Origin of the sequence: Kribbella sp. VKM Ac-2569 (assembly GCF_004216905.1) — a bacterium.
In the GTDB taxonomy this organism is placed as follows: domain Bacteria; phylum Actinomycetota; class Actinomycetes; order Propionibacteriales; family Kribbellaceae; genus Kribbella.
This window is the reverse complement of the sequence record NZ_SGXJ01000007.1, coordinates 1-115,343: the sequence shown is the minus strand read 5'-3', so window position 1 is coordinate 115,343 and position 115,343 is coordinate 1. Positions and strand designations below refer to the sequence as shown.

At 67.5% G+C, this 115,343-nt stretch carries 103 protein-coding genes and 1 pseudogene (1 of these 104 running past the window's edge); 46 read left to right on the top strand and 58 right to left on the bottom strand.

The genetic code is table 11. The features are described from left to right. Window positions 1–696: the 5' portion of an enolase C-terminal domain-like protein gene (locus tag EV649_RS36835; RefSeq protein WP_130388336.1), read on the bottom strand. 339 nt of this gene lie to the left of the window's left edge; only the first 696 of its 1,035 coding nucleotides appear in the window; it begins with the start codon at window positions 694–696; its stop codon lies off the left edge, out of view. Window positions 697–699: 3 nt separating this feature from the next. Further along, complete coding sequence (locus EV649_RS36830) at window positions 700–1,722, bottom strand: DUF4037 domain-containing protein (protein ID WP_130388335.1); 1,023 nt, start codon at window positions 1,720–1,722, stop codon at window positions 700–702. Window positions 1,723–1,753: 31 nt separating this feature from the next. Here EV649_RS36830 and EV649_RS36825 point away from each other — a divergent pair, with 31 nt between their 5' ends. From EV649_RS36825 to EV649_RS36810, 4 genes are all read left to right on the top strand, one after another. Next, the gene (locus EV649_RS36825) at window positions 1,754–2,395 is read left to right on the top strand and encodes an HAD hydrolase-like protein (protein WP_130388334.1); all 642 of its coding nucleotides are present in this window, start codon (window positions 1,754–1,756) and stop codon (window positions 2,393–2,395) included. Window positions 2,396–2,421: 26 nt separating this feature from the next. Beyond that, the gene (locus EV649_RS36820) at window positions 2,422–5,139 is read left to right on the top strand and encodes an AAA family ATPase (RefSeq protein WP_130388577.1); all 2,718 of its coding nucleotides are present in this window, start codon (window positions 2,422–2,424) and stop codon (window positions 5,137–5,139) included. Between the two features lie 13 nt (window positions 5,140–5,152). Further along, window positions 5,153–6,307 (top strand): amidohydrolase family protein, encoded by a 1,155-nt coding sequence (locus EV649_RS36815; protein ID WP_130388333.1) that lies wholly within the window; start codon window positions 5,153–5,155, stop codon window positions 6,305–6,307. Window positions 6,308–6,388: 81 nt separating this feature from the next. Further along, window positions 6,389–7,660: an ABC transporter ATP-binding protein gene (locus EV649_RS36810; RefSeq protein ID WP_130388332.1), complete on the top strand. Its 1,272-nt coding sequence runs from the start codon at window positions 6,389–6,391 to the stop codon at window positions 7,658–7,660. A 211-nt stretch (window positions 7,661–7,871) separates the two neighbouring features. On the opposite strand, the gene EV649_RS36805 is transcribed toward EV649_RS36810, so the two are convergent. The 3 genes from EV649_RS36805 to EV649_RS36795 form a co-directional block, all read right to left on the bottom strand. Continuing rightward, window positions 7,872–9,212 carry an FAD-dependent oxidoreductase gene (locus tag EV649_RS36805; protein ID WP_130388331.1) on the bottom strand — a complete coding sequence of 447 codons (1,341 nt, stop codon included), beginning with the start codon at window positions 9,210–9,212 and terminating at the stop codon, window positions 7,872–7,874. 25 nt (window positions 9,213–9,237) lie between these two features. Further along, window positions 9,238–9,396 carry an alpha/beta hydrolase gene (locus tag EV649_RS36800; protein WP_198682898.1) on the bottom strand — a complete coding sequence of 53 codons (159 nt, stop codon included), beginning with the start codon at window positions 9,394–9,396 and terminating at the stop codon, window positions 9,238–9,240. A gap of 188 nt (window positions 9,397–9,584) precedes the next feature. Beyond that, window positions 9,585–10,493 (bottom strand): MurR/RpiR family transcriptional regulator, encoded by a 909-nt coding sequence (locus EV649_RS36795; RefSeq protein WP_130388330.1) that lies wholly within the window; start codon window positions 10,491–10,493, stop codon window positions 9,585–9,587. A gap of 129 nt (window positions 10,494–10,622) precedes the next feature. Between EV649_RS36795 and EV649_RS36790 the strand changes: the two genes are divergently transcribed. Continuing rightward, window positions 10,623–11,597, top strand: coding sequence for a glycoside hydrolase family 16 protein (locus EV649_RS36790; protein WP_198682897.1), 975 nt, complete (start codon window positions 10,623–10,625; stop codon window positions 11,595–11,597). A gap of 27 nt (window positions 11,598–11,624) precedes the next feature. On the opposite strand, the gene EV649_RS36785 is transcribed toward EV649_RS36790, so the two are convergent. After that, on the bottom strand, window positions 11,625–12,389 hold the full coding sequence (locus tag EV649_RS36785) for a sulfite exporter TauE/SafE family protein (RefSeq protein ID WP_130388329.1): 765 nt from the start codon (window positions 12,387–12,389) through the stop codon (window positions 11,625–11,627). Then, on the bottom strand, window positions 12,386–13,099 hold the full coding sequence (locus tag EV649_RS36780; protein ID WP_130388328.1) for a FadR/GntR family transcriptional regulator: 714 nt from the start codon (window positions 13,097–13,099) through the stop codon (window positions 12,386–12,388). The genes EV649_RS36785 and EV649_RS36780 overlap by 4 nt, the downstream gene beginning before the upstream one ends. Before the next feature lie 103 nt (window positions 13,100–13,202). Between EV649_RS36780 and EV649_RS36775 the strand changes: the two genes are divergently transcribed. Genes EV649_RS36775 through EV649_RS36765 form a run of 3 tightly spaced genes read left to right on the top strand, consistent with a single transcriptional unit; the run spans window position 13,203 to window position 17,088 of the window. After that, complete coding sequence (locus EV649_RS36775; protein WP_130388327.1) at window positions 13,203–14,531, top strand: SLC13 family permease; 1,329 nt, start codon at window positions 13,203–13,205, stop codon at window positions 14,529–14,531. Between the two features lie 5 nt (window positions 14,532–14,536). Next, window positions 14,537–15,679, top strand: coding sequence for a CoA transferase (locus EV649_RS36770; protein ID WP_130388326.1), 1,143 nt, complete (start codon window positions 14,537–14,539; stop codon window positions 15,677–15,679). Then, the gene (locus EV649_RS36765) at window positions 15,676–17,088 is read left to right on the top strand and encodes a carboxyl transferase domain-containing protein (RefSeq protein ID WP_198682896.1); all 1,413 of its coding nucleotides are present in this window, start codon (window positions 15,676–15,678) and stop codon (window positions 17,086–17,088) included. The genes EV649_RS36770 and EV649_RS36765 overlap by 4 nt, the downstream gene beginning before the upstream one ends. Here EV649_RS36765 and EV649_RS36760 read toward each other — a convergent pair. Further along, window positions 17,034–17,393, bottom strand: coding sequence for a DUF4345 domain-containing protein (locus EV649_RS36760; protein ID WP_130388324.1), 360 nt, complete (start codon window positions 17,391–17,393; stop codon window positions 17,034–17,036). The two genes, EV649_RS36765 and EV649_RS36760, sit on opposite strands and share 55 nt — an antisense overlap. A 119-nt stretch (window positions 17,394–17,512) precedes the next feature. On the opposite strand from EV649_RS36760, the gene EV649_RS36755 reads away from it, so the two are divergent. From EV649_RS36755 to EV649_RS36745, 3 genes are all read left to right on the top strand, one after another. Further along, window positions 17,513–19,456 carry a family 43 glycosylhydrolase gene (locus EV649_RS36755; protein ID WP_130388323.1) on the top strand — a complete coding sequence of 648 codons (1,944 nt, stop codon included), beginning with the start codon at window positions 17,513–17,515 and terminating at the stop codon, window positions 19,454–19,456. 21 nt (window positions 19,457–19,477) lie between these two features. Beyond that, window positions 19,478–20,545: a LacI family DNA-binding transcriptional regulator gene (locus EV649_RS36750; RefSeq protein ID WP_130388322.1), complete on the top strand. Its 1,068-nt coding sequence runs from the start codon at window positions 19,478–19,480 to the stop codon at window positions 20,543–20,545. Window positions 20,546–20,615: 70 nt separating this feature from the next. Further along, window positions 20,616–22,358, top strand: coding sequence for a beta-galactosidase family protein (locus EV649_RS36745; RefSeq protein ID WP_130388321.1), 1,743 nt, complete (start codon window positions 20,616–20,618; stop codon window positions 22,356–22,358). Between the two features lie 591 nt (window positions 22,359–22,949). Here the strand turns inward: EV649_RS36745 and EV649_RS36740 are convergent. Next, entirely contained in the window at window positions 22,950–23,675 is a 726-nt protein-coding gene (locus EV649_RS36740) for a sulfite exporter TauE/SafE family protein (RefSeq protein WP_198682895.1), read from the bottom strand. A gap of 156 nt (window positions 23,676–23,831) precedes the next feature. Then, on the bottom strand, window positions 23,832–24,677 hold the full coding sequence (locus EV649_RS36735; RefSeq protein ID WP_130388320.1) for an AraC family transcriptional regulator: 846 nt from the start codon (window positions 24,675–24,677) through the stop codon (window positions 23,832–23,834). Window positions 24,678–24,763: 86 nt separating this feature from the next. Between EV649_RS36735 and EV649_RS36730 the strand changes: the two genes are divergently transcribed. Continuing rightward, the gene (locus EV649_RS36730) at window positions 24,764–25,630 is read left to right on the top strand and encodes a phytanoyl-CoA dioxygenase family protein (protein ID WP_130388319.1); all 867 of its coding nucleotides are present in this window, start codon (window positions 24,764–24,766) and stop codon (window positions 25,628–25,630) included. Here the strand turns inward: EV649_RS36730 and EV649_RS36725 are convergent. Then, the gene (locus EV649_RS36725; RefSeq protein WP_130388318.1) at window positions 25,595–26,617 is read right to left on the bottom strand and encodes a LacI family DNA-binding transcriptional regulator; all 1,023 of its coding nucleotides are present in this window, start codon (window positions 26,615–26,617) and stop codon (window positions 25,595–25,597) included. The genes EV649_RS36730 and EV649_RS36725 overlap by 36 nt on opposite strands. Window positions 26,618–26,714: 97 nt before the next feature. On the opposite strand from EV649_RS36725, the gene EV649_RS36720 reads away from it, so the two are divergent. The 6 genes from EV649_RS36720 to EV649_RS36700 are packed head-to-tail and all read left to right on the top strand — an operon-like array spanning window position 26,715 to window position 33,771. Further along, the gene (locus EV649_RS36720) at window positions 26,715–27,494 is read left to right on the top strand and encodes an ABC transporter permease subunit (RefSeq protein ID WP_241999139.1); all 780 of its coding nucleotides are present in this window, start codon (window positions 26,715–26,717) and stop codon (window positions 27,492–27,494) included. 60 nt (window positions 27,495–27,554) lie between these two features. Next, entirely contained in the window at window positions 27,555–27,683 is a 129-nt protein-coding gene (locus EV649_RS42095; RefSeq protein WP_277875755.1) for a hypothetical protein, read from the top strand. Continuing rightward, window positions 27,680–28,582 carry a carbohydrate ABC transporter permease gene (locus tag EV649_RS36715; protein ID WP_130388317.1) on the top strand — a complete coding sequence of 301 codons (903 nt, stop codon included), beginning with the start codon at window positions 27,680–27,682 and terminating at the stop codon, window positions 28,580–28,582. Before EV649_RS42095 ends, EV649_RS36715 begins: the two co-directional genes overlap by 4 nt. Window positions 28,583–28,611: 29 nt before the next feature. After that, on the top strand, window positions 28,612–30,240 hold the full coding sequence (locus EV649_RS36710; protein WP_130388316.1) for an extracellular solute-binding protein: 1,629 nt from the start codon (window positions 28,612–28,614) through the stop codon (window positions 30,238–30,240). Beyond that, entirely contained in the window at window positions 30,237–32,045 is a 1,809-nt protein-coding gene (locus EV649_RS36705) for a hypothetical protein (protein ID WP_130388315.1), read from the top strand. Before EV649_RS36710 ends, EV649_RS36705 begins: the two co-directional genes overlap by 4 nt. A 22-nt stretch (window positions 32,046–32,067) precedes the next feature. Next, entirely contained in the window at window positions 32,068–33,771 is a 1,704-nt protein-coding gene (locus EV649_RS36700) for a right-handed parallel beta-helix repeat-containing protein (protein WP_130388314.1), read from the top strand. Here EV649_RS36700 and EV649_RS36695 read toward each other — a convergent pair whose 3' ends face one another. From EV649_RS36695 to EV649_RS36665, 7 genes are all read right to left on the bottom strand, one after another. Next, on the bottom strand, window positions 33,772–34,719 hold the full coding sequence (locus EV649_RS36695) for a winged helix-turn-helix domain-containing protein (protein ID WP_130388313.1): 948 nt from the start codon (window positions 34,717–34,719) through the stop codon (window positions 33,772–33,774). Between the two features lie 20 nt (window positions 34,720–34,739). Then, window positions 34,740–35,798: a peptidoglycan DD-metalloendopeptidase family protein gene (locus EV649_RS36690; RefSeq protein ID WP_130388312.1), complete on the bottom strand. Its 1,059-nt coding sequence runs from the start codon at window positions 35,796–35,798 to the stop codon at window positions 34,740–34,742. 296 nt (window positions 35,799–36,094) lie between these two features. Next, complete coding sequence (locus EV649_RS36685) at window positions 36,095–36,859, bottom strand: trypsin-like peptidase domain-containing protein (protein WP_241999138.1); 765 nt, start codon at window positions 36,857–36,859, stop codon at window positions 36,095–36,097. A 156-nt stretch (window positions 36,860–37,015) separates the two neighbouring features. After that, window positions 37,016–37,954, bottom strand: coding sequence for a VWA domain-containing protein (locus tag EV649_RS36680; protein ID WP_130388310.1), 939 nt, complete (start codon window positions 37,952–37,954; stop codon window positions 37,016–37,018). Beyond that, window positions 37,951–38,880 carry a DUF58 domain-containing protein gene (locus EV649_RS36675; RefSeq protein WP_130388309.1) on the bottom strand — a complete coding sequence of 310 codons (930 nt, stop codon included), beginning with the start codon at window positions 38,878–38,880 and terminating at the stop codon, window positions 37,951–37,953. Before EV649_RS36675 ends, EV649_RS36680 begins: the two co-directional genes overlap by 4 nt. Continuing rightward, window positions 38,877–39,863 carry a MoxR family ATPase gene (locus tag EV649_RS36670; protein ID WP_130388308.1) on the bottom strand — a complete coding sequence of 329 codons (987 nt, stop codon included), beginning with the start codon at window positions 39,861–39,863 and terminating at the stop codon, window positions 38,877–38,879. The genes EV649_RS36675 and EV649_RS36670 overlap by 4 nt, the downstream gene beginning before the upstream one ends. Then, window positions 39,860–40,078 carry a hypothetical protein gene (locus EV649_RS36665; RefSeq protein WP_130388307.1) on the bottom strand — a complete coding sequence of 73 codons (219 nt, stop codon included), beginning with the start codon at window positions 40,076–40,078 and terminating at the stop codon, window positions 39,860–39,862. The genes EV649_RS36670 and EV649_RS36665 overlap by 4 nt, the downstream gene beginning before the upstream one ends. A 125-nt stretch (window positions 40,079–40,203) precedes the next feature. Between EV649_RS36665 and EV649_RS36660 the strand changes: the two genes are divergently transcribed. From EV649_RS36660 to EV649_RS36650, 3 genes are read left to right on the top strand one after another with little or no spacing between them, the layout of a single operon-like run. Further along, a complete protein-coding gene (locus EV649_RS36660) occupies window positions 40,204–40,896 on the top strand; it encodes a response regulator transcription factor (protein ID WP_130388306.1) in 693 nt (230 codons plus the stop codon). Continuing rightward, window positions 40,893–42,146: a HAMP domain-containing sensor histidine kinase gene (locus EV649_RS36655; protein WP_130388305.1), complete on the top strand. Its 1,254-nt coding sequence runs from the start codon at window positions 40,893–40,895 to the stop codon at window positions 42,144–42,146. Before EV649_RS36660 ends, EV649_RS36655 begins: the two co-directional genes overlap by 4 nt. Before the next feature lie 19 nt (window positions 42,147–42,165). After that, entirely contained in the window at window positions 42,166–42,657 is a 492-nt protein-coding gene (locus EV649_RS36650) for a DinB family protein (RefSeq protein WP_347233168.1), read from the top strand. 2 nt (window positions 42,658–42,659) lie between these two features. Here the strand turns inward: EV649_RS36650 and EV649_RS36645 are convergent, their stop codons facing one another. The 11 genes from EV649_RS36645 to EV649_RS36595 form a co-directional block, all read right to left on the bottom strand. Further along, on the bottom strand, window positions 42,660–43,715 hold the full coding sequence (locus EV649_RS36645) for a glycoside hydrolase family 172 protein (RefSeq protein WP_241999136.1): 1,056 nt from the start codon (window positions 43,713–43,715) through the stop codon (window positions 42,660–42,662). Window positions 43,716–43,775: 60 nt separating this feature from the next. Next, the gene (locus tag EV649_RS36640; RefSeq protein ID WP_130388573.1) at window positions 43,776–44,615 is read right to left on the bottom strand and encodes a carbohydrate ABC transporter permease; all 840 of its coding nucleotides are present in this window, start codon (window positions 44,613–44,615) and stop codon (window positions 43,776–43,778) included. 7 nt (window positions 44,616–44,622) lie between these two features. Next, complete coding sequence (locus tag EV649_RS36635) at window positions 44,623–45,513, bottom strand: sugar ABC transporter permease (RefSeq protein ID WP_130388303.1); 891 nt, start codon at window positions 45,511–45,513, stop codon at window positions 44,623–44,625. Continuing rightward, a complete protein-coding gene (locus tag EV649_RS36630; protein WP_130388302.1) occupies window positions 45,510–46,817 on the bottom strand; it encodes an extracellular solute-binding protein in 1,308 nt (435 codons plus the stop codon). The genes EV649_RS36635 and EV649_RS36630 overlap by 4 nt, the downstream gene beginning before the upstream one ends. A gap of 83 nt (window positions 46,818–46,900) precedes the next feature. Further along, window positions 46,901–47,950: a LacI family DNA-binding transcriptional regulator gene (locus EV649_RS36625; protein WP_198682894.1), complete on the bottom strand. Its 1,050-nt coding sequence runs from the start codon at window positions 47,948–47,950 to the stop codon at window positions 46,901–46,903. A gap of 76 nt (window positions 47,951–48,026) precedes the next feature. After that, window positions 48,027–49,193 carry a Gfo/Idh/MocA family oxidoreductase gene (locus EV649_RS36620; protein WP_130388301.1) on the bottom strand — a complete coding sequence of 389 codons (1,167 nt, stop codon included), beginning with the start codon at window positions 49,191–49,193 and terminating at the stop codon, window positions 48,027–48,029. Beyond that, window positions 49,190–50,242 carry a Gfo/Idh/MocA family oxidoreductase gene (locus EV649_RS36615; protein WP_130388300.1) on the bottom strand — a complete coding sequence of 351 codons (1,053 nt, stop codon included), beginning with the start codon at window positions 50,240–50,242 and terminating at the stop codon, window positions 49,190–49,192. The genes EV649_RS36620 and EV649_RS36615 overlap by 4 nt, the downstream gene beginning before the upstream one ends. 73 nt (window positions 50,243–50,315) lie before the next feature. Then, window positions 50,316–50,666 carry a metalloregulator ArsR/SmtB family transcription factor gene (locus EV649_RS36610; RefSeq protein ID WP_130388299.1) on the bottom strand — a complete coding sequence of 117 codons (351 nt, stop codon included), beginning with the start codon at window positions 50,664–50,666 and terminating at the stop codon, window positions 50,316–50,318. Continuing rightward, window positions 50,663–51,109 carry an SRPBCC domain-containing protein gene (locus EV649_RS36605; RefSeq protein ID WP_130388298.1) on the bottom strand — a complete coding sequence of 149 codons (447 nt, stop codon included), beginning with the start codon at window positions 51,107–51,109 and terminating at the stop codon, window positions 50,663–50,665. The genes EV649_RS36610 and EV649_RS36605 overlap by 4 nt, the downstream gene beginning before the upstream one ends. Continuing rightward, window positions 51,106–52,464 (bottom strand): MFS transporter, encoded by a 1,359-nt coding sequence (locus tag EV649_RS36600; RefSeq protein WP_130388297.1) that lies wholly within the window; start codon window positions 52,462–52,464, stop codon window positions 51,106–51,108. The genes EV649_RS36605 and EV649_RS36600 overlap by 4 nt, the downstream gene beginning before the upstream one ends. A 163-nt stretch (window positions 52,465–52,627) precedes the next feature. Further along, complete coding sequence (locus tag EV649_RS36595) at window positions 52,628–53,584, bottom strand: PHB depolymerase family esterase (RefSeq protein WP_130388296.1); 957 nt, start codon at window positions 53,582–53,584, stop codon at window positions 52,628–52,630. Window positions 53,585–53,787: 203 nt separating this feature from the next. Here EV649_RS36595 and EV649_RS36590 point away from each other — a divergent pair, with 203 nt between their 5' ends. Both EV649_RS36590 and EV649_RS36585 read left to right on the top strand, forming a co-directional pair. Beyond that, a complete protein-coding gene (locus EV649_RS36590) occupies window positions 53,788–55,548 on the top strand; it encodes a glycosyl hydrolase family 28 protein (RefSeq protein ID WP_130388295.1) in 1,761 nt (586 codons plus the stop codon). 38 nt (window positions 55,549–55,586) lie between these two features. Beyond that, entirely contained in the window at window positions 55,587–56,807 is a 1,221-nt protein-coding gene (locus EV649_RS36585; RefSeq protein ID WP_130388294.1) for an alginate lyase family protein, read from the top strand. Here EV649_RS36585 and EV649_RS36580 read toward each other — a convergent pair. From EV649_RS36580 to EV649_RS36570, 3 genes are all read right to left on the bottom strand, one after another. Then, window positions 56,795–60,136, bottom strand: coding sequence for an alginate lyase family protein (locus tag EV649_RS36580; RefSeq protein ID WP_130388293.1), 3,342 nt, complete (start codon window positions 60,134–60,136; stop codon window positions 56,795–56,797). The genes EV649_RS36585 and EV649_RS36580 overlap by 13 nt on opposite strands. Before the next feature lie 113 nt (window positions 60,137–60,249). Next, complete coding sequence (locus EV649_RS36575; RefSeq protein WP_130388292.1) at window positions 60,250–60,951, bottom strand: hypothetical protein; 702 nt, start codon at window positions 60,949–60,951, stop codon at window positions 60,250–60,252. A gap of 5 nt (window positions 60,952–60,956) precedes the next feature. After that, window positions 60,957–61,754: an alpha/beta hydrolase gene (locus tag EV649_RS36570; protein ID WP_157996382.1), complete on the bottom strand. Its 798-nt coding sequence runs from the start codon at window positions 61,752–61,754 to the stop codon at window positions 60,957–60,959. A gap of 83 nt (window positions 61,755–61,837) precedes the next feature. Between EV649_RS36570 and EV649_RS36565 the strand changes: the two genes are divergently transcribed. Both EV649_RS36565 and EV649_RS36560 read left to right on the top strand, forming a co-directional pair. Continuing rightward, window positions 61,838–62,914, top strand: a complete 1,077-nt coding sequence (locus EV649_RS36565; protein ID WP_198682893.1) for a LacI family DNA-binding transcriptional regulator — start codon at window positions 61,838–61,840, stop codon at window positions 62,912–62,914. 17 nt (window positions 62,915–62,931) lie between these two features. Next, on the top strand, window positions 62,932–64,017 hold the full coding sequence (locus EV649_RS36560) for a LacI family DNA-binding transcriptional regulator (protein ID WP_130388290.1): 1,086 nt from the start codon (window positions 62,932–62,934) through the stop codon (window positions 64,015–64,017). A 434-nt stretch (window positions 64,018–64,451) separates the two neighbouring features. Here EV649_RS36560 and EV649_RS36555 read toward each other — a convergent pair whose 3' ends face one another. The 5 genes from EV649_RS36555 to EV649_RS36535 all read right to left on the bottom strand — a co-directional run bounded on the left by EV649_RS36555 (window position 64,452) and on the right by EV649_RS36535 (window position 69,524). Next, window positions 64,452–64,979, bottom strand: coding sequence for a LacI family DNA-binding transcriptional regulator (locus EV649_RS36555; protein ID WP_130388289.1), 528 nt, complete (start codon window positions 64,977–64,979; stop codon window positions 64,452–64,454). Between the two features lie 11 nt (window positions 64,980–64,990). Next, window positions 64,991–66,550, bottom strand: a complete 1,560-nt coding sequence (locus EV649_RS36550; RefSeq protein ID WP_130388288.1) for a DUF3502 domain-containing protein — start codon at window positions 66,548–66,550, stop codon at window positions 64,991–64,993. Window positions 66,551–66,580: 30 nt separating this feature from the next. Next, window positions 66,581–67,492, bottom strand: a complete 912-nt coding sequence (locus EV649_RS36545; RefSeq protein WP_241999191.1) for a carbohydrate ABC transporter permease — start codon at window positions 67,490–67,492, stop codon at window positions 66,581–66,583. Window positions 67,493–67,497: 5 nt separating this feature from the next. Beyond that, complete coding sequence (locus tag EV649_RS36540) at window positions 67,498–68,418, bottom strand: ABC transporter permease subunit (protein ID WP_130388286.1); 921 nt, start codon at window positions 68,416–68,418, stop codon at window positions 67,498–67,500. Window positions 68,419–68,522: 104 nt separating this feature from the next. Further along, the gene (locus EV649_RS36535; protein ID WP_130388285.1) at window positions 68,523–69,524 is read right to left on the bottom strand and encodes a hydroxyacid dehydrogenase; all 1,002 of its coding nucleotides are present in this window, start codon (window positions 69,522–69,524) and stop codon (window positions 68,523–68,525) included. A gap of 156 nt (window positions 69,525–69,680) precedes the next feature. On the opposite strand from EV649_RS36535, the gene EV649_RS36530 reads away from it, so the two are divergent. From EV649_RS36530 to EV649_RS36500, 7 genes are all read left to right on the top strand, one after another. Next, the gene (locus tag EV649_RS36530; protein ID WP_130388284.1) at window positions 69,681–73,112 is read left to right on the top strand and encodes a putative Ig domain-containing protein; all 3,432 of its coding nucleotides are present in this window, start codon (window positions 69,681–69,683) and stop codon (window positions 73,110–73,112) included. Window positions 73,113–73,184: 72 nt separating this feature from the next. Next, on the top strand, window positions 73,185–74,219 hold the full coding sequence (locus EV649_RS36525; RefSeq protein WP_130388283.1) for a LacI family DNA-binding transcriptional regulator: 1,035 nt from the start codon (window positions 73,185–73,187) through the stop codon (window positions 74,217–74,219). Further along, the gene (locus EV649_RS36520; protein WP_130388282.1) at window positions 74,216–75,154 is read left to right on the top strand and encodes a 2-hydroxyacid dehydrogenase; all 939 of its coding nucleotides are present in this window, start codon (window positions 74,216–74,218) and stop codon (window positions 75,152–75,154) included. Before EV649_RS36525 ends, EV649_RS36520 begins: the two co-directional genes overlap by 4 nt. Before the next feature lie 10 nt (window positions 75,155–75,164). Then, window positions 75,165–76,382: a D-mannonate dehydratase ManD gene (gene manD / locus EV649_RS36515; protein WP_130388281.1), complete on the top strand. Its 1,218-nt coding sequence runs from the start codon at window positions 75,165–75,167 to the stop codon at window positions 76,380–76,382. Beyond that, a complete protein-coding gene (locus EV649_RS36510; RefSeq protein WP_198682892.1) occupies window positions 76,379–77,848 on the top strand; it encodes a mannitol dehydrogenase family protein in 1,470 nt (489 codons plus the stop codon). The genes manD and EV649_RS36510 overlap by 4 nt, the downstream gene beginning before the upstream one ends. A gap of 19 nt (window positions 77,849–77,867) precedes the next feature. Next, window positions 77,868–79,235: an MFS transporter gene (locus tag EV649_RS36505; protein WP_130388279.1), complete on the top strand. Its 1,368-nt coding sequence runs from the start codon at window positions 77,868–77,870 to the stop codon at window positions 79,233–79,235. A 9-nt stretch (window positions 79,236–79,244) separates the two neighbouring features. Further along, on the top strand, window positions 79,245–80,255 hold the full coding sequence (locus EV649_RS36500; protein ID WP_130388278.1) for an L-idonate 5-dehydrogenase: 1,011 nt from the start codon (window positions 79,245–79,247) through the stop codon (window positions 80,253–80,255). Here the strand turns inward: EV649_RS36500 and EV649_RS36495 are convergent. The 6 genes and pseudogenes from EV649_RS36495 to EV649_RS36475 all read right to left on the bottom strand — a co-directional run bounded on the left by EV649_RS36495 (window position 80,238) and on the right by EV649_RS36475 (window position 83,781). Then, window positions 80,238–80,585, bottom strand: a complete 348-nt coding sequence (locus tag EV649_RS36495; RefSeq protein WP_130388277.1) for a hypothetical protein — start codon at window positions 80,583–80,585, stop codon at window positions 80,238–80,240. The genes EV649_RS36500 and EV649_RS36495 overlap by 18 nt on opposite strands. Further along, window positions 80,582–81,787 (bottom strand): DUF4331 domain-containing protein, encoded by a 1,206-nt coding sequence (locus tag EV649_RS36490; RefSeq protein WP_277875753.1) that lies wholly within the window; start codon window positions 81,785–81,787, stop codon window positions 80,582–80,584. The genes EV649_RS36495 and EV649_RS36490 overlap by 4 nt, the downstream gene beginning before the upstream one ends. Window positions 81,788–81,884: 97 nt before the next feature. After that, a pseudogene (locus tag EV649_RS42090) lies at window positions 81,885–81,959 on the bottom strand (DUF4331 family protein); the annotation flags it as partial. Between the two features lie 38 nt (window positions 81,960–81,997). Beyond that, window positions 81,998–82,273 carry a twin-arginine translocation signal domain-containing protein gene (locus EV649_RS36485; RefSeq protein WP_130388276.1) on the bottom strand — a complete coding sequence of 92 codons (276 nt, stop codon included), beginning with the start codon at window positions 82,271–82,273 and terminating at the stop codon, window positions 81,998–82,000. 101 nt (window positions 82,274–82,374) lie between these two features. Next, on the bottom strand, window positions 82,375–82,704 hold the full coding sequence (locus tag EV649_RS36480) for a hypothetical protein (RefSeq protein WP_130388275.1): 330 nt from the start codon (window positions 82,702–82,704) through the stop codon (window positions 82,375–82,377). Between the two features lie 24 nt (window positions 82,705–82,728). After that, window positions 82,729–83,781 (bottom strand): LacI family DNA-binding transcriptional regulator, encoded by a 1,053-nt coding sequence (locus EV649_RS36475; protein WP_198682891.1) that lies wholly within the window; start codon window positions 83,779–83,781, stop codon window positions 82,729–82,731. Window positions 83,782–83,895: 114 nt separating this feature from the next. Here EV649_RS36475 and EV649_RS36470 point away from each other — a divergent pair, with 114 nt between their 5' ends. Genes EV649_RS36470 through EV649_RS36460 form a run of 3 tightly spaced genes read left to right on the top strand, consistent with a single transcriptional unit; the run spans window position 83,896 to window position 86,843 of the window. Then, a complete protein-coding gene (locus tag EV649_RS36470) occupies window positions 83,896–84,969 on the top strand; it encodes a substrate-binding domain-containing protein (protein WP_130388274.1) in 1,074 nt (357 codons plus the stop codon). A 30-nt stretch (window positions 84,970–84,999) separates the two neighbouring features. After that, window positions 85,000–86,031, top strand: a complete 1,032-nt coding sequence (locus tag EV649_RS36465; protein WP_130388273.1) for an ABC transporter permease — start codon at window positions 85,000–85,002, stop codon at window positions 86,029–86,031. Continuing rightward, complete coding sequence (locus EV649_RS36460) at window positions 86,028–86,843, top strand: ATP-binding cassette domain-containing protein (protein ID WP_130388272.1); 816 nt, start codon at window positions 86,028–86,030, stop codon at window positions 86,841–86,843. Before EV649_RS36465 ends, EV649_RS36460 begins: the two co-directional genes overlap by 4 nt. 74 nt (window positions 86,844–86,917) lie before the next feature. On the opposite strand, the gene EV649_RS36455 is transcribed toward EV649_RS36460, so the two are convergent. Genes EV649_RS36455 through EV649_RS36445 form a run of 3 tightly spaced genes read right to left on the bottom strand, consistent with a single transcriptional unit; the run spans window position 86,918 to window position 89,474 of the window. Then, complete coding sequence (locus tag EV649_RS36455; RefSeq protein WP_130388271.1) at window positions 86,918–87,529, bottom strand: maleylpyruvate isomerase family mycothiol-dependent enzyme; 612 nt, start codon at window positions 87,527–87,529, stop codon at window positions 86,918–86,920. Beyond that, window positions 87,529–88,347: a fumarylacetoacetate hydrolase family protein gene (locus EV649_RS36450; RefSeq protein WP_130388270.1), complete on the bottom strand. Its 819-nt coding sequence runs from the start codon at window positions 88,345–88,347 to the stop codon at window positions 87,529–87,531. The genes EV649_RS36455 and EV649_RS36450 overlap by 1 nt, the downstream gene beginning before the upstream one ends. Continuing rightward, window positions 88,344–89,474, bottom strand: a complete 1,131-nt coding sequence (locus EV649_RS36445; RefSeq protein WP_130388269.1) for a cupin domain-containing protein — start codon at window positions 89,472–89,474, stop codon at window positions 88,344–88,346. Before EV649_RS36445 ends, EV649_RS36450 begins: the two co-directional genes overlap by 4 nt. Window positions 89,475–89,542: 68 nt before the next feature. Between EV649_RS36445 and EV649_RS36440 the strand changes: the two genes are divergently transcribed. After that, the gene (locus tag EV649_RS36440) at window positions 89,543–90,286 is read left to right on the top strand and encodes an IclR family transcriptional regulator (protein ID WP_130388268.1); all 744 of its coding nucleotides are present in this window, start codon (window positions 89,543–89,545) and stop codon (window positions 90,284–90,286) included. Here EV649_RS36440 and EV649_RS36435 read toward each other — a convergent pair. The 4 genes from EV649_RS36435 to EV649_RS36420 are packed head-to-tail and all read right to left on the bottom strand — an operon-like array spanning window position 90,283 to window position 96,829. Further along, a complete protein-coding gene (locus EV649_RS36435; RefSeq protein WP_130388267.1) occupies window positions 90,283–91,920 on the bottom strand; it encodes an AMP-binding protein in 1,638 nt (545 codons plus the stop codon). The two genes, EV649_RS36440 and EV649_RS36435, sit on opposite strands and share 4 nt — an antisense overlap. After that, window positions 91,920–93,923: an acetate--CoA ligase family protein gene (locus tag EV649_RS36430; RefSeq protein ID WP_130388266.1), complete on the bottom strand. Its 2,004-nt coding sequence runs from the start codon at window positions 93,921–93,923 to the stop codon at window positions 91,920–91,922. Before EV649_RS36430 ends, EV649_RS36435 begins: the two co-directional genes overlap by 1 nt. Further along, complete coding sequence (locus EV649_RS36425; protein WP_130388265.1) at window positions 93,920–95,506, bottom strand: FAD-dependent monooxygenase; 1,587 nt, start codon at window positions 95,504–95,506, stop codon at window positions 93,920–93,922. Before EV649_RS36425 ends, EV649_RS36430 begins: the two co-directional genes overlap by 4 nt. A 12-nt stretch (window positions 95,507–95,518) precedes the next feature. Continuing rightward, the gene (locus EV649_RS36420) at window positions 95,519–96,829 is read right to left on the bottom strand and encodes an aromatic acid/H+ symport family MFS transporter (protein WP_130388264.1); all 1,311 of its coding nucleotides are present in this window, start codon (window positions 96,827–96,829) and stop codon (window positions 95,519–95,521) included. A 146-nt stretch (window positions 96,830–96,975) separates the two neighbouring features. Between EV649_RS36420 and EV649_RS36415 the strand changes: the two genes are divergently transcribed. Beyond that, complete coding sequence (locus EV649_RS36415) at window positions 96,976–97,785, top strand: PaaX family transcriptional regulator C-terminal domain-containing protein (RefSeq protein WP_130388263.1); 810 nt, start codon at window positions 96,976–96,978, stop codon at window positions 97,783–97,785. A gap of 141 nt (window positions 97,786–97,926) precedes the next feature. Beyond that, the gene (locus EV649_RS36410; protein ID WP_130388262.1) at window positions 97,927–100,224 is read left to right on the top strand and encodes a hypothetical protein; all 2,298 of its coding nucleotides are present in this window, start codon (window positions 97,927–97,929) and stop codon (window positions 100,222–100,224) included. A gap of 51 nt (window positions 100,225–100,275) precedes the next feature. Here EV649_RS36410 and EV649_RS36405 read toward each other — a convergent pair whose 3' ends face one another. Both EV649_RS36405 and EV649_RS36400 read right to left on the bottom strand, forming a co-directional pair. Next, window positions 100,276–100,932 carry a DUF2278 family protein gene (locus EV649_RS36405; RefSeq protein WP_130388261.1) on the bottom strand — a complete coding sequence of 219 codons (657 nt, stop codon included), beginning with the start codon at window positions 100,930–100,932 and terminating at the stop codon, window positions 100,276–100,278. Window positions 100,933–100,996: 64 nt separating this feature from the next. Continuing rightward, entirely contained in the window at window positions 100,997–101,653 is a 657-nt protein-coding gene (locus EV649_RS36400; RefSeq protein ID WP_130388260.1) for a TetR/AcrR family transcriptional regulator, read from the bottom strand. A gap of 78 nt (window positions 101,654–101,731) precedes the next feature. Here EV649_RS36400 and EV649_RS36395 point away from each other — a divergent pair, with 78 nt between their 5' ends. The 7 genes from EV649_RS36395 (at window position 101,732) to EV649_RS36365 (ending at window position 108,376) form a co-directional block, all read left to right on the top strand. Next, entirely contained in the window at window positions 101,732–102,787 is a 1,056-nt protein-coding gene (locus EV649_RS36395; RefSeq protein ID WP_130388259.1) for a Gfo/Idh/MocA family oxidoreductase, read from the top strand. After that, window positions 102,784–103,563, top strand: coding sequence for a hypothetical protein (locus EV649_RS36390; RefSeq protein ID WP_130388258.1), 780 nt, complete (start codon window positions 102,784–102,786; stop codon window positions 103,561–103,563). The genes EV649_RS36395 and EV649_RS36390 overlap by 4 nt, the downstream gene beginning before the upstream one ends. Then, window positions 103,560–104,873, top strand: a complete 1,314-nt coding sequence (locus EV649_RS36385; protein ID WP_130388257.1) for an extracellular solute-binding protein — start codon at window positions 103,560–103,562, stop codon at window positions 104,871–104,873. Before EV649_RS36390 ends, EV649_RS36385 begins: the two co-directional genes overlap by 4 nt. Before the next feature lie 98 nt (window positions 104,874–104,971). Beyond that, window positions 104,972–105,814 (top strand): sugar ABC transporter permease, encoded by an 843-nt coding sequence (locus EV649_RS36380; RefSeq protein ID WP_198682890.1) that lies wholly within the window; start codon window positions 104,972–104,974, stop codon window positions 105,812–105,814. After that, a complete protein-coding gene (locus EV649_RS36375) occupies window positions 105,811–106,653 on the top strand; it encodes a carbohydrate ABC transporter permease (RefSeq protein WP_130388255.1) in 843 nt (280 codons plus the stop codon). The genes EV649_RS36380 and EV649_RS36375 overlap by 4 nt, the downstream gene beginning before the upstream one ends. Before the next feature lie 20 nt (window positions 106,654–106,673). After that, window positions 106,674–107,540: a sugar phosphate isomerase/epimerase gene (locus tag EV649_RS36370; RefSeq protein WP_130388254.1), complete on the top strand. Its 867-nt coding sequence runs from the start codon at window positions 106,674–106,676 to the stop codon at window positions 107,538–107,540. Next, window positions 107,540–108,376: a DUF1080 domain-containing protein gene (locus tag EV649_RS36365; protein WP_130388253.1), complete on the top strand. Its 837-nt coding sequence runs from the start codon at window positions 107,540–107,542 to the stop codon at window positions 108,374–108,376. The genes EV649_RS36370 and EV649_RS36365 overlap by 1 nt, the downstream gene beginning before the upstream one ends. Here EV649_RS36365 and EV649_RS36360 read toward each other — a convergent pair. Then, window positions 108,357–109,592 (bottom strand): MFS transporter, encoded by a 1,236-nt coding sequence (locus tag EV649_RS36360; protein WP_130388252.1) that lies wholly within the window; start codon window positions 109,590–109,592, stop codon window positions 108,357–108,359. The genes EV649_RS36365 and EV649_RS36360 overlap by 20 nt on opposite strands. Window positions 109,593–109,648: 56 nt before the next feature. On the opposite strand from EV649_RS36360, the gene EV649_RS36355 reads away from it, so the two are divergent. Further along, window positions 109,649–110,608: a DUF5937 family protein gene (locus EV649_RS36355; protein WP_130388251.1), complete on the top strand. Its 960-nt coding sequence runs from the start codon at window positions 109,649–109,651 to the stop codon at window positions 110,606–110,608. 1 nt (window position 110,609) lies between these two features. Here EV649_RS36355 and EV649_RS41860 read toward each other — a convergent pair whose 3' ends face one another. The 5 genes from EV649_RS41860 to EV649_RS36320 form a co-directional block, all read right to left on the bottom strand. Next, window positions 110,610–111,365 carry a substrate-binding domain-containing protein gene (locus EV649_RS41860; protein ID WP_241999134.1) on the bottom strand — a complete coding sequence of 252 codons (756 nt, stop codon included), beginning with the start codon at window positions 111,363–111,365 and terminating at the stop codon, window positions 110,610–110,612. Window positions 111,366–112,216: 851 nt separating this feature from the next. Continuing rightward, window positions 112,217–113,317: an RHS repeat protein gene (locus EV649_RS36335; protein ID WP_130388250.1), complete on the bottom strand. Its 1,101-nt coding sequence runs from the start codon at window positions 113,315–113,317 to the stop codon at window positions 112,217–112,219. 77 nt (window positions 113,318–113,394) lie between these two features. Continuing rightward, window positions 113,395–114,243, bottom strand: coding sequence for a hypothetical protein (locus EV649_RS36330; protein ID WP_130388249.1), 849 nt, complete (start codon window positions 114,241–114,243; stop codon window positions 113,395–113,397). Window positions 114,244–114,353: 110 nt separating this feature from the next. After that, window positions 114,354–114,821, bottom strand: a complete 468-nt coding sequence (locus EV649_RS36325) for a hypothetical protein (RefSeq protein ID WP_130388248.1) — start codon at window positions 114,819–114,821, stop codon at window positions 114,354–114,356. Continuing rightward, window positions 114,818–115,343 (bottom strand): RHS repeat-associated core domain-containing protein (locus EV649_RS36320; RefSeq protein ID WP_130388247.1); only part of this gene is annotated, 526 nt, incomplete at its 5' end. The genes EV649_RS36325 and EV649_RS36320, both read right to left, overlap by 4 nt.

Genomic DNA, 115,343 nt, shown 5'->3' with positions numbered 1-115,343 from the left:
CAGGTGCTCGTGCAGCGCCTCCAGATCTGGGCGGCGTTCGGCGAACGGTTCCTCGATCCAGTACAGGTCGCAGTCCGCGACACCGTCGAGGTACTCGAAGAGGCCGTTGAGGGTGAAGCCGTCGTTGCCGTCGACAAGGATCCCGGCGTCCGGGTACAGCTCCCGGGCCAGCCGCGTGACCTCGATGTCGCGCTGCAGTCCGGCGCGGGTGTCCATCCACCGGTGCCCGCGGCCGATCTTCAGCTTGAAGTCGCGGAACCCGAACGCGTGGTCCTGCGCGAGATTCGCCCGGATCGCGTCCATCCCGCCGTCGAGGTCGTCGAAGTAGATGCCGCCGGTGTAGCAGCGCACCCGCGGCGATCCGGCGCCGCCGAGCATCGCGTACACCGGGACGTCCAGGATCCGCGCCGCGAGATCGTGCAGCGGGTAGTCGAGGAACTCCGCCGCCGGATCGATCACGCCTTGATCCGGGTCGATCAGCTCGGCCAACGACCGACCCAGCAGCAGTCCGGGATCCGCGTCGTACAACGGCAGCCCCCAACCCGTCGCGCCGCGGTCGGTCTCCACGACGTACGCCGTGGTGCTGCCGCCGTTCCCGTGGCTCCCGAGGAACGCGTTGCGGCCGATCGTCCGCAGGTACTCGTAGCGGATCTCGGTGGTCGTGACGGAGCTGATGACGTGCCTGGCGAGGGTCATCGGTCAACGATAGACAGCAATCAGCTTCCGGAACGCGGCCGGGTTGCTGAGTACGTCGGTGTTGTCCGCGAACTGGTCGATCGACCCGATCAGCCCGTGCCGCGCAACCGCGTCGTCGGTCACCGTGGCCAGGCACGCCTCCGCGAACCGCCCGGCCTGGAGCACCTGCGCAGGCCTGTCGAAGTACGGCCGCGGCGCCGGGTCGAGCTCGTCGGAGATCCCGAGCGCGTTGTGGCGACGGGCGAGCAGCTCGTACGCCGTGACCAGCGCCTGCTCGCGATCGGCGTACGACTCGGCTGCTACGGCAGCGGCCAGCGCCCCGTCGAGCCCGTCCGGGTGACCGAGGCGAGCGAACGCCGTACCGAGCCACTTGCTGTACGGCGCATAGGTCCGTGCCTGCAGCATCGCCAGCCGCATGAGGTCCCGCACCAACCGAGCAGCCACGACCCGTGACCCGAGCTCGTCACCCACCTCGTGTGTGCGCTGAACGAACGCCTCCTCCTGCGCGATCCGCGACCACTGGCAGGCGAGCGTCCACCGCCAGATCTGGTCCGGGTACCAGGCCAATGCATCACGCACCGGTGCCAGCCGGCCGTCGTCGGCGTACACCCGGCCCGCCACGACGCCGAGGAGCTGCTGCTGCGGCGTGACCAGCCAGTCGTCGACCCCGATCCCCTGCGACGCTTCGAACCCGAGCTGCTCCCGCAACCAGTCCCCCACGGTCGCGACCGTCACGTGGTGCCGTGGCTCGTGGCTGTCCCAGCCGAAGCGGACCGGGTATCCGGCGTACTCGTCCGGCAGCCCGTCGTCGACAGCCTTACGCACCCGCTCGACCTCGTCCGCGTCGACCAGTACGACGAGCCGCGGCCCCCACCCGTGGTCCGTCGAGCGCGCGGTGTCGTACCCCAGCACGTCCGAGCCCCATCCGAGCAGCCCGGCCGCGTAGTCGACGTCTCCCACCAGAGGTGCGATCACCTCGGCGTGGAAGTCGTCCGCGACCTCGGCCGCCTGCCGGAATTCGGTCACTGCGTTACCTTCCGATCGTTAGAGTTGCCCGGTGAAACATGTGGTGTGGGACTGGAACGGGACGCTCCTCAATGACAATCACGCCGTACTGGCTGCCGTCAACGAAGTTTGTGCGGGGTTCGGGCGGGTGGAGCTGAGCTGGGGCGAGTGGCAGGCGGCGTACGCGCGGCCCATGCGGCTCTCGTACGAGCAGATCCTGCAGCGCACGCTCGACGAGGAGGAGTGGGCGCAGGTCGACAAGCTCTACCACGACCGGTACGACGCACTCCTGCCCACCTGCGAGCTCGCTGACCGGGCTCACGACGTACTGCAGGCCTGCACCGCTGGCGGGCGGACTCAGTCGTTGCTGTCCATGTGGTTCCACTCACGCCTCACACCGACGGTCGAGCACTACGGCCTCACGCAGTACTTCACCCGGGTCGACGGACTGCCCGGCCAAGTAGGCGGCGGCTCGAAGGCCGACAGCCTGATCCGCCACCTACAGGCGCAGCAGCTCGACCCGGCCGACGTAGTACTGATCGGAGACGTCGTCGACGACGCCAACGCCGCCCAAGCAGCCGGCGCCCGCTGCGTACTCGTCACCACCGGAGCAATGACCCTTGAGGCCCTGCAAACCACAGGCGCACCAGTCACCGCCTCGATCACGGAGGCGCTCCAACTACTCGACGCCTGACCCCAGCTAGGCTGACCGGCGTGGGGATGGCGGATCGAGGGCTCCGGGGCCGGCGGCGGGAGACCGACGTACTGGACGGGTTGGTCCGCGAGGCGAAGGCCGGGCGTAGCCAGGTGCTGTTGCTCACCGGAGAGGCCGGCGTCGGCAAGTCGGCGCTGCTGGATGCGCTGGTCGCCGGGGCGGATGGTTGCCGTGTCACCCGGACTGCCGGGATCGAGTCCGAGATGGAGCTCGCGTACGCCGGTCTCCACCAGTTGTGCCAGCCGTTCCTGAATCACCTCGACCGGCTGCCGGCGCCGCAGCGGGACGCGCTCGGCACGGCGTTCGGCCTGGTGAGCGGCCCTGCCCCGGACAAGTTCCTGATCGGTCTGGCGGTCCTCAACCTGCTCGCCGACGCGGCCGGCGAGCGGCCCGTGCTGTGCGTGGTCGACGATGCGCAGTGGCTGGACCTGATGTCCGCCCGGATCCTCGCGTTCGTCACCCGCAGGCTCGCGGCCGAGTCGGTGGTGATGGTCTTCGCGGTCCGCGACGGCATCGAGCACACGTTCGCCGGGCTCACCGAACTCCAGATCCGCGGCCTCGACGACGCCGACGCCCGCGCTCTCCTGGACTCCGTACTCCCCGGACCGATCGACCCGCGGGTCCGCGACCGGATCGTGGCCGAAACCCGCGGCAACCCGCTCGCCCTGCTCGAACTCCCTCGCGCCTGGACCGCGGCAGAGCTGGCCGACGGCCTCACCGCAGGCACCCTGACGAGCAGGCTCGAAGACGGTTTCGTACGGCGCCTCGAAGCGCTGCAGGCCGACACCAGGCTGCTCCTGCTGACCGCGGCCGCCGAACCTCTCGGCGACCCGACACTGTTGTGGCGAGCGGCCGAGCAACTCGGGCTCGGCGCTGACCCGGCGGCTGGCGCGATCGAGTCCGGGCTGATCACGTTCGGCCGGCACATCCGGTTCCGGCACCCGCTGGTCCGCTCGGCGGCGTACCGAATGGCCACGCCGCAGCAACGACTGGCCGTGCATCGGGCACTCGCGGAAGCCACGGATCCCGAGACCGACCCCGACCGCCGGGCCTGGCATCGCGCACAGGCGACCGTGACACCCGACGAGGACGTCGCCGCCGAACTCGAACGGTCCGCGCAGCGTGCCCGAGCACGCGGCGGGTTCTTCGCGGCAGGCATGTTCCTCGAACGCTCGGCCGCGCTGACCGTCGACCCGGGTCTCCGAGCCGACCGCGTACTCGCCGCCGCCACCGCGAAGCGCAGCGCCGGTGCGCTCGACTCTGCACTGGACCTGCTCGGCGCCGCGTCTGCAGGCCCCGCTGACGCCGTACGGGAGGCAGAGGTCATGCGCCTGCGCGGTGAGATCGCCTTCGACCGCGGACACGCGACCGAGGCAGCCCGAACGCTGGTCGTCGCCGCGAAGCTGCTGGATCCGCTAGACCACGAGCAGGCGCGCGTCGCGTACCTGGAGGCGATGTCGGCCGCGATCTGGGCGAGCGGCCCGGACACACCCGGGATTCTCGGCGAGGCCGCGTCCGCCGCACCCGCACCGGCGCCGTCGGACCCGCCGGGCGACCTGCTCCTCCAGGCGCTCGCGCTCCGCTTCACCCGCGGGTACGCCGCTGCCGCAACGCAGCTCGTCAAAGCTGTCGACCAGGCGCGCCAGAGCGAGAGCGAGGCCGAGGACGTCCGCGGCTGGTTGTGGCTGGCCGGCAACCGGGCCAGCGGCATCGTCGCGATCGACGTATGGGATCTCGACGCTGCGCTCGAACTGGCAGCACGCCACGACCGGATCGCCCGCGACAGCGGTGCGCTCGTCCAGCTCCAGTGGGCGCTCAACTTCCGCGCCAACGTGGTGTCGATGACCGGCGACCTCGCCACCGCCACGGCGTACGTCGAGGAAGAGCGGCAGATCGCGGCCGCGACCGGGAACCGCGTGCTCGGGATCGGCCGTATGCAGCTGGCCGCGCTCCGCGGGAACGAGGCTGAGGCGACTCCGCAGATCGAAGCGATGATCCGCGAAGCGCGCGCTCAGGACCAGGGCCGGATGACCGCGATCGCGACGTACACGAGCTCACTGCTGAACAACGGCCTCGGCCGGTACGAGACGGCCCGGGACGCGGCGCTGCAAGTATTCGAGCAGGACGTCGTCGCGTACGGCGTACTCGTGATCGGCGAACTGGCTGAGGCCGCCTCGCGGACCGGCGACACCAAGCTGGTCGAGACCGCACTGGCCTGGCTGAACGAACGGGTCGCCGCAACGCCGTCGGACTGGGGTCGCGGGATGGAGGCCCGTGCGCGAGCGTTCCTCCGCAACGACGAGGACGCGTACCGCGCGTCGATCGACCACCTGAGCCGGACCGGTCTCCGCATCGAGTCGGCCCGCGCCGAGCTGCTGTACGGCGAATGGCTGCGACGCGAAGGCCGCCGCCAGGACGCCCGCGCGCACCTCCGCACCGCTCACGAGCAACTGGCCGCGATGGGCGCCGAAGCCTTCGCCGAACGCGCCCGCCACGAGCTGCTCGCCACCGGCGAGACGGTCCGGAAACGCACGCCCGAGACCACGAACGACCTGACCGCGCAGGAGTCCCAGATCGCCGGCCTGGCCCGCGACGGCCTGACCAACCCGGAGATCGCCGCCCAGCTCTTCATCAGCCCCCGGACCGTCGAGTGGCACCTCCGCAAAACCTTCGCCAAACTCGGCATCACCTCCCGCCGCCAGCTCCGGACCTTGAAGCCCTAGGAGGACCACCGTCATGAGCGAGATGCTGGAAGGCCGCACCGCCGCCGGCCGCGGAGTGCGGGTGCGGCTCTCCGCCGACGGCATCGAGGAAATCACCGACCACCCGTCGGCACCGGACCTCCTGCTGATCCCCGGCCTGGTCGACATCCAGCTCAACGGGTACGGCGGCTTGGACGTCAACGACCCGTCCCGCCCGGCGAGCGAGCTGTCTGACCTCGTCCGCGCACTGTGGGGACAAGGGGTGACCACGGTCTACCCGACGATCATCTCCGCCGACGACGCGACTACGACCACACTCGTCAAACGAGCCGCCGCCGCGCGCGCAGCCGATTCCGACGTGGCGTACGGCGTACCGGGCCTGCACCTGGAGGGTCCGTACATCTCGTCCGCGGAGGGCGCCCGCGGTGCCCACGACCCGGCCGTGATCCGGGACCCCGATGCCGACGAGTTCGACCGCTGGCAGGCCGCGGCCGACGGCGCGATCGCGATCATGACCGTCGCTCCGGAACGCGTGGGCGCCCTCGAGTTCACCCGGCACCTCGCGACGAACGGCGTACTCCCATCCGTCGGCCACTCGCTGGCGACGGCCGCCGACATCCACGCCTTCGCGGCCGCGGGTGGGCGGCTGTCCACGCACCTGGGCAATGGGCTGCCCGCCCAGATCGATCGCCACCAGAACCCGATCTGGGCCCAGCTGACCGAGGACGTCCTGACGGCCGGCCTGATTGCCGACGGCCAGCACCTGCCTGCCGACACCTTCGCCGCCCTCGTCCGCGCCAAGGGTCCGACGCGCTGCGTCCTCACCAGCGACGCCGCCGCCCTCGCCGGGTGTGCCCCCGGCGATTACCGGACCGCGGTCGGTGGCGCAGTCACCGTCGGCTCCGACGGGAGCCTCCGCCTGCAAGGTACGCCGTACCTGGCCGGTAGCGGCGCTTCTCTCCTCGACTGCCTCCGCTGGGCCACCGGGCCCGGCGGGCTCCCGCTGGAAACCGCTGTCACCATGGCCACCACGACCCCTGCCGACCTGCTCGGCCTCCACGACCGGGGCCGCCTGGAGGTCGGTGCCCGCGCCGATCTGGTCCAGTTGACCAGCACCCCGGACGGCGCCGTCGGCGACCTCGTAACCGTCGTTGTCAACGGCAGATTGATTGCCCGCAGCAACAGTTAAGTTTTGGATCTTGCCACTGCAATCAGTTCGCAAGGTGTCCAGTGCTTGCCGGTGAACCGGAACTTCCCGTATAAGGCGTACATGACGGCGATCCGGCTCGACGCGGTGTCCAAGGTGTTCGAGGGTGAGCACCTGGCCGTGGACGAGTTGTCGCTGCAGGTCGACGACGGCGAGTTCATGGTGCTGCTCGGGCCGTCCGGATGCGGGAAGACGACGCTGCTGCGGATGATCGCGGGCCTCGAACGCGTGACCGCCGGCGAGGTCTGGTTCGGGCGGACGCTCGGGACCCGGCTCGCCCCGCGCGAGCGCGGCGTGGCGATGGTCTTCCAGACCGGTGCCCTGTACCCGAACCGGACGGTGCAGGAGAACATCATGTTCCCGCTGCAGATCGCCGGGCAGGACGACGTCCAGGCCGGGTCCACCGCGGCCGGGCTCGCGCAGATCCTCAGCATCGAGTCGGTGCTCGACCGGATGCCGCGGACATTGTCGGGCGGTCAGCGGCAGCGGGTCGCGATCGGCCGGGCGCTGGTACGGCGGCCGCAGGTGTTCCTGCTCGACGAACCGTTGTCGAACCTCGACGCCACGATGCGCACCGAGCTCCGCCAGGAGATCGGCGCGATGACCAGGGACCTGAACGTGACCACGCTCTACGTGACGCACGATCAGGTCGAGGCGCTGACGCTGGCCGACCGGATCGCGGTGATGCGCGACGGCCGGATCGAGGACGTCGGTACGCCGACTCAGGTCTACAACGACCCCGCCACCGCATTCGTGGCCGGCTTTCTGGGGACGCCCCGGATCAACCTGATGGCCGCGACCGTGCGTGTCATCGCGCACCACCGGGTCGCCCTCGACCTCGGCAGCCAGTCGATCCAGCTCGACCCCACCGATCGCCGGTCGCTGATCCTGCGGCACCACGACGGCGCCGAGGTGGTCGTCGGCGCCCGCTCGAGCGCGTTCAGCCTGATCACGACCGAGGACGCGCCGAACCGGCTGAGCGGAACGATCCGCGCGTTCGAGTTCCACGGCCAGCAGTCGATCGCGTTCGTCCAGTGCGGCATCGAAGTCGTCGATCCCGACAAGATCGGCCGCGTCGCACCGGCGCACGCGTCCCCCGCGGCCGATCCGGCGCCGTCTTTCCTGACCAGGGTTCGTTCCCGGCTCGGGCTGGGCGCGCCGCCCGCTCCCCCACCGGAGATCCACGGCGCCACCCACCGCCGCGCAGACCTGGTCGTCGAGCTTCCGGTCGACACCGAACTGGCCCGCGGAACGCGCGTTCACCTCGCCCTCGACACGTCCCAGATCCACCTCTTCGACCGCACCGGCCGCCGAGTCGACCGCGTCACCCGCTGACCCTCGAGCCCTAACCGTTGCCTCGGGCAGCATGCGTTTCCGGATCCGGACATCTTGGCGTACGGCGGTGCTGGGACGGGATCGCTGTGCTGGGTGCGGCGTCGGCGGCGGCAGTGGTGGCGCCGACTGTCAGCTCAGCGGCACCCACGCAAGGTGTGCGCTCCGGACCCGTTGTCCGGTACCGGAAATCGCGCCCGGAATCAGACAGGGCCTAGGCTTTCGCGACCCTGATCATGTCCTCGCGCGGGACGACCTTGATGCGTTCGCGCCCGGCTGCCTCGCCAAGAGCGATCTCATGGGCGTCGAGCCGGGCCCATCCCTCGGAGTCGATCACGGTCGCGCCCCTGCCCGCGAGATGCTCCAGAATCCCTTGTGGATCACGGATCTCGGGCTGCGGCAGCGTGTCGAGGTCCGCGAGCAGACTCGCGATCGTCTCCGCCGCGTCGGACTTGGTGTGGCCGATCAGCCCGATCGGTCCACGCTTGACCCAGCCCGTGACGTACAGCCCAGGCAGCGGTACGCCGTCCAGGTCGAGGACCCTGCCCCGATCGTTGGTGATCACGCCCGCCTGGTGGTCGAACGGGATCTCCGGCAGATGGGACGAGAGGTAGCCGACCGCGCGGTACACGGCCTGCACGGGCGTGTCGACGTACTCCCCCGTGCCCTTGACCGTGCCGTCGCCCTGCAGCTGGGTCACCTCGGTCCGCAGACCCTCGACCCGATCGTCCCCGAGGACCTCGACGGGTGCGTGACAGAGGTGGATGTGGATCCGGTGCGGCGCGCCGGTCGGCTCGGCCTCGACGTACTTGAGCAACGTGTCGACAACCAACCTGGTGCCCTTGCTGGCGTTGATCGCGGCTTGGCTCGCCTCGTCGATCTCGAACCCCTCGGGGTGCACGATCACGTCCACTGACGGCGAGTGCGACAGCTCGCGCAACTCCATCGGCGTGAACTTGATCTGCGCCGGACCCCGCCGTGCGAAGACGTGGACGTCGGTCGCCTGGTTGAGCTTCAGGCCCTCGTAGACGTTGCCGGCGATCTCGGTACTCAGCTGCTCGTCGGCCGGCTTCGCCAGCATCCGGGCGATGTCGAGCGCGACGTTGCCGGCCCCGATCACCGCGACCTCACGGGCCTCGAGCGGCCAGTCCCGCGGTACGTCGGGATGCCCGGCGTACCAGCTCACGAAGTCCGCGGCGCCGTAACTGCCCGGCAGGTCGATCCCCGGGATGTCGAGCGGGCGGTCGGCCATCGCCCCGGTGGCGAACACGATCGCGTCGTAGTACCGGCGCAAGTCGTCGAGCTTCAGGTCGACGCCGTACGAGACGTTGCCGACGAACCTGATCCGGTCCCGGCGGACGACGCGCTGCAGCGCCTTCACGATCTCTTTGATCCGGGGATGGTCCGGCGCGACGCCGTACCGCACCAACCCGAACGGCGCGGGCAGGCGCTCGATCAGATCGACGTGCGCACCCGGGTGTTCCTGCGTCAATATGTCAGCCGCATAGATGCCGGCCGGGCCGGCACCGACCACGGCAAGGCGGAGATCCCTCATCATCACTCCAATAAGTTAGGCAAGCCTAACCTACCTGAAGCGCGGCGAGCAGCTCCTCAGGCGTCTCGAGTTGTGGGAGGAGGCCGGTGTACGGGAGGACGGCGTACGTCGATTGCGGGATCGCGGCCGCGTAGGCCTTCCCGTACTCCGGGTCTGCGATCCGGTCGCTTTCACCCCAGATCACCTGAACCGGGAGCTCGATGTCGCCAAGTCGGCTGGACGGGTGGTGGCCGACCGGCGGGGCGACGGCGGGGAGTGGGGACAGGCACTTGGTGACTGGGGACAGGTCATACCAGGTCCGGACCCACGACTACCTGTCGCGCGACCCCGGATCGGGCTGATCGCCACCCCCGCATCGGACGGGAGAGCCGGTTATCCGGGCCCGTGCGTCCGCCTGACGGTTGGTTTTGAGGGTGGGACGCGGTGGTGGTCGAGGGCGGTGGCGGTTGAGTCGAGCAGGGTGACTGTGCGGTCGTGCAGGACCTGGGCGAGTCGTGCGTACAGGAGGTCTACGACGAGGAATTGGGCGTGGCGGTCGGCGAGGGCGTCGGCTCGTTCGTTGTGGACATGGCGGGCCGTCGACAGGACGAGGTCCGCGACCTGCGCCAGCGGTGAATCGGGATCCGCGGTGATCGCGACCGTGATCGCGCCTTTGTCGCCGGCCGCCTGCAGTACCTCGATGGTCTCGGCGACGCGGCCGGAGGTGGAGACGCCGATGAACAGATCCCGCTCGTCCACCAGCGCCGCAAGCGTCAACCCGCTGTGCACGTCCGCGGAACTCCAGCACGGTACGCCGATGCGCCGCAGGCGATGGCGCAGTTCGTCAGCCGTGACGCCACTCGTACCTACTCCGAAGAAGTGACACTGCCTGGCCGCGGCGAGGCGGGTCACCACCTCGTCGACGGCCGACAGATCGAGCACTTCGGCGGTCCGCATCATGGCGTTGGCATTGGTCGCCAGCAGCACCTTCAGCACCTGGTCTGCAGGAGCGTCGGGAGCGATCTCCGAACCGATATCGGTGTCCCAGCGATGGGCGCCGGACCGGCCGACCTCTTCCGCGACGGCGACCCGGAGCTCGGCGAAACCGCGAAGACCGCACGCGCGACAGAAACGCGTGACCGTCCCGGGAGAGGTGCCGGTCTGCTCGGCCAACTCGGTGATTGTCAGGCGCGCCGCGGCCGCCGGCTCGGCCAGCACGAAGTCGGCGATCCGGCCCAGGGCGGTCCCCAGCTCGGGACGAGTCCCGCGCAATCGCGCCAGCAGACCTACCTCACCATCCATCTGATAATTATTCTCAAATCAGGGTGTCTGGCGTCAAGAGGAGAAGAATTTCTCTCATTCGCTCTTGCGCACCCGCTGCTGAAGTCCCCATCATCGTGACCGCCATACCTCCGAGAGCGAGGGACTGTCATGTCTGAAATCCGCCCCCGTCCGTCGTCCGCTCATCAGCCCCGCGTTGCGAAGGGTCTCGCGATCCTCTGCAGCGTGGCGGCCGCGATCGCGGCGACGGTCGTCATCACCGAACCAACCGCCAACGCTTCCAGCCAATCGGCCGCAGGCGCCTGTGGAGAGATCTTCGACGACTTCCACTACACGGCGCACAACGACCCAGCACTGCAGGCCCACGGCTGGAACGCTCGTTCCGAGTCCGGTGGGCCCGGAGTTCCCGGCGCCAGCTGGCTGCCCGGCAACATCACCTTCCCGACCCGCGACGGTGACCCCGTCGCCCAACTGATCGCATCGACCGACGGCACCAGCGCCGGCACCACGCACGCCGAGCTCCGACAGAGCCAGCAACGGGTCCGGGAGGGCACCTACGCGACCCGCGTGCGCTTTACCGACGCACCGACCAGCGGGCCGGACGGCGATCACATCAACGAGACCGCGTTCACGATTTCCCCGCTGCGCTACGACTACGACCCGCTCTACAGCGAGCTCGACTTCTCCGAGTACCTGCCGAACGGCGGCTGGGGTGACACCGGGCCGGTCAACTACCAGACCAGCTGGTACACGTACCGCGCCGAGCCCTGGGACGCGCTCCGCGCCTACAACGCCACGCACGCGTCGTACGCCGGCTGGCACGACCTGGTGACACAAGTTGCCGACGGCCACGTTCGGTACTACGTCGACGGCGTACTGACAGCGGACCACACGGTCGACGACAAGGGCAATCCGGTGACGCCGCGGCAGGACATGACGATGAACTACAACCTGTGGTTCATCGACCTCGCCACCCACACCAGCGGAACCAGCGTCTACGAACAGCAGGTCGACTGGGCGTACTACGCGAAGAACGAGGTCGTCTCCCCCACAGACGCAGTCGCCCGCGCGGCAGCATTCCGCTCCGGCGGCACGGCGTACGTCGACTCCCTGGTCTGCAGCTGACCTGAAGCGCTCGGCGGATTCCTGAGATCAGCGCAGCATCAGCACTGCGGCGGTGATGCCGGCGAGCACGATCAGGACGCGGAGCAGTCCGCTCGGCAGTCGTCGGCCGATGTGCGAACCGACGTACCCGCCGGCCACGGACCCGATCGCGAGCAGCACGATCGCGGTCGGGTTCAGGTCGGCGATGAAGACGAAGATGACGCTGGCGACGAGGTTCGCGGCCAGCAGGGACAGGGTCTTGAGGGCGTTCACGACGCGCATCTCGAGGTCCAGGCCGAGGCCGAGAACCGCCATCATCATCACGCCCGCACCGGCGCCGAAGTACCCGCCGTACACGCCCGTCAGAGCGGCGAAGAACGTCGTCGTCGGAGTCATCGTCGTCCGTGTCTCCTGCGGTCCCTCGTGCCGGGAGCGCAGCCACCGGGAGATCCACGGTTGGACGCCGACGATCAGGCAGGTGAACAGGATCAGCCACGGTGCCGCCGCGGCGAACACGCCTGGCGGCAGGGCAAGCAGCAGTACGGCGCCTCCGATCGCGCCGATCGCACACGTCACCACGACCGCGATCGTCGTGGGACGGGAGACCTCGCGCAGCTCGCGGCGGTACCCGAACGAGCCGCTGAGCGCGCCGGGAAGGAGGCCGATCGTGTTCGAGGCGTTCGCCACGACCGGCGGAATCCCCAGCGCGATCAACGCCGGGAAGCTGATCAGCGACGCGACGCCGACGGTGGACGTGAGCACGCCGGCTCCGAGTCCGGCCGCGACGATCGCCAGATGCTCGACACCGGTCACGGCCTGTCCCGCAGCAACGCGACGTCGGACACCAGCATCACGTGCTCGTGCATGGCCTGAGTGGCGGCGTCCGGATCGCCGGCGGCGATCGCATCCGCGACCTTCCGGTGGCCGGCCAGCGACTCGCGTGGCCGGCCGGGCTGGGACAACGACTCCAGCCTGGTCTCCCGGATCAGGTCGTGGATCGCAGTCATCATCTGCGCCAGCAACTCCGATCGCGCCGCCGCGGTCACCGCGCCATGGAACGCCTCGTCGCCCTCGACGCCCCGGCCACCGGCCTCGATGTCGCGCTCCATCGTGTCCAGCGCGGACCGGATCGCCGTCAGATCGGCATCGGTACGACGGGACGCCGCCAGCGCAGCCAGCTTCGACTCGAGCGCGTCACGGGCCTCGATGATCTCGGGCAGCCGGTCGGCGTGCGCGCGGATCGCCTCGATCACCGGCGCGGTCCGGGCCCGCTCGGTCAGCACCGTGCCGTCGCCGTGCCGAACCACCACCGCACCGATCACCTCGAGCGCCACCAACGCCTGGCTCAGCGTCGCCCGGCTCACGCCGAGTCGCTGAGCCAACTCCCGCTCCGGTGGCAGCCGGTCGCCGGGCAGCAGACCGTTCTCGATGATCCAGGTGCTGATCTGGTCCGCGACCTGTTCGTACAGGCGGGATCGCGGGACCGGTCGGGGTGGTGCGGGACGAGCAGACGGCGACTCCATGCAGACAGCTTATTGACAAGTGGCTCATTGGGCTATTGGCTAGGCCACTGAGCCAGCTACTAACTGGTATGTCCCCGTCAACCGCCCGGAAGAGGATTCCGTCATGGGACCAGAGTGGGTTGCGATTCTGGCGCTCGTCGCGCTGTTCGTCGTCGGTACGGTCCTGCCGATCAACATGGGTGCGCTCGCGTACGTCGCGGCGTGGCTGGTCGGCCTGTACTCGTTGCACCTGACTGAGAAGGAGATCCTCGCCGGCGTCAGCGGCGATCTGATCCTCACGCTGATCGGTGTCACCTATCTGTTCGCGATAGCGAAGAACAACGGCACAGTCGACCTGATAGTCGCCAGCGCGGTCCGCGCCGTAGGTGGCCGGGTCGCGCTGATCCCGTGGGTGATGTTCGCCGTCACCGCCCTGCTGACCGCGATCGGCGCCGCCAGCCCGGCCGCGTGCGCGATCATCGGGCCGATCGCGCTCGGCTTCGCCGCGCGGTACAAGATCAATCCGCTGATGATGGGCATGTTCGTCGTGCACGGCGCCCAGGGCGGCGGGTTCTCGCCGATCAGCATCTACGGCACGATCACCAACTCGGTGATGGAGGACGCCAAGCTGCCGTCCAGTGAGCTGACGGTCTTCTTGTCCAGCCTCGTCGTCAACCTGGTGATGGCGACGATCCTGTTCATCGTGTTCGGCGGCCGGAAGCTGATGAACCAGCGCGTCGACCCGAACAGCCCGAACGACTCCGCCGACCTCACCGAGGAGCTGCATCACGGTGGCGCCACCGTCACCGCGCGCGGCACCGGCGCCTCGGCCCCGACCGGCACACTCGCTCGCGGGGTACGACGGGATCAGCTGCTGACGCTGATCGCCTTCGTCGGCGTGGCCGTGGTGGCACTCGCGTTCGACAAGAACATCGGGTTCGTCGCGATCACCGCCGCCGTACTGCTCGCGATCCTGTCGCCGACCGAGCACAAGGACGCCGTCAAGCAGGTCGCGTGGCCGACGGTCCTGCTGGTCGCGGGTGTCAGCACGTACGCCGCGATTCTCACCGAATCCGGTGCGCCGCAGTTCGTCGGCAAATGGGCCGCCGGACTCGGAGCGGCCGTGATCGGCGCGCTCGTCCTGTGCTACGTCGGCGGTGTCGTGTCGGCCTTCGCCTCGTCGACCGCGCTGCTGCCGGTGATCATCCCGATCGCCGTACCGCTGATCGGTCACGGTGGGATCAGTGCCGGTCTCTTCGTCGCGGCACTGGCGATCGCGTCGACGATCGTCGACGTCAGTCCATTCTCGACCAACGGTGCATTGATGCTGGCGAATCGACCGGACACGATCGCAGAACCCGTGTACTACAAGCAGATTCTCACCTACAGCGTGATCGTGGTCGTGGCCGGTCCGTTGCTCGTCTGGGCCGCACTAGTACTCCCGGGCTGGTGACGCGGATGGGTCAGCTGGACGGCGTACTCGTCGTGGATCTGTCCCGGGCGCTGGCCGGGCCGCACGCCACGATGATGCTCGGCGACCTCGGCGCGCGCGTGATCAAGGTCGAGGCACCCGGCCGCGGCGACGACACCCGCGGCTGGGGGCCGCCGTTCGCCGGCGACGAGTCGACGTATTTCCTGTCCGCCAACCGCAACAAGGAATCCATCACGCTGGACCTGAAGGACGATGCTGATCGCGACGTCGTACTCCGGTTGATCGATCGTGCCGACGTACTGGTGGAGAACTTCCGGACCGGCGTACTAGATCGGCTCGGTCTCGGCCTCGACCTGTTGCGCGAACGCAATCCACGCCTGGTCGTACTGTCGATCACCGGCTTCGGCCACGACGGACCGGAAGGTGGACGGGCCGGCTACGACCAGATTGCCCAGGGTGAGGCGGGGCTGATGTCACTGACCGGGTCCGGACCGGAGGACCCGCAGCGGGTCGGCGTACCGATCGGCGACCTGCTGGCCGGGATGTACGGCGCGTACGGCGTCGTCGCGGCGCTCCACGAACGGTCGGCAACCGGTGTCGGCTGCGTCGTCCGTACGTCGTTGCTCGCGGCAATCGTCGGCGTACATGCGTTCCAGGGCACGCGATACACCGTGGCCGATGAGGTAGGAGTGGCCCAGGGCAACCATCATCCGTCGATCGCGCCGTACGGACTGTTCCATTGCGCGGACGGCGCGGTGCAGATCGCGGTGGGCAGCGAGGGACTGTGGGAACGGTTCAGCGCGGCGTTCGAACTCAACACCGACGGCTTGACCACGAACGCCGACCGGGTGGCGCACCGGGACCGGTTGATCGCGGTGATCGAGGCGGCGTTCACTGGTCTGACCAGTGCCGAATTGCTCGCGAAACTGGCCGACGCCGGCATCCCCGCCGGGCGGGTGCGGAGTCTGGACGAGGTGTACGCCTGGGACCAGACCGCGAGTCAGGGTCTGTTGATCGACGTCGAGCACGCCACACTCGGGCCGCTGCGACTGCCCGGGCCGCCGCTGCGGTTCTTCGACGGATCGCAGGAGACGACCCGAGGTGATCATCGGCCGCCGCCGACGCTCGACGAGCACGGCGCCTCGATCCGGGCCTGGCTGAACGAATGAGCGCCCACGGCTTGATCGACGCCGTACTCGACCCAGGATCCTTCGAGTCGTGGGATCGGCCGGGTACGCAGTCGGCCGACGACGCCTATCAGCAGCAGTTGCGGCGGGCCGCCGAGCGGGCGGGGACGGACGAGTCAGTGATCACCGGACGCGGCTCGGTCCGTGAGCGACAGGTCGCCGTACTGGTGAGCGAGTTCGCGTTCCTGGCCGGGTCGATCGGCCGGGTGGCCGCGGAGCGGATCACCGCGGCGGTACGGCGCGCGACGGCCGAGCGGCTGCCGATCGTGGCGTCGACCGCGTCCGGTGGGACCCGCATGCAGGAAGGAGCGGCCGCCTTCGTCGAGATGATCACGATCTCCAAGGCCTTGATGGACCACCGCGCAGCGGGTCTCCCCTATCTCGTTCATCTCCGGCATCCGACGACCGGTGGCGTGTTCGCCTCGTGGGGATCGCTCGGTCACGTCACCGTCGCCGAACCCGGAGCGCTGATCGGCTTCCTCGGACCGAAGGTGTACGAGGCCCTCCACAATGAACCGTTCCCGTCCGACGTCCAGACGGCCGAGAACCTCGCCGCGCACGGGGTGATCGACGGCGTGGTCGAGACGAGCGATCTCCCGTTCCTGCTCGACCGGGCACTCGGAGTCCTCGTCGATCCCCCGGTCGCTCCGACACTGCCCCGCCGTACCGGAGCCGCCGGGCCCGTCGACGCCTGGACCTCCGTACTGCGTACTCGTCAGCCCGACCGTGCCGGCGTCCGCGATCTCCTCCGCTACGGGGCCACTGGAACACTCCGGCTGACCGAACCCGACGCGGCCGTCCTCGTCGCGCTGACCCGGCTCGACGGCCAGCCGTGCGTACTGGTCGGACAAGACCGTTCGCAGACCAAGCCGCTGGGACCAGCCGCCTTACGCCAGGCCCGACGCGGCATGAACCTCGCTCAGACCGTCGGCCTCCCACTCGTCACGGTCATCGACACAGCCGGTGCCGAGCTCTCCCGCGCCGCAGAGGAAGGCGGCCTGGCCGGCGAGATCGCACTGTGCATCTCGACGATGACGACGCTGACCGTGCCGACCTTGTCGGTCCTCCTCGGCCAAGGCACCGGCGGCGGAGCACTGGCGTTGCTCCCGGCAACCACCGTCGTCGCGGCAGAGCACGCGTGGCTCGCACCACTGCCGCCGGAGGGAGCCAGCGCGATCGTGTACCGCGATACCGCTCACGCTCCGGAACTCGCCGCCGCCCAGCACATCACCGCCCCCGACCTGCATGCCTCCGGCACCGTCCACCACCTGGTCCCCGAACACGACACCGACACCGCACAGACCCTCGCGCGAGCAATCGCCGCCGAGTGCGCCGCTCAACTCACTGCGAACCACAGCACTCCGCCGAGGACGACCTCGACGCAGAAGTAGAACCACGACGGATAGAAGGCCCGCGGGCGGTCACGCAACGCGCCGATCAGTCGCCCTGCGGCCATTCCGCCCAGCGCGGCGGCAACCGCGATCACCGCCCCGCGACGGATCCCCTCGTCGAGCGCCGCGGCAACCAGCAGCCCGGCGATCGCGAGCCCGAACCCGCCGTACACGGCGCGTACTTCGTTGCGCGCGTCCGGCCCCGCCGCCACGATCCCGAAGGGTCGCACCAGCGCCGCGGGCATGACGAGCCCATAGATCCCCATACCGGCGAAGAACACCGCCGCGACAACTATTGCAATCATTGCAACAGACTAGTGCCGGGCTCGGGGCAGGTGGGCTCTTGACGCCGGGTGAGCGGAGCGCTGTAATCAGGGGCACTCATTCTGTTTACGTAAACATCTCCCCGCCCGGAGGTAAGCCTGTGAAACGAAGAGCTCTTGGAGCCGTGGTCAGCGTCGTGCTCGCCGCAGTCGGCGTCAGTCTGCTGGCGTCGCCGGCCAACTCCGCCGAGCCGTCGGCGTACACCTCCTTCCGCCCGGGCGAGCCCTGGCTGGACACCAGCGGCAAGGTCGTTCAGGCCCACGGCGGGCAGGTCGTGCCGTCGCAGGACGACGACGGCCGGCGCATCTACTACTGGTACGGCGAGGATCGCAGCAACAGCTACTACGACAGCCCGGGTGTGCACCTGTACTCGTCGTACGACCTCTACAACTGGAAGGACCAGGGGCTCGCACTCCGCGCGATGAACTCCCCCGACCAGTTCGAGAACGACCCGTACTTCGCCAAGCTCTACAAGAAGTACACGCCCGCGCAGAAAGACGTCGTCTGGCGCGACCTGTCGACCAACAGCGTCCGTACCGACGGCTGGGCGCGTCCGTCGATCCTCGAACGCCCCAAGGTGATCTACAACAAGAGCACCGGCAAGTGGGTGATGTGGGTGCACTCCGACGGCCCCTCGTCGCCGACCAGTACGTCGACGTACGCCCGCGCCGAGGCCGGGGTGGCGATCGCCGACTCACCGAAGGGCCCGTTCCGCTGGATCGACTCGTACCGCCTGAACCGGGTGCCGAGCGACTCGGTGCTGTGGTGCGGTACGTCGTCCGCGTTCGACCCGGCCGGAGGGATGGCGCGGGACATGAACCTGTTCGTGGACGACGACGGTACGGCGTACATCATCTACTCGTCCGAGGAGAACCGGACGATGTACATCTCCAAGCTGAACAGGTCCTACACATACTTGTCCGCGGCGCCGGAGAACGCTGTACAGGGCAAGGACTTCGTGCGCACGCTCGCCTGCAACCAGCGTGAGGCGCCGGCCATGTTCAAGTCGGAGGGCACCTACTACCTGGTGACGTCGGGAGCCACCGGCTGGGACCCGAACCCGGCGCGCTACGCGACCTCGCAGAACGTCCTGGGTCAGTTCACCGACCGCGGGGTCCCGATCACCGGCGACGGCGCGGCGACCACGTACGGATCGCAGAGCACCAACGTGATCCCGGTCGACCAGAAGCAGAACAAGTTCGTCTTCATGGGCGACCGCTGGACCCCGAGCGATCTCGCGAACGCGCCGTACGTCTGGATGCCGATGAGCTTCGGCGAAGGCGGCGCGCTCACCATCGGCCCGGACACCGAGTGGACGCTGAGCGACCTGACGCCGTACACCCGCTGGACCGTCACGAGCACGATCTCGGACAACGTCTGGCTCAATGACACAAGCACGCTGCCGTCGACCGTCACCGTGACGACCGCGGGCGGATCGCAGCAGCTCGCCGTCACCTGGGATCCGTCGAGCATCGCGCAAGCAGGGCCCGCGACCCTGCGCGGCACGTTGGCGGACGGCAGGACGTTCACTCGCTCGGTCGTGGTCGTGCCGCACGGTCTGCGGTACGCCGTGAACGCCGGCGGGACCGCCACGCCCGACTGGACCCGTCTGACCCAGGTCGCGTCGACCGAGCAGCCACTGCTCAACTCGTCACCGGAGCAGCCGTTGGGGACTGATCCCGTGACGGGCACGCAGTGGGGCTACACCGGTTCGAGCGCGCCGGCCGGCACCGGCGACCTCTACACCACGCTGCGGTACGCCAAGGACCATGAGCCGCTGGTCTACACGTTCGAAGGCCTCGAGCCGGGCACGTACACGGTCCACGCGGGTTACTACGACCCGTGGCCGTGGGCGAACCGCGCCGCCGAGGTGACCGTCAACGGGTCCGTCGTCGACCAGCAACGTCTGTTCACCGCGACCGGCGTCGCGGCGGCGTACGGCGGAATCACGGTCGGAGCCGACGGCAAGATCACGGTGTCGATCGCACCCACCCGGTCCCCCGACATCCAGGTCAGCTGGCTGATGATCGCCCGTAACAACTAAGGCCCCACCTATGCTGAGGCCATGTCGAGCGAGGTCAGGGGCGCACGCCGCGGGATCAAGGGACACCCGAAGACGGGACCGTCCATCGGCGACGTGGCGCGGTTGGCCGGTGTCTCGTCGCAGACCGTCTCACGCGTGTCCACGGGCTCGGAGCCCGTCAAAGCCGAGACCCGGGAACGCGTGCTCGACGCGATGCGGCAGCTGGGGTACGCACCGAACCACGCCGCCCGGGCACTGCGCCAAGGCAACTTCCGGTCGATCGGTCTGATCGCTCACCAGGTCATCCGGACCGGCGAGTCGAAGACCATCGAGGCGGTGATCGAGGCCGCCCGGCGGGAGGGTTACTCGGTGAGCCTCGTCGACGTCGAGAGTCCGTCGTCGAGCGACGTCAGCGAGGCCGTGCAGCACCTCAGCCATCAGGCGATCGACGGCTTGATCATCATCCGGGCCGAGACCGCGACCCCGGCGGCTCTGGCGCTCCCGCCGACCATGCCGGTCGCGGTGTCCGACTCGCGGTTCATCGGGCACCATCCGGCGGTCGGCGCCGACCAGGTCGGTGGCAGCCGCGCCGCGGTCCAGCACCTGCTGGATCTCGGGCACGCGACCGTCCACCACATCGCGGGGCCGGGCGGCTCCGGCCCTGCGGACCTGCGCGCGACCGCCTGGAAGCAGACGCTGGTCAACGCCGGACGGGAGGTCCCGGAGCCGTTCGACGGTGACTGGTCCGCGGAGACGGGTTACAAGATCGGGAACGAGATCGCGAAGCGCGACGACGTGACGGCGGTGTTCGCGGCGAACGACGAGATGGCAGCCGGCCTGATCCACGCACTGCACGAGGCCGGCCGCCGGGTGCCGGACGATGTGAGCGTCGTCGGGTTCGACGACATCGACCTCGCCGCCCACCTCTGGCCGCCGCTGACGACGGTCCGGCAGGAGTTCCACCAGATCGGTCACGACCTCGTCGAGGTCATCATGCGGCAGCTCGGCGGGCGGGAGCAGTTGACCGGATACCACGGCACGGTGGCCGCGCCGCTGATCGTCCGGCAGAGCACAGCAGCACCTCGCAAGCGTCGACGTACCCGCCGCTGATTCGGGTGGACAGTCGCAGGCCGGTCCAGATACCGTCATAGATGTTTACGTAAACAAGAGATGAGAGCCCATGCCTGACTTCGCCATCGGTGAGTCCGACTTCGTCCTGGACGGCCGTCCGCTGCAGATCATCTCCGGTGCCCTGCACTACTTCCGGATGCACCCGGACTGCTGGGCGGACCGGATCGAGAAGGCGCGGCTGATGGGGCTCAACACCATCGAGACCTATGTCCCCTGGAACGCGCACAGCCCGCGCCCCGGCGTCTTCGACACCTCCGGGATGCTCGACCTCGGCCGGTTCCTCCGCGAGGTCGCGGCCGCCGGGCTGTACGCGATCGTGCGGCCCGGGCCGTACATCTGTGCGGAGCTGGACAACGGCGGACTCCCGGCGTGGCTCTTCCGCGACGACAGTGTCGGGGTACGCCGCTATGAGCCGACGTTCATGTCCGCGGTCACGCAGTACCTGCAGGATGTGCTGGAGATCGTCCGGCCGCTGCAGATCGATCAGGGCGGACCGGTGCTGCTCGTTCAGGTGGAGAACGAGTACGGCGCGTTCGGGGACGACCAGACCTACTTGAAGGCGCTGGCCGACGTCATCCGGAACGCCGGTACCACCGTTCCGCTCGTCACGGTGGATCAGCCGACGGACTCGATGCTCGCCGCCGGCGGACTGGAGGGCGTACTGCGGACCGCGTCGTTCGGGTCCCGGGTTACGGAGCGGCTCGAAACCCTGCGGAAGCACCAGCCGACCGGGCCTTTGATGTGCATGGAGTTCTGGGACGGATGGTTCGACTACTGGGGCGGACGCCACCACACGACTTCGGCGGCCGACGCGGCGGCGGACCTCGATGCACTGTTGGCGGCCGGGGCGTCGGTCAACATCTACATGTTCCACGGTGGTACGAACTTCGGACTGTCGAGCGGGGCCAACGACAAGGGCGTGTACCGCCCGACCGTGACGTCGTACGACTACGACGCACCGCTCGACGAGGCGGGGAATCCGACGGAGAAGTTCCATGCGTTCCGTGAGGTGATCTCGCGGTACGCGCCGGTGCCGGACACCGTGCCGGCCCCGAAGCCGGCTGCGCCGGAGTTCACCGTCGCGCTGTCCGATCCGATCGGGCTCCTGCCGGGTGTCGGCGGAACGTGGTCGCAACATCCGGAGCTGCCGACGCTCGACGACCTGGACGCGCGGCTTGCGATCTTCCGGACCGAGCTGCGTCAGGGTGGGCCGGCGTTGCTGACGTTCGGCGAGGTCCGCGACCGTGTGCAGGTGTTCCTGGACGGCGCACCGGTCGGCATCCTGGAACGCGAACGCCACGAGCGCGCGATCATGCTCCCCCACACCCGCGGACGACTCGAGCTCGTCGTCGAGGACCAGGGCCGGGTCAACTACGGGCCTCGGATCGGTGAGCCGAAGGGCCTCATCGGGCCGGTCCGCGTCGGCACCGAGGAGCTCACCGGCTGGACCGCGTGTGGGATCGACCTCAACAGGGTTCCGCAGTTGTGGCGCTCCGCGGGCCCGACTCCGTCCGCACTGGGCATCGGTCCTACCGCGTGGCGCGCAACATTCGAGGCCGATGGTGAGTCCGACCTGTTCCTGCGAACCGATGCCTGGGGCAAGGGATTGGCCTGGATCAACGGTTTCTGCCTCGGCCGCTACTGGCGCCGCGGTCCCCAGGAAACCCTCTACGTGCCGGCGCCTCTCCTGGAGCAGGGCACCAACAACCTCGTCGTACTCGAACTAGAGGTCCTCGAAACCCCCACAGCAACCTTCACCGGCTCACCACGACTGGGTTACACCGACCTCTAGCGCCGTCGCCAGAAACGGCGAGGTCGCTTGCGGGGTCAGGCAGTCCGTCCCGGACCATCCGAGAGGTTGACCGGCTCCTTCCCCGATGTGTGGGGTGATCGTCACCCCATCCAGGGACTCGGGACAGGTTGTGGGGGGCTGGGACATGGCATTTCCAGTCCTCAGTCCCCAGTTCCTGTCCCCACTCACCACCGTCACCCGCACGACGGCCCCACCAGGTGCGGGGAAACAAAGTTGCACAGAGCGACGATTTCTTTCCCCGCCACGACTCGACGCACACCGGCGCCGATGCCGGTGCCACGTTTGTTTGAGGGACCGCCGCGGCCGTGGGCAGCGTTGGTGAGGTTCCGAACGTCCTTGGCGAGGCACCAGTCCCCATCCCATTTGGCTGGTCAGCCAGCGAAGTGTGGGGTTTGTGACCCAAATCCAGGGTCCCAAACCCCACACTGGGTGGGTCAGCCAGGCAAATTGGTGGGTCGGCCAGGCAAATGGGACTTGGGCGCGACTCCCCATTCGACGCCGTGGCGAGCAGGTGCTCGGCGGAGTGCTCGTCGGGTGCAGCGCAGTAGGCGTGGGATTGGGAGCCACGCGCTAGATCGCCAGCAGGCCCTTGATCGCTGTGACGATGCCGCCGGCGATGGCCAGCGAGAGGACCAGCAACCGAGCTACCCGGTCTGGGATTCGGCCGGCCAGTAGCGCGCCTAGGCCTGCGCCGAGGATCAGGCCAGCGGCTGCCACGAGCCATTCGTCGGCGGCGAGTGGAGGTACGCCGCGGGTGACGAGTGAGAAGACGTTGACGATGGTGCCGTAGAAGAGGGCGTTCGGTACGAATTCGCGGATCGTCCAGTTCGCGTTGACGGCGTACAGCGACACCGGGGGTCCGCCCAGGCCGGCGGCTGTGTTCATGAAACCGCCAGCCGCGCCCGCGGTCAGCGCGCCGGCGAGTCCTTTCAGCGCTCGCACGCGCAGGCCGCTCATCAGCAGCGCAGCGGTCACCGTTACCAGGCCACCCATCACCATGAGGAGCACCGGCTCGGGCAGGACTCGGGAGAACCAGGCGCCGAGCGGCGCCGTACACGCGGCCGCGATCACCAGCGGGACCATCGCCCGCAAGCGCACCTGCCGCCACCCGCGGGACAGGCCCAGGAGACAGACAACGCCGGCCGCGCAGTTCGAGAACGAGACACCGTCCACCGGTCCGAGCACCAGCACGAGCGCGGGCACCGCGACCAACGCGAACCCCATGCCCGTGAGCCACTGAACGAAGGCCCCGAGCAGGACAACCCCGCCAAGGAGCAAGCCCGCAGCACCACTCACCGCGGGAACCTCCTGTTAGGCGACGTTCAGAAGTTTCGCATACAGGTCGAAGACTCCGAACGCCCCCGGCTTCCTTCGTGGACAGGACGAACGTGAGCACCAGCATGATGCTCAGCGCCGCCGCGCACAGGGCCGCGGCGGGTACAGGCGCCGCCTTCAGCGAGTCGGATGGGCGGCTCGGTAGTGGGTCGGGCGCATCGACTTCAGCTCGCGGAAGCGGCGGTTGAAGTTGGCGAGGTTCCGGTAGCCGCTGCGCGCCGCGACCTCGGTCACCGGGAGCGAGGTCGTCGTGAGCAGACGGCAGGCTGTCTCCACTCTCAGCTGGTTGACATAGTCGGTGAGCGTGCAGCCGATGGCGCGGCGGAAGAAGCGGCTGAACGACGTCGGCGACATGTGCACGAGCGCGGCGACCTCGTCCAGCAGCACCGGCTCGGTATGAGCCTTCTGGAGATACCGGACCACGACATCGATCCGATCGCGTACGGCGGTGCTCGGCGCCGCGGCGTACCCGGTGCCCGTGATAGGGGTCGCCGTGGCGGCGGCAAGACGATGCAGTACGTCGAGAAGCCGCGTCGTCTGGACCGCCGCCGTGAGATGCGGAAGACCGGCGATGTCTGCTTGCAGGTCCGGTGCCACGTCGCCGAAGGACAGCCCGCGGGCCGAACCGACGAGCAGGTCGTGGACGGCGCCGAACTGCGGGAGCTCGAAGAAGCCCGCGCCGAGGAAGTCGTGCCGGAACTGGGTCACCGCGGCCTCGGACGGCCGATCGGACGGCTCGGACGCGTACGTGTGCGGCAGATCGGGGCCGAGCAGAACCAGGTCACCCGGAAGGTACCGCTCAACGGTGGTACCCACATACCTCGTTCCCGATCCGGCCGAGATCAGCGTGAGCTCGTACTCCCGATGGAAGTGCCAGGCGAAGTCGAAGCACCGTTCACGCCTCGTGAAGCACGTGAACGTCGTACCGCTAGGAACGCCCGGGCGTTCGTAGCGCGGCTTCATCCATACATTCTAAGAGGACAACTGAGTACCAGAACTGGTCATCAGCGGCGTAGCACGTGAGGTCGGCGCTTGGAATCGTGGAGGTCATGACGATCACGAACATCTCCGTCGACGAGCTCGAGACGCCGTACGACGGCCTGCCGCCGACCGCCACCGCCGACTTCAACCGCGACGGGTTCGTGCACCTGTCCGGCGTACTCAGCCCCGAGACGATCGCGGAGTACGAGCCGACGATCACCTCCGAGGTGATCCGGTTGAACACCCAGGACCTGCCGCTGGCCGAGCGCGACACGTACGGCAAGGCGTTCCTGCAGGTGACAAACCTGTGGCGGCAGAACGAGAAGGTCAAGGAGCTCGTGTTCGCACGCCGCCTGGCCGGTATCGCGGCGCAGCTCCTCGGAGTTCACGCCGTACGCCTCTACCACGATCAGGCGCTCTACAAGGAGCCGAGCGGCGGCATCACCCCGTGGCACGCCGACCAGTACTACTGGCCGCTGTCCTCCGATCGGTGCGTGACGCTCTGGCTGCCCTTGCAGGAAACCCCGCTGGAGATGGGGCCTCTCGCCTTCGCCCGCGGCAGCCACAACTTCGCCTTCGGCCGCGACCTCCCGATCTCCGACGAGTCCGAGGAGCAAGTCAAGAACGCCGTGGCCGAGCAGTACTTCGAGGACGTCGTGGAACCGTTCGCACTCGGCGACGCCAGCTTCCACCGCGGCTGGACCTTCCACCACGCCGGCCCGAACCGCGGCACCCAACCCCGCCGCGTCATGACCGTCATCTACCTCGACGCCGACCTCCGCACCACCGAGCCGACCAACCACAACCAAACCGCAGACCTCGTCAACTGGATGCCCGGAACCGAGGTCGGCCAGATCCCGCAGTCACCCCTCAACCCGATCCTGTACGACAGCCTGGCCTCAGGTGGATTCGCGGATCACGAGCTCGGAGGCTAGGACCTGGCGCTGGGGTTGGGTTTCGGGTTGGTCGACGGTCTGGACAAGGAGGTCCACACCGCGCTGAGCCAGTTTGCGCAGCGGCCACTGCACTGTGGTCAGTGCAGGAGTGAGGCATTCGCTGAAGTCTTCGTTGCCGAAGCCGGCGATCGCGATGTCGCCGGGCACCTTCAGGCCGGCGCGGAGGCAGGCGCTCATCGCGCCGGCCGCCAGCCGGTCGCTGGCCGCGAACAGCGCGTCGGGAACGTTGCCCGTAGCAATCAGTCGTTCGATGGCCGCGCGGCCGGAGCCCGCTTCCCAGTCGTCGGCGTACACCGCGGAGAAGCCGTCGCCGAACGCCTCGATCAGCGGCTGGTAGCGCGGACCGGCCGCTTCCGGTGACGTCGGCCGCGCGGGGAGGGCCGCGTTGGGTCCGGTCAGCGCAACCAGGCTCCGATGGCCACGCGCGACGAGATGTTTCGCCAGCGCCCTGGTGCCGATCCGGGCGTCGATCGCGATCAGCGGACCTGGCAGCCCGTGGTCTTCGGTGAAGTACGGATCCATCCACACCACCGGGACTCCGGCGGCGTGCAGCTCCTCACCGAAGGCCTGTTGCTGCCCTCCGGCCGGGCACATCAGACCGGCGATCCCGGCGTCTCGCACTGCCATGATCGCGTCACGCGCGTCGCCGGTGGAGTTGAGCAGGACGGTGAAGTACCCGAGTTGATGTGCGTGCACTGCGGCCGCGGTGATCGTGTCCCGATAACCAGGTCCCCACATCAGGCCCAACGTGCGTGATCCCTGCCGGCGCAGCGCGCGGGCCGCGGCGTTCGGGAGGTAGCGAAGTTCGCGCGCGGCCTCCTCGACCCGAAGGACGGTCGCCGCGGCCAGCTTCAGCTCGGCGGCCCGGCCGTTCAGGATCGCCGAAACCGTCGTCGGCGCCACCCCGGCGAGCTTCGCCACATCCATCCGGGTCGCGCTCTTGCGCCTCTGCTGGTCCGCTGCCATGATGCTGATCCTAGCCGACTATCACGTGATAGTTCCACAGCTATCACGTGACAGTTGCGCGATATCGCTCAGTTCGGGCCGACCACTGGGAGACCGCATGACAGCCCGTCGTCGCGACTCTTTGGCAAGCGCTTCCCCCCGCCGCCTGGCGAGCAGCGGGGCCTCGCGACGTGACCGCCTCCGCCGCGACCTGGCGTTGCTGATCATGGCGGCGCCCGGTCTCCTGCTGCTCCTCCTCTTCCACTACATCCCATTGCTCGGCAACGTGGTCGCTTTCAAGGACTACCTGCCGTACGTCGGCCTCGTGGACAGCCCGTGGATCGGGCTACGGAACTTCACCGATCTGTTCGCCGATCCGGACTTCTGGAACGCACTGCTGAACACGCTCGAGATCACGTTGCTCCAGGTCGTCCTGTTCTTCCCCGCCGCGATCGGCCTCGCGATCCTCCTGCACGGGGTCTTGCGGTCATGGCTGCGCCGCTTGATCCAGAACATCGTCTACCTGCCGCACTTCATCTCCTGGGTGATCGTGATCGTGTTGTTCCAGCAGACGCTGGGCGGCGCCGGGATGATCAACTCCTTCGCCCGGAGTCACGGCCTCGCGACGTTCGACATCATGACCAGTCCGCACCTGTTCAAGCTGCTGGTCACGGCCGAGGCCATCTGGAAGGACGCCGGCTGGGGCACGATCATCTTTCTCGCGGCGCTGGCGGCCATCGATGTTCAGCTGTACGAATCGGCCGCGGTCGACGGCGCCGGGCGCCGCCGGCAACTGTGGCACGTGACCCTGCCGGGCATCCGCCCGGTGATCGTGCTGCTGCTCGTACTGCGTCTCGGCGAGGCGTTGTCCGTCGGTTTCGAACCGATCATCCTGTAGCGAGCGTCCGTCGGCGCCGACGCCTCCGAGGTACTGGACAGCTACGTCTACTTCCACGGCGTGGTCGACAGTAACTGGGGCGTCGCCGTCGCCGCAGGTCTGCTGAAAGGCCTCGTCGGGTTCCTCCTCATCCTCACCGCGAACAAGGCAGCTCATGCCCTGGGCGAGCAGGGGGTGTATCAGCGATGAGGAACCAGGCCCCACTGCGTCCGCCGTGGATGGAGGAGCCGACCGTTGCCGGCAAAGTCAGCAAGGCTGCCGCTCTGTCGGTCGTGTGCGTACTGGTACTGCTCCCCTTCGCCGGCGTTCTCTCCACCAGCCTGTCCAGCCAGAAGGCGCTCGCCGAAGCAGGGTCGTACGTTCTCATCCCACGCGATCCGACCTGGGCGGCGTACCGGGAGATCTGGGCCGGCGGCGCCGTCACCCGCGCACTGTTGATCAGTGCCGGCGTGACCATCGTCGGCAGTGTGCTGGCGACGACCGTGACGGCGCTTCTCGCGTACGGTCTGAGCCGTCGCGGCTCGTTCGGGCACCGCGCGATCCTGAGCGCCGTACTGCTCACCTTCCTGTTTCACCCCGGCATCATTCCGCAGTACCTGACCGTCAAGTCCCTGGGTCTGCTCGACAGCTACGCGGCCCTGATCCTGCCGACCGCGCTCAGCGCGTTCAACGTGATCATCATGCGCGGCTTCTTCATGGGGCTGCCGACCGAGCTGTACGACAGCGCGCGGATCGACGGCGCCGGCGAGTTCCGGATCCTCGGGCAGATCGTCGTACCACTGTCCAAAGCGGTGATCGCGGTCGTCGGGCTGTTCTACGCAGTCGGCTTCTGGAACGCGTGGTTCAACGCACTCCTCTATCTGAACGACTCCCACAAGTGGCCGCTGCAACTGCTGCTCAGAACCTACGTCCTGCAAGGCCAGTCCCTCGGCGACAGCGCGGCCGTCGCCTCGGGCGATGCACCGCCGCCGCAACAGGCGGTGCAGGCAGCCGTCGTCATCGTCGCGCTGGTCCCGATCTTGCTGGTCTACCCGTTCCTGCAACGCCACTTCACCAAAGGCGTACTCACCGGCGCGGTCAAAGGCTGATCCGCCCAAAGCTCGTTCCAGGAGGACAGATGTCATCCATCAATCGAGAAGTCACCCGCAGAACGGCGCTGAAGTCGGCTGTCCTCGGCGGCTCCGCCCTCATGTTCGGCGTACCGAGTCTCGTTGCTTGTGGCAACAACGGCGGTACGGGCGCCACCGCCGCCAAGCAAGTCGATCTTCCTACGTACCGGGTGCCGACCGGCATGAAGCCGGATCTGGTCGGCGAACCGGCCCGTGGGATCCAGGACGGGTTCTTCACCATGCCGAAGGACCTCCGGCGTTCTGTCGACGGCGCCCCGATGAGCGGCGGCGAGATCAGCATGATGGTGCCGACGCTCGCTCCCCCGCCGCCTGCCCTCAACAACAACACCTACGCAAAGGCCATGAACGCCCGCCTCGGGGGGAAGTTCACGGTTCGTACGGCGCCTTCCAGCGAGTACGGCACCAAGGTCGACACCTTGCTGGCCGGCAACGATCTGCCTGACATGGTCCTGGTTCAGGACTTCGGCCAACCGCGGCTGGACAAGCTGCTCGAGAACAAATTCACCGACCTCTCGGACCTGTTGACCGGTGACAAGGTCCTGGAGCACCCGCACCTCGCCGCGATCCCGTCCAAGGCCTGGAACAACGCCCGCATGTTCGGCCGGCTGTGGGGCGTTCCCGTCGAGCGTCCTCTGCTCTGGAACGTCATGCTGGCACGTGCGGACCTGATGAAGGCGGATCCCGGCAGCATCGCCACGACCGACGACTTCGAGGCCATGTGCGCCGAGGTCAACGATCCGCGCCGGAATCGCTGGGCACTCACCGGCTCGTACGGATCGTTCAGCCTGCCGGCGTTCGCGGCCGCGTTCGGCGCACCCAACAACTGGAGCAAGAACTCCGACGGCAGCTTCACCCGGGACTTCGAGACCGACGAGTACAAAGCCGCCGTCGAATTCACCGCGAAGCTCCGGCAGTCCGGCTACTTCCACCCGAGGTCGGCGAACCTCACCGGCTCGCAGATCACAGAACTCTTCGTTTCCGGACAGGTCGTGTGCAACGCCGGCCAGCTGAGCGGGTGGAAGGCCTTGACCAGCGTGCAAGGCCTGAAGTCCTCGCAGGTGACAGCGATGCCGCTGTTCAGCGCCAAGGGTCAGCAGCCGGCGTTGTTCTACGGCCCCGGCGTGTACGGCGTCATCCTGCTGAAGAAGGCCTCGAACGACCGGGCCGCGGAATGCCTGCGCCTGCTCAACCTGTATGCCGCACCGTTCGGTACCGAGGAGTACCTCCTGGTCCACTACGGCATCTCCGGGCAGGACTACAAACTCGAGAACGGTGAGCCGAAGCTGACGGATGTCGGCAAGAAGGAAGTCGTCAACGTCGGGTACGTCAGCGGGTCCGAGTTCCGGGTGATGTACGGCCCCGGCCAGGCCGACTGGGTCCGGGCGCAGTACCAGTGGGAGAAGACCGTCGCCCCGCACGGACTCGCCGATCCGACCCTCGGTCTGTACTCCGAGACCGCGAGCCGCTCCGGCGACGAGGAGCAGAAGGTCCGCGACACCATCAGCGACATCATCATGGGACGCAAGAAGATCGACGACTTCACCGCCGCGGTCAAGACCTGGAAGTCCGCCGTCGGCGACAAGATCCGGGACGAGTACGCCAAGCAGCACGGATGAGCACCAGACCGCTCGCTCCCGGCGAGCTCGACGAATGGCTGACCGCAACCGCCGCAGCCGCAGGAAAGCGCGCGTACGACGTCGCACACCGGCTGATCCGGATGCCCGGCTCGGCAAGCTCTGTGCACACCGCACTGGGCGGCCGGACTGTCCACGCCTTCCGCGAGTCCACCACCTACGCGCTGATCCTGCTCGAGACCGGAGCGGCCGACGAGGCGGCCGGGATCGTGGACCGGGTCCTCGACGGGCAGGACCTCGATCCGGTGTCGGACACCTACGGGATCTGGCCGTACTACTTGGAAGAACCCCTCGAAAGGATGACCCGGCCCGACACCAACTGGGCGGACTTCATCGGGCAAGAACTTGTTCTGATCATGATCCGCCATGCAGGCGCCCTCACCGACCAACTGCGACTGCGCCTGCGAACAGCAATCGCCGCCGCGGCCGAGGCCGTCGTACGCCGGAACGTGCCGATGTCCTACACGAACATCGCCAGCAAAGGCAGCTTCGTGACGCTCGGCGCCGGCCAGATCCTCGACGATCCCGAGCTGACCCGCTACGGACGCGAGCGAATCGAACGACTGGCGGCAACCGTCTACGAGACCGGCAGCTTCGCCGAGTACAACAGCCCGACGTACTGGCTCGTGACCTGCACCGCAATGTCGGCCATCAGCCAGTACATCACCGACCAGCGCTCAGCGACGATCGCTGCCGACCTCGTCGAGCGGCTCTGGCGGCATCTCGTCCAGCGCTGGCATCTTCCGTCCGGTCAACTGTCCGGACCGATGTCGCGGGCCTATCGCGATGATCTCGGCGAAGAACCGCAACTCCTGGCTCACCTCGCCAAGGCCGTCGGTGGACAGGCGCCGTTCGACAGTGTGCTCGAACGGGTTGACGATTCGCCGGTCACCCTCGCCCTCGTCCACACCGCAATCCTCCGCCCGGATGCGCCAGCAGACGTGGTCAGGCAACTTGTCACCGCAGGACCACCGACCATGCGCCACGAACTCTTCAGCCGCGGCCGCCCGGACCGCGTCGGAAGTACCTGGCTGCACACCAAGAACACCCTCGGCACCGTCAACTTCGCCGACTGCTGGTTTCAACGCCGGAATCTGCTCGGTTACTGGGGCGCCAACGACGCCTGGCGACGCCCACCGCGGTCCGTCCGGCTGCGCGTCGTGAAGGACGACGTCGACTTCGTGTCCGCGATCTCCTCCTCCGTACAGCAAGGTCCACATGCCTTGTGGCACGTCGGGTTCGCGAGTCCCGGAGGCGACCATCACGTGCACCGCAACGTCATCCCGAGCGGGGAATCCGTCCCGATGCGCTCGCTCCGGGTGCTGTTCGAGTTCCGCGGCATCACGGACCCGGAGATCCGCGTCAACGGTGCTTCAGGCAACAGCTTCACGCTCCACGACCACGTGACCGTTTCCGAGGACGGCAGCACAGTCAGCATCATCCCGGCCGGAGGCAGTTGGAACGGCACTCCCCCGACCGGCCGGATCACCGCCGGCACCAACGGCGTGCTCACCGTAGAAGTCGAGCTGTTCTCCGCCTCCGAACCACAACCGATCGATCTGTCGGCACTCGACTCGGCGTTCGTCGGCGGAGCCCTGTCGCTCCTGCCGTACGGCGAGACAGCGGCGAGCCCGTCCGTGTCGGCGCGTGCCGAGGGCAACCACATCAGCTGGAGCTGGATCCCTGGACCGTACCTAGAACTCACGGGCCGCACCGCGGTCGGAACGATCGAGGATCACGGCGATACGCACAGGGCAACGATCGACCGACAGCCCCTCCGCCCCTGAAACACCCGAAGTGAGGAGAAACATGAGAACGAGATGGCTCGCCGCAACCGCCGTCCCCGGGATCCTCGGAGCCCTCCTGGCGGGTGCCCTCACAGATCCCGCGCAGGCCGCCGCCGGAACGTACTACGTCTCGCCCAACGGAAGCGACAGCAACAGCGGGCTCTCCCCCAGCCAGGCCTGGAAGACGATCGGCAAGGTCAACAGCTTCACCTATCCACAAGGCAGCCTCGTCTACTTCGAAGGCGGTCAGACGTTCGCCGGCTGCCTGGTCTTCAACTCGACGAACGTGCCGGCCTCGTCCGCGTCGACACCGTTCCGGGTCTACTCGTACGGCACCGGGCAGGCCACCATCCAGTCCAACTGCACCGGCGACACGTCAGCGGCGATCACCGCAGATGCTGTCAACGGCTTCCAACTGAACAACATCAAGGTCGTCAACGGCAGCACGACCGCTGCCGGCGTACTGCTGCAGAATCAAACGTCGTCAACGGCAACGACAGGCCTGAAGGTGACCAACTCCGACATCTCCGGATTCGGTACGCCGAGCGGCAGCACGAGCGCGTTCGGCGCGCAGATCATGGTGCTCGGATACGCGCTGAACAGTCACAGCGGGCCGCTGGACGACGTACAGATCCTCAACAACAAACTGCACGGCGCCAGCGTCACCTCCACCGCTGGACCGGGCATCTACGGGTGGGGTTCGGGCGTCAACATCACCAACGTCCGGGTCGAGGGCAACACCGTGTACAACCTGGGCATGGCACCCAAAACCACCGGTGCCGGGCTGACCGCCAACGGCTGGAACGGCGCGATCATCCAGCACAACGTCGTCCATGACATCGGCGCCAACGTGACCTCGTGCGGCGGCACCAGCGGCATCATGTCCTACACCTCGAACAACGTCACCATCCGCAACAACGAGGTGTACAAGGTACAACCGGTTCCGGCGTACACGGCCGGTTGCGACTGGGACGGCATCGATCTCGACGGCGGTACGACGAACTCGCTCGTCGAGTACAACTACACCCACGACAACGCCGGCAGCGGTCTGCTCGCCTACACCTCGACAGCGGCGTCACGAGTCTGGGGACCGAACACCTACCGCTACAACATCTCCCAGAACGACGACTGGGCCAATGCCCAAGGAGGCCTGTTCGACGTCGTACCGAACGCGCCGAAGAACGCGCTGTCCATTTACGGCAACACGTTGTTCACCAACAAGGACCAGAGCACGAACAAGAAGACCGGGGCCAGCGCCTGCTTCAACTTCGGCTACAGCACCGGCACGTGGGCCGCCGGCTCGCAGATCAAGGACAACATCTGCTACTTGGCCAACAAGGGTAGCTCGGGCAAGACCGGGCAGTTCTACTACAACCCGTACACGCAGACCGGAATGACGCTCGCGAACAACCTGTACTACGGGACCAACACAGGCGGTTGGCGCTGGGGAGGCACGACGTACGCCGACTTCGCCGCCTGGAAGGCCGCAGGTCTCGAGACGGGCTCCGTGTGGGGCGACCCGCTGTTCACCTCGCCCGGTGGCGGCGGCACCTGCTCGTGGTCACCGCCCACCGGAACCGGACCGCAACCGTGTCCGCAGGCCTACACACTCAAGGCCGGCTCCCCCGCACTCGGAACGGGTACGCCGGTCTCCGGCAACGGCGGCGTGGACTACTACGGCGCCACCATCCCCAACCCACCCAACATCGGCGCCGACGCCAGCTGATCAAGGTAGGTCGGCGAGTTGATCTCCGAGTGGGGTGCGTTCGTAGATGACGGCTCGGCCGTTGCGGCGTGGGCGGACCAGGCCCTGGGCGGTCATTGCGCGGAGGGCCTGGTTTGCGGCTGATGGGGACACGCCGAACCGCTCGGCCAATGCGGTCGTCGACTGGCCGGGGCCGATGGCTCGGAGGTAGCGCAGGCGATGCGGGCTGAGGAGGCCCGCGCCGCCGGGGAGGCCGGTGGCGTCGGACCACATCGCGCGCTGGTTGGTCGCGCTGTAGATCACCATCGGGTCCGAGTCGGTCAGCGGGGTCGAGCTGCTCAGAGTGAACAGCGACGGTACGACGAACATCGGCCGCCCGCGTGTGTAGAGAGTGAGGTCGTCGTGGCCGTTCAGGATCTGGGCCGTGATGGAGGTCAGGTCGGCGCGAACGCCCGGCCCACAACGGTTCAGGGTAGCGATCACTCCCTCCGCCGCCAGTGATCTGGCGCGGACCGCGACATCGGCGTCGAGGGTCGCGCGCATCCGTGGCCAATGCGGCTGAAACGCCAATCGCCAGTACGCCGCCAGCGCATCAGCCAACCGGTCGCCGAAAGATCGCCCACTCGATCCCAGTCGACGGGGTACGCCGCCGACCGCGAACTCGATGTCCGCGCCGAGCGTGCGCAGGTCCTGGTCCCGCAGGTAGGCGAGCTGAGCGTCGATGGTCAGCGGTACGCCTACCCGCGGATTGAACAGGTCGGGAGTGTCGAAGTTCGGGCCGATCAGCCCGCTCAGCACATCGAGCGGAAGCTGGTCGCGGACCTTGCACGCGGCGGCGTACCAAGGAGACTGGAGCGGGTAGCTGGTGGGCGACCGCAGCGCGCGCAGCGAGTTGCCGAGCTCAGTGAGTGGCGAGACCGCGAAGCGCACCAGTCCGTAGTCGCCAGGCTCCAGCTGATAGCGCGCCACGGCCGATTGTAAGCATGGGATCAGCTGGTGCGGTTGTAGATCGCGGTGCCCGGGCAGGCGGTGACGCCGAGGCGGGTCGCGCAGCCGGTGTACTGGCTCGAGCCGTTCCACCAGGTCCAGCCGCCGATGGTGCGGCCGTGCAGCCAGGTGTACGTGCCGTTGTAGTTCGCGTCGTACGTCCGCAGACTCCAGTGCACGTGGTCGCCCGTTGCGGACCCGCCGGCACAGACGTCTCGGCCGATGTTGCCGAGCAGCGCGCTCGTGCCGACCGGAGTCGCGTTGTAGTAGGTGGCGTTGTACATGTGGTAGTAATCCGTCGAGAAGCCGTTCGGGTGGATCACTCGCGTCCAGCCGCCACCTGCGCCACACATCGACGTGGCCGTGCCGTCGCGGGAGGAGCGGACCCGCCCGCTGGCGTTGCCGCCGGCAAGGTCCAAGCTGCTCCAGTAGCCGTTCACACCGTCGCTGGCGTGCGGGCCACCGGTGACGGTCATGTAGTAGTCCGGCATCCACGGCAACAACAACCCACCGGTGTTGGCCGTAGTAGCCATGGTGGTCGCCGATTGGTGTTGCGCGTACGCCGTCATCGTCCGGCGCTCTGCGGTGCCGACGAGCGGGGACGATCTGATGTACTCGGCGAACTCGCCGTCGCCCTCGACTCCGCTGACCCAGTGACCGTCGACATAGCGAGCGATATATAGCCAGCCTTCCGGATGAGCGCCTTCGGTGGCGGGAGCCTCGACGTACGCGACACCCCGCGCCCAGCCCGGCGCGGCCGAGCGGACGTCGACGACGACCTTCCGGCCCTGCTCGGAAAGCTTGCCTAGGGCAACGGATGGGGCGAGAGCTCGGCCGTCCTGGGACCGGCCCAGCGCATCGGCGGCGACCGCGTCGACCAGAGTACGGCTGGAGGCGCCGAGAACGCCCGCAACCTCAGCAGGCAGCTTCACCTCGGCCGCTGCAGGACTCGGGCTTGCGTTGGCGTAGTGGGGTGCCGCCGACGCCGTGGGCGTGACAGCGAAGACGGTTGCCGCGGCCAACGCAGCGGCGGAGATTCTCACGGACAGTTTCGAGGGCATGGGCGGGACCCTTCTGTTCGGGCTGACGAATGCCGCGAGTGTGACAGAGGGTGCCGCCCACCAGGAGAAGATGAAGCCGAAGCCTTAATCAGCCAGCGAACTTCTCGGTCCACGTACTGGCGACCGACGCACGGCGCACGCCACTCCCCTTCCGACCTTGGCCTGCACAGTACGACGACGACCACAGGGTCCCGCCTCCGCGTCCCTCCCGGGCCGTGCGATCACGCTCAGGTGCACTACCCGACCACCTGACACGTCCTGTCCAGCTGCACATCAGAGGAGCTCGTCGTACCTCGTCAGTCGAGGAGGTTTTTGACGATGGTGGTCATTCGGTCGACCGGGATGGCGAAGCCGATGCCTATGTTGCCGGAGCGGGTGGTGCCCAGGGTGGCTATGGCGGTGTTGACGCCGACTACCTGGCCGGCGGCGTTGACGAGTGGGCCGCCGGAGTTGCCGGGGTTGATGGCGGCGTCGGTCTGGATGGCGGATTGGCGGGTGCTGTTGTCGCCGAAGCGGGCCTGGCGGTTGACGGCGCTGACGATGCCGGCGGTCACCGTTCCTTCCAGGCCGAGTGGGGATCCGACGGCCAGCACCGGGTCGCCGACCTGGAGTTGCGCGGACCGGCCGAGCGTGAGCGCACGCAGTCCCGCGGCGTCGGAGGTCGAGACCTGGAGTACGGCGAGGTCGTTGTCCTCGTCGGCGCCGACGACGCGGGCGTCGACCGTACGGCCGTTCGACAGGACCAATGAGACATCACTCGCTCCTTCCACGACGTGAGCGTTGGTCACCACGTGACCTTGCTGGTCGATCGCGAAGCCGGAGCCGGTTGCGCGGCCCGCGCGTACTGAGACGACTCCCGGCAGGACGCTCGCGGCGGCTGCGGTGATGGATCCCTGGGCGGCTGCTGCCGGCGGGGCTGCCTGTTGGAGGTCCACAGCCGGGTCGCGGGCACCCGTGACGGCACCTGCTACTCCCCCGGCGGCGATGGAGAGAACGAGCGTGCCGATGAAGAACCCAGCACGCCGACGGGTGACCGTCACCCCGGCCGGAGGTGCCGCCACCGGAGAGGGGGGAGCCGAGGCGGAGGCCGGGGTGACGGGGCTGATGGGCGGTGGGGCGGGGCTGACGGGCGGCGGGCCGGGGTTGGGTGGCGAGCCGGGGATGTAGTCGGGGCCTCGGAAGGGATGGCCTAGATGTGGAGACATGTCAGCTCCTGATCAAGGGAGGCGAGAGAACCAGAGCAGCGAGGCCAAAGCGGCCAGGAGCGCTGCCGCGAGGGCGACGCCCGCGACCAGGTTGGTGATCTCGCGGGGCTCGGTGGTCCAGCCGATGGAGGACTGCAGGTCGGAGTACACGTCGCGCAACTGCTCGTCGTTCTCAGCCTCGTAGAACGACCCACTGGTCGCGTCCGCAAGACCCTTCAGCGCCTCGGTGTCGGCAGGGACCGGGATGTCGCGCCCTTCCAGATTCACGGTGCCCTCGGGCGTCCCGTACGCGATCGTCGACACCGGTACGCCGGCCTGTGCCGCCGCAGCAGCGGCCTCGTCGACCGGGCTGCCCGCGGTGTTGCCGCCGTCGGACAGCAGCACGATCCGGCTCGGCGGCGGATCGTTGGGGTCGATCGATCGCACCGCCTGCAGGCTCGTGAGTACGGCGTCCCCGATCGCCGTCGAATCGCGCAACTGCAGACTGTTGATCGCGTCCACCGTCGCCTGATGATTCGTACTAGGCGCCGACACCACGGTCGCCGTCCGTGCGAAGGACACCAGCCCGACGTTGAACTTCTCCGGCAGGTCCCGCACGAACTCGACCGCCGCCTGTTTGGCGGTCTCGAACCGGTTCGGCGCCACATCGGTCGCCGCCATCGAGTTCGAGATGTCCATCGCGACCAGCACGGTGGCGCGCTCCCGTGGGACCCGGATGTCTGCGACCGGCCGGGCGATCGCGATCGTCAGTACGGTCAGTGCGGCGAGAAAGGCCGCGGCCGGCGCGTGCCGGCGCCAGCCGGGCCGTACAGGGGCGACCTTCTCCAGCATCGGAAGGGTCGCGAAGCGGACGGCGTACTTCGTTCTGCGTCGCTGGGCGATCAGGTACGCCGCGACGAGCGCGGCGACCAGCACCAGCAGCCAGAGCCACAGGGGTTGCTCGAATCTCATCTGGTCCTCACAGCAGTCGGGTTCCGCCGTACGCCGGCCCGTCGGCGGGCGGTCGCAAACGCCGCAACGTCACGGACCCAGTCGGCGTCGGTGCGCAGTACGAGATGTGCCGCACCGGCGGCGCGGATCGCCTGGGTGGTCTGTTCGCGGTGCGCGGTCATCGCGTCGGCGTACCGGCGACGGAGTTTGCGGCTCGCGGTCTGGATCTCCCGGCGGCGGCCGGTCTCCGGATCGACGAGCGTGAGCAGCCCGACCTCGGGGAGCTCGAGCTCGCGCGGGTCGAGAACCTCGACCGCGATCACCTCGTGGCGTGCGGACAGGCGGCGTAATGGGTCTGCCCACCCGTCCTCGTGGAAGTCCGAGACGATCACGCGCAGACCGGGGCGTGTGTGTTCGCGGTCAAGTCGACCGATCGCTTTGCCGAGATCAGTTCTCGGAAAGGCTCCTGGTGTTGCTCGGGGCAACGACAACAGGGTGCGGAGAGTACGGCGGAGCTGGACCGCGCCGCCAGCGGACGGGAGTCGGCGCAGGTCGTCGCCCAGTGCAATTCGTACGCCGAGCCGGTTGCCGGGGCGGTCGGACAGGAGACCGACCGCCCCGACGACAGCGATGGCCAGGTCGCGCTTCTCGCTCAGAGCGGTCCCGAAGTCCATGCTCGCCGACGCGTCCAGCAACGCCCACGTCTCCAGTTCCCGCTCCGCTAGCGGTGCTCGCACGTGCGGTTCCAGGGAGCGAGCGGTCACGTTCCAGTCCATCCGTCGTACGTCGTCCTGGCCTGCCTGATACGGACGCGCTTCGTTGGGCTCGCTGCCGGGACCGCTGCGCAGACCGGTGATCTCCCCGTGCAGGAAGCCTTCCAGCTTGCGCTTCACCGTCAGCTCGAGTGCGCGGAGCGCCCGTTCCCGGCCGGCCAGCAGGTCATTCATGCCGCAGACCCTTGAGCGTCGTCGGCGGGCACCACGTGCGGTTGTTCGATGGTGTGCAGGATCCGCGCGACGACCGACCGCGGATCGACCCCGTCGGCCAGCGCGTCGAACGTGAGCACCAGCCGGTGCGACATCACGTCGAGCGCAACGTCGTACACGTCGGCCGGCAGCACGTAGTCCCGCCCGCGCAGCAACGCCAACGCCCGGCCGGCCGCGACCAGTCCCAGCGTGGCACGGGGGCTCGCGCCGAACTCCAGTACGCCGGCCAGGTCCTGGATCCCGTACTGCGACGGCACCCGGGTCGCGTGCACCAGGCGTACGACGTACTCGGCGACCGCGTTGTGGACGAACACGTCGTCCGTTGCCTCCTGCAACTGTGCGACCTGCTCCGGAGTGAGTACGGCGTTCGCGTGCGGCCGGTGCGCGCTCATCCGCTGCAGGATCGTCAGCTCCTCCAACGGCGTCGGGTAGTCGACCGTGATCTTCAGCAGGAACCGGTCCCGCTGCGCCTCGGGCAACGCGTACACCCCGTCGGACTCGATCGGGTTCTGGGTCGCGAGCACCAGGAAGGGTTCCGGCAGCGGGTACGACGTACCGCCGATGCTGACCTGGTGTTCCGCCATCGCCTCGAGCAGCGCGGACTGCACCTTGGCCGGTGCACGGTTGATCTCGTCGGCGAGCACCAGATTGGCGAACACGGGACCGAGCTCGGTGTCGAACCCCTCCGTGGACGGCCGCCAGATCCGGGTGCCCATGATGTCGCCGGGCACCAGGTCCGGGGTGAACTGTAGCCGCGAGAACTGCCCGCCGATCACCTCCGCCAGTGTGCGGACCGCGAGCGTCTTGGCGACTCCCGGTACGCCTTCCAGCAGACAGTGGCCGCGGGCCAGCAACCCGACGAGCATCCGCTCGACCAAGTGATCCTGCCCGACGACGACCCGCTTCACCTCGAACAAGGCGTGTTCGAGAGCTGCCGCACTCATGCGGGGTTCTGCTCGGACGGCTGCGCGGTGCCGTTCTTCTCCGGGCAGTCATACGAGGGTGACGGAGACGGAGTGGTCGCGCCGTCCTCGACTGTCACGTAGCCCTGCTCCGGGACAGCGGGGTCGCTTCCGGCGGCGTACGCGATCCCGCCGGCACCTAGCGCCGCTACCGCCACCGCGCTGCCGAGGATCAGTCGTTTCACTGGGAGTTTCATCAGGATCTCCTTCGACTCGATTGGCCACAGCTCATCAAGAAGGCGCGAAAACGACCGGAAAGGCGACCGAAAGCCCGGCGAAAGAGCAGAGCGGCCGCGCTCGGGTCCCCCGCTACCTTGGTTGCGTGCGACTACTTGTGGTGGAGGACGAGGAAGGCCTGGTCAGCGCGCTGCGCTCGGGACTCGGCCGGGCCGGGTACGCCGTCGACGCGGCCACCACCGGCGCCGAGGCGATCGAGAAACTCGCGACCACGCCGTACGACCTGGCGATCCTGGACATCACGCTGCCGGACACCAGCGGCCTCGACCTGTGCCGCGCCGTCCGCCGCGGCGAGATCGAGGTGGCGTCCGGACGGGAGCTGCGCGTACTGATGCTGACCGCGCGCGCCTCGCTCGCGGACCGCGTCCGCGGGCTCGACGAAGGCGCTGACGACTACCTGACCAAGCCGTTCGCACTCGTCGAACTGCTCGCGCGGATCCGCGCCCTCCTCCGCCGCGACGTCACCAACGGCACAACCCAACTGCACGTCGGCGACCTCGTCCTGGACTCGTCCCGCCATCTCGCCACCCGCGCCGGACGGGAGCTTCCGCTGACGCTCAAGGAGTTCGGCATCCTGCGGTACCTGATGTCGCGCCCCGGGCACGTCATCTCGGCCGAGGAACTGCTCGAACACGTCTGGGACGAGAACGCGGACCCGTTCACCCAGACCGTCCGCGTGACCGTCGGCACCCTGCGCCGCAAACTCGCACAAGAGGGCGAAGATCCCATCCTGGAGACCGTGATCGGTCGCGGCTACCGCCTCAGAGGTGACACATGAAGCTCCCGCTCTGGGCGCAGACGATCCGGTTCCGCCTGACGCTCACCTACTCCGCCGTACTGATCGTCCTGTCCGCACTCCTGCTCGGTGGCGTGTACGTCGCGCTCTCCCAGATCCTCGATCCGAAGCCGCTGAGCCAGATCCCGGTCAAGAAGTACTACAAGGATGCCCACGGCAACGTCCAGATCAAGCAGGGCGAGGCGATCCAGGCCGCCGAGATCTCCAGCCTCCAGTCGGCGGTGAACTACCAGACGCTGGAAACGCTGCGGACCTACTCCGCGGCCGGTATGGGCGCACTGTTCCTGGTCAGCCTCGGCACCGGCTGGTGGTTGTCGGGCCGCGTGCTGCGTCCGGTACGGCGGATCACGGCGACCGCGCAGGAGATCTCCGCGACGGATCTGTCCCGCCGGATCGCCCTCGAAGGTCCGCGCGACGAGCTGCGCAACCTGGCCGACACCGTCGACGGCATGCTCGGCCGGCTCGAGACGGCGTTCCTGACCCAGCGCCAGCTCGTCGACGACGCCTCCCACGAACTCCGGAACCCGCTCGCCGTGATCCAGGCGAACGTCGACGCCGTCCTCGCGCACGACGACACCCCGCCGGACGACCGCGCCCAGGCGACCGCGATCGTCGGCCGCGCGATCCAGCGGATGACCCGCCTCGTCGAGGACCTCCTCGCCTCCGCCCGCCGGTCGTCACCGGCGTTCGTCGACGCCGACGTGGATCTCGCCACGATCGCCGGCGAGGCGGCCGAGGAGTACGAACTGCTGGCAGCCGATCGCGAGCTGCACGTCGTACGACGCCTCTCGCCGGGCCCGATCGCCGCCGGCGACGCGTCCGCCTTGCGGCGCGCGGTCGACAACCTGCTCTCGAACGCGGTCCGCCTCGCCCGCGGCGGCAGCGAACTCGTCCTCGCGGTCGGCAGCCGCAACGGCTGGGCCTGGATCGCGGTCCGCGACGAGGGCCCCGGCATCGCGGCCGACGACGCCGACCGGGTCTTCGACCGCTTCTACCGCGCCGGCCAGCAACAACCCCCGGCCACCGTCGCGTCCACAGGCCAGCGCCGGGCCGGCCTGGGCCTCGCCATCGTCCGCCAGATCGCCGAATCCCACGGCGGCACCGTCACCCTCCACTCCGAGCTGGGCATCGGCACCACCTTCGTGATCTGGCTCCCCGAACGCTCCCTCACCAGCACAACCCGACGCGCCCCCACCCCGCCCGACGAAGACCCCCTGGGCCCCCGTCACTGAACCGCCTAGCATCGGTCGAGTGACCCGCCAGTTTCCGCCGGCCACGGCCGACGAACGCGACATGCTCACGGGCTGGTTGGACCACCAGCGCGCCACGGTCAGACTGAAGTGCACAGGCCTGTCAGAAGAGCAGGCCGAACTAGCCGTTTTGCCGGCATCTCCACGGATGACCGTGAAAACACTGGTGGGACACCTCAGACATGTCGAACGAGGGTGGTTCGAGATCGGCTTCCTTGGTGTCCAAGAGGTAGGCGCCAAAGACCCTCTCCAGCTGTCACAGCCGCCTGGTGCTTCTCTCGATCGCCTGCTGGACGAGTACGACCGGCAATGTGAGCGGTCCCGCGAGATCGTTGCCGGTCACCAGCTCGACGAACTGGAGGCTCATGCCCCTGAGGGCATTGAGCTTGTGTCGCTGCGCTGGATCATCACTCACCTCATCGAGGAGACGGCCCGCCACCTCGGCCACCTCGACGCCATGCGTGAACTGATCGACGGCACCACCGGCTACTGAGTTCAGCGGGGGTGCCTGAGGTGCGCTGCTGGTAGAGGTGGAAAGCGAGCGTGGGGGGCGACCTGGTACCAGTACGCCGTGGTGGCGATGTCGTCCTGGCGCTCGAACAGGCCGTGGTCCCAGGCTCCGATCTGTTGGACGGTGACCGCGAGCCGTTCGGTGAAGTGGATCGGGTCCGGCAGATGCCAGCGGTAGAGCCCGTGCATCGGCAGGGCCTCGGTCGAGAACGGTGAGGCCTTCGTACGGTCGCGTGCCGAGTGGAACGGATAGCCGCAGTATGGCGAGTTGAAGGTGAGGATCTCCGGCTCCGGATCGGCTCGCAGCTCGTCCTGGAAGGCCCACGCCCCGCCCGCGTAGTCCTCCAGACCGGTGCTGCACAGCGTCGGAAACTCGTCATCGTCGTCGACGAAGAACTTGACCTCGCCCTCGCCCCACCAATACCGGTGCAGTGACGTCAGCGCGAGGTATGTCCCGACGTACGTGCCCCGGCCGGAGACCCCGTCGAGAATCACATGGTCGGTCCCCAACGCCGCCGTACCGTCGGAGTGCCGCCACTGGGCGTGGAAGTACGGCGTACCCGCATCGATGTCGTCGCCAAGCGTGTAGTCGACCTGGAAGTACACCGAGGGAATGTCGCCCGCGTGCTGATTCTCCAGGGTCAACCGGGCGCCGGCGCGGAACGGCATTGGGAAGTAGCAGTTCATCCCGCCCGTCGGCGCGACCACGATCGGAGCGGAGTTGACCAGGGCGCGCGTACCGAACCCGTTACAGAAGAAGTCCCCGAGCGGCACCTCGACCGACGGCAGGTCCGAGCCGTCCCAGTACGCCCGCAGCACGAGGTCCCGCAGTACGAACGGACCCTGATCGGTGCGATCGGCAACAGTCATCCAGATGTGCCGGATCACCCCCGGCCCCTCGATCTCGGCCAGGGTGAGCGTCTGCCCCGCGGGCAGCAACACAGCGGGCGAACCCTTGCGCCCAGGTCCGAGAGCCGACGCGGCCCGCGCAGCCGCACCGGGCGCTCCGGTCCGGTTCTCGGCATTGATCGACCGACTCACCACACCGTCGGGCAGAACAGGGACGTTGAAGGTGGAGAACAAGAAGAGTCCTTTCGAGGGCTACTTGACGGCACCCGCGGTCACACCGCGGTTGAGGGTGCGCTGGAAGATCAGGAAGAAGACCAGTGTCGGGAGCAATGACAGCAGGGACCCGGCGTTGAGCACGGTGATGTCGATCGAGTGCTGACCACGCAGCGTCGACAGCGCGATCGGCACGGTCTGCGACGACTGGTCGGCCAGCAACACGACCGGAATGTAGAACTCGTTCCAGGTCCAGATGAAGAAGAACACGACGAGCACCGACAGCGTCGGGCGCAGGATCGGCAGCACGATCCGCCAGAGGATCTGCCAGCGGCCGGCGCCGTCGATCGCGGCCGCTTCGAGGATCTCCTTCGGCACCGTCCCCATCACGCTCGCGAGCAGATAGGTGCCGAAGGCCCCTTGCAGTACGACGAAGACGATCACGACCGACCACACCGTGTTGAACGTGTGCGTGGCCTGGGCGCCGTAGAACAACGGGTAGATCAGTGCCTCGTGCGGCAGCATCGTGGACAGCAGCAGTACGGCGAGGATCGGCCCGCTCCCCCGGATCCGGCCGACCCCGATCGGGTAGGCACTGAGCAGACTGAGCGCGACCCCGCCGAACGCGACGACGGTCGAGATCAGGACCGAGTTCCACAGCGCGACCGGGAAGTCCACCAGTGACAGGTAGTTGCTGAACGCATCGAGGCTGAAACTCCGCGGCCACGCGATCGGACCGTGGCTCGAGTAGTCGTCGCCGGTCTTGAAGGCGTTCAGCACCATCAGCAGGAACGGTGACGACATCACCAGGGCAATCAGCCCGGCCACGACCAGCACCACCCAGGTCAACGGCCGGCGCCGGTTGCCGGCAGCAAGCATCGACACGTCAAGCCCTCCGTTCCGCACGTCGCTGCCACCCGAGGAGTACGGCGGCCACCCCGAAGATGACGACCGCCATCACGGTCGCGATCGTCGACCCGTACCCGACCTGTGACAGCTCGAAGAAGTTCCGGTAGGCGTAGTACGACGGAACCAGTGTCGACCCCTCCGGACCGCCGCCGGTGAGGATCAGGATCGGGGCGAACACCTTCAGCGCGGCGACCGTCGCGGTCAGCACCACGATGAAGATCTCCGGCCGGACCGTCGGCAGCGTGATCGCGCCGAACTGCCGCCACCACCCCGCACCGTCGAGCGCGGCCGCCTCGTACAGTTCGGGATCGACGCGGGACAGCGCGGCCATGAAGATCACCAGCGGATAGCCCAGCTGCAGCCAGACCAGCATCAGCATCACCGAGTACAGCGCGAGGTCCGGACTGCCCAGCCAGTCGGGCGGATCGCTCACCCCGACCGAGCGCAGGAACGTGTTGATCGACCCGCTGCCCGGGTCGAGGATCCAGCTCCAGATGAAACCAGCCACCGCGATCGGCAGGATCTGCGGAAGGTAGTACGTCGCCCGCAGGAAGCTCGCCGCGCGGGGCCCGAACCGCTTGCCCAGGTAGTCGACCAGGGTCGCCGCGAGCAGGATGCCGGCGCCGGTCGGGATCACCACGATCGCGATGATCATGAACACCGAGTTCCGGAACGACAGCCAGAAGTTCGCGTCGTGCAGCAGATCGCTGTAGTTGCCCAGACCGTTCCAGTGCAGCGGCGCGATCCCGCCCTTCCAGCGGAAGAAGCTGAGCACGACGTTCGCCGCGAACGGTACGGCGACCACCGCGGTGAACCCGATGCCGATCGGCAGCAGGTACCACCAGTAACCGTGTTGGCGTCGTTTCATCGCTTGGTGCCGTCGTCGTAGAACTTCTGCAGGGCGTCCAGATACTGCGCCGCCGTCTCGTTGCGGTTCGACATCGCCTGCATGTGGGTCTGGATGAAGTCGAGAAAGCCCGGCACCGGATAGTCCGGGTAGAACGACAGCGTGTCGGCCTTCACCAGTTGGTCGAAGCGCTCGGTGAACTGACGGGTGACCGGGTCGCTGATGGTCGCGGTGTCACCGGCGAGCGGCAGTCCGCCCTTCTGGCCGATCACGTTCTGCACCTCGGGGCTCAGCGTGGTGTTGATCCAGTCGTAGGCGAGTTCCTTGTTCTTCGCCTTGGCCGGTACGCCCCACAGGTGCCCGGACGATCCCATCGAGAGCTGCGCGCCGGGGAGCGTGAAGTAGCCCCAGTCGAACTTCGCGTCCTTCCGGATCCGCGCGAACTCACCGTTGTTCCAGATCAGCATCGCGGACTTGGCACTGAGGAAGTTGACCGTGGCCTGCTCGAAGGACAGTCCGCCGAGCTTGTCCCCGACGTACCCCTTGTCGATCCATTGCTGGAACTTCTCCGCGCCGTCCTTCCACGGACCGCTGTGGAAGTCGACCGGTCCCTTGACGAACATGAAGTCGTCGATCTGCTGCCGCGTCGACATCGCCGAGACCAGCGAGTACCAGATCCACATCTGGTTGAACCCCTGGCTCGTGTTCGCGGAGCTGGAGATCGGGAGCTGCCCTGCCGCCTTCAGCTTGTCCATCGCGGTCTCGAACTCCGCGAGCGTGGCCGGCGGCTTGGCGATGCCGGCCTGCCGGAACTTCGTCTTGTTGTAGTAGAACATCACGTACTCACCGATGTTCGGTACGCCGTACCAGTCACCGGAGCCGGCGTGGCCGTTCTCGTCGTACTTCGCGAACGCCGCCATCGAACCGGTGACCTTCTTGTCCCACCCGTTCTTCGTGACCTGCTCGTTCAGCGGCTCGAGCAGCCCCTGCGCGGCGAGCTGACCGCCGTCGGCGTTGCCCTTGTTGAACTCGACGACATCCGGTACGTCGTTACCGGACAAGGTGATCTTCGCGTTCTGGCGGAACGCGTCGAAGCTGGTCTGCTGGAACTCGACCTTCACGTCGGGGTGCTTGGCCTTGAAGATCTCCAGCGCCTTCTGCCAGCCCTGCCCCTGCGCGGTGGAGGGGTTCTCGTACTGGACGATCTTGAACGTCTTTCCCGACTCCCCCGACGTACCGCCACCGCCACCGCAGGCGGCGAGACTGGTGGCCGTGAGCGCCGTGACAGCAGCGACGATGCAGGCTCTGCGCGAGATGGAACGCATGACAGGCTCCTTTGAACTGTAGACAGGCGTGACTGATCGACCCGCGGCCGTGGAGGTCGCAGGTGGTGACGTGGTTGATTGGCTCAGCCGGTGCCGGGAGCGGGCGGTGCGACCGACGAGCGTTCGACGACCGGACAGGGCATCAGCCGGTGGGCCGGTGCAGTGTCTTCGGTGTCGCCACGGCTGCGGGCGATCGCCTGTTCGGCTGCCCACTCACCCATGGCGCGATGCGGAAGCTGGATCGTGGTCAGGCTGGGAAGCAGGCTCTCGGCAACGAACTGGTGGTTGTCGAAGCCGACCACCGACAGGTCGCCCGGGACGTCCAGGCCGAGCTGGTCGGCGACCTGGTAGAAGCCCATCGCGATCCGGTCGGAGAAACAGAACACCGCCGTCGGGCGGTCCGGCCGGCGCAACAGCTCCAGAGCCGGCGCGCGTCCGGCCGCGGCAGTCGGATCGGCGGCTTCGACGATCAGGGCCGGGTCGACAGCGACGCCGTACGCTTCCAGCGCCTTCTCGTACCCGGCACGCCGCAACTCGCGGGCGACGAAGATCGAGTCGGCGATGTTGCAGAACGCGATCCGGCGATGACCGGCCGCCAGCAGCCGCTCGGTCGCCGCTTGGGCGCCGCCGACCTCGTCCGGCACGACCCAGTCCGCCGCCGCCTGCGGATCGTTCGGCCGACCGTCCAGGACGACGATCGGCAGCGAGTTCGGCACCAGCGGCAGCTCGACGTCGCGATGGAACTCGGCAGCGATGATCAGGGCCTCGATGTTGCGCTGCAGCAGCGCACGCGTCGCGGGCCCCTCCACCTCCGGGTGCCCGACGGTGTCGATCAACATCAGCAGGTAGTCCTGCTCGGCCGCGGCCAACTGCGCGCCGGCCAGCATCTGACCCGCGAACGGGATCGAGGCCACACCGTCCGACACCAGTCCGATGGTGAGCGACTGCCGCGTCTTCAGCCCTCGCGCGAGGAGGTTCGGCACGTAGCCGAGCTCCGCCGCGACCTCCCGGATCCGGACCGCGACATCGGCGCGGATCCGGCCCCGGGCACGGTCGTTGAGCACCAGCGACACCGCCGACACCGAGACGCCGACCTGCTCGGCGATGTCGCGTAAAGTCACCATCTCAGCCATCCGTCAAACGATTGCCGTCCCTGACAACAGGGAGCCTGCAACCGTCAAACGCGTTGACGCAACCCCGACTTTCGGGTCAGGGGCGGAACGACTCGCTGAGCTCGGTTTTCGGGGTGTTTCCGTGGAGAGCTCGGTAGAACGGGTGGTCCAGGGTCAGGTCGGAGCGGCGTACCGGCTGTCCGGTGATCGCCGAGGCGTAGAGCGCGGTGACGAACTCCATCGTGGCACGCGTGCTGGCCAGGGTGGTGTCGTGGGTCCGGCCGGCCAGGAGGTCGTCGATCAGGCGGCTGATCTGCGCGTCGTGGTTGCTCGGCACATCGTCACCGGCCGACGCGGTCCACGGGTTCTCCCCCACACCGGTCTCGACCGCGTCTGCTTTCCGTACGCCGGGATCGATGCCGAGCGTCGCGGCCTTCGCCGCGTCAGGGGCCGGGTGGAACGTCCAGTCCTGGTCGGAGTAGCCGTAGACGTGGTCCACTTCCAGCGTTCCGCCGGCCGTGTCGATCCGGATCCTGCTCAGCTCCCGCGGCGACAGCAAACTGTTGATCACAGTCCCGACCGCGTCGCTCTCGAAGACCACTGACGCCATCGACACGTCCTCGAACTCGACCGGTCGATCCAGCCGTACGGCGGTGGCGTTGATCGTCCGCCACGGCCCGAGCAGATGCAGCAGCAGGTCGATCTGGTGAATGCCGTGACCCAGCGTCGGCCCGCCACCTTCACCGACCCAGGTGCCGCGCCAGTCCGGGTCGAAGTAACTGAGCGGCCGGAACCACAACGTCTCGCAGACCGCCACCAGCGGACGCCCGAGCGCGCCGCGGCCGAGGAGGTCGGCAGCTCGCAGTGCGCCGGATCCGTGCCGGTGCTGGAAGATCACCCAGACCGAGCCTGCACTCGCCTGCTCGGCCTCCGCGACCGCGTCCATTTCGGCCAGACTCAGGACCGGCGGCTTCTCCAGCAGCACCGACTTGCCGGCGGCAAGGATCTCGATCGCGATCTCGGCATGACTACCGGGCGGCGTCGTCACCGAAACCAGATCAGGGTCCTCCGCCGCCAGCAGCTCCGTCACACTCGCGTACGGCGTCGCGCCGTACTTCCCGGCCAACGTCTGTGCCTTGGCCTCGACGATGTCCGCGACACCGACCAGCGAGGTCCGGCCGGTGTTCGCGTAGGCCTCCGCATGCCGGCGGCTGATGTTGCCACAGCCAACGATCGCGACCTTCACCGTATTTGGCACCGTCACTGCGCGGCTCCGCGGACGGCCGCGTTCTGCTGGGCGGTCAGCGCCAGCCGCATGGTTTCGAACGTGTGCTCCTGCGGCGCGGCCGTGGTGGTCCGGTCCCGGACGTCGCGCAGCACGTCCGAGTAGTAGGTCACCGGAACCTCCGAGCAATCGATGTAGTGCGTGCCGTCCTTGTCCACCAGGAACAGGTGGTTGCCGCCGTCGCGGCCCGCAATGTCGACGTACTTGCGCATCTCGATGTAGCCCTCCGTGCCGAGCACGGTCAGCCGGCCGTCGCCCCAGGTCGGCAAACCGTCCGGGGTGTACCAGTCGACCCGGATGTAGCCCTGGGCGTCGCCGCTGCGCAGCAGGAGCTCGCCGAAGTCCTGCAGACCCGGCTCGTCGGGGTTGGCGAAGTTCCCCACCGCGCTGGTCACCACCTCCGCCGTCCGCGCACCGGTGAACCAGAGGAACTGGTCGATCTGGTGCGAGGCGATATCGGTCAGAATCCCGCCGTACCGCGCCTTGTCGTAGAACCAGTCCGGGCGGCCGCCGCCACCGGCGAGATGCCCGCGGTCCCCGATCCGGTGCGGCCCGACTCCGAGCGTCTGTACGACCGTGCCGATCCGGCCCTCGCGGACCAGCTCACCGGCCTTGAGCACGCAGGGGACCTCGAACCGCTCGGAGAACGTCACCGACCAGAACCGGCCGCTCTGGCCGACCGCCTTCTCGACCTCCTCCAGCTGGTCGAGGGTGATGCACCCGGGCTTGTCGGCCATCACGTCCTTGCCGGCCCGCAACGCCGCAACCGCGATCGGCCCGCGCCGGTCCGGTACGGCGGCAGTCACGATCAGGTCGATCTCGTCCTGCGCGATCAGCTCGTCGGGATCCTCGATCACGGGTACGTCGGGATACCGCTCCCGCATCGTCACCGCGACCGCTGCCGACGGGTCGTCGGTGGCCATCCCGGCGAACGTCCCGCCGGCCGCGATCAGGCCGGCCACCTGACCGAAGATGTGCGCGTGGTCGAGGCCGACGGCAGCGAATCTGATGGGTTGGCTGGAAGTCAAGGTGTTCCTCCGATGTGATCCGGCGGAAAGGGCTTACCGTGAACCATATCGTTGGCGACCGTTGACAACCAGGTCAAGTGGCTTCGGCAGAACGCTCCGCGTCCTCGGCGGCCTGCTTGATGGTGGCCAGCCGTCGATCCCAATCGGCCGCGAGCGCAGACATCCATTGCGCCGTCGCGTTCAGCATCGCGGGGCGCACCGAGTACCGCACCTCACGCCCGATCCGGCTGCCGGAGACGAGCCCGACGGCATCCAGCACCGAGAGATGCTTGACCACCGCCTGTCGCGAGACCGGCAGTCGCTCGGCGAGCGTCGTCGCAGTCGCTTCGCCCTGTACGGCGAGTAGGTCCAGCAGCCGGCGGCGCGTCGGATCGGCCAACGCGGCCAGAACACCGTCGACAGCCTCGGTATCACTACTGGTCACACGGACGACTCTTCCGCGCGCTTCTTCAGTGCGTCCAGTTCCATCGGCCAACCGCCCGAATTGTCCTTCACCGCCTGATCGCGCAGATCCGCGGACCCGGACAGTGCCGCGAAGCCGCTTTCCACGACACTGAGGCGCGTCTGGTCACCTTCGGGCCTGAGCGTGAACTCCACCAGCGTGCTGTTGTCGTCCCGCAGCTCCTGTCCCGGGAACGCACTCGCCCACCGATACGCAAGATACGTCGGCGGATCGACCTTCTCGACCCGCACCGGGAAGTCGCCGTACTCGGGATTCTTCGCCAGCAGCGTCTCGCCTTCCCGTGCCACGGTTCCCGGCAGGGTCGCCTTGTCGGCAACCCAGAAACCCGGTTCCGCGACCAGCGACCACACCCGCTCCAGCGGCGCCGCAATCAGAACTTCCCGCTCGATTCGATCGTTGCTCATCCCACGAACTCCTTACCCTCATCATTGATCTGCAACCCCACGGCTGCAGGTATATCGCGTCGGCGCAACCCGACCCACACAAGACCGGCACTGCCCACCGTCACGGCCACATTCAGGCCGAGGGCGAGATGGATGCCGGTCAACTCCAGCTCTTGGGTGGCCGCGATGGCACTCAGGATCGGGATACCGATCGAGATCGCCACCTGCTGAGTCATCGAGGTCAGCCCGGTGGCCAGACCCTGCTCTTCGTCGGGCAGGCCTGACGTGCCTGTCACCGTGTACGCGACGATCGAGGCCACGTGGCCGAAGAAGCCGATGAACAAGGCAGGGACCAAGATCGCGAGTGCGGCCCGGTTCACGCCGAGGAACATCAGCGGGAAGGTCGCCACGGCCTGCACCAGCATCGCTACCGTCAGAACCTTGCGTACGCCGAAGCGCCCGATCACCCGCCCGGCGATCACACCGGCCGCCACAGCAGCCAAGCCCGGGATCCCGAAGATCAAGCCGGTGGCCAGCGGGGAGAACGCCAGGACGTTCTGCAGGTACAGCGTCATCAGGAAGATCATCCCGGTCTCCATCGCGAAGACCACGAGTCCTGCATAGTTGCCCCACTTCACGGTCGGCCGTCCGAGAATGCGCAACGGAGCCAGGGGCGCGGACGCTCGCAGTTCGATGGCCCAGAAGGCGGCAAGGAGCAGGACTCCGATCACGGCGGCGAGCAAACTCTTCTCGACCACTGCGTAGATCACGGCCAAGAGACCGCCCGACACGGTGACCGCACCAGGCAAGTCGAGTGCAACCCGCTGTGGAACGCGACTCTCGCTGATCACCAACGGCGTACACACCAAGACCAGCACTGCGACCGGAATGTTGATCCAGAACGCCGCCCGCCAACTCAGCAGGCTCACCAGCGTGCCGCCGACCAGTGCCCCGACAGTGAAGCCGCCGGAGAGTAGCGCACCGTTGATACCCAGGGCGCGTTCCCGTACGGCGCCTTCGGCGAACGTGGTGGTGAGAAGAGACATCGCCGCGGGCAGGGCGAGCGCAGTAGCCAGGCCCTGCAGCGCGCGGGCGGTCAACAGCATCTCGGCACTCGTCGCCAGGCCGCCGAGGAACGAGGCGACGGCCAGCACGACCATGCCCGTCATGAACAGTCTGCGGCGTCCGAACAGGTCGGCCACCCGGCCGAACAGCAGCGCGAATCCCGCCGAAGGAAGCATGTAGGCGGCGGTGATCCATGGGAAGTCTGCGACCGCCATGCCGACGCCGGCACCGGTGTCCGGGAGCGCCACGTTCAAGATCGAGAAGTCGACGGACACCATGAATCCCGCCAGCAGAAGGACCGAAAGAACCATCCGTTGCCTGCCACTGAAACGTAGCTGCGGCGGCGCTGCGTCGATAGTCAAGGACTTCTCCTCCGTCGGACGGCATCCGCTCTCAGCACCGAGAGCGGTACGTGCAACCCCAGGATTGCACGTCAGCCGTCCGACGCGCAACTCTACGGTTGCGCCCGCGTTGTCATGAAAGGCCCCAGAAGTGGGTGATGTGGGCCGCCGCGCACAGGTTGACGTCGAGGATGTAGGGGGCGGGGACGCCGCATTGGTCTGGTGCGGTGCCTGGGTCGATGGGTTGGCCGTGGGCCATGCTGGGGATCGACCAGGTTTCGATGACCGGCGTGCCGGTGGCGTCGGTGTACGACTTGTGGGTGGCGCCGTTGACGGTCTCGGTGGAGTCGGCGACCTGGTCCGCGGAGTTCGCGTCGGTCCACTGCTCCATCGACTCGTTGAGGTTGCGGTAGGCAACGGTGTAGTCCGCCGTACCGTGCCAGATCGACACCTTCGGCCGGTGCGTCGCCGTCGCCGCCGCGCGTACCTTGTCACCCCACTGCTGCGGCGTCAGGTCGACCCCCGGGTTCTGGCAACTGAAGGCCTGCACGAGCGACGTCGCGCACCGGTACGGCAGACCGGCCACGATCGCGCCACCGGCGAACACCTCCGGGTACGTCGCCAACATGACAGCCGTCATCGCACCACCCGCCGACAGGCCGGTGACGAACACCCGCCCCGTATCCGAACCAAGGTCGCCGACGGTGCGATCCACCATCTGCTTGATCGACAGCGCCTCACCAGAACCACGCGCCGTGTCCCCCGCCTCGAACCAGTTGAAGCACGCACTCGCGTTGTTGGCCGACTGCTGCTGCGGCAGCACCAGCGCGAAGCCGGCCCGCTGTGCCATCGCGACCCAGCCGGGTTCGTCGTCGTACGCCGAAGCCGACTGAGTACACCCGTGCAACGCCACCACCACCGGCCGACCGGCACCGAGCCCGGGCGGCACGTACCGGAACATCCGCAGATTCCCCGGATTCGAACCGAATCCGGTCACTTCCTCCAGGCTCGCGGCCTCAGCCCGGGACACCGGACTACTCAACAGAGCCGCCAGCAAGACGATCACCGAAACAACAGGACGGAGAGTCATTTCCACACCTCCAGGACGGGTCCTTCCACCGACCGTCCCATCAACCAACCACCCCAGCCATGTCCTCCCACCCCACAATCGGAGCCGCGGCAGTGGGATCGTGGAAGAGCGAAATTTTCGTGGCAAGCGGTTGCTATTGATCGGCCCGGGTTCTCCGGACAAGGTTTCAGGGCCTTCCGCCGGAGATGCCAAGGAGCCTGAAGATGACCGCAGACCTCACGCGACGCCGCCTGCTCCAAGCAGCCGGCGCGACCGTTGCCGCCGGCTACGTCACGTCCGGGGCCGGGACCGCGACAGCCACCCCCGCGCCTGTTCCACCGCTGGTCACCTACCCGATTCCTGCCGGGATCGCGCAGGCGTCCACCTTCGAGGTCAAGGTCCGTACGGCCGCCGGTGCCTGGACCACGGTGCCGACGTACTCGGTCAACCTCAAGCAGATCAACGCGACGACCGGTGCCGGTCAGGTGCTGAAGTCGTCGATGGCGTACTTCGACTTCGCCGATTCGGTCGAGGTCTGGGTCAGGTACACGAAGGGCACCATCGACACCGCCCGGATCCGGCCGCTGTCCCTGGGGATCGAGCCGACCATCGACGACGAGAGCACCCTGCTCTTCACACTCACCGAACCGCGCAAGATCGTGGTCGAGGTGAACGGCGAGATCTTCGACTGCCTGCACCTGCTCGCCCGCCCGATCGAGACCGACGCCCCCTCCCCCGACGACCCGGACGTCATCTACTACGGCCCCGGCGTGCACACCACCGCGACCGGGCAGCTGGAGGTTCCGAGCGGAAAGACTGTCTATCTGGCCGGTGGCGCCGTACTGAAGACCTCGGTGATCTTCAAGAACGTCACGAATGCCGGCTTGACCGGACGCGGTCTCGTCTACAGCACCAACGGCGGCGGCTGCACCATCGTCGGCTCCAAGAACATCCGCGTCGACGGCATCTCGATGCTCGATCTGACGACCGGTTACGCGATCACCGCGGGGATGTCCGAACAGGTCACGATCACCGACTTCGGCTACTTCAGCGCCGGTCAGTGGGGCGACGGGATCGACATCTTCTCGAGTAGCGACGTATTGATCGACAACTCCTTCCTGCGCTGTTCCGACGACTGCATCGCGCTCTACACGCACCGCTGGGACTACTACGGCGACACCCGGAACATCACCGTCTCCAACTCGAGCCTCTGGGCGGACGTCGCGCACCCGATCAACATCGGCACGCACGGCAACACGGCCGATCCCGAGGTGCTGGAGAACATCACGATCAGCAACGTGGACATCCTCGACCATCGCGAACCGCAGAAGTGGTACCAGGGCGCCATCGCGCTCAATCCCGGCGACAGCAACCTCGTCCGGAACGTGCGGATCGAGAACGTGCGGGTGGAGGACTTCCGCTGGGGCCAGTTCCTCCATCTGCGCGTGGCCTACAACAAGTCGTACAACACCTCGGCCGGCCGCGGCATCGAGGGCGTCTACGTCAAGAACCTGACCTACACGGGCAAGAACGCGGAGACCGCGATGATGCTCGGGTACGACGAGGCGCGCGGCATCAAGGACGTGACGTTCCAGAACCTCGTGGTGAACGGCACCGTGATGGCCTCGACCATGCGCAAGCCCGGGTGGTTCACAGTCGCCGACATGGTCAACATGCACGTCAACGAGCACGTGACCAACCTGCGCTGGCTGGACGCGGCCACGGCCCCGACCACAACGCCTCCGACGATCACGACCGCCGATATCGGCAACCTCACCGCGGGCGTAGCGGTTGTCCTCACGATCAGCGCGACCGGCTTCCCCACCGGCTTCGACGCCCAGAATCTGCCCGCCGGACTCACCGTCGACAAGACCACCGGCGTCATCACCGGCGCCCCGACCAGCACCGGCACGTACAACACGAACCTGAGCGTCACCAACGTCGCCGGGACCACCACCAAGAGCCTCATCCTGACCGTGCGCTGAACGCCGGCGTACACACCACCGCCCCGAAGGAGAAGGACATGCACGAGAAGGAGATCGATCGACGTACCATTCTGAAAGCCGCCGGAGGTGCGGCCGCTGCGGGAGTAGCGGCCGTGGCCGGCGTCACCGCACTCGACCGTCCCGCAGACGCCGCACCGGCCACCTTCACCCACCCCGGAGCGCTGCACAACTGGGGCGACCTCAATCGGGCCAAGGTCCGGGTTGCGGCGGGCGACGACCCGTGGCTGTCCGGCTGGAACCGCCTGACCGCCAACTCGCATGCGCAGTCCACCTGGACACCGAGGCCGCAGGCAACGATCATCCGCGGCGGCACCGGCGAGAACTACACCATCCTCTACAACGACATCCATGCCGCCTACCAGAACGCCCTGCGCTGGTGGGTCCAGGGATCCACGGCGAACGGCGACTGCGCCCGCAACATCCTCAACGCGTGGTCATCGACCCTGACCACGGTCACCGGCAACGCAGACCGGTTCCTGGCGGCCGGCATCTACGGGTACCAGTTCGCGAATGTCGCTGAGCTCATGCGCGGTTACCCGGGCTTCGACCTGCCGCGGTTCAAGACCATGATGCTCAACGTCTTCTACCCGCTGAACAACTCGTTCCTGACCAACCACAACGACGCCTGTATCACGAACTACTGGGCGAACTGGGATCTGTGCACCATGAACTCGATCCTTGCCATCGGCATCCTCTGCGACGACGCGGCGAAGTACGACCAGGCGGTCAACTACTTCAAGACCGGCGCCGGCAACGGCTCGATCAAGCACGCCGTGCCGTTCGTGTACGACGACCAGGGCCTCGCGCAATGGCAGGAGTCGGGACGCGACCAGGGCCACACCATGATGGGGATGGGCCAGATGGGGGCGTTCTGCGAGATGGCCTGGAACCAGGGTGACGACCTGTACGGATACGACAACAACCGCTTCCTGAAGGCAGCGCAGTACGTCGCGAAGTACAACCTCGGCCAGGACGTACCGTTCACGAAGTACACCTGGGGCACCGGCCAGAACTGTGCCTATCAGGAACACACCGTCATCTCGAGCGCGAGCCGCGGCCAGATTCGGCCGGTGTGGGAGATCCTGCACTTCCACTACACCAGGCGTAAGTACCTCTCGGTGCCGTACATCTCGGCCATGGCCGCCCAGGTCCGCCCTGAGGGCGGAGGCGGCGACTACGGCTCGACGAGCGGCGGCTTCGACCAGACCGGTTTCGGCACGCTGGCCTACGCCAAGTAGACGTCGTCGAAGACGGCGGTGCTGAGCGCGAACGGTGCGCCGGAGACAACGGCCAGACCTACGTAGTACGGCGCGGAGCCGAAGGTCTCGATCAGTCCCGGCGCACCGATCTGCGTCCAGCTCTCGCCGTCGGTGGAAACCTCCGCGGAGAAGGTGTTTCCGGTACGCCGGATGCGCAACCAGCCGGGCGCACCGGTACCGGTCGTGGTCACGAGGCCTGTCGCCACGCGCAGTCGCTGAACGAACTGTGGCGTGCCGCCGGCGAGCACCACTCCCGACAGCTGGTCGAACGGTGACAGCGACTTGGTCATCAGCAGGCCCACCCTGCCGGCATCGCCCCGACTCACGACCCGCGCCGTGAATGTCGCGTCACCGGTCACCGCCTGGTAGACGTACTGAGCCGTCATGCCCTGCCCGATCACGTTCAGGTCCGAGCCGGCGCCTCGAACTGTGAACTGACCGTCGTAGCTGGTGATCCCCGGTGTCCGGATCGCTACGGCGCTGAAGCTCCCGAGTTGCCGCTCGTCCAGCACGTAGTCGCCGATATCGGCGTACTGCCATGGCGCCGGCGGAGGTGCGCCAACAGTGAGCGTGACCTCCGCGGAGCCGGTACCGGCGGCATTGCGCGCGGAGACACCCAGCTTCGCCGTCCCGGCCCTGCGCGGCCTGCCGCTGACGACACCGGTCTTCCGGTCCAGGGACAGACCGTCCGGCAGGCCTGTCACTGCGAAGCTGATCGGATCGTTGCCAGCGGCAATCCGGAAGCGGAACTCCGCGCCGGTGTTCGCGAACGCGGATCCGGCGCTCGTAATCGACGGCACGGCCGGCCTCGGCATTGTCACCGTCAGACTCGACGAGTCGGGCCCGGTGCCGCCGGCATTCGTCTTCGCAACCACGTAGTCGTAGCTCTCGCCCGGCACCGCCGTGACGTCCCGGTAGCGCGCCTCCACGCCGAACCCGATCGGCGCCACGCCCGAGGCGATCGCCCGGTACGGTCCACCGGCGTGCCGGCGTTTGACGGTGTACGTCGCGGCTACGTCCGGGTCGGACCACGCCAGCTCGATCGCACTGCCGGCGCTGCCGGCCCGCAGTTCACCCAGCGGTGCGGACGGGATCTCGCCCGACCAGTCCTGAACGGTCACGTTGTCGAAGGCTGCTGTGGTGGACTCGGCGTACGGCGCGTCGACGCCGATCCCCGCGCAGACCGCAAGGCCCGCATAGACGTCGCGGCCGAGGTTGATCCGGGACCTGCCGACCTCGGTCCAGGTGCTGCCGTCCGGCGAGATGAGCCCGGTCAGGACGTCTCCGCTACGGACGAGCCTGACCCAGTACGGGCGCCGCAGCCGGTAGCCGTCGCTCGCCGCTTCGACGTACGGCGGCGGCAACGGGGTCGCGGACGTCGGGAGGGCTCCGAGATCGGAGATCGGAAAGCCCGCGTTGACGGTGATGCAGTGCTGTTGGGTCGGCGGTACGACGGTGCTGCCCGTCGCGACCGTGGAGCCCCCGCCGACGGGCCGAACCGTCCACACACCGCTCCAGGTGTGCAACGGCAGCCCCTTGATCAGCATCGAGGCATGCGCCGAGGACGCCGACAGGCTCTGCCGCATCATCACGCCGACGGTCGCGTACTGCGAACTCACCGGGTGAACCACCCGCGCCGTGAGGACCCCGTCACCACGCAACGGCAGGTAGACGAGCCGGAAGCTGTCTTGCTCGCCACCGATGTCCGAGCCGCCGGCTTCGACGGTGAACCTTTCCCCGTCGAAGCCTGTACCGCCCGGAACCACCACCTGGCCGATTTCCTCGCTCAGCCAAGGATCCGGGCATGCGGTCGTCACGGGCAATGACTCACTGCTCGACCCGGCTGGGTTCTCTGCCCGAACCTTGTAGGAGTACGTCGTCTGTCCGCGGGCGGAGGCATCGCTCCAGGTCGTCGACTGGATGCCTTCGGCCACGACCGCGTAGTCACCCGCGCGGCCGGTCGCTCTGCTGATCGTGTAGCTGCTCGCGGACTCGCCGCTGCGCGGCTCGACCGACTCCGCCCAGGTCAGCACGACGCCGGCGTCGGAACTCCGCGCCGTCAGGCCGCTCGGAGCGCCGGGTGCCGCCTCAGGAGCAGATCTGGAGACGACCGGACGGGCCTGGGTGAAGGTGCCCCACGCGGGATGGTCGTCGCTGTTCCCCTCGACGAACCGCGTGCCGCCGGCGCCGCGGAACACCACCCGTTCGACGTTCGGCGCAGACAGCCCACGCCGACTGACGTAGTGGGCGTAGGCAAGTTCGTAGATCGGCTGGAAGGCACCGCGGTTGATCGTCGAGATCGCCGTCTTGATGTACTTCCCGGTCCTGTCGAGGTCGGACATGAACGGCACGGTGTCGTCGCCCAGGTTGTAGCGAGCGGTGTACTCGAACCCGCTCAGGATCCTGTTGTCCAACCTGCCGAACAGGTCGACGCCCTGGTTCCAGGCCACGGCTGCACAGTTGGCCAGAAGCCCCAACGCCAACTGCGCGTAGGACTGCGATCGGCCACTCTCCTGACCCTGCCCGGTCGCCGACACGACAATGTGCTCGATCCGGCCGTTACCCGCCCCCGCCACGGCGTACCGCACCGCGTTCTCGAACATCACCCGGTCGTCGCAGAACACCGCGATCGCCAGAACCGCCTGCACAGCGGCGAGATCCCAGTTGCCGTTGGCAAACAACGCATAACCCGAAACCGCCGGATACCAGACCTTACGGAACGACTCCTCGCACCGCCGGACAGCCTCCGCCGTCCAGCCGCCGTATCCGCTGTAACGCAGAATCTCCGCAGCGTTGACGAATTTGAACACCTGCAGACCGACCCCGAGCTGACCATCCGCACCGGTAATCGCGGTCAGGCTGGCCGACCAGGCATCGAGGATGTCGCGCGCCTTGTCGGCGTACCGCACATCACCAGTGGCCGACCACATCAAAGCGTTCTGGTAGGCGGCGCCCGAGTCGCTGACCGCCTCGTTCATGAAGTTCGCCGGGCCGCGACCCCACGACGTGATCTGGCCGACGTTGCGGATCACATAGTCGTACGACGACCTGTTGTGCGCCGCCATCGCCAGGAAACCGTCGTACGCCGGACTCACCTGGTCAGCCACAGCTTGCCGCATCCGCTCCAGGTCGTCCGCATCGTGCAACAACCCCGGATGCCTGAACGATGCCGGTGCCGTGGCGCCGGCGGGTGCTGCGATCGACGTGGCCGGAGAGCCGAGCTGAGCCGCGAGCATCGAACCGCCGGAGGCGATCAGCAACGTCCGGCGGCTTACGGTCGACAACGAATTCACATCGGGTTCCGGCATCTGCGCTTCTCCTCTGAACCGCTGCTTGAGCGGCCAAGCTAATGAGCGGCAGCCACAACCGGTCAACGGCTCGCGGGCGTCCAGCCCGCTCTGAAACTTTCGCAGGGCTCGGGTTACTGGCGGTTGACCCAGGCGAGGACATCGTCGAGGGCTCCGATGACGGTCAGCTTCTTCAGCGGAAAGGCTGCGATGAGGTCGCCGACATGCGTGGCTTGCTCGCAAGCGCGGACGAACGGGTCGGTACGGGGCTGGTACAACTCGCCGTCACCTCTGACGAATTGCCCCCACAGAGCCAGCTGTCCAACCTCGCGTCGAGAGTCGGCCTCGACCGCTCCTGCCAGGAAGCGCGGCGGGAACAGTGCCCGATATCCTGGAACGTGGTACAGCCACGAGCCGCCACGGAGCCGATCGGCACGCGGCGCAGCCCTGCAGGCAGCATCCAAGGCACTGGCCAACTCCGCACGACGGGCTGCACGTCGGCCGGAACCTAGGGCGCCAGGCCCCTCGCGGTTCGCGAAATGCAGCCGGATCTGCCGGCCCTCGTCTTCGACCTCGTACCAGAAGCACCCGTGCTGCGCAGCACCCAATGTCGCTCGGAGGGCAAGCCATGATCGGTGTGCTACCGCGGCCGGATCACCGTTGTGGACCGCTTCATCTATCGCGTGCCATCCATCGGAGTTCACCAGCGCTGCCGTGCTGGTCCAGTCATGCCATGCAGTGAGTCGATCAACGTCCGCAAGCTCGACGACACGCTCGACCCAGAAGGCTTGCAGATCAAAGAAGGCCTTCTTGAAGTGCAGCCCACGTGTAGTCACTCTGATCAGAGTCCTGCGGACCGCCCCACCACACAAGCAGTTTTGGCCTCGGGCAGTGAGGCAAGCCAGCTGTCGACCAGGTCGACGAACTGGCGTGGACGCTCGTGGTGGAGGAAGTGGCCGCACCCGTTCCAGAGGACGACTCGTGAGCCGTAGGGCAGAGTCAGGCCGATGTCCCAGGCAGCCATCGCGGAGGTCGGGCGGATGCACAGGAGTGGTTGGGTCAAGCCGGCCAGTCGAGCGGCAGCGGCCGGGCGTGCGCCGAACGCATCTGGGTCCGTGTACATCCCCGCGTAGCTTTCGGCGAGCACGTGCCCCGGTGTCGCGAGCAACTGGTCACGGACGGCGCCGGCAGGCAATCCGAGTTGGCGGACAGCCGCGTCCGGTCCGTCGTTCCGGAGCGCGGCCAGACGCTGCTCGAAGGTGGCTGCCTCGGCCTCGTCCGCGCCGTACGCCGGATCGATGACCACGACCGCCGCGACCAGGTCAGGACGTTCCAGTGCGAGCTCCGCGACGATCTGCCCGCCCATCGAATGCCCGACCGCCACGACAGGACCGAGTTCCAGCCGTTCGACGAGCACCGCGAGATCTGCCGCGTAGTCCGCCGGCCGATACCCGTGCCGAAGTACCGGCGAACGCCCATGTCCGCGGAGATCGACCGTGATCACCCGATGCCTCTCGAAGGTCAGGCCGCTCCACGCGCGGCTGTCACCGCCCCAGCCATGGACGAACAGCAGCGGATCACCCGTACCGGTTTCATTCAGCCAGATCGGCACCCCGCGGGCTTCGACATTCGCCGCCATGAATGGCAGCATAGTTAACGTTTTCTACACGAAGTCAGGGCAAGGCCCGGACAGAAATTTTCGACGGACAAAGGGGTTGGCGCGTGGCCGGAGTGAGCCTCGGGAGCCGTCCGACGGTGAAGGACGTCGCGGCGGCCGCGGGCGTGAGCGCCACGACGGTGTCGCGGGTGCTCGCCGGGAACTACCCGGTCAGCGCCTCGACCCGGAAACGTGTGCTCCGAGCCGTGCAGGACCTCGACTTCGTGATCAACGCACAGGCCCGTGCCCTGGTCGGCGGCTCGACCCGGACCGTCGCGTTCATCGTCCGCGACCTGGTCGGTCCGCTGTTCGCCTACATCGGGCAAGGCGTCGAGCAGCAGGCCACCGCCGAAGGCCGGGTGTGTCTGGTCTGCACCCATCACGGCGATGCCGATCGCGAACTCGAACTCATCGAACTGATGCGCGAGCAACAGGCCGAGGCAGTGGTGCTGGTCGGCGGCGGCCTGCGTACGCCGGAACACCTCGAGCGGATGGCACAGATCGCCCGCTCCCTCGAGCGGGTCGGCTCGCGCCTCGTGCTGTGCGGCCGCCCGCCGATCGGCCCGGACGCACCGGCTACGGTCGTCGAGTACGACAACGAGGGCGGCGCGTTCGCGGTGACGAACTACCTGCTCTCGCTCGGCCATCGCCGGATCGCGTTCGTCGGCGCCGCCGAGCCGGACCACACCACGACCAGCGCACGCTTCGACGGCTTCACCCGCGCCCACGCGGCGCACGGCCTGACCGTCGATCCCGGCCTCGTTGCCGGCGGCACCTTCGATCGCGAGTCCGGCTACCGCCAGACCAAGGCCCTGCTGACCCGCGACACCGGCATGACCGCCGTCGTCGGCATCACGGACATCGTCGCAAGCGGTGTCCTCGCCGCGCTCCACGAGGCCGGGCTTCGGATTCCTGAGGACATCTCCGTCGCCGGGTACGACGACATTCCGCAGAGCGCCGATCTCAATCCGCCGTTGACCACGGTCCACATCCCGCACGAGGAGCTCGGGCGTTCCGCCGTACGGCTCGCGCTGCATCGGGACGACTACGCGCAGGATCAGCACCTGATGCTCGGGACGCACGTGGTGATCAGGAAGTCGACCGCCCCGCCCAGTGTCCCGTCGGCGCTGACGGGACACTAAGGAGCGCTAGGAGAACCATGGCCAACAGCAGTGCGCCGGGGTCCGGCAGGCGCAAGTCCTCGAGCTCACCCACCCTGGCCGACGTCGCCGCGCACGCCGGGGTGTCGCCTGCGACAGTCTCCCGCGTCCTGGCCGGCAACTACCCGGTCTCCCGATCGGCGAACCAGCGCGTCCAGCGATCGATCCGCGAGCTCAACTACTCCGCGAACACCCACGCCAGGGCCTTGGCCGGAGTCCAGACGAAGACGATCGCCTTCATCCTGGCCGACGTACGCGGCCAGTCGTTCGCGGACGCGGCACACGGTGTCGAGCAAGAGGCGTCGCGGCGTGGATGGCTGAGCCTGATCGGCACCACCCAAGGCGACTCGGAGCGCGAGCTCGCCCTGGTGCGGCTGATGCGTGAGCAGCGCGCCGGCGCTGTGATCCTGATCGGTGGTGTCACCAACGAAGCAGTCGACTATCGCGCGAAGATGACCGACCTCGCCCGCTCACTTCACTCCGCCGGATCCCTGCTGGTGTTGTGTGGACGACCTCCGCTGGGCGACGACGTACCCTCCGCCGTGATCGAGTACGACAACGAGCAAGGCGCCTACGCGATGACCAGCCACCTGTTGTCGCAGGGGCATCGCCGAACCCTCTTCATCGCCGGTCCCGAGCGTCAGAGCACCAGCATGCAGCGGTTGGCCGGACATCGACGGGCCCTCCACGACTTCGGCGTACCGGACGCTCCGGAGCTCGTCGAGCACGGGGTCTTCACCCGGGCCTCTGGCTATCAGCTGACGAAGAACCGGCTGGCCGCCGGACAGGACTTCACCGCGGTCTTCGCGGCCACCGACGTCGTAGCCGCGGGCGTGTACGCCGCTGCCGCCGAGTTCGACCTGAGAGTCCCCGAGGACCTCTCGGTGGTCGGCTACGACGATGTCGAACTGGCCCAGGACCTCCGCCCCAGACTCACCTCGGTCCACGTCCCCTACGAGGAACTCGGCCGAGCGGCCGCGAACATCGCACTCGACTCCCAGCACCAACAACCCAACTGGACCGGAGCCCACCGCCTCTTCACCACCCACGTAGTAGTCCGCAACTCAGTCACCCGACGCGACTAGCCACGACATTCCAAATGGAGAACCCCAACGCGAGGGGTTGGCCGGCTCTTGTGACTGGGGTGGGGGCGGTGTGTGCATTTTGGACAGGAGATGTCGGGTGGCTGGGTAGTGCACCTGAGCGTGATCGTGGTCGTGCGTACGGTGTCTCGCCGGTGCACTACCTGTCGAGCTTGCACACCGGCACCTCCGCCACCTTCGCTCGAGGAGCCGCCGGTTCGATCGGCTCAACTCACCCACACATGCGTCACGAGAGCTGGTTATCCCTTCGCGTTCAGGGTTCTCCCCTCGCGTATCAGTAGAGGACCCCCAAGGCGCGGGGATAACCCGTCGTCTGCTCGAGGGGTGGTTGGCCCGTGGGCGGGAGGTTTTCGGTGACAATTCGTCGGCTAGTGGCAGATGGTTCCGGAAAGGGCGGTGGCGGTGGGAGGCTGGGGTCAGCCGGCGGCCATGGAGTGGGGGTATGGCGGCGTACCTTCGAGGATGGCTGTCAGCACTTCCGAGGCCGATAGGGCGGGATCGAGTGCGATGCAGGGGATGTCGTAGGCGGCGAGGTAGGCCTGTTGGGTGTCGGTGAACTCGACGTCGAGGCCGATTACGCCGCGGGTGCCGCGGGCGAAGAGGCGTTCCAGCCAGAGCCGGGGTACTGGCTCTCGCCCGTTCACTGTCGTGACGACGAGAGCCAGCCCAGGCACCCGGGCAGCGTCGGCAAGGCCGGCCAGTACGTCACCGGCCCAGCCGCTGCTCTGACTGGCGACGACCACGTCGACCAGCTCGGACTCCTCCCGACGGTTGCCAGCGGCATCGGAATCCAGTGGATACCCGGCGCGACGCAGTACCTCTCGTACCCGGGTCCTGGTGGCCGGGGCGACATCCGGGTAGGCGCGCAAGACCTTCGAGACGGTCGAGATCGACACGCCGGCCTCGCGCGCGACCACCGCCAGCTTCCTCCGTGGGGCGGACATCGAGGACGGCCTCACTGGCCCTTGAGATACGCGTTCGCCTGCTTCTCCATCTCTGCCTGCAGCTCGGCGAGACCGGCTTTGTCCACCGCCTTCTTGAGGTTGTCGAGACCCTTGTCGACGTCGACCGCACCGATCCACAACGGATTGCCGTACTGCGTCATCGCCGCGTTGACCTGGCTGTCCTGACGTTTCACCGGTGTCACGTCCGGCACGAACGACGCGTACGGGTCCAGCGTGAAGTTGTCGTACTTCTGTGCCCAGTCGAACCACGCCTCCTCGGTCGGCGTGATGTCCTTGATCTTGAGCTCGAGCTTCTGCCGCCAGCACAGCGCGAACCCGGGGAAGCTGTACTGCGACAACTGCTGGAACTTGTCCGCGCCCACCGGCTTCCAGTCCGTGCCCTCGACCCCGTAGCTGAGCAGGTCGTGGTTCTCCTTGATCGAGACCCAGTCCTCCAGCTGCATCGCCCGCTCGTTGCTGCGGCCCTTGACGTTCAGTACGACGAAGTTGTCGGCCTGGAACGTCTGGTTCGGCTTGGCGTCCTTGCCGCCACGCAGCGGTACGACGTTCGCGATCTGCGCGGTCGGAACGGCCTTGCGCAGCGGCGTGAGCGACTGCGACGACAGCCCGTCCGTCATCGCCCACCGGGTCGCGATGCGGCCGGACTCGAACTGGGACTTGATCGTGCTCGAGTCCACGTTCAGCGCGTCCTTGTTGATGATGCCGTCCAGGTAGTACTTGCGGATCTTGCGCAGCGCGTCGACGACGCCCGGAACCTCCCAGAACGGGATCGGCTTCGCGGACGCGGTGCTCTTCCCGTCCTGCGCCAGGTAGAACGGGAGCGAGCCGCCGCTGAAGAACTGCACGCTGACGTGTGGATTCTCCCAGTCGTGCTGATTCAGCCAGCCGACCGGTGCGAAGGCCGCCAGGAGTTTCGGCATGTTGGACGAGATGCCGATCGGAGTGAGCTTCTCCTTCTGCTTGACGTCGTACCAGAACTTCTCCAACTGGTCGAACGTCGAGATCTCACCGATACCGAGCTTGTCGGCCAGGTCCTGGCGGACGGTGAAGTGGTGGAACCGTGCGGCGGAGTTCACCTGCGGGATCCCGTACAGCTTGCCGGACCACTTGTTCTGCTCGAGCAGTTGCGGGTCCAGGGTCTTGCTCAGGTTCGGGTACTTGCTGATCAGGCCGTCGACGGGGACCAGCGACTTGCCGGCGACGAGCTGGATCATGTTCAGCCAGCGAGCTTGCAGCGCGGTGTCGAAGTTCTCGCCGGCCGTGAACTTGAGCAGCGACTGCTGCTGGTAGTTGGACCACGCGACGAACTGGGGCGCGATGGAGAAGCCCAGGTCCTTCTTGAGCTTCTCGTTGACCTTGGCAAGGATCGCGTCCCAGCCGGTCGGTGTGTCACCGGGCAGCAGCAGGGCGAGGGTGTCTGCGGCCTTGCCGGAGCTCGGTGACGACGAGTCTCCGCAGCCGCTCAGTCCGAGCATGGCTGCGAGGGACAGGCCGCCGCCGGCGGCCAAGAAGCCGCGCCTGCTGAGGCCGGCGGGAGATGTGGCGGGCACAATGCCTCCAGAAGTTGTGGTGGGAGACCGTCAGCCTTTGGTGGCTCCCAAGGTGATGCCTTTGACGAAGTAGCGCTGCGCGAACGGGTACGCGAGCAGGATCGGGCCGATGGTGACGACCGTGAGGGCGAGCCGGAGCTGGTAGACCGGCGTCGACTGAGCTGCTGCTGTCGGCAGCATCTGCGAGAACGAGACGTTCGAGATCAGGTTCTGCAACAGCAGCGGTAGCGGGTACTTGTGGACGTCCGAGATGAACAGCAGTGCGGTGAACCACTCGTTCCAGTAGTGGACCGCGTAGAACAGGCCGACGACGGCCAGGATCGGCTTGGACAACGGCAGTCCGATCCGGAAGAAGATCTGCATCTCCCCCGCGCCGTCGACCCGGGCCGAGTCGAGGATCTCCTCCGGCAGCTGGCGGAACGCCGAGACCTGGATGAAGACCAGGAAAGGTGCCACCAGCAACGGAAGGATCACCGCGAGGTAGCTGTTCTGCAGCTTGAGGTACTGCGTGACCAGCAGGTACAGCGGGACGAGACCCCCGGCGAACAGCATCGGGATGTAGGCGAAGATCGCCAACGGCCGGCTGACGTAAGGCAGTCGCCGCGCGATCACCCAGCTCAGCCCGGACGTGATGCTCAGCGCGAGCACCGTCCCGGCAACAGTGATGACGATGCTGGCGACGTACGCGCTGACCAGCGTCGGCCCGGTGAAGATCAGTTTGTACGCCGCTGTTGAGAACGGTTGCGGGATGAAGCTGTATCCCTTGCCTGCCAGGGTCTGCTCGTCGGTGAACGAGCCGGACAGGATCACCCAGAACGGAATCAGGCAGACCAGCATGAACAACGCGACGCCGATGACGCTGACGACGGTGAACGGTTCCCAGCCACCGGAGCGCCGCTTGGCCGCTGTCCGGCCGGCGGCTTTGGCCAGGCTCGAGGTCATGGTCGTCACAGCAGACTCGTCTCCTTCGAGTACCGGCGCTGGATCAGCACCGCGGTCGACACCAGAACGAAACCGACCACCGACTGGAACAGGCCGATCGCCGCGGTGGTGCCGAAGTCACCGATCTGGCGCAGGGAGCGGAACACGTAGGTGTCGATCACGTCGGTCGTCGGGAAGAGCGTGCCGTTGTCGCCGACGATCGCGTAGATCGTGCCGAAGTCTCCGTAGAAGATCCGGCCGACACCGAGCACCAGCAGGACCGCGGCCGTCGGCTTCAGCAGCGGCAGGGTGATCCGGAGCGCCATCTGCGCCCGGCTCGCGCCGTCGATCTGGCCGGCCTCGTAGACGTCTTCCGGGATCGAGGTGATCGCGGCCAGGAAGATGACGCTCATGTAGCCGCCCATCTGCCAGACCTTGACGAAGGTCAGGATCCACGGCCACGGTCCCGGCTCCGTGTACCAGCTGACCGTCGGCAGCCCGAAGCCGGCCAGCGCGTCGTTGACGACGCCCCCGGATCCCGCCGGCCCGGACAGCAGGACCTGCAGCATGATCGCGATGACGACCGGCGAGACGAAGTACGGGAAGAAGATCGTCGACTGCGCCGCCCGCTTGAAGAACCGGCCGCGGATCTCGTTCAGCATGATCGCCAGCGTCACGCCGGCGGCGAGCGTCGCGGCGAGGAACAGCACGTTCAGCACGATGGTGTTGACCAGGATCCGCTGCGCGTCACCGGAGGCAAAGAAGTAGCGGAAGTTGTCCAGGCCGTTCCACGGGCTGCCGAAGATGCCCTCGCTGATGTCGAACTCCTTGAACGCCACCACCAGGCCGGCCATCGGCGCGTAGCTGAACACCAGGAAGAACGCGACCGCGGGGACCGCCAGCAATCCCAGCCACAGGCTGGAGCGCACGGGGGTTCGAGTAGTCATGGGAGCGGCTCCTTCACCAGGATCTAGAAAGCGCTTTCCATCTGCCGAGAAGGTAGCGCTGGCTTTCAGACGTGTCAAGGCGTGGCAATCGTTGCCTTTTGCGATCAGGCGCCGCGATCCAGGTCGGCAACGCCGACCCCGAAGCGGAGCGGCTCACCGGCCACCAAGCGCCCCAGTTCGTCCGCGACGCACAGGCCGAGACGTGCGAGTTCGTTGCCGTGCGAGCCGGCGATGTGCGGCGTGACGAACGCGTTCGGAAGCTGGAACAGGGGCGATCCGGACGGCAGCGGTTCGGGCTCCGTGACGTCGAGCACCGCCGTGATTCGCCCGGAGACCAGCTCAGCGGTCAACGCGCCGGTGTCGATCAGTTGCCCGCGCGCCGTGTTGATCAGCGTCGCACCGTCCCGCAGCAGAGCGAGCTCCGATCGCCCCAGCAAATGATGGGTCTCCGCGGTCAACGGGGCGTGCACGCTGACGATGTCGCTCGTGCTCAGCAGCGTCCCGAGGTCGACGGTCGGTACGTCGAGATTCCCGGCGTACGGGTCGTACACCTGGACCCGGAACCCGAACGGGCGCAGCAGATCCAGCACCTGCCGGCCGATGCGCGAGGCGCCGATCAGTCCGACGGTACGGCCGTTGTTCCCGACGTCCGGGTGGATGTAGCCGAGCTCGAACGACTGCTCGCGGCGATAGCGCTCCCGCAGGTCGAAGGCGCCTTTGCCGGCCAGCAGGATCGTGCCCAGCGTGAATTCCGCGACCGGTACGCCGTTGGCCGCTGCCGCTGACGAGACGACGATGCCGCGCTCCCAGACCTCGCGGCTCAGGTGGCCCTTCACGCTCCCCGCGGCGTGCAGCACCGCGCGCAACTTCGGGGCAGCCTCCAGGATCTGGCGGTCGACGACCGGGCATCCCCACCCCGTGATCAGAACTTCCGCCTCGGCCAGGCGATCCACGACGCGCGGATCGTCGAACCGGTCGACGGGATCGGCCGGATCGACGAGCGCGAACTGCTCCAGTCGCCGGCGGACATCCGCCGGGAACAGCTGCGGCCAGTGCTCGGGGGACATGGCGACGAGCGCCGGCAGTTTTTCGGGTGCAGGAGGCATGCCGTCAGGCTGGCATAGAAAACGTTAACTATCAGGGGACCAAAATTTTCGGAGGCTGCCACCCGCTGGCGGCCACCGAGGCGCGATGCGAGGCTCCGACCGCTCCCCCGCCTTCCATAAGCACAGGCGGGCCGTCACAACACTGGAGAGCGTCCGATGCCTGTCCTGAAACTGACCGCACTGGCCACGGCCCTGACCGCGCTCCTAGCAGCCGTCGGAGTCGTACCGGTGGCCGCCACACCCTCGGCGGCCACCGCGCTGCCAACGCTCACCCCGGTCACCTCGAGCGCTGGCTTCGTCCATCCAGGACTGGCCGTGAGCGCGTCGTCCCTCGAACTCGCCCGCACGCAGACCCGGGCCGGCGTCGAGCCGTGGGCGTCGTACTACGCCGCGATGAGCGCAACGACGTACGCCTCCCGGACCTTCAGCTCCAAGAACCAGGGCACCGTCGTCGACCGGCCGGCCAGCAATGCTTTCAATTCCCAGGGCATCCAGGCGAGGTTCATCGACGACGCGTTCCGCGCCTACACCCAGTCGATCCTGTACTTCATCACCGGTGACCCGGTCTACCGCGAGAACAGCCTCAAGCTGATCCGGATCTGGGCCCACATGGATCCCGCCGGCTACGTCTACTACCCCGACGCGCACATCCACAGCGGAGCGCCGCTGATGCGGATGCTCGCGGCCGCCGAGATCGTGCGCTACTCGACCGTCACGGCACCGGCCGCCGACGGCTACGACCTCGGATGGAACGACACAGACACCGCAGATCTCACCGGCAGCCTGATCGTGCCGCTCACGCAGACCTTCCTCTACCGCAACCGCAACTTCATGAATCAGCACAGCTACTCGCTCATCGGCGCGATCGCGGGCTACGTCTTCACCGACAACCTCCCGCGCTACCGCGAGGCGGTCGAGTGGTTCTCGGTGAACTCGACCAACCCTGACGACGACACCAACGGCGCGCTCAGCAAGGTGATGCCGGTGATCGCGAAGAACGATCCGAGGAACCCGTACGACAAGACGTTCGTCCAGTTGCAGGAGATGGGACGCGACCAGGCCCACGCCTGGGACGACGTCACGATGCTGACCCAGCTCGCCCGCGTCATCGACATCCAGGGAACCAAGCTGGACCCGGTCCGCGGCACCGTGTCGACGCGGCGGGACGCGGTCTCGGTCTACGCGTTCGGCGGCGACCGGCTACTGCGTGGCTCCGAACAGTTCTTCGCGTTCATGATGGGCAAGACGATCCCGTGGATCGACACCACCCAGCGCGGCGGCGTGCTGTCCCAGGCGTACCGCGGCCGGATCTTCGACCCGACCAACGAGCTCTACACCATCTACAAGCAGAGGCTCGGCTCGGACATCACCAAGATCGCCCCGAGCATCACCGAGCTGGCCACGACCCAGGACGCCGGCGCGCAGTTCTACTGGGGTACGGCGCCGTACAACTTCTGGAACAGCAACCCGGACTTCAACCCGGATTCCTGGCTGTCCTTCCCCGCCTCCGTCGCCGGATCGGCGCCCCCGGTCCAACGCGACGCCCTCGTGCAGGCGGAGACGAGAACCACTCCCCTCACTCCTGGTACGTCGGTGGGCAGCGGGTTCGTCCGGATGCGGGCTCGGTCCGCTGGTACGACGATCGCCGTACGGACGTTGCTGTACGACAACCGCAACGGCTACAGCCCGGTCGGCGTACTGATCCGCACGAACGGTTCGGCGACCTTGCAGATCAGGAAGCAGCAAGGGCTCGCGCCGTACTACACGCTCACGCTTCCGAACACGCACGGCGCCTGGCGGTACGTCACCTACGACATGGACACGAGCAAACTCCGTGGCAGTGCCGGCGGCGAGTCCCTCGCCTACTACACAATCGTCGGATCGCCCGAGGTCGCGGTCGACATCGACGCGATCAACCTCCAGGCGAAGACCCAGCTCACGCCTCCACAGTTCGCGCAGGGCTCGGACGTGAGACTGCTCGCGATTGCCGGCGAGCCTTTGTCCACAAAGCTCTCGGCAGCCGATGCAGTCTCCTACAGCTCGGGAGCCAACTTTCCGGCAGGCGCATCGCTCGACCAGGGAACGGGCGTGCTGACCTGGACGCCGACCGCAAGCCAGGTCGGTGACCACAACACCTTCGTCGTCGCATCCGACCCGGTTACAGACGCCGTACTCCGTGTGCGGTTGAGCGTCAGCGCGACCCGTCAGGACGCCGTGACCGCGGCGCTCGTGGGCTACGACGCAGGTACGACGTACGTCCGAGGCACGCGCTCCGCCGTCGACACGGCTAAGGCAGCTGCTGAGGCAGACCTCGCGAGCGCCGACCCGGCGACCTTCGCCGCGGATCTTGTCGCGTTGCAGGCCGCGGTCGGCCGGCTCGAGAAGCTGACACCGACGATGCCGGACGACGGCTCGTTCGACTACTGGGGTCGCGCGACCTCGGCGTCGCTGTCTCAGGTTGCCCTGGGCAACATGCTCGACGGGGACTTCAACACCTTCTCCGGCGACCTGACCGCTCCCGCGATCATCGACGTCGGCGCCGGCTTCCGGGTCGCGGCCGACGCGTTCGGGCTGCAGGCGCGGTACAACTTCGGCAACCGCACTCAGGGCGCGAACGTGTACGGGTCGAACGACGGCCGGGCCTGGATCCTGCTCACCTCGCGCGAGACCACAGACACCTCCGAGCAAGGCTTCGCACTCGAGCGGATCCCGGTCCGCGACGACGCCCTCGGCCACAGCTTCCGGTTCCTCAAGATCCGGGTCGACCATCCCGGCGTACCGACGGATCCGGCGTACCCGGGGCTGTCGAGCTTCAGCGAGTTCCACATCTACGGACAGCGGCTGGAGATGAGTACGGCGATCAACTCGGTGTCGATCGCCTCCGACGGCAGCGACCCGAAGCGTGCGCAGAACGGCGACACCGTCACGCTGACGATGACGGCCACCGAACCGCTGAGCCAGGTCAAAGCCTCGATCGAAGGGCTCGAAGCTCAGGTCACGAGCCAGGACGGCCTGCACTGGACTGCGACGGTCAAACTGCCCGACGACGTCGGCTACGGGCGACCGCTGCGCTTCACCGTCGACTACACGACCGTGAGCGGCCAGGCCGGCGCGACGATCATCGACACCACAGACGACACCGCGCTCGAACTCTGGAACACCCGCGTCCGAACTGTGGAAGTCCAGCAAGGCTGGGTAGTCGCCTCCAGTCCGGCCTTCCCCGGGGTCGGAACTCCCGAGGCCAACGGCTGGCGGATGTTCGACGGGGACCTCAACACCTTCACCGACACCACCTCCGGGAACGGATGGGTCACCGTCACTCCCCCGGCCGGCACGAACCTGACCTTCGACGCCGTCCGTGTCCGCCCCCGCAGCAACTTCCCCGCACGAGCGAACGGCGACCTCGTCCAGGGCTCGAGCGACGGCGGCACCAGCTGGACGACGCTCACCACGATCAACGGCATCACCGACGGCAACCAGTGGTACGCGTTCCCGCTGGCCACGCAGGCGTCGTACCCGATGATCCGGATCGCCGACTCGCACGGTGGCTTCACCAACCTCGCGGAGGTCCAGTTCCTCGACAGCTGAACCAGCTCTTGACAGAGTTGCGCAACTTGCCGCAATCTTGGCGAAACCTTGGCGCAACCTCTGGAGCGAGCTGTGAATCCCACCCTGACCGACGTCGCGCAGCGCGCAGGTGTGTCGTTGTCGACCGCGTCCCGGGCGTTCAGCGACCCGGACCGGATCGGCCGCGACACCCTGCGCCGGATCATCGGCGCCGCGGAGGAGATCGGGTACGTCGCCTCGGCCGGCCGCCGTTCCCGGTCGGGGCTCCCGACCCGCTCGGCGACCGTCGCGATGATCGTCCCGGACATCGGCAACCCGGTGTGGGCGAGCTTCGTCAAGGCCGCCCAGGCGCACGGCTGGAACCGCCGCCAGACCGTCGTGCTGACCGACACCGACGGCAGCCCGGACCGCGAGCGGGAGATCATCGGCGAACTGCACGAGCGGGTCGACGGGTTCGTCGTCTGCTCACCCCGGCTGCCCGCGCACGACATCGTCGAGCTGTGCGGTGACACCCCGCTCGTCCTGGTGAACCGGACGAGCGACGAGACGAGCAGCGTCGTACCGGACGCCGCCGACGGTCTGCGCCAGGCGCTGGAGTACCTGCGCGTCCTCGGTCACGAGCACGTCGCCTACGCCCAAGGTTCTCCGCTGTCCTGGTCGAACCAGACCCGGGTGGAAGCGATCCGGCAGCTCGCCGACCAGGCTGACATCGAACTGGAAGTGCTCGGCTGGCAGGCGGAGACGGTGGCCGGCGGCCAGGCCGCGGCGGCCAGCGTCGTCGCCTCCGGAGCCACCGCGGTGATCGCCCACAACGACCTGATGGCACTGGGCATCATCGCCGGAGCGGCCGCACTCGGTGTCGAGGTGCCCGGCGAGCTGAGCGTCATCGGCATCGACGACACCCCGCTCGCGGAGGTCGGCCGTCCGACGCTGACCAGCATCCAGGTCCCGATGTCGCGAGCCGGCGTGATGAGCATCGACATGCTCCACCAGCAGCTGACCGCGGAGCCCGGCCAGGCACCTGCCGAACCACGCGCCGTCACGCTGCCGACCCAGTTGGTCGTCCGCCAGAGCACCGGCCCGGTGGCCGGATGGACCCCCGCACGCCGCGAACGGAGCGACGGATGAGAGTCGTCATCACCGACGCAAACCTCCTGCCCCTGCGCACCGAACTCGAGGGCCTGGTGCCTCATGACGAACTGGTGTGGCTGCCGGACGAGCTCCTCGACGCGTTGAAGACCGCCGATGTCCTGGTAGGTCCGGAGTTCACCCAGGAAATGGCGGACGCCGCGCCGCGCCTCCGGCTCGTGCAGGTGGCCGGAGCCGGCACCGACCGCGTCCAGGCAACCGGCGTACCGGTCGCGAACACCTATCACCACGAGGACTCGATCGCCGAGTACATCGTCTGGGCGCTGATCGCCCTGCGCCGCGAGCTCCCCCAGGCCGACGCCGCCCTCCGCCGGAACCGTTGGCGCTCGCCCGTGTACGACGCGGCACTCCCCCAACCCCAGACGCTGTCGAGCGCGAAGGTCGGCTTCCTCGGCTTCGGCCACATCGGCCAAGCCACCTGGCGAGTGCTACAAGCCTTCGGCGCACAAGCCCAAGCCGTGGCCGCCCGTGGAAAAGCCGATGGCCTGAGCTGGGCCGGTGACATCACCCAACTCCCACGCCTGCTCGAAGAGTCGAACGTCCTCGTCGTCTGCGCGCCACTGACCGAAGCCACCCGCGGCATCATCGGCGCCGCCGAGCTGAGCAAACTCGGCGCAGACGGCGTACTCGTCAACGTCGCCCGCGGTCCGCTCGTCCAGGAACAGGCGTTGTACGACGCTCTGCTCAACCACACGATCCGCGGCGCCGCCCTCGACGTCTGGTACACGTACCCGTCCGGAGGCGACCAGGCGCAACCAGCCGAAGCCCCGTTCGGGGAACTGGACAACGTCCTGGTCACACCGCACCTGTCCGGGATCACCCGCCAGACGTACCGCGGCCGCATCCACGACATCGCCGCCAACCTCACCGCCCTTGCCGAAGGCAACGAGCTGCGCAACGTCGTCCAACTCTGAAGGCACCGCTATGACCGATCGCATCATCGCCGCCGAGGTCATCCTCACCAGCCCCGGCCGCAACTACGTCACCCTCAAACTGCAGACCGCCGACGGCCTTGTCGGGTACGGCGACGCCACCGTCAACGGCCGCGAGCTCGCCGTCGCGAGCTACCTGCGCGACCACGTCGGACCGTTGCTCACCGGACTCGACCCGGCGCGGATCGAGGACACCTGGCAGTACCTCTATCGCGGGGCGTACTGGCGCCGCGGGCCGATCACGATGGCCGCGATCAGCGCGGTCGACCTCGCCCTCTGGGACATCAAGGGCAAGACCGCTGGGATGCCGGTCTACCAGCTGCTCGGCGGCGCGGTCCGCGACCGCGTCCTCGCCTACACGCACGCCTCGGCCTGGGAGCTGCCCGAGCTGCTCGACGAGGTCGACGCGCGCCGCGAAGACGGATTCCGGGCGGTCCGCGCGCAATCCGGCGTACCGGGCCTGGAGACCGTGTACGGCGTGCATCGCGAGGCCGCTGGCTACGAGCCCGCTAAGCGTGGTGCCGCTCCGGTGGTCGAGTCGTGGGACACGGATGCCTATCTGCGTCACGTTCCCACCGTTCTGACAAAGGTGAGGGAGCACGTCGGCCCCGAGCTGGCGTTGCTGCACGACGCCCATCACCGGCTGACGCCGCAGCAGGCCGCGCGGCTCGGCAAGGCACTCGAACCCGCGGACCTGTTCTGGCTCGAGGACGTCACCCCGGCGGAGAACCAGGAGGCGCTGCGTCTGGTGCGGCAGCACACCACGACTCCGCTCGCGATCGGCGAGGTCTTCAACTCGATCTACGACTGCAAGGACCTGATCACCGGGCAGCTGATCGACTACATCCGGGTCGCGGTCGCGCATGCCGGCGGGATCAGCCACCTGCGCTCGATCTTCGCGCTCGCCGCCGTGTACCAGGTGAAGGCGGCGCCGCACGGACCGTCCGACGTCTCCCCGGTCTCGTTCGGCGCGAGCGTCCACCTCGGGCTGTCGACGCACAACTTCGGCATCCAGGAGTACATGGGGTACGACGCTCTTGCGCACGAGGTATTCCCGCACGCCTGGTCGTTCAGTGACGGCTACCTGCACCCGGGCGAAGCGCCCGGCCTCGGGGTCGAGGTCGACGAGGCGCTGGCCGCGAAGTTCCCGTACGAACCCGCCTATCTGCCCGTCGCGCGCCGCCTCGACGGCTCAGTGACCGACTGGTGAGCGCCTTGAACCGCGCCTCGGTTTCCAGGCACCTGCTGACCGCCCGGCCGACCAGCACCGGCATCGTGCATCTCGGCCTCGGCAACTTCCATCGGGCCCACCAAGCCGTCTACACCGCACAGGCCGGCGACGGCTGGGGCATCCTCGGCGTCGCGAGCCGCTCGGCGGCTGTTGCGGACGCGATGAACAGCCAGGACGGTCTCTACTCGGTGCTCGAACTGTCACCCGGAGGTTCCTCTATCAGCGTGCCGGGTGTCCACACCGGCGCGATCGTTGCCGCGAGCAACCCTGCCGCGGTGGTCGACGCGATCGCGGCCGAGGACACCCGCATCGTCTCGATGACGGTGACCGAGCACGGCTACTGCATGGACCCGAGCACGCACCGGCTCGCGCTGGATCATCCCGGCATCGTGGCGGACCTCGCCGGCACAACACCGAGCACAGTCATCGGGCAGATCGCGCGGGCCCTGGAACGCCGGGCCGAGACGCACGGCGCTCCGATCACCGTCCTGAACTGCGACAACATGCAGTCGAACGGGACACAGACCCGGCGTTTGGTGCTCGAGTTCCTGCAGGGCAGCAAGGCCGAGAGCTGGGTCGCGGAGAACGTCGCGTTCCCGAACTCCATGGTCGACCGCATCGTCCCGGCGACGACGGACGCCTACCGTGCGGCGGCGTACGAACTGCTGGGCGTGCACGACCTCAGCCCGGTGCCGGCCGAGCCGTTCACGATGTGGGTCATGGAGGACCGCTTCGCCGCCGGGCGACCGGCGTGGGAGCCGGGCGGCGCGGTCTTCTCCGACGAGGTCGAGGCCTACGAGCTGCTGAAACTCCGGCTGCTGAACGGCACGCACTCGCTGATCGCGTACCTCGGTGCGCTCGACGGGCACGCGACCATCCCCGAGGCGCGCGCCACCGGCTTCATCGAGTCCGCGGCCCGGGCCGTCCTAGAGGACGAGTACCTGCCGACGGTCGCGCTGCCGCGTGAATTCGACATCGACGCGTACATCGCGTCACTGTTCGAGCGGTGGTCCAACGACGCGCTCGGTCACCGGACCCAGCAGGTCGGCAGCGACGGATCTGTCAAGCTGCCACAGCGCATCCCTTCGCCGGCGCTGGAGCTCCTGCGTCAGGGCGTGATGCCGGAGCATCTCGCGCTGACGTGCGCCGCCTGGCTGTGTTGCGTCGTACCCCTGTCCGGGTTCGATCCGGGTCCGCACGCGCGGGCCATGGTCGACCCGGCCCGCGAGCGGCTCGGGGCGCTCGCGGCGCACTCCCGCAGTACCGAGGACCTGGTCCGGTCGGCGATCGGCCAGGTGTTCTCCACAGAACTTGCCGAGAGCAATGACTTTGCCCGGCGCGTCAGCGACTACGTCGCCGTCATCACCCGTGACGGCGTCCGCGCCGCGGCCCGTGAGGCCGCACGCTCCCGAACGTCCCGGCCGCACGCCTCCCCCGCGGCCTGAGACCCCGAAGGAATCCGCCATGGAACCGAACCCCTCGACACCCGAGCCGCCCCGGCAGGAGGTCCGCCGGGCCGCGCTCGCGGGCCTGATCGGCACCGCGCTCGAGCAGTACGACTTCGTCATCTACGGGACCGCGTCGGCGCTGGTCTTCAGTCATCTGTTCTTCCCCAACATCTCCGCGACGGCCGGCCTGCTCGCCAGCTTCAGCGCCTACGCGGTCGGCTTCTGCGCCCGTCCGCTCGGCGGGCTCTTCTTCTCGCGGTACGGCGATCGCCTCGGGCGCAAGTGGATCCTGGTGGCCACGTTGACCCTGATGGGCGTCGCGACGATGGCGATCGGCGTACTGCCGACATACGAATCCGTCGGCGTCTGGGCACCCATCTTGCTCGTGCTGAGCCGGTTCCTGCAGGGCTTCGGCGCCGGCGCGGAGCAGTCCGGCGGCGCCACTCTGCTGACCGAGACGGCTGTGCGCGGCAAGCGCGGGCGGCTGGCGGCGTTGATCATGACCGGGGCAGCTGCCGGTACGGCGCTCGGCGCCGGGGCGTGGGCGTTGGTGCAGCTACTCCCTGACGACCAGTTGATGTCGTGGGGCTGGCGGCTGGTGTTCCTGAGCAGCGCGTTCGTCACGATCGCGGCGTACATCCTGCGGCGGAAGCTCAAGGAGACGCCGGTGTTCGCGGAGATCAAGGCCGAGCGCACCGCGGCTGCCGCGCCGGTCCGTGAGGTGTTCCGGAACGGCAAGAAGGCCGTTGCCCTGGTCACCTTGATGACCGTCGGACTGAGCGTGCAGTCGTACACCTACCAGGTGTTCATGGCCTCCTATCTCAAGGGAACCGTGAAGATCGACGCGCAGACCGTGCCGGAGATCCTGCTGGTGGGAGCGATCTTCGGAGGAATCGGCGCGGTCGTGCTCGGCTACCTGTCCGACCTGTTCGGGCGGCGATCCGTGTTCCTCGGCATCGCCGGGCTACTGCTGCTCCTGCCGTTCCCGACCTTCGTTGCCTTGAGCACCGGAAACCTCACGGTCATCTACCTGGCCATGATCGTCGGCTTCGTGTTCGCCTGCCAGGGCGGCGTGGCAGTGACGATGAGCTACTTCCCGGAGCTGTTCGGCAGCCGCTACCGGTACGCCGGTGTCACGCTCGGCCGCGAGTTCGCCGCCGTACTCGGTGGTGGCTTCGCACCGCTCATCGCGGTCGCACTGATGAACGCGTTCGACTCCTGGGTACCGGTTGCGATCTACATGACCGTCGCGATGGCGATCACCTTCGGCGCGGCATTGTTCGCCCCGGAGACCCGGGACCGCGACCTGCTCGCCCCGGAGAACGCCACCGACCGCGTACAGGATCTGCAGCCCGCGACCTCGCCCGCTACCGCCACGGCCTGAAGGAGAACTATGAAGGCGATCGTCATCCGGAGCAAGCTCGACCTCGTCGAGACCGAGCTGCCGACCCCGGAGCCGCAGGCCGGCCAGGTTCGCCTCCGGATGGCGTACGGCGGGATCTGCGGATCCGACCTGCACTACTACCACGAGGGCGCGAACGGCTCGTACGTCGTTCGCGAGCCGCTGGTGCCCGGTCACGAACTGTCGGGCACCGTCGACCTCGACCCGTCCGGCGAACTCGCACCCGGAACGCCGGTCACTATCCACCCGGCCACCTTCGGGACCCCGGAGCCCGGGATCGAGGACCGTCCGCACCTGTGGCCGAACGGCGCCTACCTCGGCAGCGCCTCCACTTGGCCGCACACCCAGGGCGGCATGAGCGAATTCGTTGTCGTCGGCAATCACATGGTGCGGACCCTGCCTGCGTCACTGCCCCTTCGCCGTGCCGTCCTGGCCGAGCCACTGGCCGTCGCTCTGCATGCCATCGCCATCGCCGGCGGCGTCAAGGACAAGCGGGTGCTCGTCTCCGGCTCGGGAGCGATCGGCCTGCTCACGGCGTCGGCCGCACTGTCCGCCGGTGCGGCCGAGGTGGTGACGACCGACGTACTCCCGGGCCCATTGCAGCGGGCCCGGGACCTCGGAGTACACGGCACGCTCCAAGTCGGCACGGACGAGATCCCAGCGGGATACTTCGACGTCGTCCTCGAGTGCACCGCCGTACCGGCCGCGATCAGCGCCGCGCTCACCGCGACCCGCCGCGCGGGCACCGTCGTACTCGTCGGCATCCCCGCCGACGAGCCGCGCGGCGTGAACCTCGCTCCCCTGGTCGCCCGCGAACTCCAACTCCGCGGCACCCTGCGCTTCAACAACGAGATCGACGAGGCAATCCAGCTCCTCGCGACGAACCCCGCCCTCGACCAAGTCATCACCCACGAGTACCCGGCGGACCAAGCAGTCGACGCCTTCACTACCGCCGCCAACTCCAACCTCTCAGGCAAGGTCCTCCTAGCCCTCTGGCCCTGACCACTTCGCGTGAGTGACCGCACCACCAGTGACTTCGACGGTCAGCTGCACCTGTCCCGACGGGCGGACGTACAGCTCGTAGCTGCCCTGCGGTACCTCGAAGAACACCGCCGAATGGATCACCTGACCGTCCGGCGCCGGCCGCGGCACCACGGCGACATGCGGCAAGTGCCCGTGTCCGACGTGGTGGTGTATTCCGCGCAGCTCGATCTCCTCTCCCTCGAGCGCGGCCGGCAGCTCGACGACGATCGCCCCGACGTCCCCGCCGATGTCCAGCAACACCGACGACCCCTTGCCTGCATGCGGATTCTCTACCTGGTTCGCACTCATGCTGCCGGCCGTCCGGGCTTGGACTGGTACCCGCCTGCCGGCGTGCCCAGGTACGGGAACCAGGTCAGGTAGTCGGCGTTCGTGTTCGACGTACCGTCCTTGATCGCCGCGGTCGCGTCGTCGGGCTTGAACGACGGATCCACCAGCGGAATCGTGAGCCCGGCGACCGCGCGCAGCTCGACGGTGACCACGTCGTCGAAGACCCGGCGGCCGTTCGGGAATCCGGCCGCGTCGCCGGCCACCAGGCCGAGCGGGTTCGGCGACTTCGACGGCCGTACAGCGACGTTGAGCCGCAACAGGTCGGCCTGAACCGGGCCGGTGTAGTTCTGGAACCCGGGTACGACGCCCTTCGGGATCCCGGTCAGCAGAATCGCCGCCAGGTCGGCCCGCGGTTTCTTGTACGCCGCGAGGTTCGGGAACACGCCCGGGTACAGGACCGGCAGCAACCCGGCCAACTCAGGCTTCGTCACGTACTGCGCGAACCGCTCGTCCCCGTGCGGAGGCAGCACGTTCCACTTGTCCTTGTCGGCCATCGGCACGATGACCTCGTTGAACAACGGGTTCCCCAGCCGCGACACCTGCTTGTGCGGGCCGTGCCAGACCGGGATCCCGAGCGCGTCGTCGAGGATCTTGGACGACTGTCGGCTCGCCGACGCGTAGACGCCGATCACCGACTTCGGATCCATCACGTCGGTCGGCCGCTTGCCGTCGCGGGTGAGGTCGCGGATCGGCACCTGCAGCGCGATCGTGTGCACGTTGGAGCCCTGCAGCCCGTTGACGCCCATCGCCGCGGCGGACGGGATCAGGTGCGCCATCTGGAACGGGCGCAGCGTACCGAGGTCGAAGATGCTGCCGAGGTCGGCGAAGAACCCGTCCGCGCGCTGGCCGGCGAACACCTTGCGGTTCGTGCCGATCGTGTGGATGGCCTGGCGGGCCAGCTTGGCGTAGTTCGGCGTACTGCGGATCCCGACGTTGACCGGCGGTGCGGCCAGGTTGCGGGCCAGGATCCGGGACCGGCCGTGCTCCACCCGGGTGACCGAGTAGTACTGCGGCCGGTTCCACGTCGGGTCCTTGATCGAGGTGATCGGCCCGGTGTTGTACAGGAAGGTCTTCTTGTTGCGGATCTCGGCCCGGAACCGGAACTGGTACGAGATGTCGGCCTTGCCGGTCCCGCTGTTCGAGATGTGGATCTGGTAGAGCACGTCGTCGCCGAACTCGTAGAAGTTCGGGCCCGCCGTACGGGTTCTGGAACGGGATGAAGTTGGCGATCAAGGTGACGGTGTCCGGCTTGTCAGGGCTGACGAAGGCATAGACATCGGTGTTGTCGGCGACCGGGTCCTTCGAGATCTCGGGCGCCTCGCGGTGCGAAGACATGAATCTCCTCCAAGAAAACGGTGAAAGTGGGATGGCGGTCAGGGGGTGGTCACACCCGCGATCCGCGCGGCGAGCTCGCGGTCCGTCACCAGCACCTCGCGATCGCCGACCAGGATCGCCATCCGGCCGGTGCGCACGTCCTTCACGTGGACGATGTACGACTCCGCGTTCCCCAGGTCCGCCGCCGTCAGCGGCGGGTTCGCGGGCTCCGTCGACCGGTCGCCGAAGACCTTCGGCACCGCGACCGCGCCGACCGCGGCCGCCGTACCGGCGCCCGCTACCACCAGGAAACCCCGGCGTGTTGCGTCACTCATGACTGTTCCTCTCCGTCTGCTACCGGGCGCATCAAGCGCCCGGTGGGCATTCGGAGCGGAGGCATCAGCGGATGGGGCGCTTCACCCATCCGCAGCGAGTGTCAGACCCGGACGCCGCGGCGGGCCAGCCAGGAGTCGGTCAGGATCTCGGTCAGTTCGTCCTCGTCCAACTGGTCGAGCCAGGCCCAGATCGAGACCTTGACCTTGAACGGTTGCACGACGAAGAAGACGTCGCGACGGTCGGCGAGTGCGTCCGCGGAATCGAGGTCGAGACTCCAGTACTGCAAGATCTCCCGCCCCGCGTCGTCCCACCGCAACCTGGCGAACGGATGCCGCCCGACGTCGACCGTCGGCGACCCTTCATGCGCACGGCCGGGCCTCGCACCGGCAAGACTCCCGGCGATCCGTTCGACATCCCGCCACGTCGCCACCCACCGAGTCTCCCACGCAGCCCGCTAACCCCGTGCGATCTCGCCGCTTCCTCGGCAGATAAGGGAGGGTTCGAGGACGAGGTGCTTCGGGGCGCTCTTGTCGCCGGCGAGGCGTTCGAGCAGGAGGCGGCCGACCTCGGTGCCGATGCGTTGGACGTCTTGCCTGATGACTGTCAGTGCCGGCTCGACGAGGTCGGCCATCGGGAAGTCGTCGAAGCCGACCAGCGCGACCTGATGTGACAGTCCCGCGGACCGGAGGGCGCGGACCGCGCCGACGGTCAGGATGTTGCGGCCGGTGAGGAAGGCGGTCGGCGGATCCGGGAGGGCGAGCAGGTCCGTGACGACAGTCGACGCCTCGTGCTCCCCGCGGACGCTGGGAACCAGAAGCGCCGGATCGAACTCGAGGCCCGCCTCCTTGAGGGCCGCGCGGTAGCCGGCGGTCCGCTCCTGTGCGGTCTCGATCTCCTCCAGGTCACTGAGCATCGCGACCCGACGATGGCCGCCGGCGATCAGATGAGCGGCGGCCATGGCGGCTCCGCGCCGGTTGTCGACGGTTACCGAGTCACAGTCCACGCCGTGCGGTCTACGGTCGACGAACACCAGCGGTAGCCCGGCGCGCTGCTCGCTGATCAGGTACTCGTGGCGGTGCGAGGCCGGCATCAGCACCAGACCGTCCGCGCGGCGCGCGACCAGATCCGCGACCATTCCACGCTCCCGCTCCGGCTCCTCGTCCAGGCTCGCCGCCAGAACGGACAGACCCGACTCGCGCAGGGAGTCTTCCAGCGCCCGTAGGAGACCAGCGGAGAAACTGTTGCCGACGTCTTGCAGCAGTGCGCCGACGATGCCCGACCGAGAGTCCTTCCGCCGCAAGGTACTGGCGCCGAGGTTGTGCCGATAGTCCAGCCTGTCTGCTGCCTGCAGCACCCGCTCACGGACCTCGACCGAGGCGCCGGGCTCGCCGTTCACCACCCGCGAGACCGTCTTGACGCTGACTCCGGCCAGTTGAGCGACGTCCTTCATCGTGGACCGAGCGGGTCGGTCCTGGGCGTCACCGGAGTGCGTCAACGTTGTCGTCACGACTCGCAGTATTTCCGATTGAGCCCTTGACCACAAGCTTCTGGAGTGGTCCTCTCGATACGTCAACGTTGACGTAAGCACAAACTTCTTGCTGGATCCGGGAGGAACCCACCCATGCACTTCAGCACCCGATCGGCACGCCTCGGCGTTGCCGCGGCCGCACTGACAGGTCTCTTGGCGCTTTCGGCCTGCGGCGACGACGGCGCCGCCTCGTCGACCGACAAGATCGGCGTCTCGCTGATCACCAAGGACTCCAGCAACCCCTTCTTCGTCGCCATGCAGAAGGGCGCCAAGGAGGAAGCCACGAAGAACAACGTCGACCTGACCGTGGCCTCCGGGAAGGCCGACGGCGACGAGCAGGGTCAGGTCCAGGCGATCGAGAACGCGATCGCCCAGGGCCAGAAGGGCATCCTGATCACTCCGAACGGTCCGGGCGTCAACAGCGCGATCAAGAAGGCCCGCGACGCCGGCCTGTACGTGATCGCGCTGGACACACCGCCGGATCCGGCCGACACCGTCGACATCACCTTCGCCACCGACAACTTCGAGGCCGGCAAACTCATCGGCCAGTGGACCGGCAAGCAGCTCGCGGGCAAGCCGGCGACCATCGCCCTGCTCGACCTGTTCAACGACAAGGTCGTCTCCGTCGACTACAACCGCGACCAGGGCTTCCTCACCGGCCTCGGCGTCGACACCAAGGACGCCAAGAAGAACGGCGACGAGGCGAAGACCGGAACGTACGGCGGGGGCTCGTACACGATCGTCTGCAACGAACCCACCCAGGGCGCCGAGGACGGCGGGCGGTCCGCGATGGAGAACTGCCTGACCAAGAACTCGAACATCAACGTCGTCTACACCATCAACGAGCCGGCCGCGGTCGGCGCGTACAACGCGCTCAAGGCCGCCGGGAAGACCTCCGGCGTACTCGTGGTCTCGGTCGACGGCGGGTGTGCCGGGGTGAAGTCCGTGAAGGACGGCGTCATCGGCGCGACCTCGCAGCAGTACCCGTTGAAGATGGCCGCGCTCGGCGTCGAGTCGATCGCCAAGATCGCCCGCGGCGGCGAGAAGCCGAAGACGACCGACGGCCTCGACTTCTACGACACCGGCGTCGCCCTCGTCACCGACAAGACCATCGCCGGCGTGACCAGCATCGATACCGCCAAGGGCGGCACGTTGTGCTGGGGATGACCGTCGGCTCGCTGATCCAGAGGTGACCACATGACTGTGCAAAGCACCACGCCCGGCGCGGCGGCCAAGGAGTTGGCCCGGCGCGAACACACGACGAGCCAGCGGATCCAGCACCTGCTCCACCAGCATCCCGCGCTCAGTCCCGCGATCATCCTGCTGCTCACGGTGGTGTGCTTCACCCTCGTCAACAGCCGGTTCTCCAACCCTGCCGCGCTGTCTCTGCTGGTTCAGCAGACGGCTGTCGTCGCGGCGCTCGCCGTCGGCCAGACGCTGATCATCCTGACCGCCGGAATCGACCTGTCCGTCGGCGCGATCACGATCCTGTCCACCATGGTGATGGCGACCCTCGCAGCCGAGAACGGATGGCCCGCCGGTCTCGCACTGGCTGCCGGCGTTGTCCTCGGACTCGCGGCCGGCGCACTGAACGGGCTCCTGGTGACCCGTGTCGGTCTGCCACCGTTCATCGTCACGCTCGGCACTTTGAGCATCTTCACCGCCATCGCGCTGCTCTACTCAGGTGGGCAGAGCATCCAGAACAACCGGCTCCCCGACCTGCTCAACTGGACCGGCGAGGGGTTCTCGCTCGGCCGGTTCCGCATCACCACCGGCGTACTGATCGTCATCGCGCTGTACGCCGCCGTCGGGTTCGCACTCAGCCAGACGGCCTGGGGCAGACACGTGTACGCCGTCGGCGACGACCCGGAGGCCGCGCGACTCAGCGGCGTCCGCTCGCGCCGTGTGCTGTTCAGTGTGTACGCCGTGGCCGGGCTGATCTACGGCATCGCCGGCTGGGCCCTGATCGGGCGGGCCGGGGCGGCGAGCCCGAACGCGATCGTCGACGCCAACCTGGACAGCATCACCGCGGTCGTCATCGGCGGCACCAGCCTGTTCGGCGGCCGCGGCGGTCTCCTCGGCACGCTGCTCGGCGCCCTCATCGTTCAGGCGTTCACCGTCGGTCTGTCGCTGGCCGGCGTCGATGCGCAGTACCGGTTGCTCGCAGTCGGCCTCTTGGTCATCGTGGCGGTGTCCGTGGACCAGTGGATCAGGAAGGTGCGCTCATGACGGCAACAGTCGACAGCGCGGAGGCAACAGAGTTGCGTGTGCCGATCCTGTCCGCGCGAGGACTCGTCAAGACGTTCGGACGGGTCGTCGGTCTCGACGGCGTCGACCTCGATCTGTACGCCGGTGAGGTGCTGGCCGTCATCGGCGACAACGGCGCCGGCAAGTCCACCCTGATCAAATGCCTCACCGGAGCTCACATCCCCGATGCCGGGCGACTGACGCTCGAACAGACACCGGTAACGTTCCGCGGCCCACAGGACGCAAGAGCGGCCGGGATCGAGACCGTGTACCAGACGCTGGCAGTCGCGCCCGCCCTCGACATCGCCAGCAACCTGTACCTCGGTCGAGAGGAACGCCGAAAAGGCCCACTGGGCACGATCTTCAGGATGCTCGACCATCGCGGCATGCGCGACCGAGCCTCGGCCGCGGTCCGCGACCTGGGCATCCAGACGATCCAGAACATCCAGCAGACCGTCGAGACCCTGTCCGGCGGTCAGCGCCAGGCTGTCGCCGTCGCCCGGGCGGCCGCCTTCGGCAGCAAGGTCGTCGTCCTCGACGAACCGACCGCCGCCCTCGGGGTCAAGGAGTCCAACCAGGTCCTCGAGATGATCAAGGGGCTCCGCGAACGCGGCCTTCCCGTCATCCTGATCAGCCACAACATGCCCCATGTCTGGGAGGTCGCCGACCGTATCCACATCCAGCGCCTCGGCCGCTGCGCGGGCGTCATCACCCCCCAGTCCCACACGATGAGCGAAGGCGTGGCCATCATGACCGGAGCCACGTCCCTGATCGACTCACCGCCCTCCGACTGACACCCGCAGGGACCGCACGACCCGGCCGCCAGGTGATTGACAGCGGCCGGATCGTGCGGCCTCGCACGAGTTGGTCAGAGCCAAGGTGGAAGTGGTTCGGCGGGGGTGCCCTCGAGGGTGTGGACCGTCGTGTAGGGGCGGCCGGCAAGGTAGGCGGTTGTGTTCGGGAGGGTGCCGCGCAGTTCTGGCGCGTTGCCGCGTTTGTTGCGGATGTCTTGGGACAGTGTCTCGAGGAAGTCGGTGGGTAGGTCGGCGAAGGTGACGCCGGTGCCTAGGTCTACGGCGTGGACCATCACCTCGCGGCTTCGCAGCCAGACGATTTCAGTTGCGGGAACCTGGCGGCCCTGGGCGGTACGGACCGGGGAGTGCCATTGCTCGGCGGTCAGCTTGTCCATCGCGTCGGACAGTTTTCTCGCGGACTCGTCGAACCATGCGCGCAGGTCGTCCGGCGGACGGAGGGCACCTGCCTCGATGTCGGTGGTGCGCTGGTTGGGTGACGAGTACATCGGCCGTTCCTCGCCTGTTCGTGCCCAGTGGACCAGGTTGCTCAGCGCTTCGGCGTTGAGGGACAGGTGGGCGGCGACATGTTGGCGGGTCCAGCCGGGGAGCAGCGACGGACCGTCGAGGTTCACGAGGGCTTTGCGGCACAGCGCCGTACCCTCGGTGACCCATTCACGAGCGCGCATCAGCCGGCGGTCACGTGGTTCTCGAGGCGGCCGATGCCTTCGATCTGGGTGACGACGGTTTCGCCGCCGCGCAGGAAGATCTGAGGTTTGCGGGCGTGGCCGACCCCGCCGGGGGTGCCGGTGGCGATCAGGTCGCCGGGGTTGAGGCGGATCATCGTGGACACGTAGCGGACCAGGTCGACGGGGTCGAAGAGCAGGTCACCGGTGTTGTCCTTCTGCATGACCTGATCGTTCACCGAGCACTGGATATCGAGTGCGGGTCGCGGGCCTCCGACCTCGTCCGGCGTGACGAGCCACGGGCCGACGGGTGTGGTGGAGTCCCAGTTCTTGCCCTGCAACCATTCCCGGGTCCGGAACTGCCAGTCCCGGCACGTGACGTCGTTCAGCACGGTGAACCCGGCGATCGCCGCGATCGCGGTCTCCTCGTCGGCTCGCCGTACCTGCTGTCCGATCACCACGGCGAGCTCGGCTTCCCAGTCGAACTCCGACGTCTCGGCCGGCCGCACGATGTCGTCGTACGCACCGATCAGTGTGTCGGAGAACTTGCTGAACAGCGTCGGATACTCGGGCAGATCCCGGCCCATCTCCCGGATGTGGTTGCGGTAGTTCAGCCCGACGCACACGACCTTGCTCGGCTGCGGGACCAGCGGCGCGAAGTCGGCACCGGCCAGCGCATACTCTGTGCCCTCTTTGCCGTCGGCAACCGCAGCTCCGGCCAGTACGGCGCCGACGTCCGGCACCCCGAGATCGACCAGTACGTCGCCCTCGACCCGCACTGCCGTCGTACGCCCGTCGACGCGGACCGTTGCCAGCTTCACCGGCCGACCTCCTCGCGGAACAGATTGAGCTTGCTGAAGATCGGCGCGTCGCTGAACTGGAACAGATCCAGCGCACCCGAGTCCGAGTCCGACCCGGACGCCTCCGACACCACCGACAACGGCATCCAGGACGGTACGACGAACAGGTCGCCGCGCTGCACCGCCCAGGAGAACTCGCCGACCGTCACCCGCCCCGAACCGTCGAACACCTGATACACCGACGAACCCGTCTCGCGCCGTGGCGCGGTCTCGACACCCGCCGCGATCCGGTGGAACTGCACCCGGATCGTCGGCAGCACATCCCCCGCCGTGGTCGGGTTCGTGTACCGCACGACCGCATGCCCTCGTTCGACCGTGCCCGGGTAGCCCTCGCGCTCCAGAGCCAGCTGATCGCTCAACGCCGTATCGGTGTCGGCCCACCGGTAGCACAGCAACGGACTGCCCGCGGTCGCCTTGAACTGTGAGACCGGGACCAGCCCCGGATGACCCCACAGCCGCTCCGACCGGGAGCGTTCCGGCGTGGCGTGCTCTTCGGCCGACAGCTGCTCGCGGCCGAAGTCGAAGAACTGCGACTCGACGTCGTACTGGAACGGAATGTCCAGGCCGTCGATCCACGCCATCGGCTGCTCGGCCGAGTTGTGGTGCGCGTGCCAGTTCATCCCCGCCTGCGGCAGGAAATCACCCCGCCGCATCGGCACCGGGTCACCCTCGACAACCGTCCACACCCCCGAACCCTCCACGACGAACCGGAACGCGTTCTGCGTGTGCCGATGCTCCGGCGCATCCTCACCAGGCATCAGGTACTGGATCGCCGCCCACAATGTCGGCGTCGCGTACGGGCGTCCGCCCAGGCTCGGGTTCGCCAGCGCGATCGCCCGCCGCTCCCCGCCCCGCCCGACCGGGACCAGGTCGCCGGAACGAGCCGCCAACTCGACCAGGTGCTTCCACTCCCACCGATGCGGTTGCGCCTTCGACACCGGCTGCTGCGGCATCAGGTCACCGATCCGGGTCCACAACGGGACCAGCAGCTCCTTCTCGAAGCCGCGGTACAGATCCTCGAGCTCCGGTGTGGCCGGCGGCTGGTCGGGGCCGTTCTCCGCGGTCAGTTTCACTGGTGAGTCGGTCATATGGACTACGGTGACTCTCGCGGCCATTCTGGAACAGAAGATTCTGCACAGCAGAACGGAGCGAGACGATGAAGAACCCGCCGGCGTACGGCGTGACAAGCGTCGACCACGCCCTGCGACTGGCCGTCATCCTCCAGGTCGAGGGGCCACTCACCGTCTCGACCGCCGCCGAACGCCTCGGCGTCGCCAAATCCACTGCGCACCGGCTACTGACCACGCTCGTCTACCGTGACTTCGCCGTACAGGACGACGACCGCAGCTACCACGCCGGCCCGGTCCTCGAACTCGCCGCCACCGCACACTCCAGGACCGGCGCGATCCGTGCCGCCGCCCTCGGCCCCATGCAGACACTCGTCGACACCGTCGACGAAACCGTCAACCTCAGCATCCGCACCGGCCGCACGATCCGCTTCATCGCCTCGGTCGAATCCCGCCAGACCCTCCGCGTCAGCAGCCGCGAAGGCATGGTCCTCCCCGCCCACCAATCCACCGGCGGCCTCGTCATGCTCGCCGCCCTCACCGACGACCAGATCACCACGCTGTACGACGCCGCGCCGCCAGGCGAACGCATCGACCTGAGCAAACTCCGGGCCGAACTGAAAGCGGTACGTCGCAGCGGCATCGCGATCAACCTCGAACGCACCGAACGCGGCCTGATCGCGATGGGCCACGGAATCACCGACGCCGCGGGCTCCACAGTCGCCGCCGTCTCGGTCTCGATGCCCAGCGTCCGCTACTCAACAGCCCGTATCCGTCGCATCACCCCGGCCCTCACCGCCGCCGCAAACGCCATCTCAACCGCACTGGTTTAGACGCCGGTCTCCAGGCGGGTTGCGATGTCGGCGCGGAGGGCAACCTTGTCGATCTTGCCGACCTTCGTGGTGGGGAGCTCGGGGATCAGGACCAGGCGTTCGGGGAACTTGTACGGCGCAACGCCCAGGTCGGCCATCGCGTGCCGGACGTCGTCGAGGGTGATGTCGGTGGTGCCGCGCGGGACGACGTACACGCAGACGCGTTCGCCGAGGCTCGGATCGGGCATCGCGACCGCGGCGACCTGCTGGACACCGGGGAGGGTGTAGGTCAGGTTCTCGATCTCCTCGGCGGAGATCTTCTCGCCGCCGCGGTTGATCATGTCCTTGTCCCGGCCCTCGACCACCAGGTTGCCACCAGCACCGATGCGGCAGACGTCACCGCTGCGGTACCAGCCGTCCGGCGTGAAGGCGCGGGCGTTCTGCTGCTCCGCCTTGTAGTAGCCGCGCGGCGTGTACGGCCCGCGGGTCAGCAGCGAGCCCGGTTCGCCGAGCGGGACCGGACGATCGAACGGATCGACCACCAGGAGCTCGTCGTCGGGACACATCGGGCGGCCTTGCGTCGTACAGATGACGTCTTCCGGGTCGTCCAGCCGGGTGTAGTTGAGCAGGCCCTCGGCCATTCCGAACACCTGCTGCAGCGTGCACCCCAGCACCGGTTTGATCTTGCGCGCCACCTCGTCGGCCAGCCGCGCACCGCCCACCTGCAGGACGCGCAGCGACGACAGGTCGTACGAATCGGAGTACTCGTCGAGCCAGCGCTGCGCCACCGCCGGCACCACCGCGGTGTGCGTGACACCTTCCGCGGCGATCGTCGCAAACGTGCGGATCGGCTCCGGGCTGGGCAGCATCACAACCGTCCCGCCGACGAGCAATGCCCCCAGCAGACCCGGGCAGGCGAGCGGGAAGTTGTGTCCAGCCGGCAGCGCGACCAGGTAGACCGTGGACGCGTCCATCCCGGACACCGCCCCGCTGCGCTTGGCGTTGTACGTGTAGTCGTCGTGGGTGCGGGCGATCAGCTTCGGAAGTCCCGTCGTACCGCCGGACAGCAGGAAGACCGCCACGCTGCGGCTGTCCGGCTCGGCGCCTCGCCATTCGTCAGTGCCTGAGCACAGGCCGCGCAGATCTACGCTGCCCCCGGTCAGATCCGCGCCGACGACCAGGACATGATCGAGCGACTCGACTTCGTCCTTCAGGCGATGTGCGAGCGCTTGATGGTCGAAGCCGCGCAGGACATCGGGTACGGCGATCGCTGCGGCCTCGGCATGAGCGGCCAGGTAGGACAGCTCGTGGTACCGGTGCCCCGGCAGCGCCATCACGGGGACAATCCCGGCGCGGAAGCAGGCGAGGGTGAGTACGACGAACTCCCACCCGTTGGGCAGCTGTACGACGATCCGGTCGTCGGACCGGAGCCCGAGGTCGATCAACGCCGTCGCGGCGGAGTCCGCACGAGCGGTGAGCTCGGCGTACGTGAGCCGGAGTTCGCCGTCGACCAACGCGATCTTGTCCGGAGTGCGCCCTGCCTGCTCCCAGATGTGAGACGGCAGGCTTCGCCCCTCCCAGTAGCCGGCCGCGACGTAGCGTTCCACCTCCTCGGCCGGCCAGGGAACCACACCGTCGGCGATCGGACTGACCATCACTGCTCCTTGCCCGTGATCACGGCGTCCAGCGCGACCAGCCCGTCACGCGTCAGCCGCAAAGGATTGATCTCGATCTCGTCCACCTGCGGTGCGTCCAGCAGGACCTGCCCCAACGCCCGCACAACGCGAGCCAGCTCGCTCCGGTCCAGCACAGGTCCACCGCGCCAGCCGTCCAGCAGTGCACGCCCGAGCAACTCGTCCGCCATGGAGGCCGCCTCGGCCGCGGACAGCGGCGCCGCCCGTACGGCGACATCCGCAAGGGCCTCTGCCGTCGTACCACCCAGCCCGACCAGCACCACCGGCCCGAACACCGGATCCCGCCGCGCACCGACAATCAGATCAACGCCCGCAGGCGCCATCCGCTCCACCAGCACCCGCTCGGCACCCAGGGCATCCAGCGCCTCCGACAGCTCTGTGTGGGTGCGGATTCCGAGATGCACCCCGCCGATCTCGGTCTTGTGGAGGATCGCGGCGTCGAGGATCTTGAGTGCGACCGGACCACCCAGCGTGTCCAGGGCGGCGTGGGCTTCCTCGGGAGTGCTGCAGGCAGCGCGGGATGGGGTGCGAACGCCGAGGGTGTCCAGAACGGTCTTGGCCCGGTGTTCGTCCCAAGGGCCTTGGGGTACGGCGACCTGTGGGAGCGGCTCGTCGGCGGTGCGCCGGTTGTTGAGGCCGGCGTCCTCCACCAGCGCTCGGATCGCATGGGTGAGGGCGGCCGGGCTGGTGGCTACCGGGTAGCCGCGCTCGTGCAGGCCCGACCGGACCGCGGTGACGTCCGCCGTGGAACCGCCCACGGCGACCACAGTAGGCGTCGCAACGGTCCGCGGGGAGAGTTCGGACACCAGGTCGACACTGTCCGGCTCGGTCAACGCATAGACCGCGACGAGATCCACACCGGCGTCGTCGGCAACCATCTGAATCACCTCACCGAAACCAGGGCCCGGCCGACCGGTGTCCACCGGGTTCGCCTGGTAGGTCATCGGGGGCAGCAGCTCAGCAAGTCGTCGCTGCGTCTCGTCCGCAAGTACGGGCACCCGGATCCCGGCGCCTCGCAGCCCGTCCAGCAACAACAACCCCGGACCGGCCTGCGCTGTCACCACCCCAACACCAGGCGACGCTGCCGGCGCCAACCGAGTCATCGACAAGGCGCCGACGGCATCGACCAGCTGACGTTCGTCGTCGACGAGGACGGCGCCCGACTGCCGCAGTACGCCCCGAGTGGTCCGCCACGACGTAGCCAGTGCACCCGTGTGCGACTTCGCGAAGGCACCAACGTCGTTGCGCCCGACAACCAACGCCACCACGGGCTTCCGTGCTGAGAGCCGAGCGACGGCACGGGCGAGGCGCGACCCGTCGGCCACCGATTCGATGTGCAGAGCAACGGCCTTCGTCGCTGGATCCTCCAGCAGATGATCCAGTACGTCGGCCGCGTCGATGTCGGCGGCGTTCCCCAGTCCGACCGCGAGGCTCACGCCGTACCCGGCCTCTGCCAGGAGGAACGACAGCGCGTGGTTCACGCCACCGCTGGCTGCGACTACAGCGACTCCGCCGGCCGGCACCGACGCGACGCTCGGTACGAAGCTGGCCGTCAGCCCGCGGCCAGGCACGAGGAAGCCGGAGGTATTCGGTCCCAGCAGCCGAATGCCATGGCGATCGACCACGTCTACCAACGCACGCTGGTACTCCGGATGGCCGGCCTCGGCGAAACCGCCCGCACACACGAGAGCCGCCGAGGCGCCCGCCTTCGCGGCCTCAGCCACCGCATCAGCTGCCGCGGCTGCCGGAACGCAGACCACTGCGAGGTCGATCGGTACGCCGAGGGAGTCCACTGCCTCGGCGACAGAGCCGTGCAACTCGGAGTCGCGCGGGTTGACCAGCGCGAGTGGTGCGTCATAGGTGGAGAGGGAGCGCGCCATTACCGCGCCGAGCTTGGCCGGGTTGCGCGAGGCGCCGATCACTGCGACCCCGCGAGGGGTGAACAACCCGTCCAAACCCTTCACACGCTCCCTCCCACACTACGGCTGACTCCGGCGACGCGGCTCCGGTCCGCGCCGTTGGTCCGGCCCACCAGATCGGCGCGCCCGGACAAGAGGAGGGTCTCCGCGTCGTCCGGGGTCAGCTCGTCATCAACCACCATCGCGGGGACGCCGGCCACCAGCCGCGCCTCCTCCGCCAGCAACGTCCGCGTCAACCGCGATCCGCCGTACACCGCCACCACTGCAGGCCCAGCCAGCGCGCCGGAGTGCAGCGAACCCAGCGCCGAAGGCAAGTCCTGCTCACTCGCCGGTGCCTCCAGCCACAATCCCCAGTCCCGGACACGGTCCGGCGGCTCGGAGAACAGAGGCAAGGGTGAGTGCGGGAAGTCCACCTCGACCAGCCGGCCAGGCGCCGAGAAGCCGCCCGAGCGGAACGGTGTGTCCAGCGGAGCCGGTCCGTTCTGTGCGTGCCACTCCGTGCGGGTCGCGGCGACGAAGGCCGGATCGCGCCGCGCCAACTTGCCGCCGCTGATGCTGCGGGTCAGGAAGTGGAAGGCGAACTGCCACGGCTCCAAGGTGTCGTGGTACCGCCCGAAGTGCTCCCACCACGACAACGAGGGCCGTGCCGAACCTTGGATCTTCTCGACCGAGGGCCGCGCCGACTCCTCGTACTCCGCGAGCGCCGCCGGGACATCGTCGTGCGCAGCGAGCGCCGCGGCCAGTGCGACCGCGTCTTCCATCGCCATCTTGGTCCCGGAGCCGACCGAGAAGTGCGCGGTGTGCACGGCATCGCCGAGCAGTACGACGTTGCCGTACGACCAGCGCCCGGTCCGCCGGGTCCGGAAGCTCGCCCAGCGTGAGTTGTTCACCAGCAGCGGATGCCCCTCGATCTGCTCGGCGAAGAGTTTCTCCAGGTACTGCTTGGTCTTCAGATCGCTCGGCCCGGGCGGCTGCGACACGTCGAACTCGTCCAGCCCGGCCCGCAGCCACGACTCCCGATCGGTCTCCACGATGAACGTGCTCACGTCCGGGCTGATCGGATAGCCGTGGACGGCGAACACCCCGTCGGCACCGCGCTCGTGGACGAAGGTGAGTCCGTCGAAGTGGTACGTCGTACCGAACCAGATGAACTTGGCCGCGGCCGTCTCGACCGTCGGCTCGAGTACGGCTGCCAGCCGCTCCCGGATCCGCGAGTTGGCGCCGTCGGCCGCGACGACCAGGTCGAAGCCGGTGAGGTCCTCGAGCTCGACCTCGGTCCGGAAGCGCAGGATCACCCCGACCTCCTCAGCGCGTTCCTGCAGTACGGCGAGCAACGTCTTGCGGGCGATCGCCGCCATCCCCATCCCGCCGCAGCGGAACCGCTCTCCCTTGAGGCGGACCTCGATCGCGTCCCAGTGCACGCCGTACTCCGTCAAGGCGTCGCGGACCACGGGGTCGGCCGCGTGGATTCCCGCCAAGGTGGCGTCGGAGAACACCACGCCGAAGCCGAACGTGTCGTCCGCACGGTTGCGTTCGAACACGGTCACCTCGGCGGCCGGGTCACTCGCCTTCACCAGAGTGGCGAGGAACAGGCCGCCTGGCCCACCGCCGACAATCGCGATCCGCATCGTCATGTCCTCTCAAGCTGTCTGGGGTGTCGTACCAAGGGCGGGTTCGGCCCGGCGCTCGCGATCGCCTCGGGGTACGGCGGCGATCACCAGCGCACCGAGCACCGCCGGGACCGCGAACCCGTAGAAGTTCCAGTCCAGGCTCAGGCCGGAGTCCAGTACCCATCCGCCGAAGAGCGGACCGACGATCGCGCCGAGCCGGCCGACGCCGAGGGACCAGCCGAGCGCGGTCGCGCGGCTCCCGGCCGGGTAGTGCGTCGCGACGTACCCGTTGATCAGGATCTGCGTGCCGACCGTGCCGACACCGGCGATCGCAATCAGCAGGTAGAGCGCGAACGCGGCCGGGTCCGTGCTGAGTGCGTAGATGGACACGGCAGCGAGGGCGAAGGCCACCGTCGTGACCACCTTGGAGCCGAGCCGGTCGGCCAGGGCCGAGGCGACCAGGGCACCGACGACCGCGCCGACGTTCATCACCAGGAGGAACCGCAGCGACGAGCCGAGTGGGTAGCCGGACTGTCGCATGATCTGCGGGAGCCAGGTGTTCAGCCCGTACACCAGGAGCAGGCCGAAGAAGCTGGCAAGTCCGAAGAGGATCGTCGCGACCAGGTGCTTGCGCCCGAACAGCACCGCGAGCGGGGTTCGCTTCTGGTCAGCGGGTTCCGGCTGTACGCCGTACTTGGCCGCGAGAGCAGCCGCTTCGTCGTACCGCCCGCGGGCCTGCAGGAAGCTGACCGACTCGGGCAGGAACCGCCACGCCAGCGGCAGCACCAGGACCAGCGGAGCCATGCCGATCGCGAACATGATGCGGAAACCGTGCACGGGGACGAGGTTGATCGCCAGTACGGCGGCCAGCACGCCGCCGAGCGAGAATCCGGAGAACATCAGCGCGTTGTTGAAGTTCCGGCGGTGCGGTGGGGCGTACTCGACGGTGAGGGCGATCGCGGTCGGGACCACACCGCCGAGGCCGAGGCCGGTGACGAAGCGGAGGATTCCGAACACCTCGGCGTTCGGCGCCAGCGCGGTCGCGCCCATCGCGAGCGAGAACCAGGTGATGCTGGCGAACATGATCCGGCGCCGGCCGAGGATGTCGGTCAGGGCGCCCACGCAGAGGGTCCCGATCACCATCCCGGTCAGCGCGTAGCTGCCGATCGCACCGGCCTGACCAGGGGTCAGGTGCCAGTCCGGGTTCTTCAGCAGGGACGGTACGACGGCGCCGTACACGATCAGGTCGTAACCGTCGAAGACGATCGTGACGAAGCAGATGGCGACCACCCAGAGGCCGGTCCTGGACCGGGTGGTGGTGGCGGCAGGGGAACTGGTCATGGCGGCCTCGTTTCGTGCCGGGCTGACGGTGGATGTGATGAAAGTAGGACGATTCATGGACGACCGTCAAGACTTTGACACACTTCTGATGGCATCATGAGAGGATGAGCGCAACGAACCACTGGGAACGGCTCCGAGGAGATGCGATGAAGCCCCGGTCGATCGTCTTCGACCTCTTCGGCGACTACATCCGCTATCACGGCGGCGAGGTCCGGCTGCGCACGCTGACCACATTGCTCGAGTGCTTCGACGTGGGCGAGAGCACCGTGCGGGTGGTGATGGCGCGCCTGCGGCGCGAAGGCTGGTTCGACACCCGGCGAGACGGCCGCGAGACGGTGTACGCGCTCAACGACAAGAGCTGGCGACTGCTCGACGAGGGGCGGACCCGGATCTTCGAACGCTCCCGTGAACCATGGAACCGGCAGTGGTCGATGGTGATCTACTCCGTCCCGGAGAGCGAGCGAGCTCTCCGCGAGGAACTGCGCAAGGAACTCGCCTGGCTCGGGTTCGGACCGCTGACGTCGTCGACCTGGGTCAGTCCGCACGACCGGCTGACCGAGATCCAGGAGCACTTCGCCGATCAGCCGTCGATCCAGCTCGATCTGCTGCAGTGCACGTCGTCCGGACTGTCCCGCGACCGCGAGATGGCGGCGCGATGCTGGGAACTCGACTCCCTCGACGCCGACTACGCAACCCTGCTGCGCACGTACCGGCCGCGCATGCGGTCGTACCGTGCCGGCTCACTGGCACCACGCGAGGCGCTCGTCGAGCGGATGAAACTCGTCCACGACTACCGGATGTTCCCGTTCCGCGATCCCGACCTCCCCGAAGAGCTGCTCCCTACCGGCTGGCACGGCCGGGAGGCGCATGACCTCTTCCTCCAGGCCCACGAGGCCCTGAAGGCGCCCGCCGACGGCTTCTTCGTCGAGGCCGCAGGCACCGACCGCGTCGCCTGACTCGTCAGGAACAGCGACGCGGCAACGTTGTCATGTGTCAGATTCTTGACGAGCGGCGTGTATATGTACTTCAATCCAGCCTCGAACAGGATCGCCGGCCCCGGTCCGCCGTCCCCCTCGCGTGCTCTGGAGGCACCGCCGATGAGACCGATCAAATCGACCCTTGCCGTGCTGGCCGCCGGCGGGTTGCTCGCCTGGTGGGCGTACCCCGCCGCCGGCTCGCAGACCGCCGCCGCAACACCGCCGGCCCCGGGCCCCGCCGTACTCAACACTCCCCCGCCCACCGCCGTACAGCTGGAGAACACCGGCATCTGGCAGGCTCAGCCGACGATGGTCTGCCACAGCAGCGCCTACCGCGACGGCGAGTTCCTCAACCAGGGCTGCGTGTACGACGACCAGGGCGCCCAGCTCGTCACCACCAACTGGCCCGAACATTCGCTCACGTTCGCGTACACGTACCCGACCAACCCGGCGTACCGAGGCAATGCCGCCGACCTCGTCGAGGTCCGCGTCAAGCCGCTCGCCGACGCAACCGCGTTCCGGATCACCTTCAACACGATGACCGACCCGGACCTCGTCGGTACGACGATCGCGCTCGGCAACTCGCTGCTCCCGAAACAGGCACCGCACGGCGCGAACACCCTGATGCCTGCCGAGAAGTTCGTCACCGTGCACGGCCGGACAGGCGACATCGTCGACGCGGCCACCGGCAAGACGTCACCCGTCGCACCGATCGTCTCGGTCGACGTCGCGCACCGGCAGGTCGAGGTCCGCGTCCCGCACACCGCTTACGACCCCGGAACGCGCACTGTACGAGTCGCCGCCGCAGCCGGTCTGTGGGACCGCCCGGGGGACAAGTTCCTGCTCCCGCAGGCGGTCGCCGACGCGACCCACCCAGGTGGTGCGCTCACGGCCGGCCTGCGTCCCTCGGCGTACTTCGACGTCGCGTTCCGGCAGGAGCCGTTCGACTCGCCGTGGCGCAACGACAACCAGAAGACGACGCTTGCCAGCGGCAACATCGGCAAGTTCTTCGCCAACGTGGACTTCGCGAAGCTGGCACAACACACCAACGACAACAGCGCCGTACCGACCTCGGGCTACATCGAGCGGCTCTACGCCTCGAACAGCGAAGTCGCGCAGGGTCGCCGGTTGCCAGGCGATGCGGGCAAGCCTCCGCTCGGGTCCTTCACCCAGCAGAACGGCGAGACCGTCGACGGTGAAGGTACGCCGAGTGTCCAGTTCGGCTGGATCTGCCGCGACGACTGCGTCTCCGACCTCCCCGGCAGGTTGCAGCGGTACGTCGCCTACGTCCCCGATCTGCCGCGCCCTGCCAACGGGTACGCGAGCATGGTCTGGACCCCGGGATACGCCCAGAGCGCGAACGACCAGGTCGGCGACCCGGGGACCGGAGCACTGCTGCCGGCCGGCGACCGGGACCTGTTCCACCAGGTCGCGAACCGCCCGTCCGCCCCGACCGTCGTGATCGCCGTCGACGCCCGCGGCAACGACAACTGGTCTTACGGACGCTCCGGCGCCTCTGTCTTCGAGGCACTCGCCGACGCGCGGCGGGCCTTCGGGCTCGACTCCACCCGCACCGTCATGAGCGGCTTCTCGAGCGGCGCCTACAGCGCGAACAAACTCTCGCTGCAGTTCCCCGACGTGTTCAGCAAAGCCTTCATCTGCGACGGGCTGAACATGGCGCCCTCCTTCCCCGGGATCAACGGCATCGCCGACACCCTGCCCGTCGACACCGCGACCCAGCACGAACCCGGCTCGGTCCTGACCCCGTTGCTACCGTCACGCCGCAACCAGCCGGTGATGGAATGGGCCGGCCTTCCGGACAACTACATCCCGTACAACATCCCCCGCGAACGGGCGAACGCCTACATCGCCGGCGCGCAGTACGACTTCACCTTCGACAGCTGGCTCGGGGCATCCTCCGATCACGTGGTGATGTGCGCGAACGCGACCTGGAAGGTGCTGACCGACTGGCTCGGCGACATGCGCGGCACGCAGGATCCGTTCCACGTGACGTACGTACGCAACCCCGCCATGGACGACCCGGAATCCGGACTGGTCGGCGACCACGCCTACTGGCTCAGCGCCATCCAGAGCCGGTCCGGTGACCTCGGCACCATCGACGTACGCTCACAGGGCTTCGGTCTCGCCGACGCACCAGCTGCCCCGGTCGTCACCGGCGCCGGCGTAGCGACCGGCTCGACAGTGCCGGTCAACGCCTACACCTCCGAACTGCGGACCAAGCCGGCACCCGTCAGCGCACCGATCGCGAACCGGCTCGACATCACCGCAACGAACATCAGCACGGTGACGATCGACCCCAAGCAGGCCAAGGTCACCTGCGATGCCGATCTGAACGTCACAACCGACGGACCACTCACCGTCCGCATCCTCAACTGCCCCGACCGCACCTTCAACTGAACCGTCGCCCGCCGACTGCTCCAGCTCAGCTGAAGCAGTCGGCGGGCAGATTCACACGGGCAGGCCGTTGTCGTCGGTGTTCAGGGATTGGGGTTTGAACTTGGTGAGGAAGGCGGTCAGTTCCCCGCCTGGTCGTTGAATGATGGTTCCGCCGTCTTGCCAGATCCCGTCGAGGTGCTGGAACTGGCCTGGCGGATCGCCTTGGTTGTAATGGATGTCGTGCACGCCGTTGCCAGTGTTGTACGGAGCGCCGAACACGTACACCCGTTCGCAGCCGAGCAGCCGCTGTTCCAGCAGATCCAAGGCCTTGTCGGCCGAGCTGTCGACCCAGCCGAATCTGGGCGACCTCAGGATCGCGTTGAACAGTTCGACGAGCGGACTGTAGACAACGCTCACGCAGCCGCCACGTCCTCGCAGCAAGGGCGATCGGATGTAGTCGAGGGCACCGGATGCAGGGGTGCTGGCCAACAGGTGCCAGCCGTCGCTCTTGGCCGCAATCGGTGCGAAGAGTTGCGGGTTGAGGTTTCGTACCTCGCGGTACTGCACCGGCACTCCGCTCGGCGTCGACACGTCGATCGCGCATTCGTACTCACCGCCGGGAGCCGCGACGTACAACTTCCCGTGGTACCAGGACCCGAAGTCGTCCGGATCCTCCCGAGCAAACCGAATCAACCGCCCAACCAGTACGCCGTAGCTTGATAGCGGCATGAATCCTCCCGTTGCCGGTCAGGCGCGACCCGGTCCCCGGTTCCATAGTGGCACCGATTGCCGCTCAGGTCGCCGGCGTGGCTGTCCAGCGGGTGATCGCCTCGCCGAGGTGGGTGGCGACCAGGCCATGCAGGTCGATGTCCGCGCCCAGTAACCATTGCAGTTCGACGCCGTCCAGGACGGCGACCAGGATCCGGATCTCGGCCTCGACCTGCTCGTCGGTCAGTGCGCCGACCTCGCCCCTGGCGACGGCCTCGCGCAGCTTGGCGGACCAGTTGCGCACGGTGTCGGCGTACCGGCGCTGGATGAACTCGCGGGCCGGGTGACTCGGATTGGTCGCCTCGGCGGAGATCGTGACGAACAGTTCGAGCGTCCCGCGGTGGTCGACGTGGTAGTCCATCAGCGCGGGAATCGCCCGGAAGTACTCCAGGCCCGGCGGGTCCGTGGGGATCGCCCACCGTGCGGTCTGGACCGTCCAGTCGTCCAGTACGGCCATCAGCAGACCTTCCTTGCTGCCGAAGTACTGGAGCAGGGTGGCCGGCGACGCGCCGACCCGATCGCCGATGGCACGCAGCGAGCCGCCGATGTAGCCGACCTCGCCGAACACCTCGGAGGCGCTACGGATGATCTGCTCACGCCGTTCGACGCCCTTGCGATAAGGGCCACGGGTCGTCGGGATCGCGTCGTCGTCGGCCACGAAGTCCTCCTGGTGCTGAGCCATTGACGAAACCTTAGCACCCGTTTATGTTTGGCGAAATCTTAACGACTGATCGTGTTTCATCCTGGTGAGGAGTCACGGATGCAGTCCTCTATCGGAGTTGGATTTCTCGGCGCCGGCCCGGTCACGCAGGCCATTCACCTGCCGACTCTCGCTCGGCTCGGCGCCGCCTTCACAGTTCGCCATGTCACCGATATCGACGCTGACGTCGCCGCGGCCGTGGCGGGTCGAGCGGGCGCCGCGCACTCGACCTCGGTCGAGGCGTTGCTCGACGATCCGGCGGTCGAGGTCGTCGCGATCTGCAGTCCGAACGCGTTCCATGCCGAGCAGGTGATCGCAGCGTGCCAGGCCGGCAAGAAGGCGGTGCTGTGCGAGAAGCCGCTGGCGATGTCGGCGGCCGAAGCAGCTGCGATCGCGGCGGTCTCGGCGGAGACCGGCGTACCGATCTTTGTCGGCGCGATGCACTCGTTCGATCCGGGATGGCGAGCTGCCGTCGCGCAGTGGGGTGCGCTGCCGCGGACGAGTCACACCATCCGTTCCTCGATCGTGCTGCCGCCCAACTCGCGCTTCGAGGACGTCGCCACAGAAGTACTGACACGGCAGCCCTTCCCGGCGCCGGACTACTCGGACGTCGCGGTACTGCCCGGGATGACGCACGCGGGGGTGATGGGTCTGGCGATCCACGATCTCCCGCTGATCCGTAGCCTTCTCCCCCGGTACGACGACCTGCGGGTGATCGACGCCAAGTTCCTCGCACCGTTCGGGTACCGGATCCTCTTCGTTGCCGGCGGCAAGAGTATCGAGTTGCACGCCGTGATGTCGCAGACCTGGCAGCCCGACTGGGCACTCGAGGTGTTCGCCGACGACCAGGTCCTGAACGTCGAGTTCGCGCCTTCCTATGTTCATGCCGGCTCCGCGGTGAGCAGGCTCAGCACCTCCGAGTCGACGCAGGTGTTCGGACCGGCCGAGGTCAACGGCTATGAAGTCGAGTGGCGCGAACTCGCCGCGGTCGTCCACGGCGAACTGGCGCCGCCCGACCTGTCCACTCTCGTCGACGACGTGCGCTTCGCGCTCACGCTCGCCGATGCTTCCGCTGATGCCGTCCGGTCCACCCCCAGCGCGGAGGACGCAGCATGAGCACGTCGTCGGAACACGTCCGTACGGCGCTCGCCACCCTGCCGCTGTCGTTCCCGGATCCTGCCGGAATCGTCTTCGTGGACGGTGTACCCGGCTGGCCGGTGGCCCTGCTGCACGCGATGGGCTCAAACCCGGCCGGGATCGTCCTCGTACATCCCACACCCGTTGACTTCGCCGATCCGCTCGCAATGGATCCGGCCACGATCGTCGTCGTCGACTCGCCCTGGGCCTCCAACCCGGCCACAGGCCTTGCTGCACGAGCTTTCCGCGCTGTCGCGACGGACCGAAGTCGCGTTGAGTGCCGGGTCGTCGTGGAGCCGTCGTGTGACTTCTCGACCGCCCTGCTGGACCAGTTGGTCCTCATCCGCGCTGTGCTCGGGCCGGTCACAAAGCTCCAGGTGCAACACGTTTCGGACCGCACCTTGTACGCCGAAGGCCTGACGGACACGTCCGTCGCGATCGACTTCAGCATTGTCCGCACTACCGCCACGCCCGCGTCGGCCGCACTCCGGCTGCTGACGGACGACGGCAGCGTCGAGTTGCAGATCCCGTCCGGTGACACCGCTCAGCCTGCCCGGCTGATCACCGTCGGACCGGATGGCGCTGTGCTGGCGCCAACCCAGTACGAGGCCGGGCATCGCTCCAGCCTTCGTCGCCTGCGCGAACTGCATGCGGCCGGATCGGCCGACGGACTGGCCGATCTGCGTTGCCTTCGAGCGGACGTCGTGACGACGACCGCCGCCCTCGGGGACTACGAGAGGAGCACATTCCGATGAGCAAAGCACAGCATGGCGGCGTCAGCCGCCGAGGATTCCTGGGGCTGGCCGGCGCCGCGATCGCCGCACCCGCGCTGGCGGCCTGCAACGTCTCCGGCAACAGCGGAGCCAACAAAGCCGGTGGCGGCGGCGCCCTCAAGTTCTGGGACATGCCGTGGGGAACCCCTGCCTACAACGACCTGGGCAAGAAGATCATCACCGACTACACCGGCTCGACCAAGGCGACGTACCAGATCATCCAGTGGAACGGCTTCTACCAGACCTTCTCGTCGGCGATCGCCTCCAAGACCGGGCCCGCGGTCAGTTCCGGCGCCGGATTCCAGGCCTTCCAGTTCGCCGACCAGGGCCAGATCGCGTACGCCGACAACTTCATCGAGAGCCTGAAGAAGGACGGCACGTACGACGACTTCCTGCCCGGCGTGCTCGACACGATGAAGACCGACAAGGGCTATGCCGGCGTACCGTGGCAGACCGACGTACGGCCGTTCTGGTACAACAAGGCGCTGCTCGACCAGGCCGGCGTGTCGGTGCCGACGTCGTGGGACGAACTCCTGGCCGCCGGTAAGGCCCTGAAGAAGGTCGGCGTGTCCGGTTTCGCGACCGGGGCCGGAGCCGGCAACAACCTCGGCGCGCACACGATGGTCGCGATGATGGTCAACAACGGCGGCGGCATGTTCGATCCGGACGGCAAACCCGACTGCGTGACGGACGCCAACATCCAGGCGATGACGTTCGTCCGCGAGCTCGCGAACGAAGGGATCATCGACTCGGGAGCCGTGTCCTACACGGCCGACAACCTCGACGCCCAGTGGAAGAACAAGAAGGCCGGCATCGGGATCCACACCCCGGGCCTCGCAGCGCGGGCCGGCACGACCGGCAAGGACCTGCACGTCATGGACCCGCTGAAGAGCTCGAGCGGCACCGTCGCGGGGCTGTTCTTCGTGAACAACCTGATGATGTACACCAACACGCCCTCGCAGGAGGCGTCGGAAGCCTTCCTGAAGTACTACCTGGGTCAGATCCACACCTACTGGCAGAGCCCGGTCGGGGTCGCCGTACCGGTGCTGAAGTCGATCGCCAAGGCGGACTACTACGCGAAGGATCCCAACCAGGTCGCGATCGTCGACAAGTGGATGCCGGTCTGCAAGACGTACGCCGCGAAGAAGACACAGTCGTTCGCCGCGCTCGCGGCCGTCGACGGCGGCCAGCCTCTCGCGCAGTTCGCGCAAGCGATGTTGCAGGGCAAGACCGATCCCAAGGCGGCCCTCACCACTCTGCAGCAGGGCCTCGAGTCGATTGTGAAGCGATGACGCTGACCCAAGGTGTTTCGACCAAGTCGCGGTCCCGGCCGACAGCACCACCTGCTCCGTCCACCAAAGGCAAAAGGCCCAGCCGCCGCGCGATCACGATGATCTTGTTGGTCGCACCCGCGATCATCCTCGTCGTACTGATCAACGCGTACCCGCTCGTGGTCGCCGCATCGCAATCGATCCACAACGGCACCTTGATCGTGACCGGGGACTTCGTCGGCCTGTCCAACTACGCCGATGTCGTCACCAGCCCACGCTTCTGGTCAGCCGCTCGCTTCACCCTGATCTTCACCGTCGTCGGCGTCTTCGGCAGCTGGCTGGCCGGCATGGGTCTCGCGCTGCTGCTGCGGACGAAGATCCCCGCCAGGGGTTTGTTCAAGATCCTGCTGATGCTTCCGTGGGTGGTGCCGATCGTCGTGTCGTCCACGGCCTGGAACTGGCTGGTCGGTACGCCGGACAGCCCGCTCCCTGCCCTCGCGTCACAGCTCGGGTTCGGCGAGGTTCACTTCCTCGCCGATCCCACCCTGGCCGCCATCACCGTCTGCGTCTTCAAGGTCTGGGTCAGCTTCCCGTTCATGATGCTGATGACGTCGGCCGCGCTGGCCGCTGTCGACACAGGAGTCTACGAAGCCGCCGGCATCGACGGCGCGGGCCGATGGCAACAATTCGTCCACATCACGCTGCCGCTGATCTCGCGGTCGACGTACATCAGCTGGATCCTGATGACGATCTTCTGCGTCAACGACTTCCCGACCATCTATCTCCTGACCGGGGGCGGACCGGTCGACGCGACCTCGTCCCTGGTTGTCCTGGCCTACCGCAGCGTCTTCCAGGACCTGCTCACCGGTCCCGGCGTTGCGATCGCGTTCCTGATGACGCTCGTCCTGGTCATCATCTCGACCACTCTCTACCGCCAGATCAAGAAGGTGGACATCGCATGACAACCATCCAGGTCTCACGGCCGAGAGAACCCGGGACGCGCGGCCAATGGTGGCGCTTCGCCGCGCTGCTGATCATCACCCTGGTCGTACTCGTACCGGTGCTCGCCACCCTCCTCCTGGCCATCCGGCCCAGCGCGACAAGCACCACCACCAGCGCACTCACGCTGGAGAACTTCCGGTACATCTTCGGCAACACCGACATCATGCTCTGGCTCGGCAACAGCCTCGGCGTCACCCTCGCCACCGTACTGGTGTCCGTCATCGTCGCCGCCCCGGCCGGATACGTGCTGTCCCGTGGCCGCGGCAAGGCGGTCTCCGGCTTCTCACTGCTGCTCTTCGTCATCCAGTCGTTGCCGGTGATCACCGCGATCATCCCGCTCTTCGTGCTCTTCGCCCGACTCGGTCTAGCCGACAACCTGATCGGCCTGGTCATCGTGTACGTCGGCAGCACCTTGTCCGTCGCGACCTGGATGATGGCGGCGTACTTCGACTCGATCCCCCACGCTCTCGAAGAAGCCGCCTGGGTCGACGGCTGCTCGGTCTTCGGCTCCTTCACCAAGATCGTGCTCCGCAACTCCCTGCCCGGCATCCTCTCCACCGCGATCTTCGCGTTCCTGCTCGCCTGGAACGACTACCTCGTCGCCCTGGTCTTCCTACGGTCCAGCACGATCTTCACGCTCCCGATCGGACTGCAGACGTTCTTCCAGCAGAACGCCACCGACTGGGGATCCGTGATGGCCGTGTCGGTCGTGATCATGCTGCCACCGGCGATCATCTTCGCCGTCCTCAACAAGTATTTCAGCGTCGGCGGTATCGGCGGCTCGCTCGCCGGACGCTGACCTCTCCAAGGAGTCATTCGATGGCAAACTTCCGTGTCGGCCTGAACCCACTCCCCTGGGTCCTCGGCGCCGACGGCTTCAACCTGACCGAACCCGTGCTGCGGACTGCGTTCGCAGAGATCCGGACCACCCCGTTCCGCGGCATCCACGCCGACCCACCGCCGAGTCTCGACGCCGCCGGCTATCGCGCACTACTGGCCGAGTACGGCCTCGAACCGGCACCCGGCTACTTCTCCGTCGACCTCAACGCCGGCAACCTCACCGAGACGGCCAAACGCCACGCGGCCATCCAGGCCGAACTCGGCAACACCGAAGTCTTCCTCGCCACCGGCCTGACCACCGAGCGCATCGCCCATCCCTCCATCGGGTACGGCGGTCTTCTGCCGGGGGTGATCGACGCCATCGGGGCCGCAGCCGAGGCCATCACCTCCGAGGGCGTGACCCCGGCTCTCCACCCACATGTCGGCAGCAGCATCGAGATCGAGTCCGAGATCCGCGCCGTGCTGGACGCCGTACCGGCCTCGATCCTTGCCTTCGGCCCCGACACCGGACACCTCGCCTGGGCCGGCATCACGCCGGCGACGTTGATGTCGCAGTACGCCGATCGCATCGTGGCCGCGCATCTCAAGGACGTCCACCTCGGCCAGGCGCAAGCCGCCCGGGACGCCGACGCGACGTACTTCGACGCGACCGTCACCAAGTTCACCGTCTGGACCGAGCCGGGTCGCGGGGACGTCGACCTTCCCGCGGCGATCGCGACGCTGCCGGAGTCCTTCAACGGGTGGATCGTCGTCGAGGTCGACGTACCCGAAGCCGACACCAACCTCGCATCGACCGAGCTGTCCGCCGAGTGGGTCACCGGCCACCTCGGCACGGCGGTTTTCTGATGGCAGACTTCGAACCTTTGTTCAACGGCAAGGACCTCACCGGTTGGTCGGTCATCCCACGCAGTTACGGATCGATCTGGCCTGGCGGCCCCGACGTACTCGACGTCGCACCGGACTTCCCCAGCGACTACGCCGAGCAGGCCGAGCTCCATCCGGCCGCCTGGACAGTCGAGGACGGCGCCATCGTCGGCCGGCAAGAACCTCTCGGAAGCGGGTACGGCGGATACCTGATCAGCGACGAGAAGTTCGGTGACTTCGAACTCACCCTCGAGCTGAACCCGGACTGGCCGGCAGACACCGGTGTCATGCTCCGCCGCCGGCCGGACTCCTGGCACGGACTCCAGGTCCTCGTCGACCACCGCCACTCCGGCTCTATCGGCGGCTTCTTCGGCAACGGCCTCGGCAGCTTCCACGCCGTACCGTTCGCCATCACCGCGCGCCTCGACTCGACCGGCAAGCCCATCGGCCTCCGCGAGGACGACCCAGCGACGTCAGCCGAGCCCTTCTCCCCCGACAAGGAGAAGATGCTCGAGTACGCCGCACCCATCGAGGAGTTCCTCGCCACCTGGCGATGGCAGGACTGGAACTCACTCCGCATCCGCTGTGTCGGCGAACGTCCACGGGTCACCACCTGGATCAACGACGTACGGATCGCGGAAGTCGACCTGGCCACGTTGCAGGCACCGAACTACGACGCCGACACCGTCGCCGAATTCCTCGGCCCGTCCGGCCACATCGCCCTCGAGGTCCACGACAACGACCCCCTGCTGGGAACCGACCGCTGGGCACCGGACGCCGCCTGCCGCTGGCGCAACATCAGACTGAAACGCCTCTGACGACCGCGCGCCCTGCGGCGCGGTTTGCGACGAGCGCGGTCGCGGTGCCGGTGACTGCGAAGAGGGCTCCGAGCGCGATCCAGCCCAGGGTGCCGTGGTCGATGGCGGTTGTGGTGACGACTGCGGGGCCGAGCATCAGCGCCAGCGCGAGGCCGGTCTGGCTGAGGCCCTGGTAGGCGCCGGCGCGAGCGGGGTCGGCGAGTTCGAACGCCATACCCCAACTCCCCGCTTCGCCGCGCGTCTCGCCTGCAGAGGAGGCGAGCGCGCCGAGCAACAGGACGCCAGTCGCTGCAGCGGCACCGAGGTGACCTGCGAGAGCGAAGAGCAAGCAGGCCGCGAGCAGAAGGAGGCCGGCTCGGCGTGCCGATCGTCCGGCCGTGCGCAGATCCTGGGTGCCACGGGACGCGCGGACCTGGAAGAGCGCGACGTACGCCGTATTGACCACGAGGAGCGCCGATACGACGACGGTCGGCGCCTCGGTGTGATCCGCCACCCACAGCGGGATGCCAACCGACGTCAGCGCGAAGTGGATCGCCAGCAGGGCGTTGAGAACCGTCGATGTGACGTACGTGCGATCTTTCAGAGGCGAAGGTCCCCGTGGCGCCTCGGGGCTTGCGGACGCATCCATTCGCTCCGCCAACCCGGCTACTCTCCGGCGCAGACCCGCTAGTGGGATCGTGCCGAGAATCGTGATGGCGCCGACGAGCACCACAGTCAGGCGGTACGCCGTTGCCGTGTCCACCACCAGAGCCAGTCCCGCAAGCAGGGTGCCGATCCCGATCCCGACGTTCATCACCACGCGCAAGCGGGCGCGGACGGCAACCCGTTCCGGGCCGACGAACCATCGGGCGAGCAACGTCATCTGGGCCGTGCTCTGCAGGCCGCGGGACGCGGACACGCAAGCCGCGACCACGACGAAGGTGACGAGATCTCGGGCCAGGGCGTATCCCAGCAGTGCGACGCCGTTCGCGGCGAGGGCCCACTGCTGAAGCCGATCGGCGCCACACCGGTCACTCAGCCAACCACCGGCGTACGACGCCAGGACACCGACTGCTCCGGCGACGGTGAGGCCGATCCCGACGGCGGCCGGGGACAGTCCCACCCCGCGTGTGAAGTACAGCGCGCTGACCGCGAAGAACATCCCACGGGACAGGGACAGCGCTGCAACGGCGGAGGCAAGCGCGCGTTCGACAGGATCGCGGAGGAGTTCAGGCACGCGTCAGTTGTCGCATCCGGGTGTTCGGCGCCACCATCGATGTAGCGTATTGCTTCATGATCGAGTACGAGCTGGTCGGCAACGATCTGGGCGAGGTGCGCTTCGCGATCTCGCCGCTGAACGAGCTGGTCTTGTCGCTGCGGACGCTGCGCGATCCGGGTAGGTTCCCGCTGCAGCTCCCCTGGTTGCGCGCCACCGAGGCGGCTCGTGCCGGGCTCCCGCTGGACCTGCTCCGCGCCTTGACGAACGAAGCGCTGTGGACGCCGGACTTCCTCACTCCGCGCCCGTACACCCCGCTCGGCAGGATCGACGACGAGCTCGCAGCCTTGATGGACACACCGAACAGCGTCGTCCGCGCGGACTTCGCCGAGATCCACCTCGCCGCACTTCCGCCAGTACTTCGAGGCCGGCCGGAGAGAGTGCTCAAGCGTGTCCTGGCGGCGCTGCGAGAGTACTGGGAGGCATGTTTCGAGCCGTACTGGCAACGCATGCGGACCGTGCTCGAGGCCGACATCGTCTACCGCGGCCGGGTCACAGCACGATCCGGCCTCGCGGTGATGTTCGCCGACCTCGACCAGCATGTTCGCCTCGAGGACAACGTCGTGTACGTGCGCCTGCGCAGTGACCTCTCGTACCGCACCTCGACCGCCGGCCGTGGGCTGACGCTCGCGCCTTCGCTCTTCAGCAGGCGGGCGACGGCGCCCATCTCTCCCGACGAACCACCGCACATCATGTACCCGGCGCGCGGCCTCGGAACGCTCTGGGAAACCGAGACGAGCACGCCCGCCATTGCCCTGGTTGGCCTCATCGGTCGTGTCCGCGCCCGGCTGATGGGCATCCTCGAGACACCGACCTCGTCGACCGAGCTCGCCGTACGCCTGGACGTCACCCCGACCGCCGTCAACCAGCACCTGCGCGCGCTACGCGCGGCCGGCCTCCTCATCTCCGCACGCCACGGCCGCTCCGTCCTCTACCGCCGCTCAGACCTCGGCGACCGCCTGATCCGCGGCGCCTAGCTCACGACTCGCGGGCGCGGTGGGGGTAGGTGCCGGCGGTGAGTGTCTCGTACGAGCGCCGCACTACTGTCTCAAGCACTTCGAGGTCGATGTCGTCGAGCTTCTTGATGTACACACAACCGACGCCGGTCGTGTGCGGACCCAGCTGGTCGAGCAGGTCGGCGTGCGCGTCGACTCCGTCTGAGAGATAGACCGTGGTCGCCGCCGACCGCGGCGCGAAGCCGGCTGCCGGTGCATCGCCCTCGCGACCGCTCGCGTACCGGTAGTGATACTCACCGAAGCCCACCACGGTGGCCCACATCCGCGGCTCCTCGCCGGTAACCCGGCGCATCAACTCGATCATCGTCTCGGCGTCCTGGCGACGTGTCGCCGAACGCACCTTTGCCAGGTGGGCCTCGACCTCCGAGCTCGTCATGACGGCATCATTCCACGGCGCCGCGTCCCGGCCTGTGGTGCTTTCGCGGATCTGGAGGGTGTAGTCGGCCGGTATTTCGGCGGGCGCGGAGCGGTCGCCGTCGAGGCGGTTCAGCAGGAGTCGTACGGCGTTCTTGGCGATCTGCGTCTTGTCGGGGCTGATCGTGGTGAGGCTCGGGGTGCTGTAGCGGCCGTCCTCGATGTCGTCGAAGCCGACCAGGGCGATGTCGTCGGGCACGCGGAGGCCGCGACTGAGGATGGTGCGCAGCGCCCCAAGAGCCAGCAGGTCGTTGTAACAGAACACCGCGTCGGGCGGCTCGGGGAGCGCGAGCAGGTCGGCCATCGCGGCGCATCAACCCTCCTGTCGATCAGATGCCGGTCGGAAGTCGACAACTGGGAGCCCGGCACATTGATCCCCCAGCGCTGTACGGCTCACGAGTTATAGCAGCCGCCGCCGACAGCAGCCAGGTTCTTTGCATCCCCTCAGCGCCGATACCCACCAAGCCCGGCGCGCACACGCCGACACCTGACTCTTATCACCGAGAGAGGATCCGGTTGAGCGAGGCTGTGACCTGCGGGTTTGCGTGGTGGGATTGCTGGAGTTGCGCACTAATCGGGCTCGTCGGGTCGGGTCTGTGGCGTACGTGCGGACGGTGAAGACCGGCTCGGGGGCGACGGCGGTTCAGGCCGTGTGGTCGTCGCGGCGTGTGTCCAGGGATATCGAGCATGTCAGTTCGGCGCACGATGACGAGGAATTGGAGGCGTTGAAGGCCGCGGCGATTCAGCGGCTGGCTGCTGGGCAAGGGCGAGTTTCGGGCCTGCCGCAGGATACACAGTCAAGCTCCAGCCGCACGGCGCATGTCAGCTCGCGTGAGGGGCCCCGCATAGCGGTCGACAATCTTTGCCCACGCTGGCTTCAACAGATACGGCGTCACTCGAATACCGGCTGCATCCCGAACCTGTTGATCAGGACTGCTTAGCATGTGCTCTAGAGCCGCAAAGCATCGCTCGACCTTTACCTCATCATTCTGCGTCCTGAGCGCCGGCTCAAACACACCCCACCAGAACACCTCCGAGACGTAGCTGTAGGCAGCGAGCCCCGGAGTATCACTATATTCGGCACAGATCCGCGCAACATCGCCGGCCGACTCTGGAAACCAGTCGGCCAAGAGAGCTGGAAGGCCACTCACGTGTTCATTCATCCACAAAACTCACAGTTCTAGCTCGGCCCCACATATACACAGGAAAATGCAGTAGCGCAGGCATAGTCCGGTGGAGGCTTGAAATTCCATGCTTCCCGAAACGACTGGAACAGAAAATACGAGTCCAGGAACGTCCCCGTTCCAGACAAACCACGACCGAAAAGGGAAGCTTTATTCTCGACCGGTCGAGGCATCTTAAAAGGCTTCTCTCTTCAAACCTTACGCTTGTAATGTCGTTTACGGCGTAGACCGTTTGGATATTCTTCACGGTTCTATCGATCTCAAGCAGAGCCCCTCGTTTCTCAAGGTCAGCTGTCACTGCACCATTGGCGTCCGGAGTATTCAGCACGGTCCAGTTTTCCCGGAACTCTGACCGGGCAAGATCACGCTCGCTGGACGTCAGGATAGTATTTCCTGCCTTACGATCATCCTCCAGAATCTGCGAGTACCGCCGAGTCAACTGGAGGACGTCTTCGGCATGATACTTGCCCTCCGTTCGTACGCCATCCTGCAACTCGAGCCCAGAGCTGCCGAACGTCGGCTCGGACTGCGCCTTGATCTCGCCGGTCGGGAAATACTGGATGAACGTGCTCGACGGCGTCTTGTACAAGGTCGTCGCCGTGTCGAACGCGGACTTGTTCTGCACCGGCCGGTTGTTCTTGTCATACACCGTCTCGGAATACCGGCCACTGGGCCGGGTCTGACGAGTCACGTTCCCGGCCTGGTCATAGGCCAGCGTCGTGACCCGATCCTCCTGATGCCCACCAATCGGGGTATGCGGGACATGGATCGCGACCGGCTGACCGGCCCCGTCATAGTCGGTCTTCTTCGTGTTCCCAGCCTGGTTGATCTCCGCCGTGACCAGACCGTCCGCGTCGTACACCGTCTTGCTCGTATACCCGGCCGCGTCGGTGACCGCGGTCGGCCGGTGGTTCAGGTCATAGACCGTCTTCGACGTGTAGTCCGTCGCAGGCGACGCGTTCCGCAGCGGATCCATCACCGTCACCTGGTTACCAACCAGGTCGTACTCGAACGTCGTCGTCGGCGTCTTCGTCGACCCACCATCAACAAACGGAGTCTCGACCTTCAGCACCTGACCAATCCGGTCATAGCTGTACCTCGCGACGAAATCGTTCGGATCCGTCGTCGTCGCCTGGGGACCGCGGTGGGCTACCGGCGCGGGGCCTCGTAGATCAACTTGAATCGGTTGAACGGGTCCGACGAGGGTGCGTCTGCGGGCAGCACCGGCGCCAATGCCTCGAACACCCGCCGGACCGCATCACCCTCGTACTGCGACAACCTCGGCGTCGCCTGCAACACGGCACCACCCGACGGCAACTCGATCGCGCTCGCAAACGCTCCACTCCTGCGAACCGCCTCGATACCACCCAATCGCTGCAGAACACCCGCCGACGTGACCGACACCCACGAATAGCCCCGAACCTGGGAGTCGGACAGAGGCAGCGTGTCGGTCGGGAATGTCCCTCTCGAGGTCTCGAGCGGTGTACGGTTCCCGGCCCCGCTCGTGTCGTCGGCCAGGAACCCGAACACCGCCGGCGAGCGCTCGGCCTGCGTCACCAGGAACTGCCGCCACGTCTCGGGCACCTCGTCCGGGATCGGCGCGGTCTCACCCAACTTGCCCACCACGTATGTCGCGTCCAGCCGCAGCCACTGCCGTGCCTCCTTCGGACGTGGCCGGTACGCCGAAATCGTCAGACTCGGCGTTCCGGCATGACCGACCTCATTCAAGGTCGAGAACTTCGCCGACATCTCAACAGACACGTCGGCCGCCTGCGACACGAACCGATCCCAGTTCTTCGGCGACCATGCACGCAGGGACTTCGACAAGCGCCGCTCACCCTGACCGATCACCAACAACGAACACCACCGCGAGCCAACCGGCCCAAACGGCCCACCCTCCGGATCCCGTACACCTTTCGACGGCAGCCCTGCCGCCGGCAGCTCGGCCATGAACTCACCCGCAAGCTGCTCCACCGCCATCGTGAACCAATCCACCACCCGAGGCCCCACCTCAGCAGAGCCTTCCGGCAATAGATAATCCAACTCCGCACGAACACCACGCGCCGACTTCAACCGGGTCGACTCATCCGCCGCCGACAGCCCGCCACTCAGTTCTGCGCTATTCCCCACGCTGTTCCCTTCCAAATGACATAGCCTGCAAGCCCGAGAACTGTCAAGATATCGCCCGCAGCCTTGCCGGTCGTCGTCGGATCGAGTGTCGGTGTCGACCGCGGCTCCTTCTCATCTTTGCTGAACGACTGATTCCTCAGGCCGCGCAGCTGCACAGAATAGGGATCGGTGCTGCCGTAGTCGTACAACTCCACGCCGCCTTCCTCGATCTTCGACTCGACCGTGATCAGCTCCCGCGGATTCGATCGGTTTGGTCGATGTCGTGGATCCAGTACATATCCAGGTCGCACTATGTATGCGTTACCGAGTTGTTTCTGAAGATACTCGATGTAGTTGTCGACCTGGTCCTTCCCGTCATCCTCGGCTTTCCCGCCACCGTGCTTGACCTCCCAGATCCACACCTCCTGCTTGGCGCCGTTCTTGGGTTCCGGGCCCCACTGAATCACATCCGGATACCCGTTCTGATCGCCGGGATTCCTGACGAACCACCCGCGACCAGGTTGTCCTTCCGTGATGTCGTCACCCTCCCGCGCTCAGGATGCTCCACCTGCGTCTGGTCCGCGGTCGCCTCAACGGCGGTCTCGTGCCGTTCGTTCCAGACTTCCCAGTATTTGTACGGCTCACCGTTTTCGTCGATGGCGTAGTGGCCGTCGAGTTCGATGCGGTTGATGGGGTTGCCGCCGGCGAAGGCATAGCGGTTGGTGTTCCATGGATCGGTGCCGAGGGCGAGGTCTTGCAGGGCGCCGTTGAACATGTCGCGGGTGAGGTACCGGTTGAGGCCTGGGTTGTACTCGCGGAAGCCCATGTCGTAGGTGCCGGTGGCGCCGTCGAACCGTTTGCTGTTGAAGCGGTAGGGGTTGACGATGTCGGCGGTCTTGGCCGGGTCGTTGTCGAAGATCGCGTCGTCGCCGGTCGTGCCGGTCTTGTCGGCCTGGCCGTAGGCGGTGTAGCGGTACGTCGACGTGGTC

Coding starts and splice junctions, on each gene's coding strand:
- EV649_RS36585 (WP_130388294.1), top strand. CDS start 55,587: ATGCACGAGAAGGAGATCGATCGACGTACCATTCTGAAAGCCGCCGGA.
- EV649_RS36420 (WP_130388264.1), bottom strand. CDS start 96,829: ATGACCAGTTCCCCTGCCGCCACCACCACCCGGTCCAGGACCGGCCTC.
- EV649_RS36635 (WP_130388303.1), bottom strand. CDS start 45,513: ATGAAACGACGCCAACACGGTTACTGGTGGTACCTGCTGCCGATCGGC.
- EV649_RS36440 (WP_130388268.1), top strand. CDS start 89,543: ATGAAGAACCCGCCGGCGTACGGCGTGACAAGCGTCGACCACGCCCTG.
- EV649_RS36790 (WP_198682897.1), top strand. CDS start 10,623: ATGTCTGAAATCCGCCCCCGTCCGTCGTCCGCTCATCAGCCCCGCGTT.
- EV649_RS36435 (WP_130388267.1), bottom strand. CDS start 91,920: ATGGTCAGTCCGATCGCCGACGGTGTGGTTCCCTGGCCGGCCGAGGAG.
- EV649_RS36405 (WP_130388261.1), bottom strand. CDS start 100,932: ATGCCGCTATCAAGCTACGGCGTACTGGTTGGGCGGTTGATTCGGTTT.
- EV649_RS36385 (WP_130388257.1), top strand. CDS start 103,560: ATGAGCAAAGCACAGCATGGCGGCGTCAGCCGCCGAGGATTCCTGGGG.
- EV649_RS36760 (WP_130388324.1), bottom strand. CDS start 17,393: ATGATTGCAATAGTTGTCGCGGCGGTGTTCTTCGCCGGTATGGGGATC.
- EV649_RS36640 (WP_130388573.1), bottom strand. CDS start 44,615: ATGCTTGCTGCCGGCAACCGGCGCCGGCCGTTGACCTGGGTGGTGCTG.
- EV649_RS36810 (WP_130388332.1), top strand. CDS start 6,389: ATGACGGCGATCCGGCTCGACGCGGTGTCCAAGGTGTTCGAGGGTGAG.
- EV649_RS36395 (WP_130388259.1), top strand. CDS start 101,732: ATGCAGTCCTCTATCGGAGTTGGATTTCTCGGCGCCGGCCCGGTCACG.
- EV649_RS36375 (WP_130388255.1), top strand. CDS start 105,811: ATGACAACCATCCAGGTCTCACGGCCGAGAGAACCCGGGACGCGCGGC.
- EV649_RS36680 (WP_130388310.1), bottom strand. CDS start 37,954: ATGAGATTCGAGCAACCCCTGTGGCTCTGGCTGCTGGTGCTGGTCGCC.
- EV649_RS36605 (WP_130388298.1), bottom strand. CDS start 51,109: ATGAGCAACGATCGAATCGAGCGGGAAGTTCTGATTGCGGCGCCGCTG.
- EV649_RS36555 (WP_130388289.1), bottom strand. CDS start 64,979: ATGTCCGCCCCACGGAGGAAGCTGGCGGTGGTCGCGCGCGAGGCCGGC.
- EV649_RS36765 (WP_198682896.1), top strand. CDS start 15,676: ATGAGCGCCCACGGCTTGATCGACGCCGTACTCGACCCAGGATCCTTC.
- EV649_RS36370 (WP_130388254.1), top strand. CDS start 106,674: ATGGCAAACTTCCGTGTCGGCCTGAACCCACTCCCCTGGGTCCTCGGC.
- EV649_RS36795 (WP_130388330.1), bottom strand. CDS start 10,493: ATGGATGGTGAGGTAGGTCTGCTGGCGCGATTGCGCGGGACTCGTCCC.
- EV649_RS36770 (WP_130388326.1), top strand. CDS start 14,537: ATGGGTCAGCTGGACGGCGTACTCGTCGTGGATCTGTCCCGGGCGCTG.
- manD (WP_130388281.1), top strand. CDS start 75,165: ATGACCGATCGCATCATCGCCGCCGAGGTCATCCTCACCAGCCCCGGC.
- EV649_RS36705 (WP_130388315.1), top strand. CDS start 30,237: ATGAGCACCAGACCGCTCGCTCCCGGCGAGCTCGACGAATGGCTGACC.
- EV649_RS36485 (WP_130388276.1), bottom strand. CDS start 82,273: ATGAGTGACGCAACACGCCGGGGTTTCCTGGTGGTAGCGGGCGCCGGT.
- EV649_RS36545 (WP_241999191.1), bottom strand. CDS start 67,492: ATGACCTCGAGCCTGGCCAAAGCCGCCGGCCGGACAGCGGCCAAGCGG.
- EV649_RS36505 (WP_130388279.1), top strand. CDS start 77,868: ATGGAACCGAACCCCTCGACACCCGAGCCGCCCCGGCAGGAGGTCCGC.
- EV649_RS36465 (WP_130388273.1), top strand. CDS start 85,000: ATGACTGTGCAAAGCACCACGCCCGGCGCGGCGGCCAAGGAGTTGGCC.
- EV649_RS36535 (WP_130388285.1), bottom strand. CDS start 69,524: ATGCCTCCTGCACCCGAAAAACTGCCGGCGCTCGTCGCCATGTCCCCC.
- EV649_RS36415 (WP_130388263.1), top strand. CDS start 96,976: ATGAAGCCCCGGTCGATCGTCTTCGACCTCTTCGGCGACTACATCCGC.
- EV649_RS36380 (WP_198682890.1), top strand. CDS start 104,972: ATGATCTTGTTGGTCGCACCCGCGATCATCCTCGTCGTACTGATCAAC.
- EV649_RS36530 (WP_130388284.1), top strand. CDS start 69,681: ATGCCTGTCCTGAAACTGACCGCACTGGCCACGGCCCTGACCGCGCTC.
- EV649_RS36560 (WP_130388290.1), top strand. CDS start 62,932: ATGGCCAACAGCAGTGCGCCGGGGTCCGGCAGGCGCAAGTCCTCGAGC.
- EV649_RS36720 (WP_241999139.1), top strand. CDS start 26,715: ATGACAGCCCGTCGTCGCGACTCTTTGGCAAGCGCTTCCCCCCGCCGC.
- EV649_RS36730 (WP_130388319.1), top strand. CDS start 24,764: ATGACGATCACGAACATCTCCGTCGACGAGCTCGAGACGCCGTACGAC.
- EV649_RS36520 (WP_130388282.1), top strand. CDS start 74,216: ATGAGAGTCGTCATCACCGACGCAAACCTCCTGCCCCTGCGCACCGAA.
- EV649_RS36580 (WP_130388293.1), bottom strand. CDS start 60,136: ATGCCGGAACCCGATGTGAATTCGTTGTCGACCGTAAGCCGCCGGACG.
- EV649_RS36500 (WP_130388278.1), top strand. CDS start 79,245: ATGAAGGCGATCGTCATCCGGAGCAAGCTCGACCTCGTCGAGACCGAG.
- EV649_RS36675 (WP_130388309.1), bottom strand. CDS start 38,880: ATGAATGACCTGCTGGCCGGCCGGGAACGGGCGCTCCGCGCACTCGAG.
- EV649_RS36670 (WP_130388308.1), bottom strand. CDS start 39,863: ATGAGTGCGGCAGCTCTCGAACACGCCTTGTTCGAGGTGAAGCGGGTC.
- EV649_RS36820 (WP_130388577.1), top strand. CDS start 2,422: ATGGCGGATCGAGGGCTCCGGGGCCGGCGGCGGGAGACCGACGTACTG.
- EV649_RS36495 (WP_130388277.1), bottom strand. CDS start 80,585: ATGAGTGCGAACCAGGTAGAGAATCCGCATGCAGGCAAGGGGTCGTCG.
- EV649_RS36365 (WP_130388253.1), top strand. CDS start 107,540: ATGGCAGACTTCGAACCTTTGTTCAACGGCAAGGACCTCACCGGTTGG.
- EV649_RS36410 (WP_130388262.1), top strand. CDS start 97,927: ATGAGACCGATCAAATCGACCCTTGCCGTGCTGGCCGCCGGCGGGTTG.
- EV649_RS36715 (WP_130388317.1), top strand. CDS start 27,680: ATGAGGAACCAGGCCCCACTGCGTCCGCCGTGGATGGAGGAGCCGACC.
- EV649_RS36815 (WP_130388333.1), top strand. CDS start 5,153: ATGAGCGAGATGCTGGAAGGCCGCACCGCCGCCGGCCGCGGAGTGCGG.
- EV649_RS36355 (WP_130388251.1), top strand. CDS start 109,649: ATGATCGAGTACGAGCTGGTCGGCAACGATCTGGGCGAGGTGCGCTTC.
- EV649_RS36745 (WP_130388321.1), top strand. CDS start 20,616: ATGCCTGACTTCGCCATCGGTGAGTCCGACTTCGTCCTGGACGGCCGT.
- EV649_RS36470 (WP_130388274.1), top strand. CDS start 83,896: ATGCACTTCAGCACCCGATCGGCACGCCTCGGCGTTGCCGCGGCCGCA.
- EV649_RS36775 (WP_130388327.1), top strand. CDS start 13,203: ATGGGACCAGAGTGGGTTGCGATTCTGGCGCTCGTCGCGCTGTTCGTC.
- EV649_RS36780 (WP_130388328.1), bottom strand. CDS start 13,099: ATGGAGTCGCCGTCTGCTCGTCCCGCACCACCCCGACCGGTCCCGCGA.
- EV649_RS36655 (WP_130388305.1), top strand. CDS start 40,893: ATGAAGCTCCCGCTCTGGGCGCAGACGATCCGGTTCCGCCTGACGCTC.
- EV649_RS36455 (WP_130388271.1), bottom strand. CDS start 87,529: ATGCGCGCTCGTGAATGGGTCACCGAGGGTACGGCGCTGTGCCGCAAA.
- EV649_RS36570 (WP_157996382.1), bottom strand. CDS start 61,754: ATGGCGGCGAATGTCGAAGCCCGCGGGGTGCCGATCTGGCTGAATGAA.
- EV649_RS36390 (WP_130388258.1), top strand. CDS start 102,784: ATGAGCACGTCGTCGGAACACGTCCGTACGGCGCTCGCCACCCTGCCG.
- EV649_RS36725 (WP_130388318.1), bottom strand. CDS start 26,617: ATGGCAGCGGACCAGCAGAGGCGCAAGAGCGCGACCCGGATGGATGTG.
- EV649_RS36625 (WP_198682894.1), bottom strand. CDS start 47,950: ATGGCTGAGATGGTGACTTTACGCGACATCGCCGAGCAGGTCGGCGTC.
- EV649_RS41860 (WP_241999134.1), bottom strand. CDS start 111,365: ATGGCCGACCTGCTCGCGCTCCCCGAGCCGCCCGACGCGGTGTTCTGT.
- EV649_RS36445 (WP_130388269.1), bottom strand. CDS start 89,474: ATGACCGACTCACCAGTGAAACTGACCGCGGAGAACGGCCCCGACCAG.
- EV649_RS36710 (WP_130388316.1), top strand. CDS start 28,612: ATGTCATCCATCAATCGAGAAGTCACCCGCAGAACGGCGCTGAAGTCG.
- EV649_RS36540 (WP_130388286.1), bottom strand. CDS start 68,418: ATGACTACTCGAACCCCCGTGCGCTCCAGCCTGTGGCTGGGATTGCTG.
- EV649_RS36590 (WP_130388295.1), top strand. CDS start 53,788: ATGACCGCAGACCTCACGCGACGCCGCCTGCTCCAAGCAGCCGGCGCG.
- EV649_RS36700 (WP_130388314.1), top strand. CDS start 32,068: ATGAGAACGAGATGGCTCGCCGCAACCGCCGTCCCCGGGATCCTCGGA.
- EV649_RS36690 (WP_130388312.1), bottom strand. CDS start 35,798: ATGCCCTCGAAACTGTCCGTGAGAATCTCCGCCGCTGCGTTGGCCGCG.
- EV649_RS36750 (WP_130388322.1), top strand. CDS start 19,478: ATGTCGAGCGAGGTCAGGGGCGCACGCCGCGGGATCAAGGGACACCCG.
- EV649_RS36665 (WP_130388307.1), bottom strand. CDS start 40,078: ATGAAACTCCCAGTGAAACGACTGATCCTCGGCAGCGCGGTGGCGGTA.
- EV649_RS36425 (WP_130388265.1), bottom strand. CDS start 95,506: ATGCGGATCGCGATTGTCGGCGGTGGGCCAGGCGGCCTGTTCCTCGCC.
- EV649_RS36595 (WP_130388296.1), bottom strand. CDS start 53,584: ATGACTCTCCGTCCTGTTGTTTCGGTGATCGTCTTGCTGGCGGCTCTG.
- EV649_RS36805 (WP_130388331.1), bottom strand. CDS start 9,212: ATGAGGGATCTCCGCCTTGCCGTGGTCGGTGCCGGCCCGGCCGGCATC.
- EV649_RS36735 (WP_130388320.1), bottom strand. CDS start 24,677: ATGAAGCCGCGCTACGAACGCCCGGGCGTTCCTAGCGGTACGACGTTC.
- EV649_RS36400 (WP_130388260.1), bottom strand. CDS start 101,653: ATGGCTCAGCACCAGGAGGACTTCGTGGCCGACGACGACGCGATCCCG.
- EV649_RS36460 (WP_130388272.1), top strand. CDS start 86,028: ATGACGGCAACAGTCGACAGCGCGGAGGCAACAGAGTTGCGTGTGCCG.
- EV649_RS36630 (WP_130388302.1), bottom strand. CDS start 46,817: ATGCGTTCCATCTCGCGCAGAGCCTGCATCGTCGCTGCTGTCACGGCG.
- EV649_RS36600 (WP_130388297.1), bottom strand. CDS start 52,464: ATGGTTCTTTCGGTCCTTCTGCTGGCGGGATTCATGGTGTCCGTCGAC.